The following is a 114,030-nucleotide window of genomic DNA, read 5'->3' as shown; positions in this document are numbered from 1 at the left end:
GGCCGGCCGCGCCGGCCCAGCAGGTCCGGCCCGCGGCCGACGGTCCCGTGGTGCCCGCCTCGCGCGCGCCGGCCGGCGCGGACGGGGACGCACCAGGCGACGGGGCCTGACCACCGGACATCCCGGCAGCGTACGGCCGGTTTCGGCCGATGTCGGGCAGCACAGCAGAGGGGAGTGGCCGCGGTGACGCTGACCATCGGAGTCGACGTCGGTGGCACGAAGGTGGCCGGCGGTGTCGTTGACGACACCGGCAGGGTGCTCGTGCAGGCCCGGCGGGACACCCCCGCGGACGACGTCGGCAAGACCCGCGACGTCATCATCGAACTGGTCACCCAGCTCGCCACCGGCCACCAGGTCGACGCGGTGGGGATCGGCGCGGCCGGCTGGATCGACGCGTCCCGCTCCACCGTGCTGTTCGCCCCCAACCTGGCCTGGCGCGACGAACCGCTGCGCGACTACGTCAGCGCCGCCACCGGCCTTCCGGTGATCGTCGAGAACGACGGCAACGTGGCGGCCTGGGCCGAGTTCCGGCACGGCGCGGCCCGCGACGCCGACGACTCCATGGTCATGTTCACCATCGGCACCGGTGTCGGCGGCGGCATCGTCCTCGGCGGCGAACTGGTCCGCGGTGCCCACGGCATCGCCGCCGAGCTGGGGCACATGCTCACCGTCCCCGACGGCCACCAGTGCGGCTGCGGCCGGCTCGGCTGCATCGAGCAGTACGCCAGCGGCAGCGCCCTGGTCCGGTTCGCCCGCGCCGGGGCCCGGCAGGAACCGCAGCGCGCCACCGCCCTGCTGGAGCTGGCCGGCGGCGAGGCCGAGGCGATCACCGGCCCGATGGTCACCACCGCCGCCCAGGCCGGCGACCCGATCTCGGCCGAGGCGTTCGCCCAGATCGGCCGCTGGCTCGGCACCAGCCTCGCCGACATGGCCCAGATCCTCGACCCGCAGGTGCTGGTGGTCGGCGGCGGCGTGGTGGACGCCGGTGACCTGCTGCTCGGCCCGACCCGGCGGTCCTTCGCCGACGCGCTGGCCCAGCGCAGCCGGCTTCCGGTGGCCGAGGTGCGCCCCGCCGAGCTGGGCAACAGCGCCGGCGTCATCGGCGCCGCCGACCTGGCCCGCCGCCGATGAGCGCCGCGCCGACGGGGCCACGCCCGGACGCCTCCGCACCCACCGAAACCGCCGCCGCGCCCGCCGACACCGCCGCCGCGCCCGCCGACACCGCCGCCGCGCCCGCCGACACCGCCGACGCGCCGCCGGCACCGGCCCCGACGGGAGCGGCCGGGGCCGGCCCGGCCGACGCCCGGCGGGTGCCGCTGCGGGTGGTGTCGTACAACATCCACAGCCAGCGCGACGACACGGCGGCGCTGGCCAGCGTGGTCCGCGAGGCCGCCCCCGACGTGGTGATCGTGCAGGAGGCGCCGCGCCGGTTGCGGTGGCGGCAGAAGTCCGCCACGCTGGCCGACTCGTTCGGCCTGGTGGTGGCCGCCGGTGGGCTGCCGTCGCTGGGCAACCTGCTGCTGACCAGCCTGCGGGTCCGGGTGACCGGGACGCACTGCCAGCGGTTCCCGCTGACCCCGGGCCGGCACCTGCGCGGCGCGGCGTACGCCCGCTGCCAGGTCGGCGGGGCCCGGTTCCTGCTGGCCGGCTCGCACCTGTCCACCGACCCGGCCGAGCGGCCCGGCCAGGCGGCGCTGCTGCGGCGGGAGCTGTCCGCGAGCGACCTGCCGGTGGTCTTCGGGGCCGACCTCAACGAGGGGCCGGACGGCCCGGCCTGGGGCACCGTCGCGAGCGGACTCGTCGACGCCGCGATCGCCGCCGACGCGGCCGACCGGCACACCTACTCGTGCACCAACCCGCGCCGCCGCATCGACGCCCTCTTCGTCGACCCCCGGGTCGAGGTGGTCGGCTACGACGTGGTGGACACCCCGACCACCCGCCGGGCCAGCGACCACTTCCCGGTCCTGGTCGACCTGCTGCTGCCGGTCGTCGACTGATCGGCTGGCAGCGTCCCCGGGCCGGCCACCGTGGCCGCCCGGGGGCCGGCCCGCGACGCGTCACGACACCTCCGCGAGCCGGGCTGGACAACGGGTCGGGGGCCCGGAAGGATGCCGGTCGAACCGGCGTACCTGGCCGCACATAAGGAGATTCCCGGTGTCCCCCTCCACCGAGCACGGCCGGCCCGAACCGGAGCCCACGACGCTCCCTGCGAACCCGGACGGCCGCCCGGTCTCCGACCGGGGCGACACGGTCTGCGTGATCGGGGCCGGGGCCAGCGGCCTCACCGCCGTGAAGAACCTCACCGAACACGGCTTCGGCGTCGACTGCTACGAACGCGAGACCGGCGTCGGCGGCGGCTGGAACTGGCGGCACGACCGCAGCCCGGTGTACGCCAGCACCCACCTCATCTCGTCGCGGCCGTTCACCCAGTTCCCCGACTTCCCGATGCCGGACTCCTGGCCGGACTACCCGCACCACAGCCAGGTGCTGTCCTACTTCGAGCGGTACGCCGACCACTTCGACCTGCGCCGGCACATCTGGTTCGGCACCGAGGTGGTACGGGTGGAACCCGTCGACGGCCACCGGTGGGACGTCACCACCCGCAGCACCGGCGGGTACGGCCCGGAACGCACCTCCCGGTACGCCGCCGTGCTGGTCGCCAACGGGCACAACTGGTCGCCGAAGCTGCCCCGCTACGAGGGGCTGGAGGAGTTCCGGGGCGAGGTCATGCACGCCTCGTCCTACAAGGACCCCGCCCAGCTACGCGGCAAGCGGGTGCTGGTGGTCGGGGCCGGCAACACCGGCTGCGACCTGGCGGTCGAGGCGGCCCAGCAGGCGTCCCGCTGCTGGCACTCCACCCGCCGCGGCTACTGGTACGCCCCGAAGTACGTCCTCGGCCGCCCCGCCGACCAGGTCAACGACGCGTTGCTGGCGCTGCGGGTGCCGCTGCGGCTGCGGCAGTGGCTCTACCACTGGACGCTGCGGCTCACCGTGGGCGACCTGACCCGGTTCGGGCTGCCGAAACCGGACCACCGGGTCTACGAGACGCACCCGATCGCCAACAGCCAACTGGTCTACTACGTCGGCCACGGCGAGATCACCCCCGTGCCGGAGCTGGCCCGGTTCCACTCCGGCGGGGTGACCCTCACCGACGGCCGGGAGATCGACCCCGAGCTGGTCGTCTTCGCCACCGGCTACCTGCCCCGCTTCGAGTTCCTCGACCCGGGCGTCCTCGGCGACGCCGACGGCTCGGGCCGCCCCCGGCTGTGGCTGCACGCGTTCCCGCCGGGCCACCCGACGCTGGCGGTGGCCGGGCTGTTGCAGCCCGACTCGGGGCTGTTCACCCTGGCGCACTGGCAGACCGTGCTCTTCGCCAGGTCACTGCGGCTGCGCCGGGAGCAGCCACAGCGGGCCGCCGCGTTCGCCTCGCGGGCGGCGGCCGGCGCGGGGGAGCGGTACGCGGGGAAGGTCAAGGACAGCAGCCGGCACTGGTTCGAGGTGGGCCACGTCGACTACCTGCGCGCGGTGCAGCGCGCCCTCGACGAGCTGGAGGGCAAGTGACCGGCACGACCGATCAACGGGTCCGGATCATGCGGGGCCGGGAGTGGGCCCACCCGGTCCGTCGGGCCCGCCGCGAGGTGCTCGGCGTCGACCCGGAGCTGGAGGAGGGACGTCCGCCGCTGCTGTTCGTCCCCGGGTTCGGGCACGGGGCGTGGGCGTTCGCCGAACACTGGCTGGAGTACGCCGCGTCGCGCGGTTTCCCCGCGTACGCGATGAGCCTGCGCGGGCACGGCGGCAGCGAACCGGCGCCGGGGGCGACGCTGCGGGCGTACACCCACGACGTGGTCCAGGTGGCGGCGGGGCTGCCCCGGCAGGCGGTGCTGGTGGGGCACGGCGCGGGTGCCCTGGTGGTGTCGCACGCGTTGGCGCGGTACCCGGCCCGCGCGGCGGTGCTGGTCGCGCCGGTGCTCGGCGGCGTGGCCACGGCCGGCGCGGCGCTGCGGGCCAACCCGCTCGGCACCCTGCCCGCCCTGTTCGGTGGCGCGTTGCGGCTGCACCGTCGGCAACTGTTCAGCCGGGAGCTGCCCGAGGCGGACGCCCGCCGGCACCTGGCCCGGCTGGGTCGGGCCGGCTGGCGGGCGCAGTGGCAGCTGCTCGCCGGCCGGACTGCGGAGCCGGCGGTGGGCCGCCCGCCGGTGCTGGTGCTGGGCAGCCCGGACGACCGGGTCGTCCCGCCGGCCGCGCTGACCCGGGCGGCCCGCCGCTACGGCGCGGCTCCGTTGCTCTTCCCCGGCATGGGGCACGACCTGATGCTCGACACCCGCTGGCAGGAGCCGCTGGACGCACTCCTGGACTGGCTGGCCAAGGACCCGGGCCGCAGCTGAGCGACCACCCGCACGGGCCGGGCGGACGTCGGCCCTCGTGCGGGTGGCCGCCGTCCGCCGTAGCCCGGCACGTCGGTCCCGCAGCCCGGCCAGCCGTCCGCCGTAGCCCGGCCGTCGGTCCCATAGCCCGGCGGCCGGTGTCGCCGTCCGCCGGGGTCGGGTGCGGTCAGCCGCTGCTGCTGAGCCGGGTGAGCAGCGAGCCGGTGTCGTCCAGCGCGCTGAGGTAGGAGCGCGCCCAGGCCCGGATGTCGTGCCGGTGCAGGTGGTGGCGCATCGCCCGCATCCGGTCGCCGAGGTCGGTGGGCCCGGCCCGCAGCGCCGACAACAGCCCCTGCTTGAGCCCCTCCAGGTCGTGCGGATTCACCAGGTACGCCCGGTCCAGCTCGGCCGCCGCCCCGGCGAACTCGCTGAGCAGCAACGCGCCGGTGTCGTCGACCCGGGCGGCCACGTACTCCTTGGCGACCAGGTTCATCCCGTCGCGCAGCGGGGTGACCGCCATGACGTCGGCGACCCGGTAGAGCGCCGCGAGTTCGGCCCGGTCGAAGGGCTGGGTGAGGTAGTGGATGGCCGGCTCGCCGACCCGGCCGAACTCGCCGTTGATCCGGCCCACCTCGCGTTCGATCCGGTCCCGCAGGATCTGGTACTGGCCGACGCGTTCCCGGCTCGGCATGGCGACCTGCACCAGCACCGTGTCCCGGACCTTGACGTCACCGCTGGCGAGCAGCTCGCTGTAGGCCTTCAGCCGCTGCTCGATGCCCTTGGTGTAGTCCATCCGGTCCAGGCTGAGGATGACCCGCTCCGGGTCGCCCAGGTCGTGCCGGAGGCGGCGGGCCCGCGCGGTGACGTCCGGCCGGGCGGCCAGCGCCGCCATCTCGGCGGTGTCGATCGAGACGGGGTACGCCCCGATCCGCACCACCCGGTCCTGCACGCCGATCCGCCGGTCGGTGGCCGGCAGGTCGAGGACCTTGGTGGCGAGTTGGGCGAAGTTGTGTGCCGCCTGGGCCCGCTGGAACCCGATCAGGTCGGCGCCGAGCATCCCGCGCAGCAGTTCGGCCCGGCGGGGGAGCTGCATGAACAGCTCCGGCGGCGGGAACGGCACGTGCAGGAAGAAGCCGATCCGCAGGTCGGGCCGCAGCTCTCGGAGCAGGGCGGGGACCAGTTGCAGGTGGTAGTCCTGCACCCAGACCACCGCGCCCGGGTCGGCCACCTCGGCGGTCGCCTCGGCGAACCGCTGGTTGACCCGCTGGTACGCCTCCCACCAGCGGCGGTGGTACTCGGGCTGCTCCACCGCGTCGTGGTAGAGCGGCCAGAGCGTCGCGTTGGCGAAGCCCTCGTAGTGGTCGCGCAGGTCGTCGGCGCTGAGCGGGACGGTCCGCATGTGCACACCGTCCACGTCGGGCAGCACGGGCGCGGGCCCGGTGCCGCCGGCCCAGCCGACCCAGGTGGCCGGGGTCTGCCGGAGCAGGGGGTGCAGGGCGCTGACCAGCCCGCCGGGGCTGCGCCGCCACTCACAGGCGCCGTCGGGCGCCACGCTGTCGTCGATGGGGAGCCGGTTGGCCACCACCACCAGTGAACTCTGTCGCATCTCGGGCATTCCGATCGGCAGGGGACCGACCACGCGAGCAAGGAACAACCGGGCAGTCGGTGGGGGAAGTGACCTACAGCGGTATTCCTACTGACCGTAAGTTACACCACTGTTACGCCCGGCGTCAGGGCTGCGGTGTCCCGGGATGCGGGCGGTGACCGGGGGCCCGACGAGGTGCCGCAGGGTCAGACGACCGCGCCGTCGTCGGGGTCGTGATCCTCCTCGTCGCCGGGACGCAGCCGCCAGATCAGCGTGACGAACCCGGCGAGGATGCCGGTGAAGCCGAGCAGGGTGACCACCGAGGCGTCCACGGGCAGTAACGACGGGTTGAGGAAGAGCACGAAACCGAGCACGATCCCCAGCACCCCGACCACCGCGTACTTCGAGATCCGGGGCAGCGGCGGAGGCGGCGGCGGGGTGTAGCCCTCCTCCGGGTCGTCCGGCAGGTCGGCCCCGAAGGTGTCCAGGCCGTCCAGCAACGACGGCTCGTCCTGCTGCCGGCCCCGGGGGGTCACCGAGATGCCGGAGATGTCGGCCGCGTACGGCAACCGGCGTACGTCGGTGGCGGTCGGACCCGTCGGCTCGTCCGCCCTGGTCGGCGGGCCACCCGCGCGGGCGGCCGGATCGGCCCCGTCGTCGTCGATGTCCTCGGAGGCGGGCCAGGGATGGCTGCCGGCGGCGGGCGCGGTGTGGAAGGCGGCGACGAGACGTTCCCACTCGGCGTCGACGTCCGGCTCGGCGCGGGCCGGCTCCGGCGTCGCCTCGTCGGCGAGTTGGGTCAGGTAGTCCCGGGCGGTGGTCAGGTGCGAACGGTCCACGTAGAGCCGGTCGACCGGCCGGGACGGCACGGTGGTGGTCCGGGTGATCGGGTTCAGGTCGGCGGAGGGCTGGAGGTAGGCGGCGATCCCGCCTGCGGCGAGCACGTCGAGCAGGTGCTCACCGACGCGCGGGTCGACGTCGCCCGCGACGGCGTACTCGCTCGCGTCGAGCCCGTTGTCCCGCCGTCCCCGGCGGGCGCCACCCGCTGACACCGGACATCCTCCTCCGCGCACCTGCCGGTGCGGTCGTGTCGGCGCCCCGTACGCCGTGCTCTGAATCGTGACACGTCGGCACCCGGTTCCGGGAGTGCGTTGTGGCGTGCCGCTCGTGGTTCGTCGGCTCCGCCGTCGGCGGGCGGGCCCGACAGCAGCCCTCCGGGTGACCTACCCGGCACCCTCGCGACCTGCCCGGACGACCCCGGCCCGGGGTCGCCGACGGTGGGCGGGACGGGAACCCGGTGCCGTACCGGCTGGTAGTGCCGCTGATCGGTGGTCCGTCGTACCCGGCGGGCGCACCGGTTCCGCAACGCGGGGTGCCCAAGCTGCCCGCCGACGGGCCGGTGCCCCGGGCCGGCGGCCGGCCCGGTCGCCGTCGCCCGCCGCACACTCGCCCCTCACCTGCAAGAAGTCACATTCCGCGCGAAAGCGGAATACCTCCCCGGACCCTGCCCGGGGGCGTCATCCGGGGTGATCGACTCCGGTGAGCCCGAACAGCGCTGTCAGATCTCCCGGACACCGCATCGTCGACCCAGGTGAGTCGATCATCGATCCCCGTCAGCTCCGATCGGCCTCGCCCGGGGTCGATCTCGACCCCCGTCAGCTCGCGGGCGTCACCCGGGTGGCCAGGCGGAGCAGACCGGGCATCCCGTTGCGGTCGGCGAAGTCGCGGACCCGGTCGAGGGTGGCCGCCGCCTGCGCGGGGTCGGTCACGGTCAGGGCCGGCACCGACAGCGCCGTGGTGAGCATGTGGTCGGTGGCGTCGGGCATCCGGGCGTAGCGCTCCGCCGCCGCCGCGAACAGCCGGGCGGCCCGCCGGGCGTCCCCGTCGCCGAGGGCCAGGGTGGCGTCGACGGCCTGCCCGGCCGCCTCCACCCAGGGGGTCGTCCGGGGTGACCGGGCGAAGATGTCGTGCACCAGCCGGGCGGCGTCCGGGCCGAGCACCGCGGCGACGTGCCCCACCGCCGGCACCCACTCGGCGAACGGGATCACCCGGGTCCGGCTCCAGTCCTCGTCCAGCTCCACCAGCAGCCGCATCGCCTCCTCCCGGCGGCCCCGGACCGCCCGGCAGAGCGCCGCGTGCGCCAGCGTCGACTGCAGCACCCGGTGGAAACCACTGCGCCGCGCGGCGACCACCGCCTGGGTGACCAGATCATGATCCCCACCGGCCTCTCCCGACCCCGACCCCGCGTCGCCCGTGCCGGCCGCCCGGATGCCGGCCGCCCCCACCGGCGTCGCGCCCGGGGCCGTCGCGCCCGGCGTCGGTGCGGAGTCGGCGCGCAGGACCCGCATCCAGCCGGAGACCGCCACGATGTGCAGGTCCCACTCGGCGGTCGGCAGCCTGGTCGACTCGGTGCCCAGCTCCAGCGCCGCCACCCAGTCACCGGCGTAGTACGCCCGCGCCCACTGGTCGGCGAAGCTGGTCGCCAGGCTGTGCCCCCCACCCGGGTCCAGCGCACGCCCCTCGTCGACCAGCCGGGCCGACCGGGCCAGGTCACCCTCCTCCTGCGCCGCCCAGGCGAGGTTGTGCACCGCCCGGCGTCGGCTGACCAGCCGGTCCACCCGGCACTGCTCGGCCACCTCGGCCAGCTCCGCGTACGCCTGCTCCTCGCCGGCCATGTAGCGGGCCACCGCCAGGGTGATCCGGGCGTTGGCCCGCACCTCGGGCAGCCGCAGCCGCTCGGCCAGCTCGGCCGCCGCGGAGGCCGCCACGCAGGCCGGCTCGGTCTCGGCGTTGAGCATCCGGACCCGGGCCAGTTCCAGCAGCGCCTCCGCCTTCTCCTCGGACTCCGGCAGCTCGGCGTAGATCGCGTTGGCCCGGTGCAGGCAGCGCAGCGTCTCGGACCGGTCGGCCCGGCTCCAGGCGGCGGTGGCGAGCAGCGTCCAGGCGCGGGCCGCGCCGGACCGGTCCCCGACGGCGGCCAGCCGTTCGGTGAGCCCGGTCAACGCCTCGGTCCCCCCGTCGACCAGGAACGCGTCCCCGTCCCGGAACAGGGCCAGCTGGGCGGCGAACAGCTCCAGCCCCGGGTCGGGCGCCCCGCCGACCTGCAACGCCCTGCCCACCAGCGTGGCCGCGTTCTCCAGCGCGTGCAGCTCGTACGCCCGCCGGGCGGCCCGGTGCAGCGCGGTGCGGGCCGCCACCGCGTACGGCATGGGGTCGAGCCCGACCGTCCGGGCGATCTCGTGGGCGGTCCAACGGTGGTTGGCCAGCACCTCGGCCAGGTCCTGCTGGCCGGCCTGGGTGAGCTGGGCCAGCCAGTCGGCGGTGCGCTGGTGGCGCAGCACCCGCTCGGCCCGGGGCAACCGCTGGTAGCACACGTCGCGGACCAGGATGTGCCGGAAGCGGTACTCCGGCTGACCGGCCATGGTGGAGGTGGGCAGCTCGAAGACCATGTCCCGGCGCTGCAACCGGTCCAGCGCCCGCTCCACCCACTCGACCGTCCGGCCGAGGGCGGCGGCCACGGGCGCCGGCCAGAACTGGACCCCGACCACGGCGGCGGCCTGGAGCACCGCCCGGTCCGCCGGGTCGAGCAGGTCGAGCCGGTTGGCGATGACCGCCTGGACGGTACGCGGCATGTCGGTGGTGCCGGCCGGGTCGAAGGCGGCGCTCGGCTCCAGCAGCCCGCCGTCCATCAGCATCCGGGCGTACTCCTGGGCGTAGAGGGGGTTGCCGTCGGCGAACTCGATCAGCGGTGCCCGCGACGCCGCCGGCAGGGTGGCCTGGCCGAGCAGCAGGGAGTAGAGGGTGTCGATGTCGGTGTCGTGCATCGGCGGCACCGAGATGGACATCGCGCCGCTGATCGTGCCCGTCCAGGCCGGCTGCCGCTCCCGCAGCTCGGGCCGCGCGGTCGCCACCACCAGCAGCGGTACGCCCCGGGCCGCCGCCCCGAGCTGCTCGACGAAGGTGAGCATCGCCTGGTCGGCCCAGTGCATGTCCTCGAAGACCAGCACCGTCGGGCCCCGCCCGGCGAGGGTGAGCAGGAACCGTCGCCAGGCCGCCTCGGTCTCACCCGGGTTGAGTCGTTCCCCGGTCATCCCCAGCAGTGGCCCGAGTGCGCCGGCCAACCGCATCGCGTGCGGGTCGTCGAGCTGACGCAGCCGCTCGCGGAGCCGGTCGCGCAGCGGTTCCGGGTCGTCGGTGTCCGGCACGCCCAGCCACCCCTTGACGATGTCCGCCAGCGCGGCGTAGGTGACGTTCTCGCCGAACGGCGGGCACTGCCCGACCAGCCAGGTGACCCGGTGACCGGGCAGGTTGGCGGCGTGCCGGGACAGCTCGCGCAGCAGCCGGCTCTTGCCCACCCCGGCCGGGCCGAAGACGGTCACCAGCTGGGAGGTGCGTTCGGTGACCGTTCGGTGCAGGGCGCTGACCAGCAGGCCGCGTTCGTGTTCCCGGTCGACCATCGGGGTCAGCTCGGCGGCCTGCGGGTCGGTCCGGGGCCGGGCCCGCACGGCGAGCCAGATCCGGCTCACCGTGGAACGTCCCCGCAGGGTGACCGGCGGCCGGTCGACGTAGTCCAACTCGTGTCGGGTGGCCGACCAGGTGCTCTCGTCGACGACCACCCCGCCGGTGGGGGCCAGCGCCTGCAACCGGGAGGCGGTGTTCACCACGTCGCCGGTGACGAACGCCTGACCGCCGTCACGGGTGGCGGAGAGGTCGACGAGCGCCTCACCGGTGGCCACGCCGACCCGGAAACCCAGCGGCGGGTGCGGGCCGGCGGCCTGCCGGGCCAGGTTCCGTTGCAGCTCCAAGCCGGCCCGTACGCAGCGCAGCGCGTCGTTGTCGGTGGCGACCGGGGCACCGAACAGCGCCATCACCGCGTCGCCGATGTACTTCTCCACCACCCCGCCGTACTGGTGGACCAGCTTGCGGACGGTGGCGAAGTACGCCTGCTGGAGGCTGCGCGCCTGCTCCGGGTCGGCCCGTTCGGCGTACGTGGTGAAGTCGACGATGTCGATGAACAGCACGCTGACCTGGCGGCGGTCCTCCTGCACGCTGACCGCGTGGTCGCGCAGCGGCTGCCCGCAGCTGGTGCAGAAGTTGGCCTCGGGACTGTTGCCGTGCCCGCAGGAGGCACAGTTGAGCGTCAGCGCCTGTCCGCAGCCGCCGCAGAAGCGGTCGTCCGGTCCCGCCGCCCGTGAGCAGTGTCCACACTTGAGGTCGATGACGAACTCCGTACGTGAGGAGATCCCATTATCGCGCCGCGGCGGGCCAGTCGGGTACCCGACGTGCGGGCGGACCCTGCGGCTGGTCGGCCGCCACTAGTGTTCCTCACGAGGAAAACTCACTGTCAGGAGAGTGCCGTGCAGGTGCGATTGTCCGCCTACTGGACCGACCCGGACGGTACCGTCCGGTCCCCCGGGGAGACGGTCGACGTCGACGCGGTCACTCTCGCCAGAATGGAGGAGCAGGGCATGGTCGAGAATCCCGACAGCAAGACGACTTCGGACGCCGGCACTACCACGACCACGACGTCGAAGCCACAGAAGATCGGGCCGGGGCCGGGTACACCGCCGGACCAGATCGGACCGGGGCCGGGCGCCCCGCCGGCCGACGACAACGGCAAGTGAACGACCGGCGCGGCCGGCGGACCGAGATCCGCCGGCCGCGCCGCTGTGGCGTTCCCGCTCACCCGCCGGGGCGTCACCGCCCGGGAGATCTCCTGGTCAGCGGTCGCTCATGCCGGCGCGTCGACGCAGCGCCGCCACGTCGGTGACCACGATCCGACGGCCTTCGGTACGCAGCCAGCCGCGGTTGGCGAAGGAACCGATCGCCTGGTTGACGCTCTGCCGGGAGCCACCTGCCATCTCGGCGAGCTGGCTCTGGTTCAGCTCGATGGTGATCATCGGGGCCTGGCTCTCACCGGCCAGCCGGACCAGCGTCTTGGCCACCCGACCGGGCAGGTCGAGGAAGACGTGGTCGGCGTTCTGCTCGGTGAGCCGCCGGATCAGGCCACCGAGCGAGCGCATCACCGCGTCGAGGATGCGCGGGTTGGAGTGCACCAGCTCCATGAAGGCCGGGCGGGACAGGGCGAGCGCCGCGCAGTCCTCGATCGCCTCGGCCGAGGCGGAACGGGTGGAGGCGTCCAGCAGGGACACCTCGCCCAGCACGTCCGGTGGTCGGATGACCGACAGCACCGCGCGTTCCCCGGTCGGCGCGGTGCGGAACACCGCCACCGCCCCCCGGCGGAGCACGATCAGCGACTCGCCGGGATCGTTCTCGACGAAAAGCAACTGACCTTTGCGATAGGTGCGCGGCACGGCCGCGGCGATCACCCGCTGGCGCACCTCCGGCTCCAGCCCGGCGAACATCTCCACCCCCGTGAGGGCGTCACCCGGCTCCGGCAGGCGCATTTCCACGGCCCCACCCCTCCCCGGTCACGGACCACAATTTTCGCTCACCGGGTGAACCCTGACGGCCCCGCAAGAGGTGAACTGACACCGCTTCGGCGTCCGGTAGCGGTACACATCAGATCATGACGGCCCAGTCGCTTGCTGTACACCCCTGTAAACCTTTCCGTGACCCTGCGCGAGCTGCGACGGACCACCGGGTCGCCGGCGGCGGGGCCGGGTGCGGCCGACGGCGCCGGTGCCCGCCCCGCCCGTCGACGGTCACCGACGGTGGGTGAGGATGGACGGCGATGGTCTACCGCTATTTCTACGACTGTGAATTCATCGAGGACGGCCGGCTGGTCGACCTCGTGTCGATCGGCGTCGTCGACGAGTACGGCCGCGAGTTCTACGCGGTCTCCACCGAGTTCGACGACTCCCGCGCCGTGCCCTGGGTCCGCCGCAACGTGCTGGACAAGCTCCCCTCGCCGGCCGATCGGGCCTGGCGTTCCCGGGCCCGCATCCGCGACGATCTGCACGAGTTCCTGCTGGAGCCGATCCGGGACCGACCGGGCGAGCAGCTGGAGCTGTGGGCCTGGTACGCCGCGTACGACCACGTGGTGCTGGCCCAGCTCTGGGGGGCGATGCCGGCGCTGCCCCGGGAGATCCCCCGGTTCACCAAGGAGCTGCGGCAGCTCTGGGACGACCTCGGCCGGCCCCGGCTGCCCGAGGCGGCGGCCGACCGGCACGACGCGCTGGTCGACGCCCGGCACAACCTGGCCCGCTGGCAGGCGATGACGGCCCGCCCAGGCTGATCCCGGCCTCGGCTGCGCTTGCGGGCTGGTCCCGGTGTCGGCGGCCCGTCCGGGCTGGTCCCGGCGTCGGCTGCGCTTGCGGGCTGATCCCGGCCTCGGCGGCCCGTCCGGGCTGGTACCGGAGTCGGCGGCGCGGTGTCGGCGGGGTGCGGCCGGCGGTGACGACAGCCCGTGACGATCGGCAGGTTTGACCGGCCCCGTCGGGGGCACCGGATTCGGGCGAGCCGATCCGAGGGAGTGCGCCATGGCCGACGACGCGACCACCATCACCGACGCCCGGCGGCGGGTGACCGAGCTGATCCGGGACGCCCGGATCTGCATGCTGACCACCATCGGGGTGGACGGCCGGATGCTCAGCCGGCCGATGGCGCTGCAGGCGGCCGAGTTCGACGGGGACCTGTGGTTCTTCGCCTACGCCGACTCGGCCAAGATGCGCCAGGTCCGGGTCAACCCCGAGGTCAACGTCGCCTTCTCCGACCAGCGTCACCACGCCTGGGTGTCGATCTCCGGTACCGCCCAGGAGGCGTACGACCGGGCGCGGGCCGAGCAGCTGTGGAACCCGGTGCTCAAGGCGTGGTTCCCGGACGGGCTGGACACCCCGGGGTTGACCCTGCTCAAGGTGCACGCCAGTTCGGCGGAGTACTGGGACTCCCCGGGTGGCACGGTGGTCAACCTGCTCGGGTTCGCCAAGGCGGCGGTGACGGGGACGCCGCCGAAGCTGGGGGAGAACCACGAGGTCAGCTACTGACCGGTAGCCGCCCGGGTGGGCGGGACCGGCCGGGGCGCGGTGTCGGCGTGCACCTGAGCCGACTACAGTGCGCACTGACGGCCCGCCCCGGGCCGGCAACGACGCCGATGGTCTGAGCGGACACATATCCTGGGGCTTATCCGGGCTTCACCTGACGTTCCAGGAGGATGAGCAGATCATGCGTATCGGCGTGCTCACCGGCGGCGGCGACTGCCCAGGTCTGAACGCGGTCATTCGGGCGGTGGTCCGTAAGGGCGTAGCTACTTACGGTCACGAGTTCGTGGGCTTCCGGGACGGGTGGAAGGGCCCGCTGGAGGGCCTGTCCAAGCCGCTCGGCATTCCCGAGGTGCGGGGCATCCTGCCGCGCGGCGGCACCATCCTCGGCTCGTCCCGCACCAACCCGTTCAAGATCGAGAACGGTGTGGAGCGGATCAAGGAGAACCTCGCCGCGCAGGGCGTGGACGCGCTGATCGCGATTGGCGGCGAGGACACCCTGGGCGTCGCCACCAAGCTGCACGAGCTGGGCGTCAACGTGGTCGGCGTGCCGAAGACGATCGACAACGACCTGGGCGCCACCGACTACACCTTCGGCTTCGACACCGCCGTCAACATCGCCATGGAGGCGATCGACCGGCTGCACACCACCGCGGAGAGCCACCACCGCACCCTCGTCGTCGAGGTGATGGGCCGGCACGCCGGCTGGATCGCCCTGCACGCCGGCCTCGCCGGCGGCGCCAACGTGATCCTGCTGCCCGAGCGCAAGTTCGACGTCGACCAGGTCGCCGGCTACGTCGAGAAGCGCTTCCAGCACCAGTACGCCCCGATCGTCGTGGTCGCCGAGGGCGCCCAGCCGCTGGACGGCCAGATGGTCCTGCACAACCAGGAGCTGGACGCCTTCGGGCACGTCCGGCTCGGCGGCATCGGCCAGTGGCTGGCCGAGCAGTTGGAGGCCAAGACCGGCAAGGAGGCCCGCACCGTCGTGCTCGGGCACATCCAGCGCGGTGGCACCCCGACCGCGTTCGACCGGGTGCTCGCCACCCGGCTCGGCCTGCAGGCCATCGACGCCGCCCACGAGGGCGACTGGGGCAAGATGGTCGCGATGCAGAGCACGGACATCGTCCGGGTGCCGCTGGCCGAGGCCACCCGCGAGCTGAAGACCGTTCCGATCGAGCGCTACGACGAGGCCGAGGTCTTCTTCGGCAGCTGACCGCAGCCCACCCCTTCCCCTCCGCCCTGCCGGAGGGGAAGGGGCACGGGACCGGACGAACGGGACGGAAGGGTGACATGGGGTCGGCGAAGCACACCGTCGCGGTGATCGGGGCGGGAAAGATCGGCGAGCTGATGCTCTCCGGGCTGTTGCGGTCCGGCTGGCCGGCACAGCGGCTGCTGGCGACCGCCCGCCGACCCGTCCGGGCCGAGGAACTCGCCACCCGGTACGGCGTACGGGTGGTCGACAACCTGACCGCCGTCGACGAGGCGGCGGTGCTGGCGATCGCGGTGAAGCCGCAGGACGCGGGCGTCCTGCTGGACGAGATCGGCCCCAAGGTGCCGGCCGACAAGCTGGTCGTCTCGCTCTGCGCCGGGCTGCCCACCAGCTTCTTCAGCCGCCGGCTGCCCGAGGGCACCCCGGTGGTGCGGGTGATGACCAACACCCCGGCCCTGGTCGACAAGGCGATGAGCGCCATCTCGGCCGGCGCGCACGCCACCGGCGAACACCTGGCCCTGGCCGAGGAGATGTTCGCCCCGCTCGGGGCGACCCTGCGGGTGCCCGAGTCGCAGCAGGACGCGGTCACCGCGCTCTCCGGCTCCGGCCCGGCCTACTTCTACCTGCTGGTCGAGGCCATGATCGACGCCGGCATCCTGCTCGGCCTGCCCCGGCAGGTGGCGCACGAGCTGATCGTGCAGACCGCGATCGGCTCGGCCGTGATGCTGCGCGACTCCGGCGAACACCCGGTCAAGCTCCGCGAGGCCGTCACCTCCCCGGCCGGCACCACCATCTCCGCCGTCCGCGAGCTGGAGAAGCACGGGGTACGCGCGGCGCTGCTGGCGGCGCTGGAAGCCGCCCGCGACCGCGCCCGCGAACTCGCCGCCCAGGCCGACTGACCGGCCCGCCGTGTCAGGGGCCGGGGCCTACGGCACCGCGGATCTCGGCCCGCCGCCCGAACGCGTCGTCGTCGACGTGGAGCAGGTACGCCGCCTCGTCGCCACCCAGTTCCCGCACTGGGCCGAACTGCCGGTCGAGCCGGTCGCCAAGGGCGGCTGGGACAACTGGACCTTCCACCTCGGCTCCGGCATGTCGGTACGCCTGCCGAGCGCCGCCGAGTACGCCGAGGCGGTCGACAAGGAACACCGGTGGCTTCCCCACCGGTGGCCCCCGACCCGGTCGACACAACTGGTACCGGGGTGGCCCGCTGCGCACCTACCACCGGCAGGCCCGCCGAGCGATCAGGGCTCTCGACGGCCGTATCGACGCCGTCCGGGCCGCCGAGATCTGGGCATGCGCCCTGGACGCGCGCTGGGACGGTACCGAGCGCTGGTTCCACGGGGATCTGGCGCAGGGGAACCTCCTGCTCGACGGGGGACGCCTCGCCGGGGTCATCGACTTCGGCACCTGCGGCGTCGGTGATACCTCCTGCGACCTGGCTGTCGCCTGGACACTGCTGACCGCCGACGGCCGGCGGGCGTTGCGGGAGCGGCTGCCGGTCGACGACGCGACCTGGGCGCGTGGGCGTGGCTGGGCGCTCTGGAAGACGCTTGTCAGCTACGCCCACGCGCCGGACGACGGCGAGGCCGCAGCGAACTCACGGAGGATCCTCGCAGAGATCTTCGGCGAGTACACCGACGGCGGACGGTCGACCGGGGAAGATCAGCCCTGATCAGGGTGGCGGGTGTCGTCCTGTCGGCGTCGCCTGGTCTCCAGCGGCCACTCCAGGCCGACCGTCTCGGCGATGCCCCGCCTGTCGAAGTACTCCTGGAGTTTCCGCTTCTGTGCGGCGTACCAGGTGATCTGCGCCCGGTGGAGGTCGTCGGGGAGCATCCGGGCGACGCGCTCGTGCCGGGCCGCGATCGACACCGCCATCCCGACGGCGGCGCGGGCGTCGTTCGTGGCGTCGTGGGCGGAACCGAGGGGCACCTCGTAGTACCTGCACAGGTCACCGAGCTTCTGGCTGCCGTACCAGTGGGGTTCGACCTCCTGGTGCAGGATCGAGGGGTCGATGATGACGGCGCGGTCCCAGTCCAGCGACGGCAGGGCGTGCCGGGCCAGCTCGGCGTGCAACGTCGTGACGTCGAAGTGGGCGCAGAAGGCGACGAGCGGCGTACCGTCGGCGATCGCCTTCCCAACGGCCGTGCCCAGCTCGGCCAGCGCCGTCCCGGCCGGCGTCCCGGCACTGCGCACCATCTCGTCGGTGATCCCGTGGATCTCGGTGGTACGGGGCGGGATCGGCACTCCCGGGTTGACCAGCCACCGCCTGGTCGTGCCGTCGGAGTAGACCAGCGCGGCGGAGACGATGCGGGCGTCCAACGGCTCCCTGCCGGTGGTCTCGATGTCGAAGCCCACCACCGGCAGGTGGTGCCACCCACGGTGGGTGCCCGGCGGCGGTGCCGTCTCCACCGGCGCGCAGTCGTCGTGGTATGCGGTCCAGCCGGTGCCGAGCCGGAGCGCCTGTCCGGCCCCGGCCTCCACCCGGCCCCGGCAGGTGCCACAGGTGCCGGCGTACTTGTTGATCACGATGGGACTCCTGGTTCGGTCGTGCGCCGCACCGGCGGGTACGGCGGGAGGGGGAGGCGACGGACCGCGCGCCTGAAGATCATGATCCATCAGCAGCGTCATCGGCACCCGCCGGCCGGGCCGTCCCGCGACCTATGTGGACTGTCGGTGATGATCCTTCATCCACCGTCCCGTCCCGACACGCCGCGGTCTGGCTGGACGCCCTGGCTTCGCCCGACATCCCGGCCTGGCCCGATGCCCCGGTCCGTCCCGACGCGTCGGTCTGGCCGGCGCCGACGGGTTCGTTGGGACGCCGACGGGTCGGTTCGGACGCCTCCGGGCCGGCTGAAGCCGGCGGACGGGTCGGTACGGATCACGCGGGTGCCCCATACTGGCCCCGTGTTCACTCTCGCCCAGGCGCGGTACCTGGTCGCCACCCTGCACCCCCGCATCGACGAGCTGATCGGCATCCGGGCCGACCTGGCCGAGCTGCGGGCCGACCTGGCCGGCCCGGGGATGTCGGCGTTGGGCGGCCGGGCCGAGGTCAAGGCCCTGGAGGCCCGGCTGCACGGCGTGCTGGAGGACCTGAACTCGCACGACATCCAGGTCAAGGGGATCGCCCCGGTGCTACTCGACTTCCCCGGCGAACACGAGGGCCGGGCGGTGCTCTGGTGCTGGCTGGAGGGTGACCCCGACGTGCGCTGGTACCACCGCGTCGAGTGCGGCTTCGCCGGCCGCCGCCCCATCCGCTGACCCCACCCCTCCCACCCCCACCCCTCCCGCCCCCGGCCCTCCCCTCCCCCCACCGTCGATCATGGAGTTATGGTGGGGTGCAAAAGGGTCAATATCCTCGCGAATTTGGCACCACAACTCCAAGATCGCGCGCGCGATGCTCGGGACGAGACCAGGGCTGGCCGGGGCTGGGCGTGTCAGGCCGGGTCGGGGCGGGCCGGGTCGGGGCTGGGCGGGCCAGGGGCGAGGGGCGAGGGCGGGTCAGGGGCGAGCCAGGGGCGAGGGTGAGGGCGGGTCAGGGGCGGGCCAGGGCGAGGGCAGGGTGGGGTGGGGTGGGGTGGGGTTGGCGGAGGCGGGGTCAGGGCAGGGTGGTCAGCATGGTGGGGGAGACGTTGCCGCCGCTGAGGACCAGGATCGTCCGGGTGCCGGGGGCGGCGGTGACCCGGCCGGTGCGCAGCGCGGCGAGGGTGACCGCCGCCGCCGGTTCGAGCAGCAGCCTGGTGGCGGCCATCAGGTCCCACCAGGCGGCCCGGATGTCCGCCTCGGTGACCTCCACCAGGTCGTCGACCAGTTCCCGGACGTGGGCCAGGGTGAGCCGGCCGGCGAACGGGGCGGCCAGCCCGTCGGCCATCGAGACCGGCCGGGTCGCCGGGGCGTCGCCGCCGGTGCGCAGCGCGTGGCCGACGGCGTTGGCGGTGGCCGGCTCGACGCCGACGATCCGGGCGGTCGGCACGGCATCGCGTACGGCGGCGGCCACCCCGCTGATCAGTCCGCCGCCACCGACCGGGACCAGCACCAGGCCCGGCGGTGGACCGTCAGCCAGCAGTTCCCGGCCCAGGGTGGCCTGGCCGGCGATGACGTCCGGGTCGTCGAACGGCGGCAGCAGGTGGTAGCCGCGTTCGGCGGTGATCTCCTCGCAGGTGGCGAGCAGGTCGTCGGTGAGTACGACCTCCCCACCCCACCGGCGGACCGCTTCGATCTTGGTGGGTACCGCGTGCGGGGGCATGCAGACGACGGTGGGCAGGCCGAACGTACGTCCGGCGAAGGCCACCGCCATGGCGTGGTTGCCGGCCGAGAAGGCGGTCAGCCCGGTGGGCATCGCCTGCCGTTCGGCCAGCGTGAGCAGCGCGTTCAGCGCGCCCCGGACCTTGAAGCTGCCGGTGTGCTGGAGGTTCTCCGCCTTCACCGCGACGTCGAGCGCGAACTCGTCGCCGAGTTGCGGGCAGGGCAGGAGCGGGGTCCGGACGATCCGCCCGGCGAGCCGGCGTTCGGCGGCCAGGACGTCGTCCACGCTGGTCAGTCGCACTGCCGGAGCCTAGCGGGCGGGACGTGCGGGGCCGTGCCGGTGGGCGGGTCAGTCGGCTGCGGAGCGGGGGAGGGGGTCGACCGGCGGGTCGGCGACGGCGAAGACCACCACGTTGTCCCGGTAGTGGCCGACGCGCCTGTCGAAGTCGCCTCCGCAGGTGATCAGCCGTAGCTCCGGGCCGGGCGTCGGGCCGTACACGGTGGCGGTGGGGAAGGCGTCCTTGGGCGTACGCAGCGTGCCGGTGACCCGGAACGTCACCCGGCGGTCGCCCCGCCACACCTCGATCCGGTCGCCGGGACGCAACTCGCCGAGGCGGGCGAAGACGGCGGGGCCGCGCCGCGAGTCCAGGTGACCGGCGATCACCGCCGGCCCCGGCTCGCCCGGGGCCGGGCCGCCGCCGTACCAGCCGGCCCGGGTGAAGTCCGCCGGGGGGACCAGGGCGCCGGCCCGGTCCAGCCCGAGGGCGGTGAGCGGGGAGTCGACGCCGATCCGCGCGACGCGTACCCGGGTGGGGGATGCCGGGGTGGCGCGGGGGGTGCCGGCCCCGGTGGCGCAACCGGTCCCGCAGCCGGGCTGCCAGGCCCCGGCCACCGCGACCGGCCGGGGTGCTCCGTCCGGGCCGCCGGGGCCGGTGGCGGCGGCGACCACGACGCCGGCACCGGCGGCGAGGCAGCACGCCGCGCCGGCCGCGACCAGGACGGTGGCCGGCGCGGGCCGGGCGCGGTGCCGGCGGATCGCGAAGCCGGGCCGGGTCACCAGACCGGTCGCCGCCGACGCCGCACCAGCACCGTCGTGCCCACCAGCACGGCCCCCGCGAGCACCCCGCCGGCCATCATCGGGTACGCCCCGAGCCCACCCGTGGCCAGCCCGCCGGCCCCCGCCGGCACGCCGCCTACCGGTGCGGTCCCGCCACCCCGGGCGTCCTCGCGCAGCTCGACTGTCAACCCGCCCCGCTTGCCGTCGAGCACCAGCAGCGAGTAGACCCGTCCCCCGGTGAGGGTCACCTCGGCGTCGGTGCCCGGCCCGCCGCCGCCACCGAGGCGCAGCCGCCAGCGTCCCGGCTCGACCTGCCGGTAGTCGGTGGTGGTGGCGAACCGGACGGCGTCGGCGATGGTCGGCCCGTCGTCGGCGGCCACGTCGACCACCGGGGCGCGCACGGACGCCTGGACGACCCGCACCTTCGCCCGGCCGGCCGCCGGGGCGCTGAGGTCGTCGGCGAGCACCCGCAGGCCGAGGTCGGCGTACCGGCCCACCCCGGCCACCGTGTACGCCTCGCCCGCGCGCAGGGCCACCTCGGTGGTGAGCACCGGTGGTTCGCTGGCCGGGGCGCCGGCCTGTCGCATCGCCACCGCGTACCGGCCGACGGCCAGCGGCAGGTACCGGGAGACGACGCCGTAGCCGACGGCGGGGAAGACCTGCGGCGTCGCCGCGCCCGGGGCGGAGAGGTAGACGTCCACGGCCGGGGTGTCGGGGGAGAGGTGGGCGAGCCGGACGTAGCCGACGTCGCCGGCCGCCGCCCCGGCCGGCGTGCCGCCGACGGTGGCCAGTGCGGTGCCGAGTAGGAGGGTGCCGGCGGCGGCGAGCAGCCGGCGCGGCGCGGTACGGAGCTGGGGCATCTCGCCTCCGGAGGTGGTGTCGGTGCCGACCCCCAGCGTCCCGTGGACGGGACCCGGCCGCAAGTTGGTCGATCGTCGTGTCCCCGTCGTTCCCGATCGCCGTGGTGCGGTCGGGAGACCGGTGCCCGCCATCCGGTACCGTCCGTTCGTGATCAACGTTCGACGGGCCGTGGTCGCCGACGCCGGTGAGATCGTCCGCCTGCGTGGGGTGATGCTGGCCGACATCGACCAGATGGCCCCCGCGCCGGGGCCCTGGCAGCAGGCGGCCCGGGAGGTGCTGCACCGGCGACTGGCCGAGCCGGCCGACCTGATGGCGGTCTTCGTCGTCGACGACCCCGACCGCCCCGGCGTCCTGGCGGCCTGCGCGACCGGGACCATCGAGCAGCGCCTCGGCGGCCCCGGCAACCCCGACGGCCTGACCGGGTACGTGTTCAACGTGGTCACCGAGCCGGTGCACCGTCGGCGCGGCTACTCCCGGGCCTGCCTGGAGGCGCTGCTCGACTGGTACCGGCAGCGCGGGGTCGGCAAGATCGACCTGCGGGCCTCGCCCCAGGGGGAGGCGCTCTACCGGTCGCTGGGGTTCGTGCCCACCGTCGGGCCGACGCTGCGGCTGAGCCTGCCCGTCGCACACCGGAGGAACTGAACGATGTTCGCGCTGCCGTTGACCGGGGACGCCGAGCTGCGTCCGCTCCCACCGTGGCAGGCCGAGGAGTTCCTGGCCCACCTGGACCGGGCCCGGGAACACATCGCCCCGTGGGTGGGGGCGTCCTTCGTGGCCACCGACCTGGAGTCGGCCCGCCGGGTGCTGCGTCGTTCCGCCGACAAGTGGGCCGACGACGCCGGGGGCATCTGGGGGATCTGGCTCGACGGCACCCTGGTCGGCGGGGTGCTGTTCGTGTCGTTCAGCACCGCGACCGGGGTGGCCGAGGCCGGCTGCTGGCTGGAGCCGGCCGCCGAGGGCCGGGGACTGGTCACCCGGGCGGCGACCCGGATCGTGGACTGGGCGATCCGGGAACGCGGCATCCACCGGGTCGAGTGGCGGACCAGCGTCGGCAACGTCCGCAGTATCGCGGTGGCCCGGCGGCTCGGCATGCGGCACGAGGGCACGCTGCGTCAGGTCGCCCCGGGGCCGGCGGGCCGGGTCGACCTGGAGGTGTGGGCGGTGCTGGCCGACGAGTGGCGGGCCGCCCGCTGACCGCTGCGGGCCGACCGCCGGCCGCGCCGGGCGGGACGGGCCTCGCGGCTGCCGTCCCGCCCGGCGCGGTGGGGCGTCGGTCAGGCGTCGGCGTAGCGGCGGGCGGCGGCCAGGGCGTCCCGCAGCCGCTGCGCGTCGGTCGGCAGGCCCGGCTGCTCGAAGCCCGCCGCCGGGTCGGCCGTGTAGAAGACGCCGTACGCGGCGGTGTCCCGCTGGAACCGCCAGCCCTCGGCCAGCGGCCCCACGTCGACCGCGTCGTACCCGACGGAGTCGATGAACGCGGTGACCTCGGCCTTGGCCGCCTCGTCGTCCCCGGCGACCGGCAGTGAGGTGCGGTCGGCGGCCCCCGCCGGGCGGGCCAGGGCGAGCAGGTGCTTGAAGTAGATGTTGTTGAAGGCCTTGACCACCCGCGACTCCGGTAGGTGCCGTTGGAGCAGCTCGCTGGTGGTGGTCGACTCGTCGTCCAGCTCGGGGAAGCTGCCGTCGCGCTCCGGGTAGTAGTTGTTGGTGTCGATGACGGTCTTGCCGGCGAGCGGCGCGGCCGGCACGTCCCGGTAGGCCCGCAGCGGGATGGTGACCACCACCAGGTCGCCTGCTGCCGCCGCCTCGTCCGGGGTGGCCGCCCGGGCCCGTATGCCCAGCTCGTCGACCAGGTCCTTGAGCGTCTCCGGACCGCGCGAGTTGCTGAGCACCACGTCGTGGCCGGCGGTGACCGCCAGCCGGGCCAGGGTGCTGCCGATGTTGCCGCTGCCGATGAGTCCCACAGTTGTCATGCCGGTGACCAACCGTCCTGATCGGACGCGTATTCCCGACCTGATCGACGGGTCATGCGGTGGATGTCGGCAGTCCGTGCGGGCCGCGGCGGTCGGCCGCGCGTCGGGGCCGTGACGCGTCGGTGAACCCCTAGTCACCCCTGTTGCCCATCGATAATCTTCCGTAAACACGTGATTGAGTGATATCTATCTCCCACCACCACTTCCTCACCCCCAGGAGTGCGACGTGCGGAGATCCCGACTCGTGACCCTCGCCGTGAGTCTCGCGGCGTCCATCGGCGTGACCCTCGGCGCGGCGGTGCCCGTCCAGGCCGCCCCCACCGACCGGTACGTGGCCCTCGGCGACTCGTACGCCTCCGGTGTCGGCGCCGGCAGCTACACCTCCGAGAGCGGATCCTGCCAGCGCAGCACCAACGCGTACCCCGCGCTGTACAACACCAACATCAAGCCGGCCTCGTACAAGTCGGTGGCCTGCTCCGGCGCGACCACCACCGACGTGGTCAACAACCAGCTCTCCGCGCTGACCTCGACCACCACCCTGGTCAGCGTCACCATCGGAGGCAACGACGTCGGGTTCACCACGATCATGTCGACCTGCGTGCTCCAGGGGGAGACCCAGTGCGTGGCGGCCGTGCAGGCCGCCGAGAACAAGGCCCGCGCGGAACTGCCCGCCAAACTCGCCACCGTCTACAACGGGATCAAATCGCGTGCGCCGTCGGCCCGGGTCGTGGTCGTCGGCTACCCGGTCTTCTACCAGCTCGGCACGGTCTGCGTCGGGCTCAGCGCGAACTCCCGCGCGAAGATCAACGAAGGCATCAACCTGATCGACGACATCACCCGCACCGCCGCGACCTCGGCCGGCTTCACGTTCGCCGACGTACGGTCCATCTTCGTCGGTCACCAGCTGTGCAGCTACGGCGAGAAGTGGCTGCACGCGTTGAACTTCGCCAACCTCGGCGTCTCGTACCACCCGACGGCGGCCGGCCAGTCCGGCGGCTACTACCCGGTCTTCCGGTCCGCCGCCGGCTGACCTGAACCGCGTCCCGCCGGCTCCACCGTGACCGCGTCGCCCCGTCCGGGGCGGCGCGGTCACGGCTGTCGGGTGGGCTCTGCGGCATCCGGTCCAGCCGGGTCGGGTCCGCAGGGGTCCCTGTTCCGGTCTGCTTCCCGGACGCAGGGGTGCCGGCCTCCGAGCGGGGGTGGGCCGCCCGGTCGAGTGCCTGACGCCGCCCTACCCACCGATGTCGTTGCGGGTGCTTTCGAGCTGATGACGTTGACGACTCGCAGCCCGGTCCCCGGTCCCTGACGGCCCGTGCGGGCCGGGTGGGGTGTCGTGATCGGTGGGGGATCACGTGGCGTGTCGTCACCGGGGCCGGGGCGGACGGTACTGCCGGGCGGGGGCCCGGTTTCGCCGTCGGTCCGGCCACCTTCGCAGGCGAGGGGATGGCGTGACTCGCCGGGTCTGCAGGGGGGTGACCCGTCCCTGTTCGAGGGGTGACTCGTTGGCGTCGTCAGCTCGAAAGGGCGTGAAGGGGTCTTCGTGGCGGCGCGGCCGGTCCGTGTCGTGGGCGGGGCTCGGCGGGTGGGGGCGGGGCTCGGCGGGTGGGGCTCGGTGGGTGGGGGCGCGCCGTCAGGCGGGGAGAACCTTCTCGACGGCGGCGCGCAGCTCGGCCGAGTCCGGCGTCACCGTCGGCGCGAACCGGGCGGCGACCGAACCGTCCGGGGCGACCAGGAACTTCTCGAAGTTCCACCTGACGTCGCCGGTGTGCCCCTCGGCGTCGGGGGTGTCGACCAGCGCCGCGTAGAGGGGGTGGCGGGCCGGACCGTTGACGTCGACCTTCTCGGTCAGTGGAAAGGTGACGCCGTAGTTGACCTGGCAGAACTCGCCGATCTCGGCGGCCGTGCCGGGTTCCTGCCCGGCGAACTGGTTGCACGGCACGCCGAGCACCACCAGGCCCCGGTCGGCGTACTCGGTGGCCAGCGCCTGGAGGCCGGCGTACTGCGGGGTGAGGCCGCAGCGGGAGGCCACGTTCACCACCAGCAGCGCCCGGCCCCGGTAGCCGGCCAGGTCGGCCGGGCCGCCGGCCAGGGCGTCGATCTCGATGTCGAAGACGGTCATGTGGCGAGGTTAGCGCCCGGGCCACCGCCCGCTTCCTTGCCCGGCCCGCTGCCCGGTGCCGCTGATGAATCGATGGATGCGCATCTTGACGAAGTGATGACGGTGTGAGTAGCGTCTCCCCATCGATTTGGAAAGTTTCCTAACTGTTCGAGGAGGCGCCTCATGAAGAGATCGCTCCGCCGCGCCCTCTGGGCCGGTGCCGTCATGGCGCTGACCGTGGCGGCGGTACCGGTGACCTCGGCGTTCGGCGCCGGAAGCGTCACCGCGACATTCGCCTCGGCCCAGGACTGGGGGACCGGGCACGAGGGGCGGGTCACCGTCGCCAACGGTTCCAGCGCCAGCGTCAGTACCTGGCGCATCGAGTTCGACCTGCCGTCCGGCACCACCATCAGCAGCTTCTGGGATGCCGACGTCACCAGCAGCGGCAACCACTACGTGGCGGTGAAGAAGAGCTGGGCCGGGCCGCTCGCCCCGGGGGCCAGCTTCAGCTGGGGCTACAACGGCACCGGACCGTACAAGGCACCGCTGAACTGCACGGTCAACGGCGTGTCGTGCGGCGGGGGCACCCCGCCCACCACGACGAAGCCGCCGACGACCCCGCCGCCCACCACGGCCCCACCGACGACGCCGCCCCCGACGACCCCGCCGCCCACCACCCCGCCGCCCAGCGGGGACAAGAAGGTCGTCGGCTACTTCGCCGAGTGGGGCGTCTACGGGCGCAACTACCACGTGAAGAACATCGCCACGAGCGGCTCGGCCGCCAAGCTCACCCACATCCTGTACGCCTTCGGCAACACCACAGGCGGGCGGTGCACGATCGGGGACAGCTACGCCGACTACGACAAGGCGTACACCGCGGCCGACAGCGTCGACGGCGTCGCCGACACCTGGGACCAGCCGCTGCGCGGCAGCTTCAACCAGCTGCGCAAGCTCAAGAAGATGTACCCGCACCTCAAGGTGATCTGGTCCTTCGGCGGCTGGACCTGGTCGGGTGGCTTCACCCAGGCCGCGCAGAACCCGGCCGCGTTCGCCGAGAGCTGCTACAACCTGGTCGAGGACCCGCGCTGGGCGGACGTCTTCGACGGCATCGACGTCGACTGGGAGTACCCCAACGCCTGCGGTCTGAGCTGTGACAGCAGCGGCCCGAACGCGTTCAAGAACGTGATCTCCGCGCTGCGGGCCAAGTTCGGCTCGTCGGCCCTGGTCACCGCCGCGATCACGGCCGACGGCAGCAACGGCGGCAAGATCGACGCCACCGACTACGCCGGTGCGGTGGGCAACCTCAACTGGCTGATGCCGATGACGTACGACTACTTCGGCGCGTTCAACGCCCAGGGCCCCACCGCCCCGCACTCGCCGCTCACCTCGTACACCGGGATTCCGCAGCAGGGCTTCAACTCCGACGCGGCGATCCAGAAGCTCAAGTCCAAGGGCGTACCGGCCAGCAAGCTGTTGCTCGGCATCGGCTTCTACGGCCGTGGCTGGACCGGGGTGACCCAGGCCGCCCCGGGCGGCACCGCCACCGGCGCGGCCCCCGGCACCTACGAGGCGGGCATCGAGGACTACAAGGTGCTGAAGAACACCTGCCCGGCCACCGGCACGATCGCCGGCACGGCGTACGCCAAGTGCGGCAGCAACTGGTGGAGCTACGACACCCCGGCCACCATCGGCGGCAAGATGACCTACGCGAAGAACCAGGGCCTCGGCGGCGCGTTCTTCTGGGAACTCTCCGGCGACACCGGCAACGGTGAGCTGATCGGCGCCATCAAGGGCGGCCTCGGCTGAGCCGAGCGCCCGACGCACCACCCGCGCGGGGAGGGACCGGCCACCGGTCCCTCCCCGCCCGGCTGTCCGGCCCGGTCGGCGGCGGCCCCACCTGGCGAAACGCCGACCGGCCGTGACGGGTTGCCACCGTACGGGTGCGGTGTGGCAGACTCGCCGCTCGGCATCCGGTCGACATCCGTACCCGGGGAGGACGCATGGGTCGCAGGCTCCGCACCGCCGGCGTCGTACCGCTGGCCCTGCTGCCGTTCGCCCTGCTCGGCTGCGGCCAGAACGGCGACGGCGAGGCCGACGGCGGGCCCAGCCGGGTGCCCGCCCAGGAGGCGTCGGCCAAGGCCCGGGAGCGGGTCCAGGCGTACCTCGACGCGATGGCCGCCAAGGACCCGGCCGCCGGCCGCAACCAGCTCTGCGCGACGATGCAGGAGGGTTTCGACGCCGCCGCGACCGGGCCGAACGGTGACTTCGCCGACCATTTCCAGGTGCCCGGGGCGACCATCACCGACATCCGTACCGGTGCCCGGGGGCAGGAGGTCAGCACCTCGGTGACCGTTTCGGTGGGGTCGAAGAAGGTCACCCGGCCGCTGCTGTTCACCGTCACCCGCGACGGCGCGGACTGGTGCATCGCGGGCGAGGAACCCGGCGGGCACAGCCCCGCGCCCTCGCCGACCCCCTGACTCCCACCTTCCGGAACCCCGCACCTCGGGGGCGCGGCGTCCGGACCGTCGCCGTACGCTTTCTCCCATGCGCCATGAGTGGCATCAGCTGAGCTACCCCGCCGTGAGCAGCCCCGGGCTGCAGACCAGCCGCCCCACCGTCGACTCGGCCGAGGACGCCGCGCTCGGCCTCGACCGGTGGCGTGACCTGCCCCGTCAGCAGATCCCGCCGTGGTCCGACCCGGCCCAGGTCGCCGAGGTGTGCAAGGTGCTCGACACCGTGCCGTCGGTGGTCGCCCCGTACGAGGTCGACCAGCTCCGTCGCAAGCTGGCGCTGGTCTGCGAGGGCAAGGCGTTCCTGCTCCAGGGCGGTGACTGCGCCGAGACCTTCGCCGACAACACCGAGAGTCACCTGCTGGCCAACGCCCGCACGCTGCTCCAGATGGCGATCGTGCTCACCTACGGCGCGTCCCTGCCGGTGGTGAAGGTGGCCCGGGTCGCCGGCCAGTACACCAAGCCCCGGTCGCTGCCGACCGACGCCCGGGGGCTGCCCGCCTACCGCGGCGACATGATCAACTCGCTGGAGGCCGACCCGGCCGCCCGGGTCGCCGATCCGCAGCGCATGATCCGGGCGTACGCGAACTCGGCCGCCGCGATGAACATGCTGCGCGCCTACCTGGCGGGCGGCCTGGCCGACCTGCACGCGGTGCACGACTGGAACAAGGGTTTCGTCAAGAACTCCCCGGCGGGGGAGCGCTACGAGGCGATCGCCCGGGAGATCGACCGGGCCATCGCGTTCATCCGGGCCTGCGGGATGACCGAGGACGAGGCGCTGCGTACGGTCACCCTCTACTGCTCCCACGAGGCGCTCGCCCTGGAGTACGACCGGGCGCTCACCCGGGTCTCCGACCGCCGGGCGTACGGCCTGTCCGGGCACTTCCTCTGGGTCGGCGAGCGGACCCGGCAGCTCGACGGCGCGCACATCGACTTCATCTCCCGCATCGCCAACCCGATCGGCGTGAAGCTCGGCCCGACCACCAGCCCCGACGAGGCCATCGAGCTGTGCGAGAAGCTCAACCCGGACAACATCCCCGGCCGGCTGACCCTGATCAGCCGGATGGGCAACCACAAGGTCCGCGACGCCCTGCCGCCGATCGTGGCGAAGGTCACCGCCGCCGGGGCGAAGGTGGTGTGGCAGTGCGACCCGATGCACGGCAACACCCACGAGTCCTCCAACGGCTACAAGACCCGGCACTTCGACCGGATCGTCGACGAGGTGCTCGGCTACTTCGAGGTGCACCGGGGGCTGGACACCCACCCGGGCGGCATCCACGTCGAGCTGACCGGCGAGGACGTCACCGAGTGCCTCGGCGGCGCCCAGGGCATCGAGGACCTCGACCTGCCCGGCCGGTACGAGACCGCCTGCGACCCCCGGCTGAACACCCAGCAGTCGCTGGAGCTGGCGTTCCTGGTGGCGGAGATGCTCCGTGGCTGATCCCACGGCGGGCGTCGGTCCGGTGGCCGACCTGCGTTCCGACACGGTGACCCGACCGACCGCCGGGATGCGGGAGGCGATGGCCGCCGCCGAGGTCGGCGACGACGTCTACGCCGAGGACCCGACGGTCAACGCGCTGGAGGCCGAGGTCGCCGCGTTGTTCGGGCACGAGGCGGCGCTCTTCGCCCCGACCGGGACGATGGCCAACCAGATCGCCCTGCAACTGGTCGTCCCGCCCGGTGACGAGCTGCTCTGCGACGCCGACGCGCACGTGGTGACGTACGAGGTCGGCGCGGCGGCGGCGTACGGTGCGATCTCCACGCGGACCTGGCCGACCCTCGGCGCGGGCCTGGACCCGGCCGTGGTGGAGGCGATGATCCGGCCGGACGGCTACTTCGCGGTGCCGACCCGGGCGATCGCCGTGGAACAGACCCACAACCGGGGCGGTGGTGGGGTGATCCCGCTGGCTACCCTGCGGGAGCTGCGCCGCGTCGCCGACACCGCCGGCCTCGCCCTGCACTGCGACGGCGCCCGGATCTGGCACGCGCACGTCGCCGACGGGGTGCCGCTGCACGAGTACGGCGCGCTCTTCGACACCCTGTCGGTCTGTCTCTCCAAGGGCCTCGGCGCACCCGTCGGCTCGCTGGTCGTGGGCAGTGCCGCGCGGATCGACCGGGCCCGGTTCCTGCGCAAGCGGATGGGCGGCGGGATGCGGCAGGTCGGGGTGCTCGCCGCCGCCGGCCGGTACGCCCTGACCCACCATCTCGACCGGCTCGCCGACGACCATGCCCGTGCCGCCCGGCTCGCCGAGGCGCTCGCCCCGTGCGGGGTGCTCGCCGGCCCGGTACGCACCAACATCGTGCCGCTGGACCTGACCGGGCACCGGCTCGACGCGCGGGCCCTGGCCACCGCCGCCCGCGCCGAGGGGGTGCTGCTGTCGGTGCTCGGCCCCCGTACCGCCCGCCTGGTCACCCACCTCGACGTCGACGACACCGCCGTCGACCACGCCGCCAAGATCCTCCCTGACCTGCTCACCCCCTGACCCCCACCGACGCCTTCCGCACCTTCCGCACCTTCCGCGCCGCCCGCGCCTTCCGGCGTTGATCAAGAGGTTTGCGTCAGCCTGGAGATCACATTTGACGCGAACCTCTTGATCACCGGGGGCGTCGAGCCGGCGGCGTCGAGCCGGCGGTGTCGAGTGGGGAGGGCGTGCGGGGGAGGGGCGGCCGTCAGGGGTGGAGGCGGGTGAGGGTGGCGATGTCGGTGGCGTGGCCCTCGTGTTTCTCGGTGGGGGTCTCCACGACGACGGGGATGCCGGCGGTCGCCGGGTGGGCCATCAACTCGGCGAAGGCCGGCTCGCCGATGTTGCCCTTGCCGATGTTCTCGTGCCGGTCCCGGGTCGAACCGCACAGGTCCTTGGAGTCGTTGGCGTGGATCAGCCTGAGCCGGTCCGCCCCGACCGTGGCGACCAGGGTGTCCAGCGTGGCCGTCATGCCGCCCGGCACGGCCAGGTCGTGCCCGGCCGCCCAGGCGTGGCAGGTGTCGAAACACACGCCCAGCCCCGGATGCCTGTCGACCGCGTCCAGGTAGGGGCCGAGGTGCTCCACCCGGGAGGCCAGTGACCGGCCGCCACCGGCGCTCGGCTCCACCAGCAGCAACGGACCGCCGCTGGCCGTGGTCGCGTCGAGCAGCGGCAGCAGCGCCTCGCGTACCTGCCGCATGGCGGTCTCGGCGTAGCCGGCGTCGACCGCGCTGCCGGCGTGGAACACCACGCCCCGCGCCCCGATCGCCCGCCCCCGGCGCAGCGCGTGCGCCAGCGTCTGCGCCGACTTCTCCACCGTCGCCGCCGTGGGCGAACCGAGGTTGACCAGCAGCGACGCGTGGATGTAGACCGGTACGCCCCGGGCGGCGCAGCCCTCGGCGAACAGCGCGTCCTGGGCCGGGTCGCCGGGCGGCAGCGCCCAGCCCCGCGAGTTGGAGACGTAGACCTGCACCACCCGGGAGCCGGTCGCGTCCACGTACGGCAGGGCCGCCCTGGCCAGCCCACCCGAGGTCGGGGTGTGCGAGCCGACCGGCCGGTGGCCGCTCACAGGCAGCCCAGGGTGACCGGGGTGCCCGGCGGCACCTGCGAGTTCTCGCCCGGGTTCTGGAACCGGACGATGCCGTTGGGGTTGAACTGCACGTTCACCGTGAACCCGGCCCCCTCCAACTGCTGCTTGGCCTGCTGGCAGGGCAGGTCGACCACCCGGGGCACGGTCACCTGCGGCGGGCCCTTGCTGACGTCCAGCTTGACCTTGGTGCCCTTCTCCACGCCCGCGCCGTCGGCCGGGCTCTGCCCGAGGACCTCGTCGCGTGGCTTGTCGGATTCCTTGTACGTCTCGACCGGCTCCAGGCCGAGCCGGGACAGGGCGGTGCGGGCGTCGGTGAGGCTCTTGCCGACCAGGTCGGGCACCGTGATCGGGGCGCGGCCCCGGCTGAGGATGACAGTCACCTTGGTGCCCGGCTTCACCTCGGTGCCCACCTTCGGGTTGGTGTCCACCACCACCCCGGCCGGCAGGTTGTCGTCGTAGCGGGGGGTGCCCTTGGCGACCACCAGTTTCGCGCTGGTCAGGTCGGCCTCGGCCAGGTCGAACTCCTTGCCGACGACGTCCGGCAGCGGGAACCGCTCCGGGCCCAGGGAGAGGGTCAGCGTGATGGTGCCACCCTTGAGGATCTTGGCAGCCGAGCCCGGGTCCTGGGCGACCACCCCGTCGCGGGGGATCTTCTCGTCGTAGCGCGGCGTGGCGAAGGCGACCTGGAAACCCGCCCGGTCCGCCTGCGCCTGTGCGTCGGCCCGGCTCAGGTTCACCAGCTGCGGCGCGACCGTGTACCGGCCCACCCCCACCCACCAGCCGCCCATCGCGGCGAGCAGGCCGACCACCACCACGGCCGCCGCGACCGACAGCCGTCCGCGCGGGGTGCCCATCACCCGGGTACGCAGCTCCGCCAGGCGGGACCCCAGGCCGGCGCTCTCGGTGGCCCGCCGCCGGTGCGGGCGCTGCGGGGCGGCCGGCTCGGGCAACCGGGCCCAGGTCGGCCGGGTCACCGGACTGACCGCCGCGACCACCATCGTCGGCTCGGCCACCGCCGGCAGCTCCCCGGCCACCCGGCCCAGCACGGCGGTGTGCGCATTCGGGTTGCCCAGGTCGTCCCGGGCCACCTGCACCTCGGCCAGCAGGGCGCCCGCGTCGGCCGGCCGGGCGCCCGGGTCCCGCCGGGTCGCCCGCGCGACCAGCTCGTCGAGCACCCGGGGCAGGCCGGGCACCAGGACCGACGGGGCCGGGACGTCCTTGTCGACGTGCTGCCAGGCCACGTCGACCGGGCGGTCCCCGTCGTAGGGCACCCGGCCGGTGAGCATCTCGAACAGCACGATGCCCGCCGAGTAGACGTCGGTGCGCGGGTCGGCGCGTCCGTCGGTGACCAGCTCCGGCGCCACGTACGCGACGGTCGCCATCAGCTGGTTGCCGTCGCCCTCCTCGGCGCTGGCCTCCACCGCGCGGGCCAGGCCGAAGTCGGCGACCTTGACCACGCTGTCGACCAGGTTGGCCACCCCACCGGTGGGCGCCTCCGCGACCAGCACGTTCTCCGGCTTGACGTCGCGGTGGACCAGCCCGGCCCGGTGCGCGGCGGCGATCGCGGCGAGCATCTGCTCCATGATCGCCAGTGCCTCGTCGGGGTTGAGCCGGCGGCGCTCGGCCAGCACCTCGCGCAGGGTGCGTCCCCGGACGTACTCCATGACCAGGTAAGGCAGCCCCTGGTGGGTGCCCTGGTCGTAGACGGCGACCACGTTGGGGTGGGTCAGCCGGGCGATGGCCTTGGCCTCGTCGGTGAACCGGTCCGGGAAGCCCGCCGCCCGGGACCGCGCCTCCGCGGCCTGGGACGGGTGGATGATCTTCACCGCGACGGTACGCTCCAGGCGCTCGTCGGTGGCGGTGTACACGGTCGCCATGCCACCACGGGCCACGCGACCGCGAATGCGGTAGCGCCCGTCGAGCAGCGAGCCCAGCAACGTGTCGGCGACCTGTATGTCCATCGGCAGGGAGTCTATGTGTCCTGAGGGTGAAGGTTGAACAGGATGCTACAGCCGGGGTCGGTGCCGGTCGGTCCCGCCGCGCTCGCCCCGGCCCGACGGGGTGCCGCTGCACGGGCGGCCGGGCGACGTGGCAGGGTGGTCCGGTGACCGAACCCGTACCCGCCGACCAGTCCGCCGGCAGCGACCTCGGCGGCCCCAGCGACCCGGCCGCGTGGCTCACCCTCCCGGACGTCGCCGAGCGGCTCGACCTGTCGATCAGCAAGGTCCACCAGATGATCCGGGACCGCGAACTGCTCGCCGTCCGCCGCGATGGGGTGCGCCGGATCCCCGCCGACCTGGTCGCCAACAAGACGGTGCTCAAGCACCTGCCCGGCGTGCTCACCCTGCTCGCCGACGCCGGCTACGACGACGAGGCCGCCCTGCGCTGGCTCTACGAGCCCGACGACACCCTCTCCGGCGGCACGGGCGCGGCCACCCTCGGCGGCGACCACGCCCGCGAGGTCAAACGCCGCGCCCAGGCCCTCGGCTTCTGACCCGCCCCGCCGCGCCGCCTGAGGGGTCAGTCGGCGCGGCGGGTGGCGGCGATGGCGAGGTCCACCAGGGCCTGCCGGGCCTCGGTGTCGAGGTCGACGCCGGCCAGGGCGGCCAGCGCGGCGTCGGTCAGGGTGACGATGCGTTGTTCGGTACGGGCCAGCGCGCCGGTGCCGGCGATCAGCTCACGGAGCCGGGTCACCCCGTCCCCGTCCAGCTCCGGATCGCCGAGCCGGCCGAGCAGCAGCTCCCGGCCGGCCTCGTCGGCGGCCTGGACCGCCGCCGCGACCAGGTAGGTGCGCTTGCCCTCGCGCAGGTCGTCCCCGGCCGGCTTGCCGGTCTGCGCCGGATCGCCGAACACCCCGAGCACGTCGTCGCGGAGCTGGAACGCCTCACCGAGCGGCAACCCGTACGCCGAGTAGGCGGTGCGCACGTCGGCGGACGCGGCGGCGAGCGCGGCACCGAGCAGCAACGGCCGCTCGACGGTGTACTTGGCCGACTTGTACCGGGCCACCTTGCCCGCCCGGTCCAGCGACACCTCCCCGGTGGCCTGGGTCAGCACGTCCAGGTACTGCCCGACGGTGACCTCGCCGCGCATCTCGTCGAAGACCGGCCGGGCCCGCGCCACCGTGTGCGGGTCCAGCCCGGCGGAGTGCAGCAGCTCGTCGGACCAGACCAGGCAGAGGTCGCCGAGCAGGATCGCCGCCGCGTCGCCGAAGGCGTCCGGGTCGCCGCCCCACCCGTGGGCGCGGTGCCGGGTGGCGAACCGCCGGTGCACGGCGGGCTCGCCGCGCCGGGTGTCGGAGCGGTCCATCAGATCGTCGTGGATCAGGGCGCTGGCCTGGAAGAACTCCAGCGCCGCCAGGGCGGTCACCACCTGGTCGGCGTCCACCCCGCCGGCCCCCCGGAACCCCCAGTACGCGAACGCCGGGCGCAGCCGTTTGCCGCCACCGAGCACGAACCCCTCGATGGTCTCGGCGAGCGGCGTCAGGGCGTCGTCGATGCCGGCCATCCAGCTACGCCGGCCGGCCAGGAACTCGGTCAGCGCCTTGTCGACACGCTGCCGTAGGCCGGCACGGTCGACGGGGGAGACGGGAGCAGCGTGGGTCACGCCACGACGCTAGCCGGTCCCCACCGCCACCGCCTCACCAGCGCCTCGGCGCGTCACCCGGTCCGCCGCCTGCCCCGGGTGGGCCGGCCGGTCGGGGCGTCCGGCCGGACGGGACGGAGCGCGTCCGACACCGGGCCGGCCCGACGTCACGCCGGCCCGGCGTCGCTCCGGTGGCGCACCGGCCCCTGCGGACGCCGTTCGGCCCGTCCGCAGGCCGGTCGGCCCGTCGGCCCCGGTGCGGCGGTTCCGGCCCGGACCGGCCCGCCGGGCGCGGGACGACCCGGCGGACGGCGGCCCGATCGGGGCGTCGAGCACGACGGCGAGCTGCCGCCGCCAGCGGTCGCCGGGGACGCGCACCGAGCGTTCCCAGCGGGACACCTCGTGCCGGGTCAGGGTGGCCGTGCCGGCGGCGGCGCAGAGTTCGTCGGCGAGCCGCCGCTGGCTCCAGCCCCGGGCCAGCCGGAGCTGCGTGATCAGCGGCCCGAGCGGGCGGGGGTCGGACGGGGTCATCGGTCCTCCGGCGGATGTCGGCGCGGCCCGCCCGCCCCGCAGGGCGGCCGGCGTGCCACGGTGGCGTGCTGCCGACCCCCGCGCGTGACCCCGGGCACCGGCCCCCACCGGTGCCACCCGCGCCCCCTCGTTCTACCCCCGGGGTACGACGCCGTCCGCGGCGGCGACCGACGTCAGGTTTCGGTGGGTGTCGATGCTCCGGTGGGAAGTGCGTGAGGGCGGGCGGCGTCGCCCGCTAGAGTCGTCACGTGGCGCTCGGTCTTCCCTCCGTCCTTCCCAATCCCCAGCCGGCGATCGGGGAGCTGATCCGCGACCGCCAACCGACGTTCTCCTTCGAGTTCTTCCCGCCCAAGACGGCGCAGGGGGAGCGGCTGCTCTGGCAGGCGATCCGGGAGCTGGAGCCGCTGCGCCCGTCGTTCGTGTCGATCACCTACGGGGCCGGCGGCTCGACCCGGGACACCACGGTCGCGGTGACCGAGCGGATCGCCACCGAGACCACCCTGCTGCCGATGGCCCACCTGACCGCCGTCAACCACTCCGTCGCCGAGCTGCGCAACGTGATCGGGCGGCTGGCCGGCGTGGGGGTGCGCAACGTGCTCGCCGTCCGGGGTGACCCGCCCGGCGACCCGGGGGGCGAGTGGGTCCGCCACCCCGAGGGCGTCGACTACGCCGAGGACCTGGTCCGGCTGGTCCGCGAGGCCGGCGACTTCAGCGTCGGGGTGGCCGCCTTCCCCTACAAGCACCCCCGCTCGGCCGACGTGGCCAGCGACACCGCGCACTTCGTCCGCAAGTGCCGGGCGGGCGCGGAGTTCGCCATCACCCAGATGTTCTTCGACGCCGACGACTACCTGCGGCTGCGCGACCGGGTGGCGGCGGCCGGCTGCGACACCCCGATCCTGGCCGGGGTGATGCCGGTGACCCAGATCGGCACCATCGAACGCTCGGTGCAGCTGTCCGGCGCGCCGTTCCCGCCCGCGCTGGCCGCGCGGTTCGAGCGGGTCGCCGACGACCCGGAGGCGGTCCGCCGGCTCGGCATCGAACAGGCCAGCGAGATGTGCGCCCGGCTGCTCGACGAGGGGGTGCCCGGCATCCACTTCATCACCCTCAACCGTTCGCCCGCGACCCGGGAGGTGTGGCGCAGCCTGCGGGCCGACGCCCGGGTGTGAACGCGCCGGCCCCGACACCTCGACCGCGCCGCGACGGTTGACCGATGGTGGGCACACAGCTGAAGTGGGACGAGTACGCGACCGCGTGGGCACGGTTGCACGGCGGCTTCGACCCCCGGGTCGCCGCGCCGGTGGTCCGTGCCTGGCTGCGCTTCGCGTACCACGTCGGTTACGTGCTGGGTCGGCTGCGGGTGACCCCGACCGCGGTGACCGTCGGTGGGGTGCTGCTCTGCCTGTGCGTGCCGTTGTTCAGCGCCCGGTCGGGGCAGGGGCCGATCGTCGGCGCGTTGTTCGTGCTGCTCGCCTCGGTCGCCGACAGCGTCGACGGGGCGGTCGCGGTCGCCACCGGCCGGACCACCCGGCTCGGCTACGTCTACGACTCGGTCGCCGACCGGCTCGGTGAGATCGCCTGGCTGGCGGCGTTCTGGCTGGTCGGAGCACCCGGAGCGCTGGTGGTCGCGGCCGGCGCGCTGTCCTGGCTGCACGAGTACGTGCGGGCCCGCGCGGTGGCCGCCGGGATGCGGGAGATCGGCGCGGTCACCGTGGGGGAGCGGCCAACCCGGGTCTGCGTCGCCCTGGTCGGGCTGCTGCTGGCCGGGCTGACCGGGCTGATCGACCTCGACCTGGCCGCCGGCACCATCACCATGGCCACCGCCGTCTGGGTGCTGCTGGCCGGTTTCGGCCTGGGTCAGCTGCTGTCCACCGTCCGCCGCGCCCTGCTCGACGCCGGCTGACCCGCCCGCCCCCGCCGCCGGCCCCTGTACCCCCGGCACCTCGCCGTCACACTCCCGCCGCCTGGTCGGCGACGCGGCCGGGCGATGATCAACTCAATGTCGGCGAAACAGCGGCCTCCGAGACGCGGGACACCGCTGTTTCGCCGCAACAGTGGCCATCCGGCCGCGACGCGGCCCCGGCCCGGCGGGCCAGGCAGGGCTGGGCCTACCAGGCGGGGCCGATCTCGTCGGCGACGATCTGCGCGGACAGGGTGACCATGGGCAGGCCGCCGCCGGGGTGGGTGGAGCCGCCGACCAGCCACAGCCCGCGCGCCGGGCCCCGGTTGGCCGGGCGGAGCAGCCCACCGGCCGTGCCGTAGATCGACCCGCCGGGCGCGGCCGTCGCGGCGTCCAGGTCGGCGGGGGTACGGATCTCGCGGAACACCAGCCGGTCCCGGACGTCGACCCCGCGCGCGGCGAGCACGTCGAGGATCCGGTCGGCGTACGCGTCGGCGAGCCCCGGCCGACGCCAGTCCACGGCGTCCGGTGCGGTGCCGTGGCGGGCGGCGTTGACCAGCACGAACCACGCCTCGTGCCCGGCCGGACGGACCATCGGGTCGTCGGCCACGGTGACGAAGACCGTCGGGTCGGTCGCCGGTCGGGCCCGGATCCCCCGCCCGGGGTCGCCGAAGACGGCGTCGAACTCGGCGTCGTAGTCGTCGGGGAAGAAGACGTTGTGGTGGGCCAGCCCGGAGTCCCCGCGTACCCCGAGCAGCAGCACGAAACCGGCCAGGCTGCGGTCGGTGAGCGCGGCCAGCCGCCCCGGGTGCGGCAGCAGGTCCCGGTAGACGGTGAGCGCGTCGGCGTTGGCGACGACCACGTCGGCGGGGACGGGCGCGTGGACCCCGGCGAGGCGTACCCCGTGCACCCGGCCCCCGGCGGCGTCGATCCGGGTGACGGTCTCCCCGGTGCGGACCGTCACGCCCAGGTCCAGGCAGCGGGAGAGCAGCGCGTCGGCCAGGGTGCCCAGCCCGCCGCGCAGGTACCAGCCGCCGAAGGTCAGCTCGGCGTAGGGGACGGCGACCAGCGCGGCCGGGGCGCGGCGCGGGTCCGCGCCGGTGTAGGTGGCGTACCGGTCGAGCAGCATCCGCAGCCGGGGGTCGGACAGGTGGCTGCGGCCCAGCCCGCGCAGGGTGCGGCCGGGCCCGATCGCGGCCAGGTCACCCAGCCGCCAGGCCAGCGCCGCCAGGTCGCGCGGCGAGTCGACGGTACGTCGCAGGATGTCCCGGTGCGACGCGGTCCACACCCGGGCGGCCCGCCGCCACAGCCGCCGCCAGTCGGCGGCGGCCCGGTCGCCGAGGGCGGCGCCGATGCGGGCGGCGAACTCGTCCGGGTCGGCGCACGAGTCGAGGGCCGGCCCGCCGCCGGGGAAGACGTGCCGCACGATCGGGTCCAGCGGGGTCAGGTCGAGGTACTCGTCGAGCTTCGCGCCGGTGGCCTCGAACAGGTCGTGGAAGACCTGCGGCAGGGTGAGCAGGCTCGGCCCGGTGTCGAAGTGGAAGCTGCCCGCCGGGGTGTCGTGGACGTACCTGCCGAGCTTGCCGCCGACGGTGTCGGACCGTTCGAAGACGGTCACCTCGTGCCCGCCGACGGCGAGCCGGGCGGCGGTGGCCAGCCCGCCCACGCCGGCGCCGATGACCACGATCCGCGCCATGCCGCGCCTCCTAGCTGACCGGGCGGCCACGCCAGGACAGGCGACGCCGCTTCCGCAGATGGTACGACCGCAGGGTCAGCCAACCGAGCACCACGACCGAGCCGGGGTGGGCCAGCGCGTCGGGCCAGGCCCGGCCGCCGGTGGCGCGGGCGCTGACCACCCGCCCGGCGACTCCCGCCGCGTACCCGGTCAGGGCCAGCCCGGCGGCCGGCGGCGAACCCGCCACCAGCGCGGCCACCGCCAGCAGCGGCGGCGCGGTGTAGAGCAGCAGCAGCGCGGCGACCACGGCCGCGGCGGCCACCGGGTGACCGAAGGTGGCCCAGAGCGACTTGGTGTAGCCGTCACGCAGCTGCGGCCAGGTCTCGTACATCCGGCAGGCGGCCAGCCGGGAGCCGTCGGCCAGCGCGATCCGCCCGCCTGCGCGTTTCACCGCCCGCGCCAGCTCGATGTCCTCCAGCACCCGGTCGGCGACGGCGGCGTGCCCGCCGGCCCGCTCGTAGCCGGCCCGGTCCACCAGCAGGAACTGCCCACCGGCGGCGGCCAGCGACGGCCGTGGCGAGCGTTCCATCGCGCGCAGCGGCAGGAAGGTCAGCCACAACCACTGCAACAGCGGCTGCACCAGCCGGTCACCCACCGTCCGCACCAGGATCCCCGGGTACGCCGACAGCAGCGTCGCCCGCGCCGCGCGTAGCTCGGTCACCGCCGCCGCGACCGCGTACGGGGTGAGCACCACGTCCGCGTCGACGAAGGCGTACACGGTGGCGGCCGGGTCGGCGTGCCCGGCGAGCTGGTGGCAGGCGTACGGCTTGCCCAGCCAGCCCGGTGGCGGGGTGACCCCGGCGCGCAGGGTGACCCGGGGGTCGTCGCCGGCGACCGTGCGGACCACCTCGGCGGTGCCGTCGGTCGAACCGTCGTCGAGCACCACGATCCGCAGCCCCGGCACCCCCCGCTGGGCGAGCAGCGCGCGCAGGCACGGGGTGACCCGGTCGGCCTCGTCGCGCAGCGGCAGCAGCACCGCCACGGTCTCGTCGACCCCGACCGGCCCGTCGACGGGCCGGCGCAGGAAGTACCGGGCGTTGACCCAGGTGTGCGCGGTCAGCGCGGTCACCGCGACGGCCAGCACGAGCGCGACGACGGTCACCGCCGCGCCCCCACCGACCCGGCCGGGTGCGGTCGTCGTCCCGGTGTCGGGTGCCGGCGCGGTGGCGGGGCGGGTCGACCGGACCGGGTGCCGCTCATGCCGGGGTGTCGACGCCGGTGCGGGCCGGTGCCGGCCGGTCGGCGGGCCGGCGTCGGGCACGCAGCAGGGTCACCGCCAGCGGCACCGCCACCACCGCCATGCCCACCGCACCCCACAGCGCCGAGGCGGGCAGCCGGAGGAAGACCGCGTGCGCCAGCACGCTGGAGAAGTACGTCCACAGGTAGAGGGCGAACATCGGGTCGTCGCGGGAGCCGGTGACCGCGACGGCCGGCCCGGCCAGCGGGCGCAGCGCGCTCATCAGCAGCACCGCGAACAGCAGCCAGCCCAGGTAGTTGCTGACCGGGATGCCGGGCAGTCCGGGCAGCGCCGGGGTGGCGTCGCGCCACACCCAGTAGCCCTCGGCCACCATCTGCGGGTCGAGGAAGAGGTCCCAGCCGGCCAGCCCGACGGTGGCCAACGCCACCCGCCCGACGTGCCCCGCCGGTGTGCGGGCGGCGGGCGTCCGGCCGGCGGGCGTGGTCAGCCGGACGGCGGCCAGCCAGGCGGGCCAGGCCATCCAGGTCCAGGCCAGCGGGATGATCAACGGCACCCCGGCCAGCTTCGGCCCCAACTCGCCCGAGTAGTCGTAGCTGCCGAACGGGAAGCCCGTCGCCACCCCCAACGCCTCGATGGCGAACCCGCCGCCGGTGGCCACCGCGACCAGCGCCGCCGCCGTGCGGGGACCCCGGGTGAGCAGCGCGTGCCCCACCGACAGCAGGTAGCCCAGCACGACCGTGGCGACGGTGAGCCGGGCCCGGGTGACCCCGGTGGTGAGCGGGTAGCAGATCTGGATCAGCACCAGCAGGGCCAGCAGCAGCCACGGGACGTGCCGGCGGGTCACGACGCGGCCGGCCCGGACGTGTCGGGCCGGGGCAGCGGCAGGTCCCGGCCGAGCACCCCGAACGGTCGTTCGTCGCCGGGGAAGCGGAAGTGCCGCAGCACGTCGACGAAGCCGAACCGCCGGTAGAGCCGCCAGGCCCGCGACGTCCGCTCGTCGGCCTCCGGGGTGGACAGCAGGGTGGTGCCGCCCTCGGCGAGGCTGAGCAGGGCGGTGAGCTGCCGGGCGCCCAGGCCGTGCCCCTGCGCGGGCGGTCGGACGTGCAGCTCGACCACCTCGAAGCAGTGGGTCAGCCAGCGCTGCCGGGCATCCGGGTCCAGCGCCCGGTAGACCTGGTCGTGCCACCACTGCCCACCCGCGCCGAGGTAGCCGTAGCCGAAGCCGGCCAGGTGACCCTCGGTGGTGAGGCTGGCGACGGCGCGGAACCCGGGCCGGCGGGCGTGGGTGGCGATGTAGCCGCGTCGGGCCTCCAGCAGGTCGCTGCGGTAGCCCATCGCCTCCCCGTACACCGCGACCACGTCGTCGAGCCGCCGGACGAGATCCTCCGGCGTCCACCGCACCAACCTCATGCGTGTCCTCTCACGGTTGCGGACCACCGTCGGCGACCCAGCCCAGCACCGACCGGTCACCGACCACTGCGCGCACCTCGAAGCGCGCGAACAACTCCTCCGCGTACCACCCCTCGGTGGGGGTGCGGGTGATCGCCGCGCGGTGCTCCGGGTGACGGTACGCGAAGGCCACGAGGTCCGTCGGGTCGCGCCACACGCTGACCGTGCCCTGCCAACCCAGCGGCGCCTCACCGACACCGAACCGGGCGAGCAGCCCCGGCGCGGTGTGCAGCGCGGCGGCGACCGGCGGGACGGCCTTCCAGAAGGTGAGCGCCCGGTGGGGGCGCAGCCGGGCCCGGGTCAGCGCCAGCACCGGCCCGTCGACCCGGCCGCCCGCCGGCTCGCCGAACGGCCGCCGGCCCGACCACTCGCCCCGGCTGGTCACCGGGCGCAGCTCCAGCCGGGCCGACGCGTGGGCGATCCGGGCCCAGGAACGACCGACCGGGGAGGCGTCGAAGCCGGCCGCCGCAGCGGGGGAGTCCCACACCACCAGCGCCGCCCACCGGGTCAGGTCGGCGTCCCCCGGGCCGAAGCCGGTGCCGGTCCCGGTGCCGAGCAGCTTGCCGAACCGTACGCCGGGGGTGCGCCGCAGCCGCCACGGGTGCCGGGCCATCCGGGCCAACGCCCGGCCCACGGCGGCCCGGGGCACCCGCCACACGTGCAGGGTGACCAGCTCCGGGGTGGTGTTCACGCCACCTCGGCGGGGGTGCCGCCGGTGATCCGCAGCAGCTCCGGGTAGGTGGTGGGGAAGACCGCCTGCGGTACGCCACCGGCGGCCCACACCTGCGGGTGCCCGGCCAGGGCGGTGTCGACCAGGGTGCGCAGCGGCCCGGGGTGGCCGACCGGGGCGACCCCGCCGATCACCTGCCCGGTGTGCGTGCGGACGAAGTCGGGGGTGGCCCGGCGCAGGTGGGTCACCCCGAGCCAGGCGGCCAGGCCGGCGGTGTCCACCCGGTGCGCGCCGGAGGTGAGCACCAGCAGCGGCGTGCCGTCGGCGTCGAAGACCAGCGAGTTGGCGATGGCGCCCACGGCGACGCCGAGCGCGTCGGCCGCCGCGACGGCGGTGTGCGCCGCCTCGGGCAGCAGGCGGACCCGGCTGGCCGCGCCGGAACCGTCCCGCGCGCCCGCGTCGTCGAGCGCCCGCTGCACCGCCTGCACGTTCGGGTGTGACTGCATGCGGCCCATTCTCCCCGGTACGCCCCGACGCCCCGCACCCGGCCGTCCACCGCCCGTCGTCCGGGGCGGCCGAACCTGATGGCAGGTCGTAGGCCACACGTTGCGTTTTCGTCGGGGTCAGGGTGTACTGTCAGAGCAGTTAGAACGAGTGTTCGATTCACTCGCACACCCGTTCCAACGCCCCCGGGGCGGTGTTTCGCGGCGTCGGCCCGGGCAGGTGCGGTTTCGCGGACCGCACCGGGTTCCGGGCAGTCGCGAGCCCGGTCCCGTCAAGGCAGGTCGTCGCCCGCCGCCCACGACCCCCGGGCGGCGGGCGACGAACCCGCCGGTTCGCCGGCCGGGTGTGGTGTGGGGAAGCTCCGCACCCGGCCGGCCCCCAACGGTGCGTCTTCCTCCGCACCACCCGCCCCGGGCGTCGCGCCGGTGGACCTCCTCCACCAGGCGTCCCGCCCGAACCGGTCACGCGGAGGAGACAGTCATGCCGACCAACCCGGCCCAGGCGCCGACGGTGCCCGCGCACGCGCTGCCGCACCGCACCCCGACCCAACTCCTCACGGTGGCCCGCCAGGGGCTGGCCGAGGCCGCCCGGACCCGCCCCGACGGGCTGCGCTACGCCGCCGCCCACCTGGCCGCGCTCCGCGCCGCCGCCGCCCTGCTGGGCGCCCGGGCCCGACCCGCGCCCGCCCGCCGCCGCCGGATCACCAGCGTCTGGGTGCTGCTCGCCGGGGTCGCCCCCGAACTGGACGAGTGGTCCCGCTACTTCGCCGCCGCCGCCGGCAAACGGGCCGCCGCCGAGGCCGGCATACCGCGGGTGGTGAACGCCCGGGAGGCCGACGACCTGCTCCGGGCCGCCGAACAGTTCGTGACGGTGGTGGAGCAGGCGCTCGGGGTGACCCACCAGCCCGCCCTCGACGGTCTCGCCGCCTGACCCGGCCGTGCCCGGGTCCCCGCCGGGCACCTGATCCGGCCGGCACCGGACCCGCCGCGGCACCGCGGCGCAGCGTCCCACCGCGGCGCAGCGTCCCACCGCGGCACAGCGTCCCACCGCGTCCGGGGCGAGCACGCAGTGCACCTGATCCACGCAACGACACGACGGGGGGTTGGTCCGATGGCGGGCCGCATGGTGGTCGGTTCCGCCGCACTGGCCGATCTGGTCCGCCCGGCGAGCGCCCCGGACCCGGCCGGCAGCCACCGGGTGCTCCCGGTGGCACCCGAGTTGACAGGCCTGCTGCCGCACCGGGGGCTGCGCCGGGGCAGCACGGTCGCCGTCACCGTCGGCCAACCCCGGCGCAGCGGCGGCACCTCCCTGGTGCTGGCGTTGCTCGCCGAGGCGTCCCGGGCCGGGTCGTGGTGCGCGGTGGTCGGGGTGCCCACCTTCGGGGCCGGCGCCGCCGCCGAGCTCGGCATCGCCCTGGACCGGCTGGCCCTCGTCCCGCACCCCGGTCCGGAATGGCCGACCGTGGTCGCCGCCCTGATCGACGGCGTCGACGTGGTGGTGACCGCCGTACCGCACACCGTCTCCGCCCCGGTGGCCGACCGGCTGGCCGCCCGCGCCCGGCAACGCGGCTGCGTGCTCGTCCCGTACGGCCGGTGGACCGGTGCCGACGTGACGCTCCAGGTGGTCCGGGGGGTCTGGGAGGGGCTCGGATCGGGGCGGGGCCGGCTGCGCCGACGCGAGGTCACCGTGTCGGCACGCGGACGCGGGGCGGCGGCCCGTCCGAAGGAGATCACGATGTGGCTGCCCGGGGACGCGCTCACCCGGGTCGTGCCCCCCGCCGCGCCGGCCGTCCCCGCCGCAACCGCCGGGCCCCGGCCGGGCGGATTCACCGTGGTCGGGTCCGGGTGACCGGCGCGCCCGTGCGCACCCTGCTGCTCTGGTGCCCGGACTGGCCGGTGCTCGCCGCCGAGATCGTCGACGGGGTGCCCGCCACCGGCCCGGTGGCCGTGCTGCACGCCAACCGGGTGGTGGCCTGCTCCGCACCGGCCCGCACCGCCGGGGTACGCCGGGGCCTGCGCCGCCGGGAGGCGCAGGGGCGCTGCCCCACGCTGACCGTCGTCGACCACGACCCCGGCCGGGACGCCCGCGCTTTCGAACCGGTCGTCGCCGCCGTGGAGGAGGTCGCCGCCGGCGTCGAGGTGGTCCGCCCCGGCGTCTGCGCGCTCGCCGCCCGGGGGCCCGCCCGCTACCTCGGCGGTGAGGAGGCCGCCGCCGAGCGGATCATCGAACAGGTCGCCGAGTCCTGCGCGGTGGAGAGCCAGGTCGGGATCGCCGACGGGGTCTTCGCCGCCGGTCTCGCCGCGCGCACCGGTCAGGTGGTGCCGCCGGGCGGGACCCCGGGCTTCCTGGCCGGGCTGCCCGTCGAGGCGATCGGCCGCCCGGCCCTGGCCGACCTGCTGCGCCGGCTCGGCGTACGCACGCTCGGCGAGTTCGCGGCGCTGCCCGCCGGTGACGTGCTGGCCCGGTTCGGTTTCGACGGCGCCCTCGCCCACCGGCTCGCCGCCGGGCACGACCACCGGCCGCTCGCCGTCCGGCAGCCCCCGGTCGACCTGACCGTCACCGCCCACCACGACGAGCCCCTCGACCGGGTCGACGCGGCGGCCTTCGCCGCCCGGATGCTCGCCGAACGGCTGCACGACCGGTTGGCCGGGCACGGGCTGGCCTGCACCCGGCTCGGCATCGAGGCGGTCACCGCGCACGGCCAGGAGCTGCACCGGGTGTGGCGGCACGACGGGTTGCTCACCGCCACCGCCATCGCCGACCGGGTGCGTTGGCAGCTCGACGGCTGGCTCTCCGGCAGCACCGGCCGGGCCGGTGCCCGGCCGGCCCGGCCGACCGCCGGGATCGTCCGGCTGCGGCTGGTGCCCGACGGGCTGCTGGCCCGCGGTGGGCTGCAACCCGGCCTGTGGGGGGAGGCCGGCGAGGAACGGGACCGGGCGCACCGGGCGTTGAGCCGGGTGCAGGGCATCCTCGGCCCGGAGGCGGTGGTCACCGCCGTGTTGGGCGGCGGTCGCTCCCCGGCCGACCAGACCCGCCTGGTGCCCTGGGGTGACGAACGACTCCCCGCCCGCCCCGGCCCGCCCCCACCGGGTGTCGCCGAGACGCAGCCCGGGGGTGCCGGGCGGGCGGTGACGCAGCCCGGGGGTGCCGGGCGGGCGGTGACGGGGGCCGGGGGTGCCGGGCGGGGCGGGCCACGGCGGCCGGGGCCCGTACCGCCATGGCCGGGGCGGCTGCCGCCACCCGCGCCGGCCGTGGTGCTGCCCGTCCCGCTCACCGCGACCGTGCACGACGCCACCGGCGAACCGGTGCTGGTCAGCGCCCGGCTGGCGGTCAGTGCCGCGCCCGCCCGGCTGGCCGTCGGCGGCACCGCGCCGACGGAGATCGTCGGCTGGACCGGTCCGTGGCCGGTGGACGAGCGGTGGTGGGCCCCCGCCGAGGCCCGTCGCCGGGCCCGGTTCCAGGTCTGCCTGGCCGACGGTGCCGCCCTGCTGCTGGCCGTCGAGGCGGGCCGGTGGCTGGTGGAGGCGATCTATGACTGACCGGTGGTCCGCGCCGGTCCGGTTCGCGCCGGTCCGGTCCGCGCCGGTCCGGTTCGCGCTGGTCCGGTCCGGTCGGTGGGGCTTGCGCTGCCGGTCGGTGCGGCGTTCCGGCCGGGGCCACCCCGCGTCCCGACGATGCTTCCGGGTGAGCGGTATGCCTGTCAGGCATGAATATGACTCAGCGGAATATCGCTCACCGAGCGGACCATTCCCCGCCGCGACGCCCCTGCCGCGCCCCGCAGCCGGTCGCCGGAAGACGGCCGGATGAGCTTCCACAATCCGAAGCTGCCCTGGTCGGAGCTGGAGCGGGTGCTGTCCGGACGGTCCACCACCGACGGCGGCGCAGGCCCCGGCGGGCCCCGGACCGGCGGACCGGCGGGTGCCGGGCGGCGGCGCGCGGAACGGCACCTGCACGTGGTGGACCCGCTCGCCGAGGCCGACGGCGGCGACTCACCGGCCTGGACCCGGCACCGCGAGCGGTACGCGCCACCGGAGCTGGCCCGCCCGGACGACCCGGTGCCCTACGCCGAGCTGCACGCGCACACCAACTTCAGTTTCCTCGACGGGGCGAGCCACCCGGAGGAACTGGCCGAGGAGGCCGTTCGGCTGGGGTTGACCGCGCTCGCCGTGACCGACCACGACGGGTTCTACGGGGTGGTCCGGTTCGCCGAGGCGGCCCGGACGCTGCACCTGCCCACGGTCTTCGGTGCGGAGCTGTCGTTGGGGCTGCCCGGCCCGCAGCAGGGCGAGCCCGACCCGCTGGGCCGGCACCTGCTGGTGCTCGCCCACGGCCACGAGGGGTACGCCCGGCTCGCGTCGGTCATCTCCCGGGCCCAGCTGCGCGGCGGCGAGAAGGGCCGGCCGGTCTACGGCGAACTGGAGGAGGTCGCCGCCGAGCTGCGCGACCACGTGCTGGTGTTGACCGGCTGCCGCAAGGGGCACGTGCCGGCGGCGCTGCTCACCGCGGGGGTCGACGCGGCGGCCCGGGAGCTGGACCGGCTCACCGCGCTGTTCGGCGCGGAGACGGTGGCGGTGGAGCTGACCGACCACGGGCATCCGGTCGATGCCGACCGCAACGACGCGCTCGCCGAGCTGGCGGCCGCCGCCGGGCTGCCCACCGTGGCCAGCAACAACGTGCACTACGCCAGCCCGGGGCGACGGCGGTTGGCGACCACCCTGGCCGCCGTACGGGCCCGACGCAGCCTGGACGAGATCGACGGCTGGCTGCCCGCCGCCGCCACCGCCCACCTGCGCAGCGGCGCGGAGATGGCGGCCCGGTTCGCCGCGTACCCGGGCGCGGTGGCCCGGGCCGCCGAGTTCGGCGCGGAACTCGCCTTCGACCTGCACCTGGTCGCGCCCCGGCTGCCGGCGTACCCGGTGCCGGCGGGGCACACCGAGATGAGCTGGCTGCGCCACCTGACGCTGGCCGGGGCGCACGAGCGCTACGGGCCGCCCGGGGCACACCCGGAGGCGTACGCGCAGCTGGAACACGAGCTGCGGATGATCGACGAGCTGGGCTTCCCCGGCTACTTCCTGGTGGTCTACGACATCGTGGCGTTCTGCCGCGCGCAGGACATCTACTGCCAGGGTCGGGGCTCGGCGGCCAACTCGGCGGTCTGCTACGCGCTGCGGATCACCAACGTGGACGCGGTCCGGCACCGGTTGCTGTTCGAACGGTTCCTCGCCCCGGAACGCGACGGGCCACCCGACATCGACGTGGACATCGAGTCCGACTGGCGGGAGGAGGTGATCCAGCACGTCTACGCCCGCTACGGCCGGGAGCACACCGCCCAGGTCGCCAACGTCATCTCGTACCGGCCCCGGTCGGCGGTGCGGGACGTGGCGAAGGCGTTCGGCTACTCGCCCGGCCAGCAGGACGCCTGGAGCAAACAGATCGACCGCTGGGGTTCCGTCGCGGCGGTCGACGTCGAGGGCATCCCCGAGCAGGTGGTGGCGTACGCCGACGAGTTGCAGACCTTCCCCCGGCACCTGGGCATCCACTCCGGGGGGATGGTGATCTGCGACCGGCCGGTGATCGAGGTGTGCCCGGTGGAGTGGGGGCGGATGCCCGGCCGCAGCGTGCTCCAGTGGGACAAGGACGACTGCGCGGCCGTCGGGCTGGTCAAGTTCGACCTGCTCGGCCTGGGCATGCTCTCCGCCCTGCACTACGGCTACGACCTGATCGGCCAGAGCCTGGACCTGGGCGACATGACGTTGGACGACCCCGAGGTCTACGACATGCTCTGCCGGGCCGACTCGGTCGGGGTGTTCCAGGTGGAGAGCCGCGCCCAGATGGCCACCCTGCCCCGGCTCAAGCCCCGCGAGTTCTACGACCTGGTGGTGGAGGTGGCGCTGATCCGGCCCGGTCCGATCCAGGGCGGCTCGGTGCACCCGTACATCAGGCGCAAGAACGGCCAGGAGCCGGTGACGTACCCGCATCCGCTGATGCGCAACGCGCTGGAGAAGACCCTCGGGGTGCCGCTGTTCCAGGAGCAGCTCATGCAGCTCGCCATCGACCTGGCCGGCTTCGACGCCGCCGGGGCCGACCAGTTGCGCCGGGCGATGGGGGCGAAACGTTCGGTGCAGCGGATGGCGCAGCTCGCCGACCGGCTCTACGCCGGGATGGCCGAGCGGGGCATCACCGGCGAGCTGGCCGACGACGTCTACCGCAAGCTCACCGCGTTCGCCAGCTACGGCTTCCCGGAGAGCCACGCGATGAGTTTCGCCTACCTGGTGTACGCCAGCTCCTGGCTCAAACGGCACCACCCGGCGGCGTTCCTGGCCGCCCTGCTCAACGCCCAACCGATGGGGTTCTACGCGCCGCAGACCCTGGTCGACGACGCCCGGCGGCACGGGGTCGAGGTCCGCCGGCCGGACGTCAACGCCAGCGGGGCCGGTGCGGTGCTGGAGTCCACCCCGCAGACCCGCTGGGGGAGCGTGCCCGGGGAACCGCCGCACGCCTGGGGGCTGGGCGGTCCGGCGGTCCGGCTCGGGCTGGGCGGTGTCCGTACCCTCGGCGACGACCTGGCGAGGCGGATCGTGGCGGAGCGGACGGCGCACGGGGCGTACCGGGACATGCCGGATCTGGCCCGGCGGGTCGGTCTCACCGCGGGTCAACTGGAGGCGCTGGCCACCGCGGACGCCTTCGCCTGTTTCGGGCTGACCCGGCGGGAGGCGCTCTGGGCGGCCGGGGCGGCGGCCCAGGACCGGCCGGGCCGGCTGCCCGGCACGGTGACCGGCGCGGCGGCCCCCGCCCTGCCCGGGATGGAGGCGGTGGACCGGCTCGTCGCCGACGTCTGGGCCACCGGGCTGTCCCCGGAGACCCATCCGGCCCGGTTCGTCCGGGACCGGCTCGACGCGCTGGGTGCGGTGCCGATCGCCCGGCTGGGGCGGGTGGAACCGGGTCGTCGGGTGCGGGTCGGTGGGATCGTCACCCACCGGCAACGGCCGGCGACGGCCGGCGGGGTCACCTTCCTCAACCTGGAGGACGAGACCGGGATGCTGAATGTCACGTGCTCGCCGGGGCTGTGGCAGCGCTACCGTCGGATCGCCCGCACCAGCAGCGCCCTCGTGGTCCGTGGTCGGTTGCAGCGGCACGAGGGGGTCACCAACCTCACCGCCGACCGGCTGGACCCGATCACGCCGCCGGTGGCACCCGCCTCCCGCGACTTCCGGTGAAGTGATCCACATTACGGTTTTCCGAGCCGGGAGACAGGAGAATTCCGGCACGCGCGGGCAGAGCGGCCCGCGTGCGGCAAGGGGGAAGACCAGTGACGATGGACAGTACGTACACCGGTGGACTGGCGAACGCCCGGCGCACCCGGCTGGGTGCCGGTTGGACGCCCGCCCAGGACGCCGAGCCGCGGGAGTACCAGGTGACCGAGGGGCCGGTGGCGAACACCCGCCGGTCCCGTGCCGAGGAGGACCCGGCCGGCGGCGGGGAGATCTGAGCCGGCGACGGCACCGCCGACGGGGGGTCGGGTGGCGTGGGTGACTAGGCTCGACCGGGTGGAACAGAGCACCCGCAGCCGGTTCGCCGAGCCGCCGTTGACCCCCCGTACCGCCGTCATCTGGTCGGTGCTCGCCGCCGAGCTGCGGCGGCGGGCCGACGACACGTTGACCGTGCTCGACGTGGGCGGCGGCACCGGCGGGTTCGCCGTGCCGCTCGCCCAGGCCGGCCACCTGGTGACCGTGGTCGACGCCAGCCCCGACGCGCTCGCCGCCCTCACCCGCCGGGCCGCCGAGGCCGGGGTCGCCGACCGGGTGCGCGCCGTGCAGGGCGACGGTGACGCGTTGACCGGGCTGGTCGAACCGGCCACCGTCGACCTGGTGCTGTGCCACGCGGTGCTGGAGGTGGTCGACGACCCGACGCCGGTGGTGACCGCGCTGGCCGCCGCGCTGCGTCCCGGTGGCGCGGCGAGCGTGCTGGTCGCCGGCCGGGCCGCCGCCGTGCTGGGGCGGGCCGTGAACGGCCACCTGGACGTCGCCGCCGCGCTGGCCGCCGCCCCCGACGGGGCCGCCGGCCCCCGGGACACCCTGCGTCGCCGCTTCGACGCCGAGGAGGCCGCCGCCCTGTTGCGCGCCGCCGGCCTCACCGTCGAGGAGATCCACGGGGTACGCGTGCTGGCCGACCTGCTGCCCGCCACCGTCGCCGACGGTCAGCCGGGTGCCCTGGTCGAGCTGGAGAAGGCGCTGGCCGGGCGTCCGCCCTACCGGGACCTCGCCGCCCAACTGCACCTGTTCGCCCGCCGTCCGGCATGACCGACCGATCTCCGGCCGGGCCGACCGTGCCCCCGGCCGCTGTGCCGGTGGACCGGGCGTCGGGGCCCGTGCCCCCGGCGGACCCGCTCGCGGTGGTGCCGCCGCGCTACGGCGGGGGCAGCCTGGCCGACGTGCTGCCCAGCGCGCTGGCCGTGCTCGGCGTGCCGGGCGCGGTCGACCTGCTCGGGCTCGCCCCCGGCCTGGCCGGGGTACGCCGGGTCGCCGTGCTGCTCGTCGACGGCCTCGGCTGGTACCAGCTGCCCACCGCCGCCCGGTACGCCCCGACCCTGACCGGGCTGGCCGCGACGGTGGGCCGCCCGTTGACCTCCGGTTTCCCCTCCACCACCCCGACCAGCCTGGTGACCCTGGGTGCGGGCACCTCCCCCGGCGCGCACGGCGTGCTCGGCTTCACCGTCCGGGTGCCCGGCACCGACCGGGTGCTCAACCACATCGACTGGCACGGCGAGCCGGACCCGCTGCGCTGGCAGCCGGTACGCACCCAGTGGCAGCGGGCCCGGGCCGCCGGGGTCGCGGTGAGCGTGGTGAGCCGCCCCGAGTACGCCGGCAGCGGGCTCACCCTGGCCGCGAACCGGGGCGGCGACTACCGGGGCGTCGGCGGGGTGGACGCGCTGGCCCGGACGATGCTGGCGGCGTTGTCCGCCGGGGCCGGTCCCACCCTGGTCTCCGGTTACCACCCCGACCTGGACCGGCACGGTCACCTCAGCGGGGTCGACTCGGCCCCGTGGCGGATCGCCGCCGCCGAGGTGGACGCCCTGCTCGCCCGGCTCGTCGACGGGTTGCCGGCCGACGCCGCGCTGCTGGTCACCGCCGATCACGGCCAGCTCGACGTGCCGGCGGGGCACCGGTTCGACCTGGACACCGACCCACGGCTGCGGGCCGGCATCCGGGTGGTCGCCGGTGAGCCCCGGGTGCGGTACCTGCACGTCGACCCGGGGGCGGTGGACGACGTGGTGGCGACCTGGTCGGCGGTGCTCGGGTCGGCCGCCCGGGTGTGCACCCGGGAGGAGATGGTGGCCGAGGGGTGGTTCGGCCCGGTCGCCGAGGAACACCTGTCCCGGATCGGCGACGTGGTGGTGACCTGCCGCGACACGTACGCGGTGCTGGCCACCCGGTCGGAGCCGCCGGCGGTGTCCCGGCTGGTGGCGTACCACGGGGCGGACACCGCGGCGGAGATGACCGTGCCGCTGCTGGTGGTCCGGGGCTGACCGGGGCCGTCGCCCGTGGGGCGGGCGGGCCGGTTGTCGTACCTGGCGGTTAGCCTGCCGCAATGGGTCGGAGCCAGTCGTTGCCGCGCGGTGGTGACCCGCGGTTCGGGCCCGACGCCGACGACTCGGCCAGTCCGATCCTGCACGTCGACATGGACGCCTTCTACGCCTCGGTCGAGGTGCGCCACCGGCCCGAGCTGCGAGGCCTTCCGGTGGTGGTCGGCGGGGTCGGGCCGCGCGGCGTGGTCAGCTCCGCCAGTTACGAGGCCCGCCGCTTCGGCGTGCGCAGCGCCATGCCCGCCGCGCGGGCCCGCGCGCTCTGCCCCGGCGCGGTCTACCTGCCGCCCGACTTCGCCCGCTACCGGGCGGCCTCCGACGCGGTGATGCGGATCTTCCGGGACGTCACCCCGCTGGTCGAGCCGCTCTCCCTCGACGAGGCGTTCCTCGACGTGGCGGGTGCCCGCCGGCTGTTCGGCCCGCCCGCGGCCATCGCCCGGCAGATCCGGGAGCGGGTCACGGCCGAGCAGGGGCTGACCTGTTCGGTCGGGGTGGGTCCGAGCAAGTTCGTGGCCAAGCTCGGCTCCACCCGGGCCAAGCCGGACGGCCTGCTCGTGGTGCCGGCCGACCGGGTGCTGGAGTTCCTCCACCCGCTGCCGGTCGACGCGTTGTGGGGGGTGGGGGAGCGGTCCGCCGAGACGCTGCGCCGGCTCGGCCTACGGACCATCGGCGACCTGGCCGAGGCGCCGGTCGGGATGCTGCGCAAGGCGCTCGGCGCGGCGTCCGCGACCCACCTGCACGAGCTGGCCCGGGGGCGGGACCCGCGTCCGGTCAGCCCGGAGCACGTGGAGAAGTCGATCGGGGCCGAGGTGACCTTCGACGTCGACGTCGTCGACCCGCAGCAGATCCGGCGGGCGCTGCTGGCCCTCAGCGAGAAGGTGGGCAGCCGGCTGCGCGGGGCCGGTCAGGTGGGCCGGACGGTCTCGCTGAAGGTGCGGCTGTCCGATTTCCGCACCGTGAACCGGTTCCGGACGCTCGGCGTGGCCACCGACGTGGCGCGGGAGATCTTCGACACCTCCTGGGGCCTGTGGACCGCTCTCGACCCGGGTGAGCCGGTCCGGCTGGTCGGCGTGCGGGTGGAGGGTCTGGCCGGGGCGGTCGACACGCCGCGACAGCTCACCCTCGGCGCACCCGAGCGGGGTTGGCGGGAAGCGGAAACCGCCGCCGACGCCGCGGCTGCCCGTTTCGGGCGGTCCGTCATAGGTCCGGCCAGTCTGCTCGGCAGGCGTGACGCCCGCCCCGGCGAAAATAGCAGTCGGCCATAGGTCGTCCCGCTTTCCGACGCGCGACCCCCCTCGTAGACTTGGCGGCAAGCAGCCGGTTGGCTGCCACGGTCTGTCGGCCCGACCGGGCCGACCAACGTGACCGGGGAGGAGTGCCGTGCCGCTCTCGGAGCACGAGCAGCGGCTGTTCGAGCAGATCGAGCGGTCGCTTGCCGAGGACCCCAAATTCGCCTCGGCCGTGCGCGCCAGCGACCCGCGTGTCCACACGCGGCGTCGCCTGCTCGTCGCTGCCGGCGTGGTGGTCGTCGGCCTGGCCCTGTTGGTCTACGGCGCGGTGATCAAGACGCCGCCACTGGCAGTGGCGGGCTTCGTCGTCATGCTGGCCGCGCTGGGCTATGCGGTGCAGTCGCACCGGCGGGGGCAGTCACCTGACCTGCACGTGGTGGGCGGCACGACGAGTCGTCGTCGCCCGCGTGGCCGCGGCGGCCGACGGCCGTCGCTGCTGGACCGCATGGAGGACCGGTGGCGTCAGCGCCCGGAGGGACATCGTTGAACCCCGCCCACCCCTGAGGTGGACGGGCGACACCGACGACGGTAGGTGCCGGACATGGTCCGGCCACCTCCGTCGTATCCCCATGTCCGGGGATAGGGGCGAGGTACCCCACGCATGTGGGGCGAGGTAGCGGCATCCGAAACGACTGATACCGCTACCTCGCCCCATGAGCGTCCCGCCGGGCCTGACCCCCCGGCCGAGGCCGGCAGGTCAGGCCCGGCGGGTGGCCAGCAGGCGGCGGGGGTTCCAGCGCAGCAGCAGGCGACGCAGCCGCCCGGAGGCCGTCACCAGCCGCGCCGAGCTGTCGCCCAGCGAGGCACGCCAGCGCAGCAGCACCGACGGCGGCAGCACGGCGGCCAGCAGCCGGGTACGCCGGTCGGCCCGCGCGGCGAGAGTGTCACGTACCGTCCGCAGCGCCGGGTGCAGAGGCTCTCCGGTGAGCGGGTCCCGGGCGTACCGGGCGCGTTCCTCGGCCCGGCCGAGCAGCCGTACCGCCGTGGCGGAGCCGGCGTCCTCGCCGACCGCCTCCCGGGCCAGGCGCTCGGCGGTCGCCCGGGGCGTCTCCGTCCGGTCGACCCGGACCCGGTAGTCGACCAGGGTGTCCAGCAGCTCGTCCCAGGCGGCGTGGGCGTCCGCGCGGGCCCGCTCGGCGTCCGCGCCCAGCACCGTCATCGGGATGCTCACGCCCGCCCCGTCGTCGGGGGCGGCACCGGCCGCCACCGGAACGGGCCGACGGTGCCGCTGCCGGCGTAGCGCGCGCCGCCGCAGCGCCGGCAGCGCCAGCAGTGCCGCCAACGCCAGCAGCGCGCCAAGCGTCCACCAGGGCCAGGTCGGGGCCCGCTCGACGGGGGCGCCGGTGGTCGGGTCGAACCCGGCGTCGGTGTCCTTGTCGATGGCCTCGTCACGCTGCGGCCCGGCCGTGGCCCCCGGGTCCTCCGGCGTGGTCGGCGCGGCCGTGTCCGACGGCTCCGGGTCCGGGGCGTCGGAGTCCGGTGCCCACGCCGACCGGGTCGACCCCTGGACGCCGTACGCCGGGGTGGCGTCGAACGGCACCCAGCCGAACCGGTCGAAGTAGACCTCCGTCCAGGCGTGCAGGTTGCGGTTGGTCAGGACGGCGGTGTCCCCGTCGACGCTGCTGCCGTTGGTGAAGCCGAACGCCACCCGGGCCGGGATGCCGGCCTCCCGCACCAGCCAGGCCAGCGCCGCCGCGTACTGCTGGCAGTAGCCGACCTTGTTGGTGAGGAAGTCGACGATCTCCTGGCCGCTGGTGCCGCCCTTGGTGCTCAGCGAATAGCTGAACCCGTTCTCCCGGGAGAAGTAGTCGTAGAGCGCCCGGACCCGGTCGTAGTCGGTGGACTTCCCCTCCACCAACCGGTTGACCAGCACGCTGACCTCGCGCACCTCCGGCGTGCGGGTCTGCTGCAGCCGGATCGGGTGCTCGGCCGGCAGCGGGCGGGCCCGGCGCAGCGCCGCCGGGGTGTACGTCGAGCGCACGTACTCGAAGGAGTAGCGCTTGCCCCGGGAGTTGTCCCGGTTGGAGAAGACCACCCCGAGGTTCTGGTCGTACGACCAGTTGCCGTTGAGCCCGTCGAAGCTGACCGGGTCGGTGTAGACCGGCACGAAGGGCATGTTCAGCGACCGGTTCACCTCGACGGTCGCCCGGTAGGTCTGCTGCTCCACCCCCGCCTGGGCCCGGTCGGCCGGGTTGGGCAGGTCCCGGTTCACCGGCCGGCCGTTGGGCGGGCGCACCCGGAAGCCGTCCGGGCGCAGCTCGTCGGCGACGCCGAAGCGCAGGTAGAACGGGTTCTCCTCGGTGGTGGTGACGGTGACCATGTCGGCCACCTCGGACTGGTTGAGCTGCCCGCTGAGGGCGGCGAACAGGTCGATCCGGCCGGGCCCGCCGCCCTGCCCGAGGCGTCCGTTGCCGGTGCCGTTGCCGGCGGTGTTGAACTGGTCCAGCAGCCCGCCGGACATCCCCGGCACGGCCAGCGGCAGCACCACGGCCAGCACCACCCCGACCACCGCCAGCCGGCGGCCGGCGGCGGCCAGCGGGGACGACTCCCAGACGTCCACGTCGCGGCCCTCGCCGGTGAACCGGCGACCGAACCGGCGGACCCGGTCGACGTTGTCGGTCACCAGCAGCCAGAGGTAGCCGGCGGCGCCGACCACGAACGGCAGCGCGGGGACGCTGTCGACGTAGACCGCCACCGGCACCGAGTAGATGGCCAGCATGGGCAGCCCGGCCAGGGCCGGCCGGCGCAGCCCGACGGCGAGCACGTCGACCACGATCGCCACCGAGCCCACCCCGAGCACGCTGATGAACAGCAGCGGGGTGGTGTCGGGCACCTTCACGCCGTAGGAGCGCATGTCCTGCAACGAGCCCTGTGCCAGCTCACCGAAGTGGGCCAGCGTCGCCGGCGTGGGCAGGAAGGCGACCAGCTCGCCACCGCCCGGGAAGAGCCAGGTCAGGGCGAGCAGCAGACCGGCGAGCATGCCCAGCACCTGGCCCCACAGCGGGGCCCGGACCAGCCGGGTGAGCGCCGCCGCGCCGGCCACCACGGCGACCGCGATGGCCGACTGGATCAGCCAGGTCCACTGTTGGAAGATCGACGACAGCGGGGCCGCGGCGAGCAGGGTCGCCGTGGCGGCCACGAAGCCGATGTTCCGGGACGCGTTCACGACGTCACCCTCTCTGTCGGGCGTCAGTGGCGGGGCCGACCGCACGGCGGCGGACGACGGCGGTACGCCCGTCGACGACGCGGTGGACCGGCCGGTGGTGCCGGTGCGGGGCCGGTCGACGGCTCACCGGACGGCCCCGGCGACCGTCTCGGCGAGCGCCGCACGCAGCGCGAAGCCCTGTGAACCGCGGCCGGCCTGCGGCCAGAGCGCCGGGAGTTGGCCGTCGTGGTCGACCCCGATGACCCGCCAGCCGCCCTGCAACAGGGACAGCGCGGCGGCGGCGTGGGCCTGCTCGGACTCGAACCGGGCCCGCTCGGGCAGGCTGAGCCAGGTGGAGCTGTGCAGCACGAAACCGACGCAGGTCGCCCCGTTGCCGCGCAGCCCGCCGAGCAGTTCCGCCTCACTGGTGGTCAGCGAGCCGAACAAGGCGATGATCAGGCCCCCGTCGGCGCGCTGGCGGACCCGCTGTACCAGCGTCGCCACGTCGCCCCGCTGGTCGAGCCGGACGTCGGCGAGGTGGTCGAGGAGCAGGCCGTCCCCGCTGGCCTCGTTGGCGTCGACGTCGACCCCGTCCCCGGTGACCAGGCGCAGCCTGTACCCGGCCTGGCGCAGGTGCACGGCGATGCTGGCGGCGGCGGAGACCGCCCACTCGAAACTGGCCGTCGGGCCGTCACCCCGGTGCCCGTGCGCCCGGGTGTCCAGCACCACCGTGGCGCGGCTCTCCCAGGGCTGCTCCTCGCGGCGCACCATCAGCTCACCGGTGCGGGCGGTCGACTTCCAGTGCACCCGACGCAGGTCGTCGCCCCTGCGGTACTCCCGGGTGGCGGCGTCGTCCTCGCCGTGCACCGCCACCGACCGGGCCCGGCTGTCGCCGCTGCCGGCGTACTCGCCGGGCAGCCGTACCGAGGGCAGCGGGGTGACCTGCGGGATCACGGTGAGCTGTTCGGTGCTGGGGAACGCCCGGCTCAGCTCGCACAACCCGAACGGGTCGGTCATCCGGATCACCAGCGGACCCACCTCGTACCGGCCGCGCACGTCGGCGCGCACGGTGTACGCCACCGAGCTGGCCTGGTGCGCCCCGAGCCGTTCCAGTACCACCCGGGGCCGGCTGCCCAGCGCGTACGGCAGCCGGTCCTCCAGCAGCAGGGTGCCGGTGGGCAGCCGGGACATGTTCTGCAACCGCAGCACCACCCGGGAACTGGCCCCGACCGGCACCCGGTGCGGGTCCAGCGAGCGGTTGCAGGCCAGCTTGTACCGGGTCCGGCCGACGTAGAGCGCGGCGAGCAGCGGCAGGACGGCGAGCAGCACCGCCACCCGGAGCAGGTCCCGTTCGCCGAGGATGCCGGCCGAGATCGCGGCGGCGATGGCCGCAGCCAGGAACGAACGGCCCCGGGTGGTCAGGCCACGCAGCCCGTCCCGCACGTCACGGCCTCCGCGGCTCGAACGGCGGGCGGCCGTTGCCGGCGGCGGGGCGGGGGGTGTCGTACCCGGTGGGGCGCTTGCGGTCCGGCGGCAGGGCCAGCCGGTGCACCAGCTCGGCGACGATCGCGTCGGTGGTGCGGCGGGCCAGCTGGGCGTCGGCCGTGGGGATGATCCGGTGGGCCAGCACCGGCACCGCGAGCGCCTGGAGGTCGTCGGGGAGCACGTAGTCGCGGCCCTCCAGGGCGGCCACCGCGCGGGCGGTGCGCAGCAGCTGGAGGGTGGCCCGGGGGGACGCGCCCAACCGCAGGTCGGGGGCCTCCCGGGTGGCGGTGACCAGGTCGACGGCGTACTGCTTGACGGCGTCGGCGACGTGCACGTTGCGGACGGTGGCGATCAGGCGGCGGACCGTGTCGGCGTCGGAGACCGGGCGTAGCTCCTGGAGCGGGTCGGCGGCGCCGTGCCCGTCCAGCATGGCCAGCTCGGCGTCCGGGCCGGGATAGCCCATCGCGATCCGGGCGGTGAACCGGTCGCGCTGCGCCTCCGGCAGGGGGTACGTCCCCTCCATCTCGATCGGGTTCTGGGTGGCGATCACCATGAACGGGGTCTGTAGCTGGTAGGTGACGCCGTCGACGGTGACCTGGCGTTCCTCCATGCATTCCAGCAGCGCGGACTGGGTCTTCGGCGAGGCCCGGTTGATCTCGTCGCCGACCACCAGGTTGGCGAAGACCGCACCGGGGCGGAACTCGAAGTCGTGCGTCTCCTGGTTGTAGACGCTGACCCCGGTGACGTCGCTGGGCAGCAGGTCGGGGGTGAACTGGATGCGCCGCACCGAACAGTCGATGGACCGGGCGAGCGCCTTGGCCAGTTTGGTCTTGCCGACGCCCGGGACGTCCTCGATCAGCAGGTGCCCCTCGGCCAGCAGGACGGCCAGGGCGAGCCGTACGGTCGCCGTCTTGCCCTCGATGACCTGCTCGATGTTGGCCACGATGGCCTCGCTGGCGGCGCGGAACTCGTCGTGCGGCAGCACGCCGCCCACCTCGTCCCAGGTCTGTTGTGTCACGGGCCTTCTCCTCGTCGCGACGGCAGCTCGGTAAAGAGCACCTGGACCCGTCGTTCGGTTCGCAACGGGAAGCCTCGTCTGCCGCAGGAATCGCACTGGTCTCTCAGGCTAACCATGTTTACGGTGAACGCCGAACCCTGCCGGAAGTCGGCCGGTCACCCAGCGGATATTCGTCAGGTCGGGGGACCGGACGCGGCCGGGCGACCACGGAAGGTGACGGTCGCGGGGTGGATGTGCCGGGCGGTCTCCCGACGCCACGGGGTACACTGCGGAACATGACCGGAGTCTTCCTGCTTCTTACCGGGCCGTGCTGATGCGCTGACGCGCGACAGCACGGCGGCCCCTCCTGTGCGAGGGGCTTTTTCGTGCCCGCGGCGGGGTCCTGCGGGCCCGACGCTCCCCAGACCCGACACGACCGCGCCAAGGAGCCAAGGAGAAGGCATGAGCGAGGCAGCCGCACCGGCGGGCGACATCCCCCCGTACCGGTACACCGCGGCCATGGCCGACGAGATCGAGCGTCGGTGGCAGGACACCTGGGAGCGGGAGGGCACCTTCCACGCGCCGAACCCGACCGGCCCGCTGGCCGACCCGGGCCACCCCCGGGCGGGCGCGGAGAAGCTGTACGTGCTGGACATGTTCCCCTACCCGTCCGGTGCGGGGCTGCACGTCGGGCACCCGCTGGGCTACATCGGCACCGACTGCTTCGCCCGCTACCAGCGGATGGCCGGGCGCAACGTGCTGCACGCGATGGGCTTCGACGCGTTCGGCCTGCCCGCCGAGCAGTACGCGGTGCAGACCGGCACCCACCCCCGCACGACCACCGTGGCCAACATCGAGCGGTACAGGGCGCAGCTGCGCCGGCTGGGGCTGGCCCACGACGAGCGGCGCTCGGTGGCCACCATCGACACCGACTTCTACCGGTGGACCCAGTGGATCTTCCTGCAGGTCTACAACTCCTGGTACGACCCGCAGGCGCGGCGGGCCCGCCCGGTCGCCGAGCTGACCGCCGAGTTCGCCGCCGGTGACCGGCCCACCCCCGGCGGTCGGGCCTGGGCCGAGCTGAGCCCGGCCGAGCAGCGGCGGATCATCGACGACCACCGGCTGGCGTACGTCTCGGAGGCGCCGGTGAACTGGTGTCCGGGGCTGGGCACCGTGCTGGCCAACGAGGAGGTCACCCCGGACGGCCGCTCCGACCGGGGCAACTTCCCGGTCTTCAAGCGCAACCTGAAGCAGTGGATGATGCGGATCACCGCGTACGGTGACCGCCTGCTGGACGACCTGGACACGCTGGACTGGCCCGAGTCGATCAAGCTGCAGCAGCGCAACTGGATCGGCCGCTCCACCGGTGCGCACATCGACTTCGCGACCGGGACCACCGACTCCGGCGAAGCCCGCATCAGGGTCTTCACCACCCGGCCGGACACCGTCTTCGGGGCCACCTACCTGGTGCTGGCCCCCGAGCACGAGCTGGTCGACGCGCTGACCCCGGCGGCCTGGCCGGCCGGGACGCGGGACGCCTGGACCGGTGGGCACGCCGGCCCCCGGGAGGCCGTCGAGGCGTACCGGAAGGCGGCGGCGGCCAAGACCGACGTGGAGCGGCAGGCCGACACGAAGGAGAAGACCGGCGTCTTCGTCGGCGCGTACGCCACCCACCCGGTCACCGGCGGCCAGATCCCGATCTTCATCGCCGACTACGTGCTGGCCGGCTACGGCACCGGCGCGATCATGGCGGTGCCCGCCCAGGACGAGCGGGACTGGGCCTTCGCCGAGGTGTTCGACCTGCCGATCGTGCGGACCGTGCAGCCGGCCGACGGGTTCGACGGGAAGGCGTGGACCGGGGACGGGCCGGCGATCAACAGCGCCGCGCCCGAGCGCGGCCTGGACCTGAACGGGCTGGGGGTGGCCGACGCCAAGGCGGCGACCATCGCCTGGCTGGAGGCCAACGGCCACGGCGTCGGCGCGGTCACCTGGCGGCTGCGGGACTGGCTGTTCTCCCGGCAGCGCTACTGGGGCGAGCCGTTCCCGATCGTCTACGACGCCACCGGTGCGGCCGTCGCGCTGCCCGAGGAGATGCTGCCGGTCGAGCTGCCCGAGGTGGACGACTTCTCCCCGAAGACGTTCGACCCCGACGACGCCGACAGCAACCCGGAGACCCCGCTGTCGCGGCGGCGCGACTGGGTCGAGGTGGAGCTGGACCTGGGTGACGGGCCGAAGCGGTACACCCGGGAGACCAACGTGATGCCGCAGTGGGCCGGCTCCTGCTGGTACGAGCTGCGCTACCTGGACCCGACCAACTCCGGGCGGTTCGTCGACCCGGAGAACGAGGCGTACTGGATGGGCCCACGCGCCGAGGGCGACTGCGGGGGCACCGACCTGTACGTCGGCGGCGCCGAGCACGCCGTGCTGCACCTGCTGTACGCCCGGTTCTGGCACAAGGTGCTGTACGACCTGGGTCACGTGTCGTCGTTCGAGCCGTTCCGCAAGCTGTTCAACCAGGGCATGATCCAGGCGTACGCGTTCCGCGACTCCCGGGGCACGCCGGTGCCGGCCGAGGAGGTCGTCGAGGTCGACGGCCGCTGGTTCCACGGCGAGCACGAGGTGACCCGCGAGTACGGCAAGATGGGCAAGTCGCTGCGCAACGTGGTCACCCCCGACGACATGTGCGCGGCCTACGGCGCGGACACCTTCCGGGTGTACGAGATGTCGATGGGCCCGCTGGAGGTGTCCCGCCCCTGGGAGACCCGGGCGGTGGTCGGGTCGTACCGGTTCCTGCAACGGGTCTGGCGGGCCGTGGTCGACGAGCAGACCGGCACGCTGCGGGTCACCGACGCGCCGGCCGACACCGAGACCCGCCGGCTGCTGCACCGGGTGATCGACGGGGTCCGGACCGACATGGACGGCATCCGGTTCAACACCGCGATCGCCAAGCTGATCGAGCTGACCAACGCGGTGACCCGGCTGGAGCAGACCCCGCGCGAGGTGGCCGAGCCGCTGGTGCTGATGCTGGCCCCGTTCGCCCCGCACGTGGCCGAGGAGCTGTGGCGGATGCTGGGCCACGACACCTCGCTGGCGTACGCCGACTTCCCGGCCGCCGACCCGGCCCTGCTGGTCGCCGACACGGTCACCTACCCGGTGCAGGTCAACGGCAAGGTCCGGGGCCGGATCGAGGTGCCCGCCGACGCCGCGCAGGAGGCCGTCCGGGCGGCGGCCCTGGAGGCGGTCGCGTCCGCGCTGGCCGGCAAGGAACCCCGCAAGGTCATCGTGGTGCCGGGCCGGTTGGTCTCGGTCGTCGCCTGACGGTGCCACCCGTCGTGGGGCCGCGGTAGCGCGCGGTGACGACGGGCCGGGACAACTGTCGACGTGGAGCGGTATGCCTGAGCGTCATAAACATGACGCTCAGGCATACCGCTCACCCGACCCGACCATTCCGCCGGGACCGTTCGGGCCGCCGCGCACCGGCGAACCAGTTCCGCCCGGTCAGGGGCGCGGGTCGGCGACCACGGACCGGCGGGCGCGCTCCGCCCGCCACCACTGGTACGCCAGCACCGCGCTGGCGATCAGCCCGAGGCTGGCCGGGGCGGCGGCGTACCAGTTGATGCTGCCGGGGGAACTTGCCGCCGCGCCGATGGCGGCGTAGCCGAAGGCGGTCGGGGCGGAGGCCAGCACGCTGCCGACCAGGAACGGCAGCACCCGCGCCCCGGTGGTGCCGTAGCCGTAGCTGACCAGCCCGAACCCGGCGACCGGCAGCATCCGTACGGTGATCACGCCGAGCACGCTCTGCCTGGCGAACCAGCCGTCGAGCCGGGCCAGCCGGCCGCGTACCCGTTCGGCGACGAACTCCCGGCCCAGCACCCGGCCGACGGCGAAGCCGAGCGCGGCGGCCAGCAGTGCCGCGCCGAGTGCGTACGCCGCGCCCTCCAGCGCGCCGAACACGGCCCCCGCCGCCAGCGTGACGAAGGTCCGCGGAACCAGCGCCACCAGCAGCAGCGCCCCGACCACCACGCCCAGCACCGGGGCGTACCCGCCGAGCGAGTCGGCCAGCCGGGGCAGGTCGGCGACGTCCGGGTGCGGTGTCACCAGCAGCAGCACCAGGAAGCCCGCGAGCATGACCAGCAGCAGGGCGAACCGACGTGCCGACGGCTGGCGCAGCAGCCGCCGGACGGCGGAGGTCACGGGCGGGCGGCGGGCGTCACGGGCGGGCGGCGGCGGCCACGGCGGCGCGGCGTTCGGTGCGCAGCCGCTCGGCCCAGGTGTCGTCCAGCGGCGGGAGCTGGTGCGCGCCGGTGGCCCAGCGCAGCAGCAGGTCGGCCAGGGCGGGGTTGCGGGCCAGCGCCGGCCCGTGCGAATAGGTGCCGAGCAGCTTGCCCCGCCACGCGCCCTCGGTGACGCCGTCGTTGCCGACCCCGGCACTGACCCGGGCCAGCGGCGACACGCCGGGGCCGAGGTGGGTCCGGCCGCCGTGGTTCTCGAACCCGGACAGCGGCGGCACGCCCAGCCGGGGGTCGATCTCGCCGGCCAGCTCGCCGACGGCCCGGGTCGGACCCCGGTCGGAGGAGAGGTCGAGCAGCTCCAGCCCGGCGCACCGGGTGCCCTTGGCGAAGAAGGAGGTGCCGAGGAGCTGGTAGCCGGCGCAGACGCCGAACACCACCGAGCCCTGGGCGACGGCCCGGTGCAGGCCGCCGTCGGCGAGCAGCCGCTGCGCGCCGAGCGCCTGCGGGCCGTCCTCGCCGCCGCCGAGCAGGTAGATGTCGGCGGTGGCGGGCAGCCGCTGGTCGGAGCGGACCTCCAGCACCTCGACCGGCATCCCGCGCTGCTGCGCCCGGCGGGCCAGGATCAGCAGGTTGCCCCGGTCGCCGTAGGTGGAGAGCAGGTCGGGGTAGATCCAGACGATACGCAGGCTCTCAGTTGACACGGTCCAACTCCGCTCGGATGTCCTGGAAGGCGGTGTAGTTCGCGATGACCTCCAGCCGGCCCGGCGGGACCGCCCGGACCGCCTCGCCGAACGCCCGGACGTGCTGGAACGGCACCCCGTTGACGTCGAGCCGGACCGCCAGGTCGTACGCGCGGTCGCCGGTGATCAGCACCTGCCGGCCGCGCAGCGGCGCGAAGTCGACGTCGAACAGCCAGGAGGTGTCCAGCCCGTCGGGGTCCCGGGCGTTGATGGACAGCAGGGTGGGCGCCTCGTCGGCCATGTCGAACGCCTCCAGCCAACTGGCCGGGTTCTTGGCCAGCAGCAGCCGGATGTTGCGCCCGTCCCGGTCGACCTGGGCGTACCGGCCGGCGACCGAGGTGACCGTGTGCAGCCGGGAGACGGCGTCGACGGGGCGTACCCCGAACTCGGCGGCGACGGCCAGCGCGGTGGCGGCGTTGCCGAGGTTGACCTTGCCGGGGAGCTGGAGGGTCACCTTGTGCCAGGCCCCGGTGGGGTCGAGCACGCCGTCGTCCTCCACCGTCCACTGGGCGTCCGGGCGGCGCAGCGGGCAGCCGGTGCACCACCACTGCTCGCCGGAGCGCTGGATGGTGGAGCCGCACTCGGGGCAGACCCAGGAGTCGTCGTGCCAGCGCTGGCCGGCGCTGAACCAGGTGACGTGCGGCGGGCGGACGCCCTGCGCGGGGTCGGCGGGTGGGGTGGCCGCCCAGACCACCATCGGGTCGTCGGCGTTGGCCACCACCCGTACGTCGGTGTGCCGGACCAGCGCCGCGCGCCAGAGCTGCGCCATCATGGCGACCTCCTTGGCCCGGTCGAGCTGGTCGCGGGAGAGGTTGAGCAGGGCCACCACGTGCGGCTCGGTGGCCTCCAGCACCTGCGCGAGGTAGTGCTCGTCGACCTCCAGCACCGCGTACGGGGTGCTGCCGGCCTTGGCCAGCGCCGAGGTGTGCCCGGTGGGCATGTTGGCACCGAACGAGTTGGTCGCGACCCGGCCGAGCACGCCGACGGCGGCGGCGCTGAGCCGGGTGGTGGTGGTCTTGCCGTTGGTGCCGGAGACCAGCGCGATGGCGCGTCCGGCCGAGAGGTGGGCCAGCAGGTCGGGATCGATCTTCAGCCCGATCCATCCGCCGATCACCGAGCCGTCGCCCCGGCCGGCGGCGCGCGACAGCGCCGCGGCGGTCCTCGACACGGAGCTGGCCACCTTCGCCCGCAGGGGCATCTTCGCGTCCGTCACGCGAGCGAGGTTACCGGACCCCCGCGCCCGCCAGATCGCCGCCGACGGCGAACCGTTCGGTCGGGGCCGGCCGGGCGTCCGGTCGGCGGACGCTCCACCGGATGGAGTCGATCTATGTCGGGTAGCGGACGCGGCTGCGGCCCGGCGCGGCCCTCCACTCCGCTCCACCCGCTCTGACGTGCGGTTTTAACCGTGGCGGCGACGCGCCGGGGCGGCGATTCTGGTTGCAGGTGGAGGGAAGTGGAGTAGAGTGGGGCGCAATGGTGAGGCCGGGAGGGCCCACCGGCCCAGGGGGTCAGCGGCGCCGCGAACGCCGCTCAGGGCAAGGGGGTTGGGCCGATGTTCCTCGGCACCCACACTCCGCGCCTGGACGAAAAGGGCCGTTTGATCCTTCCGGCCAAATTCCGGGACGAGCTGGCGGGGGGTGTCGTGATCACCAAAGGGCAGGATCGCTGCCTCTACGTCTTCCCCACGCCCGAGTTCCACCGGATCGCCGACCAGTTGCGCGCGCAACCGATGACGAACAAGGCGGCCCGGGCCTACAGCCGGGTCTTCTTCGCCAGCGCGCACGACGAGGTCCCCGACAAGCAGGGCCGGGTCACCATCCCGTCCCACCTGCGGACCTACGCCGCGCTCGACCGGGACCTGGTGGTGATCGGGGCGTCCACCCGGGTGGAGATCTGGGACCGGACGGCCTGGGAGAACTACCTCGCCGACAGCGAAGACGACTTCGCCGACATCGAGGAGGGGGTGCTGCCCGGCGGTCTGTAGGGCGCGGCGACGCCCGACGTACTGCGAGATCTCCAGCCGCTTTCGAGTTCCTGGCGCCCCTTCCCCGGTGCCAGGGGCACGATCTCCACTCCGGGCGTCGCCCGGAGCCGGGGCGGGAGCGGATGGGGATCTGGCGGTACGACGGCACGGCGTCGTCCGACGGCGGAGCGCGACACGACGAGACGTATTCCACAGTGGGGGTCGACATGGGGGAGCTACGCGGCACGCACGTGCCGGTGCTGCTTGAGCGGTGTCTCGAGCTGCTGGCCCCCGCGCTGGACCGGGGCGGCCGCACGGTTCACGTCGATGCCACGCTGGGGTTGGCCGGTCATGCCGAGGCGGTGCTGCAACGGCATCCGCACACGGTGCTGATCGGCCTGGACCGGGACACCGAGGCCCTGGCGCACGCCCGGGTCCGGCTGGCCCGGTTCGCCGACCGGATCCACCTGGAGCACGCCGTCTACGACGAGCTGCCCGAGGTGGTGGACCGGCTGGGCTACCCGGGCATCGACGGGGTGCTGTTCGACCTGGGCGTCTCGTCGTTGCAACTCGACGCGCCCGACCGCGGGTTCGCCTACGCCCAGGACGCGCCGCTGGACATGCGGATGGACCAGACCCGGGGGGTGACCGCCGAAGAGGTGGTCAACAGCTACTCCCATCCGGACCTGGCCCGGGTGCTGCGGGTCTACGGCGAGGAGAAGTTCGCCGGCCGGATCGCCTCGGCGATCCTGCGGGAGCGGGAGCGGGGTCGGATCACCTCCTCGGCCCGGCTGGCGGAGCTGGTCAGGGAGAGCATTCCGGCACCAGCGCGACGAACCGGGGGACACCCGGCCAAGAGAACGTTTCAGGCTTTACGCATCGAGGTAAACAGGGAACTGGCGGTGCTGGAGACGGCGCTGCCGGCTGCCCTCGACAAGCTCCACGTGGGCGGTCGCATGGTGGTCCTGTCCTACCACTCGCTGGAGGACCGGCTCACCAAGCAGGCGCTCGCCGACCGGGTCCGCAGTAAGGGCCCGGTCGACCTTCCGGTGGAACTCCCCGGGTCGGGTCCGACGTTCCGGCTGCTCAGCCGGGGTGCCGAGCTCGCCGGGGAGGCCGAGGTCGCCGCGAACCCGCGGGCCGCGTCCGTGCGGCTGCGGGCGGCGGAGCGACTCGACCCGGCCACCGGGCACCAGGGGCGGACCGACCGCGAACGGTCCGGCCGACGGGTCAGGGCGATGCACCAACCGGGCACGGGGTCGACGCGGGGTTCCACAGTGGACCTGGAGGCGATCCCGGGGGACGGCAGGACGGACGAACAGGGGGAGGGGACATGAACGTCAACAAGCGTGACGGCCGCGACGCGGTCGTCGGGCAGCGCGCACCGCGGTCGGGGGGCCGGACCACGGCGCAGCGCACGACCCGTACCACGACGCCGGCGGACCTCGCCGGTCGAGCGGGGGAGGCGCGCCGGGGGGCGCGCGAGTTCCCCACCCAGGGCAGTGCCGCGTTGCAGCCGGCGGAGCAGCCGGCCACCCGTACCGCCACCACCGCCGCCGGGTCGCCCCGGCTGCGGGTGGCGCCGCCGCCGCCGGTCCGGGTGCCCCGGGCCCCGTTCGCGGCGCTGATCGTGGTGCTGGTGGTCGGCGGGGTGCTGGGCATCCTCGCGGTCAACACCAAGATCAACGAGAACGCGTTCAAGCTCCAGCAGCTCCAGCAGCAGCAGGCCCGCCTCGACGTCGACCAGCAGCAGCTGGAGAAGGAGATCGAGGAGGCCAAGGAGCCGGGCAACCTGACCGCGGAGGCCCGCAAGCTGGGCCTGGTCGAGGCGGGCGAGCCGGCGTACATCCGGCTGCCGGACGGTCGGCTGATCGGCGTGCCGCAGCCGGCCGACGGGCAGCCGGCGATCACCAGCCAGCAGGGCAACGGGGGGTAACGCCCGTGCCACCGAGATCCGACGATCCGCGCCGGGACCCCACGGGCTCCCGGCGCGGATCGGTTCGTGGCGGGGCCGCCCGGGGCGGCGGGCCCCGGACGCCGGAACCACGCACGCCGGAACCACGCACTCCCGAGCCGCGCACCCCGGAGCCGCGCGGCGGAGAACCCCCGGCCGCCGGACCCCGCGCCGGTGAGCCCCGGGGCCAGGGCCGTGCCGGTGAACCCCGCACCGGGCAGCCCCGGACCGGGGACGTCGGGGGGATCTCCGACGCGCGGGCGTACACCCCCCGGGGCCGGACCATCCGGGAGAGCAGCGAGGACCGGGGCGGACAGCGGCGTACCCCCCGGGCCGGTCGCTCCGGCGACCCGTTCCGCCCCGCGCTGCAGGTCCTCGACGGCGGCCGGGCCGCCGCCGGGCGGGCCGCCGCCAACCGGGCGGGCCGGCGGGAGGCCGCCCCGACCGGGCGCACCGGCGTCATCCGGACCGTGTCGCCGCGCGCCGTCCCCGACGACGACGAGTTCGCCGAGCCGCCCGCGCCCCGCCGCCGCCCCGGCCGCCGCGCCGACGCGCCCGGCCGGGGCGCCCCGCGCCGGACCGAGGCACCCCGGCGCACCGACCGGCCCGCCGGGCGTAGGCCGGTGCGCAAGCCGCGCCGCCCGCCGAAGCTCGCCGAGCCGCGTCGCCGGCTGCGGCTGGGCACCATGCTGGTGCTCGCGGTCTTCGCCGTGATCGGCATCCGGCTGGTCGTCCTGCAGGCCGTGGACACCCCGGCGTACGCCGGCGGCGGCGTCGACAACCGGCTCGCCCGCATCGACCTGCCCGCCCCGCGCGGCTCGATCCAGGACCGCACCGGCGCCCCGCTGGCCCGCAGCATCGAGGCCCGGTACGTCTTCGCCGACCCCACCATGATCAAGGACCGTACGGAGACCGCGAAGCTGCTCTCCCCGCTGCTCGGCGTCCCGGTCTCCGAACTGGCCGAGAAGATGAAGCGCAAGGGCAAGCTCCAGTTCCGGTACCTGGCCCGGGGCGTGGACATCGCGCGGGCCAAGCAGATCGAGGCACTCGACCTGGCCGGCATCGGCACCCACCGCGACGAACGCCGCGAGGTGCCCGGCGGCGACCTGGCCGCCAACCTGGTCGGCTTCACCAGCCAGGACATGGACGGCCTGGAGGGCCTGGAGGCCCGCTACGACGACGTGCTGCGCGGGCAGGACGGCCGCCGGGTGTACGAGGCCGGCCTCGGCGACCTCAACGCGCCCATCCCCGGCGGATACAGTCAGACCACCGACCCCAAACCGGGCAGCTCGCTGGTGCTCACCATCGACCGGGACCTCCAGTTCCAGGTGCAGCAGATCCTCAGCCGGCAGATGGCACAGACCCGGGGCGCGATCGGCGCGGCGGTGGTGCTCGACGTCAAGACCGGTGACGTGCTGGCCCAGGCCAGCAACCCGACCTACAACGCGGCCACCCCGGAGCAGAGCCGGCCCACCGACCGGGAGGACGCGGCCACCAGCTTCGTGGTCGACCCGGGCTCGGTGCACAAGGCGATCACCTACGGCGCGGCCCTGCAGGAGGGCATCATCACCCCGGACAGCGCCTGGCCGGTCGCCAACACCATCACCCGGGGCGACGTCACCTTCCGCGACACCCACCCGGCCGACGGCAAGAAGCTCAGCGTGGCCGGGATGCTTGCCTACTCGTCCAACGTCGGCACCATCGAGATCGGCGACCGGCTCGGCCCCGACCGGCTGATCGACTACCAGAAGCGGTTCGGGCTGGGGCAGCCCACCGGCGAGGGGATGCCCGGCGAGGCGTCCGGGCGGCTGCTCCCGGCCGACCAGTGGAGCGGCTCGTCCTACGGGTCGGTGCCGATCGGGCACAGCGTCGACGCCACCCCGTTGCAGATGGCCGCCGCGTACGCCACCATCGCCAACGACGGCACCTACGTCCAACCCCACCTGATCAAGGAGGTGGTCGGGGCGGACGGGACACGCACCCCGTCCGCCGCCCCGGTCACCCGCTCGGTGCTCAGCCCGCAGAACGCGGCCGCCCTGCGTACCCTGCTGGAGGCCGTGACCACCGTCGACGGCGCGACCGGCCTGGCCGCCGCGGTGCCCGGCTACCGGGTCGCCGGCAAGACCGGCACCGGGCTGCGCTACGTCGACGGCAAGCAGCAGCCCGGCGAGGTCGGTTCGTTCATCGGGATGGCGCCCGCCGAGGCGCCCCGGTACGTGGTGGCGGTCTTCGTGTGGAACCCCGAGGGCGGTGGTGGCGCGGTCGTCGCCCCGGCGTTCCGCGAGATGATGGGCTTCACGCTGCGTCACTACCGGGTCCCGCCGTCGCGCGGGAAATCCCCCAACTTCGAGGTCTTTCCGCGCTGACCGGGAACGGCGGGACATCATCGGTGAGTGCCGACGAACCACCGGGGCGGCTGTGCGGCCGGAACCGGACGACCGGGTAGGGTCTGACGCCGTGCCCGGCAATCCACGCCCCCGTACCGTGCCCGGAGTCCGGCTCGGCGACCTCGCCGACCGGCTCGCCGTGACGCCGCCGGCCGACGCCGCCGCGCTGGTCGTGACCGGGGTGACCCACGCCAGCCAGGAGGTCCGCCCCGGCGACCTGTACGCCGCGCTGCCCGGCGCCCGCCGGCACGGCGCGGAGTTCGCCGCCGCCGCCGCCACGGCCGGCGCGGTGGCCGTGCTGACCGACCCGGCCGGCGCCGTGGCGGCCGGCGCGACCGGGCTGCCCGTCCTGGTGACCGCCGACCCCCGGGCGGTGCTGGGCGAGCTGGCCGCCGCCGTCTACGGCGACCCGACCGACGGGCTGACCGTGATCGGGGTGACCGGCACCGCCGGCAAGACCTCGACGGCCTACCTGATCGAGTCCGGGCTGCGCGCCGCCGGCCACGTCACCGGCCTGATCGGCACCGTGGAGACCCGCCTGGGGGACCTGGTGACCGACAGCGTCCGGACCACCCCGGAGGCCACCGACCTGCACGCCCTGCTCGCCGCCGCCCGGGAGCGCGGGGTGACCGCGGTGGTCATGGAGGTGTCCAGCCACGCCCTGGCGATGGGTCGGGTCGGCGGGGTCCGGTTCACCGTCGGCGGCTACACCAACTTCGGCTCCGACCACCTCGACTTCCACGCCGACTCGGCCGACTACTTCGCGGCGAAGGCGAAGCTGTTCGACGGGCGCTGCCGGGTCGAGGTGCTCAACCACGACGACCCGGCGCTGCGCCCGCTGTACCGGCCCGCCACGGTCAGCTACTCGGCGGCCGGTGACCCGACCGCCACCTGGTGGGCCGACCGGGTCGGCGGCGAGGGCTACGCCCAGCGGTTCACCGCCCACGGCCCGGACGGGCTCGACCTGCCCGCCGGGGTGGCGCTGCCCGGCCGGCACAACGTGGCCAACGCGCTGCTCGCGATCGCCTGCCTGGTCGCCGCCGGGGTCGACCCGACGACGGCCGCCGCCGGGGTGGCCGCCTGCGGCGGGGTGCCCGGCCGGCTGGAACTGGTCAGCGGGGACGCCCCGGTGCGCGGGGTGGTCGACTACGCGCACAAGACCGACGCCGTGGTGGCCGCCCTGGCCGCGCTGCGTGACTCGGGCGGCGGTCAGCTGATCTGCGTCATCGGCGCCGGCGGCGACCGGGACCGGGGCAAGCGTCCGGCGATGGGCGCCGCCGCCGCCCGGGGCGCCGACGTGGTGCTGGTGACCGACGACAACCCGCGCACCGAGGACCCGGCGACGATCCGGGCCGAGGTGCTGGCCGGGGCGTACGCCGCCGACGCGGCCGCCCGGATCGTCGAGGTGCCGGGCCGGCGGGAGGCGATCGCCGAGGCGGTCCGGCTGGCCGGGCCGGGTGACGTGGTGGCGCTGCTCGGCAAGGGGCACGAACGCGGTCAGGAGATCGCCGGCGAGGTGCACCCGTTCGACGACCGGACCGAACTGGCGGAGGCGTTGCGCGTCCGCTTCGGCGACCTGGCGGGTCGACGGTGATCCCGCTGAGCCTGGCCGAGGTGGCCTCGGCGGTCGGCGGCCGGCTGCACGCCGCCGACCCGGACACCCGGGTCACCGGCCCGGTCGAGTTCGACTCCCGCAAGGTCGCCGCCGGTGCGCTGTTCGTGGCGTTCCCCGGCGAGCGGGTGGACGGGCACGACTACGCCGCCGGTGCGGTCGCCGGCGGCGCGGTGGCGGTGCTCGGCACCCGGGAGCTGCCCGGGGTGCCGATGGTGCTGGTGGACGACGCGCTGGCCGCGCTGGGCCTGCTGGCGCGGGCCGTGGTGGACCGGCTGCCGGGGCTCACCGTGATCGGCCTGACCGGGTCGTCGGGCAAGACCACCACCAAGGACCTGATCGCGCAGCTCGCCGTCCGGCTCGGCCCGACGGTCGCCCCGCCCGGGTCGTTCAACAACGAGCTGGGGCACCCGTACACCGCGTTGCAGGCCACCGCGCAGACCCGGTACCTGGTGATGGAGAAGGGGGCGCGGGGCGTCGGGCACGTCCGCTACCTCTGCGACGTGGTGCCGCCGCGGATCTCGGTGGTGCTCAACGTCGGGGTGGCGCACCTGGGCGAGTTCGGTTCGGTGGAGAACATCGCCCTGGCCAAGGGGGAGCTGGTGGAGGCGCTGCCGGCCGACGGGCTGGCGGTGCTCAACGCCGACGACCCGCTGGTCGCCGCGATGGCGTCACGCACCGCCGCCCGGGTGGTCCGCTACGGCGAGTCCGCCGACGCCGACGTGCGCGCGGTGGACGTCACCCTGGACGGGCGGGGCCGCCCGGCGTACACCCTGGTCACCCCGGAGGGGACGGCCCCGGTGCGGCTCGGCCTGACCGGCCGGCACCAGGTCTCCAACTCGCTCGCCGCGGCGGCGGTGGCCCGGGAGCTGGGCATGCCGCTGGCCGAGCTGGCGGCGGCCCTGGGTGACCTGGGGCTGGTCTCCACCCGCCGGATGGACGTCTTCACCCGTCCCGACGGGGTGACCGTGATCGACGACTCGTACAACGCCAACCCGGCCTCGACGGCGGTGGCGCTGCGGGCGCTGGCCGGGATGTACCGGGGCGGGCGGACGTTCGCCGCGCTGGGCTACATGGCCGAGCTGGGCGCGTACGAGGACGAGGGGCACCGGGAGGTCGGCCGGCTCGCGGCCGAACTCGGTGTCGACCGGCTGCTCGTGGTGGGTGAGCCGGCCGCGCCGATCCACGAGGGCGCGACAGCGGTAAGTGACTGGGGAGGAGAGTCGGTGCTGCTCACCGATCAGGCGGCGGCAGTCGAGGTGCTGCGCAGCGAGCTACGACCGGGCGACGTCGTCCTGGTGAAGGGCTCCCGGTACCGCACCTGGGAGGTCGCCGACGCGCTGCGGGTCGACGCCTCCGGGGCCGGCGCGGGCGCGGGGGGTGCCGCGTGAGGGCGGTCATCGTCGCCATCGGCGTGGCATTCCTGGTGTCGTTGCTGGCGACCCCGCTGGCGATCAGGGTGTTCGCCCGGCTCAAGGCCGGCCAGCCGATCCGGTCGAACCTCGGGCTGGCCAGCAACGAGGGCAAGAAGGGCACGCCGACGATGGGCGGCGTGGTGTTCATCCTGGCCACGGTCATCGCGTACGTTGCCGGTCACCTCGCCCTGACCACCCTGCCGGACGCGCAGATCGCCCAGGTCGAGCCGACCATCACCGCCCTGGTGCTGCTGGGGCTGATGGTCTTCTCCGGCGCGGTCGGCTTCATCGACGACTTCCTCAAGGTGCGCAAGCGGCACAGCGGCGGGCTCAACAAGCGCGGCAAGCTGTTCGGGCAGATCCTGGTCGGCGCGGTCTTCGGGGTGGTCGCGCTGTACTTCCCGAGCAGCATGACCGACGCCAGCGGCGCGACGACCAACACCGAGACCGTGGGCAGCACCACGCTGAGCTTCATCCGGGACATCCCGGCCCTGGAGATCGGCAAGGTCGCCTCGGTGATCGTGATCATCATGGTGGTGATGGCGGCGACCAACGGGGTCAACCTCACCGACGGGCTGGACGGGCTGGCCACCGGCGCCTCGGTGATGGTGCTGGCCGCGTACGCGCTGATCGCGTTCTGGCAGTACCGGCACTGGTGCGCCGACCCGACGTACACCGCCAACCCGAACAACTACTGCTACGCCGTCCGGGACCCGCTGGAGATCGCGCTGATCGCCGGGGCGGCGGCCGGGGCCTGCGTGGGCTTCCTGTGGTGGAACACCTCCCCGGCCCGGATCTTCATGGGCGACACCGGCGCGCTGGGCCTCGGCGGGCTGATCGCCGGGATGGCGATGTCCACCCGGACGGTGCTGCTGCTGCCGATCCTCGGCGGGCTCTTCGTGATCATCACGATGTCCGTGGTGATCCAGATCATCTCGTTCCGGACCACCGGCAAGCGGGTGTTCCGGATGTCCCCGCTGCAGCACCACTTCGAGTTGGCCGGCTGGAGCGAGGTCAACATCGTGGTCAGGTTCTGGATCATCGCGGGCATCGGGGTGGCCATCGCGCTGGGCCTGTTCTACAGCGACTTCCTCGCCAGCATGGGCTGACCGGCCGGCGTACCGGACGGGGGTTCCTCCTACCGGAGGGCCCCCGTTTCGTATTTCGACACGCCGACCGGGGGGAACGGCCGGAACGGGCCGCCCGCAGCGGCGATGATGGGCGGGTGGGGGAGGACCGAGGCACGAGCACCGGGACGACGACGGAGACCCAGCCGCGGCGGGCCGCGGGGACGGGACGTACCGCCGACCCGCCCGGCGGGCTGTCCGGGCTGGGCCCGGCCGGCGGCCTGGCGGCGCTGCGCGGTCTGCTGGCCCGCCCGCTGACCTCCTACTACCTGCTGCTGTCCAGCGCCGGCCTGCTGCTGCTGATCGGCCTGACCATGGTCTTCTCGGCCACCAGCGTGCGCGACTACGCCGAGGCCGGCGACGCCGCCGCCTCCGTGACCAAGCAGGCCATCTTCGCGGTGATCGGCATCGTCGCGTTCTGGGCCTGCCAGCGGCTGCCGGCCACCACCTTCCGTTCGTTGGGCCGGCCGCTGCTCGGGGCGGCGGTGGTGCTGCTGCTGGTGCTCAACCTGCTGGTCGCCCTGGAAGCGCTGTTCGGGGTGACCTCGGTGGGGCCGCTGCGGGCCCACCTGCTCTGGCTCTACCTCGGGCCGATCCAGGTGCAGCCCGCCGAGCTGGCCAAGTTGGCGCTGGTGCTGTGGGGCGCGCACGTGATCGCCCGCAAGGGCGCCGCGCTGGGCTGGTGGCGGGAACTGGCCACCCCGCTGTTCCCGGTGGTCGGCCTGCTGTTCGTGCTGGTCGGCTACAACGACCTGGGCAGCATGCTCTGCCTGCTGGCCATCGTCGTCGGGCTGCTGTGGGCGGCCGGGGTGCGGCTGCGGGTCTTCGCCGCCCTGTCCGCGGTCGGCCTGGTCGGGGTCGGCCTGCTGATCGCGGTGGCCTCGCTCGGCGCCGGCTCCGGGGCGCGTGGCCAGGAGAACTACCGGTTGGCCCGGCTCACCTCGTTCCTCGACACGCCCGACCCGGCCAAGTGCGTCGAGGACGCCTGCTGGCAGATGGTCCAGGCCCGCAACGCCATCGAGCACGGCGGCTGGTTCGGGGTGGGGCTGGGCAAGAGCAGCGTCAAGTTCGGCTGGCTGCCGGCCGCCCACAACGACTTCATCTTCGCCGTCATCGCCGAGGAACTGGGCGTGGTCGGCTGCACCGTCATCCTGGTGCTGTTCGCCGTGCTGGCCTACACCGGGCTGCGGATCGCCCGCCGGGTCGCCGACCCGTTCCGCCGGCTCGCCGCCACCGCCGTCACCGCCTGGCTGGTCGGCCAGGCCGTGATCAACATCGGTGGGGTGACCAAGCTGCTGCCGCTGACCGGCGTACCGCTGCCGTTCATCTCCGACGGCGGCAGCGCCCTGGTCGTCACCCTGGCCGCGGTGGGCATGCTCGCCTCCTTCGCCCGCGCCGAACCCGACGCGGCCCGAGCCCTGCACGCCCGTCCGCCCGCCCGATGGGTCCGACTAGTCTGGGCCCCGTTGCCGCCGCTTCCCGGTGCGCGGAGCCGACCGGCGTCGCCACCGGCTGCCCCGGGGTCCGTACCCCGGGCGCGCGGGCGGCGACCCGACGATCAGGCCGTACCGCGCGGCGTCCGGCAGGACCGGACCCGGGGCGGGCCGGCGAGCGAGAGGAGACGCTGATGGGTCCGCTGCGTTCGGTGGTGCTCTGTGGAGGGGGCACCGGTGGGCACATCTACCCGCTGCTCGCCTTCGCCGACTGCCTGCGCCGACACGACCCGGGCGTCCGGATCACCTGCCTCGGCACCCCCAAGGGCCTGGAGAACGAGCTGATCCCGCCGGCCGGCTACGACCTGCGGCAGATCCCCGCCTACCAGCTGCCCCGCTCGGTCAACATGGGCCTGGTCCGCACCCCGGACCGGATGTGGAAGGCGGCCCGCGCCGCCGGCAAGGTGATCGACGAGGTCGCCGCCGACGTGGTCGTCGGCTTCGGCGGGTACGTCTCCGTCCCCGGCTACCTGGCCGCCTGGCGGCGCGAGATGCCGATCGTCATCCACGAGGTGAACGTCCCGCCGGGGGTGGCCAACCGGCTCGGGATGAAGTTCACCAAGAACATCGCCGTCGGTTTCCCGCACCAGCCGGCCCAGGCCGAGGCGCTGCGCGACGCCCGGGTGGTCGGGGTGCCGCTGCGCCGGGGCATCGCCGGGCTGGACCGCAACGCCGTACGGGCCGCCGCCCGCGCCCACTTCGGACTCCGCCCCGACCTGCCGGTGCTCTTCGTCGCCGGTGGCTCGCAGGGCGCCCGGTCGATCAACCTGGCGGTCTCCGGCGCGGCCAAGGAACTGGCCCGCAACGGCGTGCAGGTGCTGCACGTGATGGGCGCCCGCAACGAGCCGGTGCCGATCCCCACCGACCTGCCGGTGCCGTACGTGGCGCTGCCCTACCTGTCCGAGATGGAGCTGGGCTACGCCGCCGCCGACCTGATGCTGGCCCGGGGCGGGGCGATGACCTGCGCCGAGGTGGCCGCCATCGGGCTGCCCACCATCTACGTGCCGTACCCGCACTCCAACCAGGAGCAGAAGCGCAACGCGCTGCCCGTGGTGGAGGCCGGCGGCGGGCTGCTCGTCGACGACGCCGAGCTGACCCCGGCCTGGCTGGAGCGCACCGTGCTGCCCCTGCTGCGCGACCCGCAGCGGCTGTACGCGATGGGTGCCGCCGCCGCCGCGTACGGGCGACGCGACGGCGACGTGGCCCTGCTCAACTTCGTCTACGAGGCGGTGGCCCGGTGAGCCGGTCCAGCGCGACGGGAAGGTACCTGGCATGAACACGGCGCAGTTCACCCCGGCCGGCACGCTCACCGCGGAGGACCTGGGCCGGATCCACCTGATCGGGGTGGGCGGGGTCGGCATGAGCGGCCTGGCCCGGCTCTTCCTCACCCGGGGCCTGCCGGTCTCCGGCAGCGAGCTGCGCGAGTGGCCGTCGCTGGCCGGGATGCGGGCGCTGGGCGGCACCATCCACATGAGCCACGAGGCGGCCAACCTCGACGGGGTGGACACCGTCGTCTACTCCTCGGCGATTCCGCAGGACCACCTGGAGATGGTCGAGGCGCGGCGGCGCGGGCTGCGGGTGCTGCACCGCTCCGAGGCGCTGGCGGCGGCGATGACCGGCCGGCGGACGGTGGCGGTGGCCGGCACCCACGGCAAGACCACCACCACCTCGATGGTGACCATGGTGCTCCAGCAGGCCGGGGTCGACCCGTCCTTCGTCATCGGCGGGGAGATCTCCGAGGTGGGCTCCGGGGCGCACCACGGCACCGGCGAGCACTTCGTGGTCGAGGCCGACGAGAGCGACAGGTCGTTCCTGATCTACCGCCCGTTCGTCTCGATCATCACCAACATCGAGGCCGACCACCTGAACACCTACGGCGACCTGGCCACCCTGGAGGCGACCTTCGCCGAGTTCGCCCGGCTCACCGATCCGGCCGGGTACGTCATCACCTGCGCCGACGACCCGGGCGGGCGGCGGCTGGCCGAGACGCTGCGCGCCGAGGGGCGGCGGGTCTGGACGTACGGCGAGGCGGCCGACGCCGACCTGCGGCTGTCCGAGATGGCCTCGTCGGCCCAGGGGGTTCGCTACCTGGCGGCGCTGGACGGCCGGTCGCTGGGCGAGATCCGGCTGCCGGTGCCGGGGCGGCACATGGGGCTCAACAGCGCCGCGGCGGTGCTCGCCGCCCACCTGCTCGGCCTGCCGGTGGCGGCGGCGGAGGCGGCGCTGGCCGCGTTCCCCGGGGTACGCCGCCGCTTCGAGCGCAAGGGCGTCGCCGACGGGGTGCTGGTCTACGACGAGTACGCCTACCACCCGACCTCGATGACGCTGGCCCTGCAGACGCTGCGGGAGGTGGCCGGCGACGGCCGGCTGATCGTGGTGTTCCAGCCGTACCGGCTCTACCGCACCCGCGACCTGCAGGCGGAGATCGCCGCCGCCCTGGGCATCGCCGACGAGCTGGTGCTGCTGGAGGTCTTCGGCCCCGGTGAGCTGCGCCAGCCGGGCGAGGGGTCGGCGGCGTTGCTGGCGGCGGTGCCGCTGGACGCGGCACACAAGGTCTTCGTGGACTCGTTCGACGACGCGCCGGTGGAGGTGGCCCGCCGGGCCCGCCCCGGCGACGTGGTGGTGACCATGGGCGCTCCGCCGATCTCGCTGCTGGGCGACCAGCTGCTCGACGCGCTGACCGCCCGGGTGACCGGGCCGGCGACCACGTCGGGTCGGGACGGCACGGCCTTCACCACCGGATGAGTCCCGGCCCGGCCCGGGGCCGGACCGGCCGTGCCACGGGCGCGGACGGCGGCCCCCGACGTGGCCCGGCGCGGCGCTGGCAGCTCGTGCGGGCCGGTAGCGACGCCGTCCCGCCGTCCACCCGGCGGTTCATGGCGCGGGCCCGGCAGCGGCGGATGCGGGCCGCCCTGCCCTGGGCGGTGCTGGCCGGGGTGCTGGTCCTCGCCGCCCTGGTGGCCTGGACGGTGCTCGGCTCCGGCCTGTTCGGGGTGCGCGAGGTCCGGGTGGAGGGGGCCCGGCTGGTCACCCCGGTCGAGGTGCGTGACGCGGCGGCGGTGCCGGACGGGGTGCCGCTGGCCCGGGTGGACCTGGCGGCGACGGCCCGGCGGATCGGCGCGCTGCCCCCGGTGCAGCGGGCCACGGTCCGCCGCGACTGGCCGGACACCCTGGTGGTGACGGTGGTGGAGCGCACCGGGGTGGCGGCGGTGCCCCGCGACGACCGGTTCGTGGTGCTCGACGCCAGCGGGGTGGTGTTCCGCGAGCTGCCCCGCGCCCCGCAGGGACTGCCGCTGGTGCGGTTGGCCACGCCGGGACCGGACGACCCGGGCACCCGGGCGGCGTTGCAGGTGCTGGCCGCCCTGACCCCGCAGCTACGGGCCGTGCTGGTCGAGGTGGGCGTCGAGGGGCTGGCCCGGATCGGGTTGACGCTGCGCGACGGGCGGACGGTGGTGTGGGGCGACGCGACCCGCAGCGAGGACAAGGCCCGGGTGGCGACGGCGTTGCTCGGTCGGAAGGCCGACACGATCGACGTCAGCGCTCCCGACGTGGTGACCTTCCGGTGAGGTCCGCAGCGAACGTGAGTCGTTACGCTCCCGGCGGCGACACGCCGGTGGGGTCCTTGGCTCTCGGCGTGGGGGCGCTTACGTTGCCCCGAAGAGGACCAGTGGTTGACATAACTGTAAGCCTCTAGTAGAGGGTTAGGGTTCACCACTGATCCTCGCTGGTGACAGCTCGTCGACCACCGGTCTGGGCCACGCCGTACCGGGGCGCTGCGAGCCAATCTCGAAGGGAAAGGACCGGAGATGACACCTCCGCACAACTACCTGGCGGTCATCAAGGTCGTCGGCATCGGCGGCGGCGGCGTCAACGCCGTCAACCGCATGATCGAGGTTGGGCTCAAGGGCGTCGAGTTCATCGCGATCAACACCGACGCGCAGGCGCTGTTGATGAGTGACGCCGACGTCAAGCTCGACGTCGGCCGGGAGCTGACCCGGGGGCTCGGCGCGGGCGCCAACCCCGACGTCGGCAAGAACGCCGCCGAGGACCACCGCGACGAGATCGAGGAGGTGCTCAAGGGCGCCGACATGGTCTTCGTCACCTGCGGCGAGGGCGGCGGCACGGGCACCGGCGGCGCGCCGGTGGTCGCCAACATCGCCCGCAAGCTCGGCGCGCTGACCATCGGCGTGGTGACCCGGCCGTTCTCCTTCGAGGGCAAGCGCCGCCAGGTGCAGGCCGAGGCGGGGATAGACGAGCTGCGCAACCAGTGCGACACGCTGATCGTCATCCCGAACGACCGGCTGCTCGCGCTGGGCGACCGGGGGATCAGCATGATGGACGCCTTCCGCACCGCCGACCAGGTGCTGCTCTCCGGTGTCCAGGGCATCACCGACCTGATCACCACGCCCGGTCTGATCAACCTCGACTTCGCCGACGTCAAGAGCGTGATGAGCGGGGCGGGCAGCGCGCTGATGGGCATCGGCAGCGCCCGGGGCGAGAACCGGGCGGTCGAGGCGGCCGAGGCGGCCATCTCCAGCCCGCTGCTGGAGCAGAGCATGGACGGCGCGCGGGGGGTGCTGCTGTCCATCGCCGGCGGCTCCGACCTGGGCCTGTTCGAGATCAACGACGCCGCGCAGCTGGTCACCGACGCGGCCCACCCGGACGCGAACATCATCTTCGGCGCGGTCATCGACGACGCGCTCGGCGACGAGGTGCGGGTCACCGTGATCGCCGCCGGCTTCGACGGGGGCACGCCCGCGTACAAGGCGTCCGAGTCCCCGCGCAAGAGCAACCAGAACCAGCCCACGCCGCAGGCCCCGGCGGTCACCACGCCGGCCGTCATGCCGCCGCCGCAGCAGTCGCCGCGCCGGGTGCTCTTCGACGACGTGGACGTGCCCGACTTCCTCAAGAACGGTTCCTGATCCCGCCGATGACGGACAACCACGCCGGCGACCACGCCACCCCGCCCCCCTCGGGCGGGTCCCTGGTGGGTCGCGCCACCGCGTCGCCGACCGGGCGGCCCGGCCGATGACCGCTGCGCCGGATCCGGTGGGTGCCGACCGTCGCGCCGCGCTCGCGGCCGGGCTGGCCGCGGTGCGGGCCCGGATCGCCGACGCCTGCGCCGCCGCCGGCCGGGACCCGTCCGGGGTGACGATGATCGCGGTGACCAAGACGTACCCGGCCGGCGACGCGGTCGCGCTGGCCGGGCTCGGGGTCACCGACCTGGGGGAGAACCGGGACCAGGAGGCGGCGCCGAAGGCGGCCGGGGTGGCGGCGGCCGGCGCGGCCGTCCGCTGGCACTTCATCGGTCAGTTGCAACGCAACAAGGCCCGCTCGGTGGTGCGCTACGCCGACGTGGTGCACTCGGTGGACAGTGTGCGGCTGGCCCGCGCGCTGGGCACCGCCGCCGAGTCCGGACGGGACCGTCCGTTGCCGACGCTGGTGCAGGTCAGCCTGGACGGTGACCCGGCGCGTGGCGGCGCCCTGCCGGACGCGGCCGACCCCGACCGGGGGCTGCGCCCGGTGGCCGAGGCGCTGGCCGGCGCGCCGGCGCTGCGGCTGGCCGGGCTGATGGCGGTGGCGCCGCTGGGCTGGGAACCGGAACGGGCGTTCGCCCGGCTGGCCGAGGTGGCGGCGGCCTTCCGGGTCGGGTATCCGACGGCCACCATGCTCTCCGCCGGGATGAGCGGCGACCTGGAAACGGCCATCGGATACGGCGCGACACATGTCCGCGTCGGCAGCGCGTTGCTCGGAATGCGTTCCACGCTGCGGTAGCCTGACCGCGGTAGAAGCAAATTACATCAGTGTTGTTCAGGGGTGGCGCCCCCGGTCGGGGGCCGCGACGGGCGAGCCGCGAATCGCACGTCGGGGATTGCCGCTCTGATCCGGTGGGCATGGAGTCCACTCGCGATCATGGCGACACGGCACGGGGGTGCGTGCCGCACGGCGGACGGAAGGGCGCGGGATGGGTGCACTGCGCAAGGCGGGGGTCTGGCTCGGTCTCGTCGAGGAGGACGACGAGCGGGGCTACGACGAGGGCTACGACAAGCCCGGCTACCGCGAGTCGCGGTACCGGTCGAGCCGGTACGCCGAGGAGTTCGCCGACGACGACGAGGACGACGCGGAGGAGCCACCGGCACCGCGTCCGCGCCTCGGTGACCGGGGCCGGCTGAGCGAGCGGTCGAGCCGGCTGGCCGAGGCCGACCGGGCCGACGACGAGCGTCCGGAGCGTGCCGAGCGCCCGGAGCGCCCGGAGCGGGCCAGCGTCCGGTCGATCACCCGGTCCGGGGGTACGGACACCTCGGGCGCGCTGAGCTACCACACCCGGGACAATCTCGCGCTGGCGCCGCAGGCGTCGCCCCGGGAGCGGCCGGTGGTGGCCGAGGAGGAGCAGCGCTACCAGATCACCACCCTGCACCCGACCACCTACCGCGAGGCGCGGACCATCGGCGAGCACTTCCGCGACGGCGTCCCGGTGATCATCAACCTCACCGAGATGGACGAGGCCGACGCCCGCCGGCTGGTGGACTTCGCCGCCGGGCTGGCGTTCGGGCTGCGCGGTACGATCGAGCGCGTGACCAACCGGGTGTTCCTGCTCTCACCGGCCAACGTCCAGGTCACCGCGGAGGACAAAGCCAAGATCGCTGAGGGCGGCTTTTTCTCCCTGAGCTAAGTCCACCCGACCGAGGGACGTCGCTGCCGTGTTGTCGATCATGTTCCAGCTGCTCTACCTGATCTTGTACGTCTTCCTTATCGTGCTGCTGGCCCGATTCGTTCTCGGTGCCGTCCTCCAGTACGGTCGTCGGTGGCAACCGGGGCGTGGCGCGTCCGCCGGACTCGAGTCCGTGTGGAGCGTCACTGATCCGCCTCTCAAGGCGTTGAGGCGGGTGATCCCCCCACTGCGAATTGGTACCGTGAGCATCGACCTGGCCTCCCTTGTGCTCCTGGTTATCCTGTTCGTGCTGATGAGGTTTGTGTTAGATCCGCTGATCAGGAACTTCTCCTGACCAGCGCGCGCTTTCGCGGCCGCAACTGACCCGAGGAGTTTCGATGCCGCTGACACCGGCCGACGTGCACAACGTCGCCTTCAAAAAGCCGCCGATCGGCAAGCGGGGGTACGACGAGGAGGAGGTCGACGCCTTCCTGGACGAGGTCGAGCGTGAGCTTGCCCGTCTGATCGAGGAGAACAACGAGCTGCGCGCCCAGGTGGAGCGCGGCGGTCGTGGCGGGGCCCCTGCCGGCCCCGGTGGCGATGCCCGGCTGGCGGCTGAGCTCAACGACGTCAAGGCCCAGCTCGACCGGGTGCAGCGCGACAAGGCCGCCGCCGAGCAGGCCGCCCGCGCCATGCAGGCCGAGCTGGAGCAGGTCCGCACCACCGGTGGCCCGGCCGTCGGCGGCGACGGCGAGCAGCAGGCGCTGCGGGTGCTGATGATGGCCCAGCGCACCGCCGACGACCACGTCTCCGACGCCCGTCGGGAGGCCGACCAGCTGCTCTCCGAGGCGCGCTCCAAGGCCGAGGAGGTCACCCGCGAGGCGCGGGCCAAGGCCGACGCGCTGGAGCGTGACGCCCGTCAGCGGCACCAGGAGGCCATGGGCGGCCTGGACGCCAAGCGGACCGCGCTGCAGAAGCACATCGAGGAACTCAAGCAGTTCGAGCGCGAGTACCGCACCCGGCTCAAGGCGTACCTGGAGAGCCAGCTGCGGGACCTCGACGGTCGGGGCCAGGGCCTCGAGGCCGAGATGACCCGCGCCGAGGGCACCCGTGCCGTCGGCGGCAACGGCCTCGCCGCGGCCGGCCTCGCCGGCTCGTACGGCGGCGGTCGCTCCGGCGCCCTCGAAGCAGGTCGCTGATCCACGGTCGGCGACCGTCCCCCGACGGTCGCCGACCCAGCCGACGACCCACGACGCGGCGGGGGTGAGCTGTGCTAGTCGCCAGTCTGCTGCTCATCCTCGTCGCGGTCGTCCTGCTGGCGTTCGGTCTCGTCGACGGCTCCAGCACGTTGTTGACCAGTTCCATCGCGGCCAGTCTGCTGGCCGCCGTCGCGTTGGTGGCCGGTGCCCGCCAGGCAGCCGTCACCCGGGCGAGGGCGGCGGACCAGGCGCGGGGTCGGGGCGCGACGGAGTCCCGCCCGACCACCCCGCCGGCTGCGACCACGCCGTCGGACGTACCGACGACGTACCCTGCGGCGACGTTCGGCACCGGTGAGGCCGGGTGGCGGCAACCACCCGGCGCGCCGGTGGCCGGCGACCCCGTCGACGTTGCCACCCGCCCCGACGCCGGTGCCTGGGAGCCCGACGCGGAGGCACCCTGGGAGCCCGTCGTCGTGACCGCCGCGCCGGACCGGACGACCCCGGGTCACGCCGACCCGGCGACCGACCGTGCCCCCGACGGCGACCGGCTCGACCCGGACGACCCCCGGTGGGACCCGGTCACTGACCCCGACCGGCCCGACCCGGACGACCCGGCCTGGGCGGCCGGGGACGATCTCGCGCCACCCTGGGAGCACTCGGACGACGCCGCGTCGCCGTGGGACCCACCCGCCCAGCGGGTCCCGCCCGCCGACGCCGCCCGGGTCGCCCGGCTCGACGCCGAGGTGCGGGTGGTCGACGGGCACCCCCGCTACCACCTGCTCTCCTGCGCCCACCTGATCGAACGGGAGCACGAGCCGCTGCCGGTGCACGAGGCGGTCTCCCTCGGGTTCACCCCGTGCGGCCTGTGCAACCCGGACACCGCCCTGCTCGCCGACACCTACCCCCGCTGAGGCCGGTGTCGATGCCCACGGACGACACGGTGACCGTCGCGGTGCGGGTCAAGCCCGGGGCGTCCCGGCCCCGGGTCGGCGGCTGCTTCACCGGACCGCACGGGCCCGCCCTGGTGGTCGCGGTGACCGCGCCGGCCGTGGACGGCCGGGCCACCGAGGCGGCCCGCCGGGCGCTGGCCGACGCCCTGGGCGTCCGCCCGGCGGCGGTGGCGCTGCGCACCGGCGCGGCCAGCCGGGACAAGCTGTTCCTGGTGGACGGGGCGACGCCGGAGGTCACCGCGCTGCTGCGGCGGCTGCGCGACGGATCGGCCGGGTGAGGAGGCCCCGGGTGGGGCGCCCGTGACGCCGGGACTGGATCTGGCCCTGCTCCTCGGGGCGGCCGTGCTGCTGGTGGCGATCGGCGCGGTGCGGTTCTCCACCCGACTGGGTGTGCCGAGTCTGCTGGTCTACCTCGCGCTCGGGGTGGCGATCGGCGAGGCCGGGCTGGGCATCCGGTTCGACGACGCCGAGCTGACCCGGATGCTGGGGTTCTGCGCGCTTATCGTGATCATCGCCGAGGGTGGGCTCACCGCGCGGTGGAGCACCCTGCGCCCGGTGCTCGGGTTGGCCGGCGCGCTGTCCACCGTCGGGGTGCTGGTCAGCATCGTCGTGGTCGGCCTGGTGGTGCACCTGCTGCTCGGGCTGGACTGGCGGTTGGCACTGCTCTACGGTGCGGTGCTCTCCTCCACCGACGCGGCGGCGGTGTTCGCCACGCTGCGCCGGTTGCGGTTGCCGCCCCGGCTGGTGGCCGCCCTGGAGGCCGAGTCGGGCATGAACGACGCCCCGGTGGTGATCCTGGTGGTGCTGCTGTCGCGCACCGGGCCGGTGGAGCACCCGTGGTGGTTCGAGGTCTTCCTGGTCGGCTACGAGCTGGGGGTGGGCGCGGCGGTGGGATTGGCCGCCGGGCTGGCTGGCCGGTTCGCGCTGCGTCGGGCGGCGCTGCCGTCCTCCGGTCTGTACCCGATCGCCGCCGTCGGGTTCACCGTGCTGGCGTACGCGGCCGGTGCGGTGCTGCACGCCTCCGGGTTCCTCGCCGTCTACGTGGCCGGGGTGCTGCTCGGCAACGCCCGACTGCCGCACCGGCAGGCCATCCTGGGGTTCGCCGACGGGCTGGCCTGGCTGGCCCAGATCGGTTTGTTCGTGCTGCTCGGGCTGTTGGCCACGCCGGAGCGGCTGCACACCGCGCTGGTGCCGGCGGTGGTCACCGGGCTGGCCCTGCTGCTGCTGGCCCGGCCGTTGTCGGTGCTGGTGTCGGCGTTGCCGTTCCGGGTGGGCCTGCGCGAGCAGCTCTTCCTGTCCTGGGCGGGGCTGCGCGGCGCGGTGCCGATCGTGCTGGCCACCATCCCGCTGTCGGCCCGGGTGCCCGGGGCGGACCGGCTGTTCGACGCGGTGTTCCTGCTGGTGGTGATCTTCACGGTGCTCCAGGCGGGCACGCTCGCGCCGGCCGCCCGCCGGTTGCGGGTGACCGCCCCCGCCGAGCCGGCCGAGATCCGGGTGGAGACCGCCCCGCTGGAGCGGATGCGGGCGGACCTGCTCCAGTTGGAGGTGCCGGCGGGGTCGCGGCTGGCCGGGGTGCACGTGGACGAGCTGCGGTTGCCAGTGGGCGCGTCGGTGACCCTGGTGCTGCGCGACGGGGTGGGGTTCGTGCCGGGCGCGGACACCCGGCTCAAGACCGGCGACAGCATGTTGATCGTGGCGACCGCCGGGGTGCGGGACGAGGCGGAGCGGCGGCTGCGGGCGATCAGCCGGCGGGGTCGCCTGGCGCGGTGGTTCGGCGAGTACGGCGAGGACCGGGACGGCTGATCTGCTAGTCTTCGTTTTGCCCCAATTAGCGGTTATTAGGGGCTGAATAGCGGTACGACAGTGCGGCACGTTGTCGGACGCCTGTACGTTCCGTATTCTTGCCAACCTCCGGAGTGCGCGGCCACCGTTGCCGTGCGCCCGTTTTGTTACCCGGGGACGCCACGTCGGCGGCCCCTGTCCGGGCACCGCCGAGCGCCGCGTCCCGCGGCTGAGGGAGCTGACGATGGCGAAGCCAGCCGACACCAGGACCGCCGGTCGCAAACCTGCGGCGAAGGCCACCGCGCAGGCCACCCGCAGCACGGCGGAGACCGAGAAGATCCGGGCGGCCCTGGCGGCCCGACGCGACGAGCTGCGCGCCGAGTACGATCAGACGCTGAGCGAGATCACCGAGCTGCAGCGCGACCGGCTGACCGACTCGGCCGGGGACGACCAGGCCGACACCGGCACCAAGACGTTCGAGCGCGAGCAGGAGATCTCCCTCGCCAACAGCATCCGGGAACGGATCACCCAGGTCGAGCGTGCCCTGGAGCGGCTCGACGAGGGCGGCTACGGATGGTGCGAGCGGTGCGGGAACCCGATCCCGGTGGAGCGGCTCGCGGCCTTCCCGTCGGCGACCCTCTGCGTGACCTGCAAGCAGCTGGAGGAGCGGCGCTGACGTCCGCTCCCCGGTGACCTCGCGAGACGGCGGAACCGCGCCGTCGGGACAGTCGATGGGGAGTCGATGACCACAGCACCGACCGCCGGACCCGGCACCACCGAGCCGGCCGGCCGTACGCCCCGCCGCAGGGCGGTCGTGCTCCTCGTCGGCATCGCGCTGCTCGCGCTGCTGACGGATCTGCTCACCAAGCACCTCGCCCTGCAACAGCTCGACGACCGCCCGCCGGTCCGCCTGCTCGGCGGGGCGGTCTACCTCACCCTGACCCGCAACAGCGGCGCGGCGTGGAGCATCGGCGCCGACCACACCTGGGTGTTCCCGCTGATCACCATCGGGGTGGTCGGCTGGATCACCTGGATGGCGCTGCGGCTGCGCTCGCTGCCCTGGGCGGTCTCCCTGGGGCTGGTGCTGGGCGGGGCGCTGGGTAACCTCGCCGACCGGATCTTCCGCGCGCCCGGCCACTTCGTCGGGCACGTGGTGGACATGGTCAGCCTCTTCGACCCGTACGGCCAGGTCTGGCCGGTGTTCAATCTGGCCGACAGCTGCCTGGTCGCCGGGGTGCTGCTGGCCGTGCTGCTGGAACTGACCGGCCGGCAACGCGACGGACGACGGATCGGGGCCAGGGGCGACACCGCCCCGGAGGCGGCCGGGCCGTCCACCGGGCCGGTGCCCGCCGAGACCACGCCGACCGACGCCGAACCCCGGGAGCGGGCATGACCTCCACCGCCACCGGTGGCGACCACCGGTCCCTGCCCGTCCCGGACGGCCTCGACGGCATGCGGCTCGACCAGGCGGTGTCCCGGCTGTTCGGGCTCTCCCGCACCGCCGCCGCCGCACTCGTCGACGCCGGGGACGCGCTGGTCGACGGCGCGGCCCGGCAGAACTCGCACAAGGTCAGGGCCGGCTCCTGGCTGGAGGTGACGCTGCCCGCCCCGGTCGCGCCGCCGACCGTGGTCCCGCAGGCGGTCCCCGGGCTGACCGTGGTCTACGCCGACGACGACATCGTCGTGGTGGACAAGCCGGTCGGGGTGGCCGCCCACCCCAGTCCCGGCTGGACCGGCCCGACCGTCATCGGTGGGCTGGCCGCGATCGGGCACCGGATCTCCACCAGCGGGGCCGCCGAGCGGCAGGGCGTGGTGCACCGCCTCGACGTGGGCACCACCGGGATCATGGCGGTGGCCAAGAGCGAGCAGGCGTACACCGCGCTCAAGCGGGCGTTCAAGTACCGCGAGGTGGAGAAGCGCTACCACGCGGTGGTCCAGGGTCACCCCGACCCGTCGCGCGGCACCATCGACGCCCCGATCGACAGGCATCCGCACCACGACTACCGCTGGGCGGTGGTCTCCGACGGCAAGCCGAGCATCACCCACTACGACACCATCGAGGCGTTCCCGGCGGCCAGCCTGCTCGACGTCCGGCTGGAGACGGGGCGTACCCACCAGATCCGGGTGCACTTCTCGACCCTGCGGCACCCCTGCGTCGGCGACCTCACCTACGGTGCCGACCCGACCCTGTCGGCCCGGCTCGAACTGCGCCGGCAGTGGCTGCACGCCAGGTCGTTGACCTTCGCCCACCCGCGAACCGGCGACGACGTGACCTTCGTCAGCGAGTACCCGGACGACCTGGCCCGCGCGCTGACGATCCTGCGCGACTGACCGTGCGGCACGACCCGTCGGCCGGCCCGGGGCCGGACGACGACGACACCCCGGCGACCGACGATCCGGCCGCCGGGACGTCCCGGCCGGCCCGGTGGCTGGTCACCACGGCGGTGTTCGCCGTCGGCGCGGTGCTGCTCGCCGCCGGCTGGTCGGCCCGCCGGCCGGCACCCGTCGGTGACCGTACGGTCGGGCAGGTGACCCGGGTCGGGGTGCTGCCCGGGGACTCGCTGCCCGGCTACGCCACCGCCAGCCGGGCCGAACTGGCCGCGCTGACCGCCGGGGCGTACGCGCTGGTGAGTTTCGACAGGTACGTCGCGCCGGACGGGCTGCCGGCGCTGCTGGCCGGCGTCGAGGTCACGGCGGTGGTGGTCCGGGTGCCGCTGCCCGACCGGCAGACCGAGGTGGTCCGGCTGCCGGCGCAGCGGCTGCCGCAGGACGTGACCGCCGGCATGGCCGGCCTCGCCGACCGCAAGGACCGGGAGGCCGCCGACCAGCGCACCCGGGCCGCCGCCGGCACCGACCCGGCGACCCGTCGGGGGTACGAGACCGGGGCGCAGGTCGCGGCGCGGGAGGCGGCCGGTTACCGGTCGGCGTGCGCCTGCGTCTACGCGGCGGTGGTCCGGGCCGAGCCGCCCGCCCTGCGCGCCACGGCCGGGCGGGACGGGGTCCGCGCGGTCGACCCCGCCCCGGAGGTGACCCGGCTGGACCGGACGGTGTTCCTGCCGCCGCTGCCGGAGCAGCGGGACGTGGCCCGGCCCCCCGCCGACACCGCCACGTCACCCGGCTGACCCGCTCCCGACCGCCTGACCCGGCCACCGGGCGTGGAGCTGCCTGTCCGATCTGGCCGGCCCGCGTCGGGCAGCCGGCCGACCTGCCTGGGACGTCCCACCGCAGCGGGTGGACGTCCCATCGACCGGCCAGGACGTCCGGTGGCGGGTTCCGGCGGGGGCGCCGGGATGGGCGATTCGTCGGAAGGAGCACCCGCTGTGATCGGGTCGGCACCGTCGCCGACCGGGACGGGGTGGGGCCGCCCGGCCCCGACCCCCCGCCCACCTCCCCGGACGCCCGTCGCGGTGCGTCTCGCGTCCGATCGCGGTAAGTATTGTCCCCGGCAGATGTGTGCAGACCGGTGTGGTCCGAATAGGGTTTCGTTCGTAGCCTGTCAGGCGGAGATCGACGGCGCGGGAGGGCGAGCCTTGGACGGCACCGAGACCGGCTGGGGCCGGTCGGCCGAACCGGCACCGCGATGGCGGACGCTCTTCGAGCGCGCCCGCCTCGGTGGGCGCGCCGCCGAACCGGCGGAGCCGGACCGCCGTGGCGAGGACGCGCCCCGGGAGTCGCTGCCCGGCCGGGTGCCCGGCGGTGGCTGGTCCGGCCGGGGATCGGCTGCCGTGCCGCCGCCACCCGACCCGGGCTACCACCCCGACCCCGGCTACGGCCCCGACCCCGGCTACCGCGCCGGCACCGGCTACCGGGCGGACCCGGGCCACCGCGCCGACCCGGGCTATCCGGTCGACCAGGGTTACCGGGCCGACCCGGGCTATCCGGCCGAGCCCGGCCACCGCGCCCCCGGCGGCTACCCGGCCGAACCCGGCTACCTGCCGGAGCCGGCCCGGCCGCCGGAGCCGCCGGTCGTCCCGTCCCGCTACGCGCTGCTCGACAGCGGCTACCGGGCCGAGCCGCCGCCCCCCGAGTCCCGGTACGCGCTGCTCGACAACGGCTACCGCACCCCCGGCTACGCGCCCCCGGAGCCGACGTACCAGCCGCCGCGACCCGCCTACCCCGAGCCGGCGGCGTATCCCGAGCCCGGCTACCCGGCGACGCCGACGTACCAGCCGGAACCGGTCTACCAACCCGAACCGACGTACCAGCCCGAACCGACGTACCAGCCGGAGCCGCCCTACCAGCCCGAGCCGACCTACCAGCCCGAGCCGACCTACCAACCGGAGCCGGCGGCGTACCCGCCGGCGGTGACCGCCGACCGGGGCTACCCGGCCCGGATCGAGCCGGCCCGCATCGAGTGGCGTCAGCAGGGCCCCCAGGACGAGCAGGAACGGGCCGCCGGGATCCTCCGCCGCGACCTCGGCACCCCCCGGGTGCTCGCGTTCGCCAACCCCAAGGGCGGGGTGCACAAGACCACCGCCACGGTGCTCGCCGCCGCCACCGTCGGCAGCGTCCGGGGCCGGGGCGTGCTCGCCTGGGACGACAACGAGCTGCGCGGCACCCTCGGCCTGCGCGCCGGCAGCGCCCGGCACGCCCGGACGATCAGGCACCTGATCAGCGACCTGGCGCACATCGAGATCCGCGACGGCGCGGAGCTGCTGGAATCCCTCGACGACTACCTGCGGCACGCCTCCGACGGCTCGTACGACGTGCTGGCCGGGGAGGAGAGCCCCCGGTTCGCCCAGCGGCTCGACCAGTTCACCGTCAAGCGGGTGCTGGAACTGCTGCGCCGTACCCACGACGTGGTCTGTGTGGACACCGGCAACAACGTGGAGAGCCCCAACTGGCGCACGGTCATGCACGCCGCCGACCAGCTCGTGGTGACCACCGTGCCCCGCGAGGACGCCGCGTTCAGCGCCGACTGGATGCTCGACCTGCTGCACGAGGAGGGCATGGGCGAGCTGGCCGACAACGCGGTCACCCTGATCTCCTGCCCCACCCCCGGCCGGTCGACGCTCCAGGACGACCTGGAGCGGCACTTCGCCACCCGCACCCGGGCCGTGGCCGTCGTGCCGTACGACCCGGTGCTGGAGACCGGCTCGTCGATCGAGTACCACCAGCTCCAGGCGGAGACCCGGGCCGCATGGCTGCGGGCGGCCTCGGTGATGCTGGAACCGTTCGCCCGGTGAGGGGTGGTACGGGCTCCGCCGCCCCGCCGTGCCGCCCGGCCTGAGAGGATCATCGGGTGAGCCCGGACACCCCCGATCCGCACCGCCCCGCCGACACCCCGGCGGGTGCCGCGCCCACCCCGCACGCCGCCCCCGCCGGGGCACCGGCCGCCGGGCCCCCCGCCGACGAGCCGTCTGCCGCCCAGTCGCCCGCCGCTGAGTCGTCTGCCGCCGGGCCGTCCGCCGCCCGGTCGCCCGCCGCTGAGTCGTCTGCCGTCGGGCCGCCCGTCGACGAGTCGTCTGCCGTCGGAGCACCGACCGGGCCCGGCCACGACCCGGGCGGGTCCTACCTGCCGTGGCCGCCGCCGTCCGGCTGGCCGGCGGAGCCGGTGCAGCAGCGGCCCCGGCACACCCGGGCGGTGGCGGCCGGCCTCGTGCTGGGCCTGACCGCGTTGGGGGTGCCGCTGGGGCTGCTCTGGGCGGCGCTGGCCCCGGACACCCCCGTGCTCAAGACCGCCGAGGGCGCGGTCTACGCCCAACCCCAGCCGGAGCAGCCGATCGCCGCCGACGGCTGGTTCAGCCTGCTCGGGCTCGGGTTCGGGGTGCTCGCCGCGATCGCGGTGTGGACGCTGCTGCGCCGCCGCCGGGGGCCGGTGAACCTGATCGCGCTGACCGCCGGCGCGCTCGGCACCGCCCTGGTCGCCTGGCAGGTGGGCCGCCGGGTCGGGCTGGACGGCTACCAGCGGCTGCTCGACACCGCCCCCGCCGGCACGTCGTTCGGCAAGCCGGCCGACCTGCGGGCCGGGGGCATCGACCGGCTCTTCGGCGTGCTGCCCGTGCCGTACGGCAACCTGCTGCTGGCCGCGTTCGCCGCCGCCGTCACGTACACCCTGCTGGCCGGCTGGTCGCGGTGGCCGTCGCTGCGTCCGGAGCCGGAGCCCGGCGGCCCCGGCTGGCCGGACCCGCCGGGCGCGTTCGGTGCGCCGGACGGGGCCGGCCAGCCTGGTGCGGTCGGCCAGCCTGGTGCGGTCGGCCAGCCCGGTGCGGTCGGCCAGCCTGGTGCGGTCGGCCCGCCGGGCGCGGTGGGTGCGCCGGACGCGGTCGGCCCGGTGGGTGGGGTCAGTTGGGGGCCGGCGGAGACGCCAGCTCCGACAGCGGCACCGGAACCGCCCGCACCTGGCGCAGCAGGGCCGACTCGCGGTTGAGCAGCCGCAGCTCGGCGCGGAGCCGGGCGGCGGTGTCGTCGATGGCGAGCAGCCGTTGCCGGTCGGCCAGGGTCAGCACGGCGGTGGCCGCCACCAGGTGCGACAGCACCGTGGGGTCCTCCGGGAGCTGCTCGGACAGCTCCTGCGGGTCGTCCCGGATCAGGCCCAGGTACTGCCGGAACACCGCGATCACCCGGGCCGCCAGCAGCTCGGCGGCCTCGTCCGGGCCGGCCGGCTCGGGCAGCCACTCGACGTCGGCGGTGAGGTAGGGGGCGGCCTCCCGGTCGACCCCGGCGACCCGGAACCGCCGCCGACCCACCGTGACGATGTCGAAGCCGCCGTCGTCCAGCTCGGTGACCTGGCGCAGCTCGGCGGTGCAGCCCACCTCGTGCAGGGTCACCTCGCCGCCGCCCGGGGTGGCCCGGCCCGCGCCCGGGGCGACCTCCCAGCCGGAGCGGATGGCCACCACACCGAACTCGCGGGGCACCCCCTCGGGCTTTCCGACCAGGTCCCGCACCAGGTGGCGGTACCGCTCCTCGAAGATGTGCAACGGCAGCACCAGACCCGGGAAGAGCACCGTTGCGAGGGGAAACACCGGCAGCCGTGCGGTCACGCGTCCGAGCGTAGCCCGATCCGGCGCGGTCGGCGTGTCCCGGCTCACCGTCCCGCGGTGCGGGCGGCGCGGGTCGCCCTGCGGGCCGCCGCCTAGACTCGGGGGCGTGTTGAAACGGATCGACCTGCGCGGCGGGGTTTCCGACCCGCGTCGCCTGCTGCCCCGTGCCCAGCTCGACGTCTCCGTGGCGGTCGAGCGGATCCGCCCGCTCGTCGAGGCGGTCCGGGACCATGGGTACCCGGCGATCCGGGAGGCCAGCGAACGGTTCGACGGCGTCTGCCCGCCGGTGCTGCGGGTCCCGACCGAGGCGATCACCGCGGCCGAGGGGGTGCTCGACCCCGACGTGCGGGCCGCGCTGCTGGAGTCGATCGCCCGCGCCCGTCGGGTGCACGACGACCAGCGGCGCACCGACCACACCACCCAGGTCGTGCCGGGCGGCACGGTCACCGAGCGCTGGGTGCCGGTCGACCGGGTCGGCCTCTACGTCCCCGGCGGGCTGGCGATGTACCCGTCGACCGTGGTGATGAACGTGGTGCCGGCCCAGGCGGCCGGGGTGCGCTCGCTGGTGGTGGCCAGCCCGCCGCAGCAGGACAACGGCGGCCTGCCCGACGCCCGGGTCCTGGCCGCCTGCGCGCTGCTCGGCGTCGACGAGGTGTACGCCGTCGGCGGCGCCCAGGCGGTCGCCATGCTGGCGTACGGGTCGACCGTCGACGCCGAGGGCACCCGACGCTGCGCGCCGGTCGACATGATCACCGGGCCGGGCAACATCTGGGTGACCGCCGCCAAGCGGCTGCTGCGCGGCGTGGTCGGCATCGACGCCGAGGCCGGACCGACCGAGATCGCCGTGCTGGCCGACGACACCGCCGACCCGGCGCACGTCGCCGCCGACCTGATCAGCCAGGCCGAGCACGACCCGTTGGCGGCCAGCGTGCTGGTCACCCCGTCGGTCGAGCTGGCCGACGCGGTCGACCGGGAGCTGGCCCGGCAGGTGCCGGCGACCAAGCACGCCGAGCGGGTCGGCACCGCGCTCGGCGGGGAGCAGAGCGGCGTCGTGCTGGTCGACGACCTGGCCGACGGGCTGCGGGTGGTCGACGCGTACGCCGCCGAGCACCTGGAGATCCAGACCCGGGACGCCCGCGACTGGGCGCTGCGGGTGCGCAACGCCGGGGCGATCTTCATCGGGCCGTGGGCGCCGGTGTCGCTCGGCGACTACTGCGCCGGCTCCAACCACGTGCTGCCCACCGGGGGCTGCGCCCGGCACTCGTCGGGGTTGTCCGTGCAGTCCTTCCTGCGCGGGGTGCACCTGGTGGAGTACACCCGCGAGGCGCTGCGCGACGTCGCGCCGCACGTGGTGACCCTGGCCACCGTGGAGGACCTGCCGGCGCACGGGCAGGCGGTCGCGGTGCGGTTCGCCGGGGAGGCGTCGTGACCAGCCTCGACGATCTGCCGATCCGCGACGACCTGCGGGGCCGGTCGCCGTACGGGGCGCCGCAGCTCGACGTGGCGGTCCGGTTGAACACCAACGAGAACTCCTACGCCGTGCCCGAGCCGGTGGTGGAGGCGATCGGCAAGGCGCTCGCCGCCGAGCTGCGTGACCTCAACCGCTACCCGGACCGCGAGGCGGTGGCGCTGCGCGCCGACCTGGCCGGCTACCTCGGGCACGGGATCACCGCCGACCAGGTCTGGGCGGCCAACGGCTCCAACGAGATCCAGCAGCAGCTGCTGCAGGCGTTCGGCGGGCCGGGGCGGTCGGCGTTGGGCTTCGTGCCGGCGTACTCGATGCACCCGTTGCTGTCCCTGGGCACCGGCACCCGGTGGGTGCCGGCGCAGCGGGGGGTGGACTTCGGGCTGACCGCCGACGAGGCGGTCGCCGAGGTCCGGGCGCACCGCCCCGACGTGGTCTTCCTCTGCTCGCCGAACAACCCGACCGGCACCGCGCTCGACCCGGCGGTGATCGCCGCCGTGCTCGACGTCGCCCCCGGCATGGTGGTCCTCGACGAGGCGTACGCCGAGTTCGCCCGGCCCGGCACGGCCAGCGCCCTGACCCTGCTGCCCGGGCACCCGCGGCTGGTGGTGACCCGGACGATGAGCAAGGCGTTCGGGTTCGCCGGTGGCCGGCTGGGTTACCTGGTCGCCGACCCGGCGGTGGTGGCGGCGGTGCAGCTCGTCCGGCTGCCGTACCATCTCTCGGCGCTCACCCAGGCCGCCGCCCGCGCGGCGCTGGCCCACCGCGACGTCCTGCTGGGCACCGTCGACGCGATCAAGGAGCAGCGGGACCGGATCGTGACCACCCTGCGGGCCCGGGGGCACCGGGTGGCCGACAGCGACGCCAACTTCGTGCTGTTCGCCGTCGGCGACGACCAGTCGGCGGCCTGGCGGACCCTGCTCGACGCCGGGGTGCTGGTGCGCGACGTGGGCCTGCCCGGCTGGCTGCGGGTCACCGCCGGCACCCCCGCCGAGACCGACGCCTTCCTCACCGCGATGGAGAAACTGTCATGAGTCGCACCGCCCGGGTGGAACGGATCACCAAGGAGACCAAGGTCCTCGTCGAGATCGACCTCGACGGCACCGGCCGGGCCGAGATCAGCACCGGGGTCGGCTTCTACGACCACATGCTCCACCAGATCGCCCGGCACGGCGGCTTCGACCTGACCGTGCGCACCGTCGGCGACCTGGAGATCGACGCCCACCACACGATGGAGGACACCGCGCTGGCCCTGGGCGCCGCGTTCGACCAGGCGCTGGGGGACAAGGCCGGCATCCGGCGGTACGGCTCGGCCACCGTCCCGATGGACGAGGTGCTCGTCCGGGCCGCCGTCGACCTGTCCGGCCGCCCGTACGTGGTGCACGACGAGCCGGCGCTGTCGCCGTACATCGGGCCGGTCTACCCGACCAGCATGACCCGGCACATCTGGGAGTCCTTCGGCCAGGCGGCCCGGGTCACCCTGCACGTGGACGTGCTGCGGGCGGCCCGGCCGGGTGGCCACCCGGACGCCCACCACGTGGTGGAGGCCCAGTTCAAGGCGGTCTCCCGGGCGCTGCGGGAGGCCACCGCGCTCGACCCGCGCACCGCCGGAGTGGTGCCCAGCACCAAGGGCGCGCTGTGAGCGGCCCGGTCGGGGTCGGAGGGCGGCGCTGATGGGTCCGGTGCTGCCGACCCTGCTGCTGATCCTCGCCGGCATCCTGGTCGGTGGGGCCTGGTCGTTGTACCGACAGGACGCGCCGCGCGGTGCGATCGTGGTCACCGGGCTGCTCGCCGTGCTGGCCACCGTCGGCGGGGTGCTCTGGCTGCTACCCGGGGAGGGCTGATGGGCACGCAGGGCACCGGCAAGCGGATCGTGGTGCTCGACTACGGTTCGGGCAACCTGCGTTCGGCGCAGCGGGCGCTGGCCCACGCCGGGGCGGACGTGACGGTCACCGCCGACCTGGCCGCCGTCGCCTCGGCCGACGGCCTGGTGGTGCCGGGTGTCGGCGCGTACGCGGCCTGCATGGCCGGGATCGAGGCGTCGGGTGCCGGCCCGGTGATCGCCGAACGGGTCGCCGCCGGGCGTCCGGTGCTCGGCATCTGCGTCGGCATGCAGGTGCTCTTCGCGCACGGCGACGAGCACGGTGTGGTGACCAAGGGGCTGGGGCTGCTGCCGGGCGGGGTGACCCGGCTGCCCGCCGACCGGCTGCCGCACATGGGCTGGAACACGGTGACCCCGCCGGACGGTTCGGTGCTCTTCGCCGGGCTGCCCGCCGACAGCCGGTTCTATTTCGTGCACTCCTACGGGGTGCTCGACCAGGCGTCGTTGCGCGAGGCGGGCGCCCGGGTGACCACCGCCCACCACGGCACGGACTTCGTCGCGGCGGTGGAGTGGGGTCCGCTGTCGGCGGCCCAGTTCCACCCGGAGAAGTCGGCCGAGACCGGTGCCGTGCTGCTGCGCAACTGGCTGGCCACGGTTGGCTGAGACGCGCGGCCGCACCGGACCGGGTGCGCGGTGAGCAAGGAGCGGGCCCGTCGGCGGGCCGTCCGGGAGGCGGAGGCGGCCCGCGACCGCGTCGTACGTCAGCGCAAGCTGGCCCGTCGGCATCGTCGGCGCGCCCTGGTCCGCCGGGTCACCCCGCAGTGGCGGCGGGGCCGGACGGGCCGGTTGGCCCGCCGCACCCGGGGTGAGCGGGCCGCCATCATCGGGTTGACCGCGGCGGCGCTGGCGCTGATCTGGGTGTTCGTCGACGATCTCGCGCTGCGGGTGGTGCTGGTCGTGCTGTTGCTTCTGGTCCTGCCGGCGATCGTGGTGATCGCCCTGGACCGTCGGATCTGAACGAGGAGTAGGAAACGTGACCCTGACCCTGTTGCCCGCCGTGGACGTCGCCGACGGCCAGGCCGTCCGGCTGGTGCAGGGCGCCGCCGGCAGCGAGACCGCCTACGGCGACCCGCTCGACGCGGCGTTGGCCTGGCAGAACGACGGCGCGGAGTGGATCCACCTGGTCGACCTGGACGCCGCCTTCGGCCGGGGCTCCAACGCCGCCCTGCTGGCCGAGGTGGTCGGCAAGCTGGACGTGCGGGTGGAACTGTCCGGTGGCATCCGCGACGACGCGTCGCTGCGCGCCGCGCTGGGCACCGGCGCGGCCCGGGTGAACATCGGCACCGCCGCGTTGGAGGACCCGCAGTGGTGTGACCGGATCTGCGCCGAGTACGGCGACCGGGTGGCGATCGGTCTGGACGTGCGGGGTCGTACCCTCTCGGCGCGGGGCTGGACCCGCGACGGCGGTGACCTGTGGGAGGTGCTGGCCCGGCTGGACGCCGCCGGTGCGTCCCGGTACGTGGTGACCGACATCACCAAGGACGGCACGATGCGCGGGCCGAACCTGGACCTGCTGCGTGAGGTCTGTGCCCGTACCGACGCCCCGGTGATCGCCTCGGGCGGTGTGTCGACCCTGGAGGACCTGCGGGCGCTGGCGACCCTGGAGGAGGCCGGCGTGGAGGGTGTGATCGCCGGCAAGGCGCTGTACGCGGGGGCGTTCACGGTGGCCGAGGCGTTGGCGACGTTGCGGGCCGCGGGGTGACCGACGCGGCGGACCCGGACGACGGGACCGTCACCCGGCTCGGCTCGGGCGGCCCGTGGGAGGCCCGGTACGGCTACTCCCGGGTGGTCCGGGCCGGCCGTTCGGCCTGGACGTCGGGCTGCACGTCGACTGTCGACGGGGTGGTGACGCACGTCGGTGACGCGGCGGCGCAGACCGCCCAGGCGTTGCGGATCGGCCTGTCCGCGCTGGCCGAGGTGGGCGCGGGCCCGACCGACGTGGTGCGGACCCGGATGTACGTGACCGACCGGCTCTTCGTCGACGAGGTGGGCCGGGCGCACCAGGCGGTCTTCGGCGCGGTCCGGCCGGCCGCCACGATGGTGGTGGTGGCCGGCCTGCTCGATCCGGACCATCTGGTCGAGATCGAGTTGGAGGCGCACCTCCCGCCGTCCTGATCCGGCCCGCCCGGTCCGCCGGTCCGCCGGTCCGCCGGCCCGCCCGGTCTGCCGGCCCGATCCGGTCCGCCCGGTCGGCCGGGTCGGGAGACGGCGGTCACTCCCGGCCCAGATAAGTTGTGCGCAATTGAATTGCGGGCTACCTTTGCCGGGTGAGTGACCATCTGGTGTTGCGCGATCAGGTCTGCTTCGCGCTCTATGCGGCCTCCCGGGCGCTCACCGACGTGTACCGGCCCCTCCTCGACGAGTTCGGGCTCACCTACCCGCAGTACCTGGTGCTGCTGGTGCTCTGGGAGCGCGGCGACGACCCGCCCACGGTCTCCGAGCTGGGCGCCGCGCTCCGGCTCGACTCCGGCACCCTCTCCCCGCTGCTCAAGCGGCTGGCGGCGGCAGGCCTGGTGGTCCGCACCCGCTCCGCGCTCGACGAGCGGCGGGTGGAGGTGGGGCTGACCGCCGACGGCGCGGCCCTGCGCCGGCGGATGACCGACGTGCCGCTGCGGGTGGCCTGTTCCACCGGCCTCGACGAGACCGAGCTGGTCGCGTTGCGCGACACCCTCACCCGGGTCACCGAGACGATCCACCGACAGAAGGAGCAGTGATTCCCATGCAGGTGCTCTACACCGCCTCCGCGACGGCCACCGGCGACGGGCGTAACGGCCACGTCCGCACCTCCGACGGCATCGTCGAGCTGGACCTGGCCATCCCGAAGGAGATGGGCGGCGCGGGCGGCGCGGCCAACCCCGAGCAGCTCTTCGCCGCCGGCTACGCGGCCTGCTTCCACTCCGCGCTGCGCACGGTGGCCCGCCGCAGCAAGGCCGACGTCACCGGCTCGGTCGTCGAGGCCGAGGTCGGCATCGGCGCGAACGGCAGCGGCGGCTTCGGTCTGGCCGTCACCCTGGTGGTGGACCTGCCGGCCGTCGAGCGCGCCGCCGCCCAGCAGCTCGTCGAGGCCGCCCACGAGGTCTGCCCCTACTCCAACGCCACCCGGGGCAACATCGAGGTGACCCTCACCGTGCGCGAGGCCGCCGCGGCCTGACCGCCGCACCGGGCCATCACCATCGCGTACGAGAGGACGACACCGTATGACCAGCAACCGTGAGATCCACCTGGCCTCCCGCCCGCAGGGCTGGCCGACCGCCGACAACTTCCGCCTCGTCGAGACCGGGGTGCCCACCCCGGGGCCGGGGCAGATCGTGGTCCGCAACCAGTTCATCTCGGTCGACCCGTACATGCGGGGTCGGATGAACGACGTGAAGTCCTACGTGCCGCCGTTCGCCCTCGACGCGCCGCTCGACGGTGGCGCGGTGGGCGAGGTGGTGGCCGGCGGCGGCGACGGGATCAGCGTCGGCGACACCGTGCTGCACGGGCTCGGCTGGCGGGAGTACGCGCTGCTCGACGCCGGCTCCGCCCGCCGGGTCGACCCCGACCTCGCCCCGGTCACCGCCTACCTGAGCGTGCTCGGGATGACCGGGTTGACCGCGTACGCCGGGCTGCTCGACGTGGCGGCGATGCGACCGGGGGAGACCGTGTTCGTCTCCGGCGCGGCCGGCGCGGTGGGCAGCATGGTCGGCCAGATCGCCAAGCTCAAGGGGGCAGGCCGGGTGGTCGGCAGCGCCGGCTCGCCGGCCAAGGTGGCCCGGTTGACGGAACTCGGCTTCGACGCCGCCTTCGACTACCACGACGGTCCGGTCCGCGACGCGCTGAAGGCCGCCGCCCCGGACGGGATCGACGTCTACTTCGACAACGTGGGCGGCGAGCACCTGGAGGCGGCGATCGGGGCGATGAACCTGCACGGCCGGGCCGCCATCTGCGGGATGATCGCGCAGTACAACGCGGCCGAGCCGCCGGCCGCGCCGCGCAACCTGGCGCTGGTCATCGGCAAGCGGCTCACCCTGCGTGGCTTCCTGGTCGGCGACCACGGCGGCCTGCGCGAGCAGTTCGTCACCGAGGTCGCCGGCTGGCTGCGCGAGGGGAAGCTCTCCTACGACGAGACGATCGTCGACGGCATCGAGAACGCCCCCGACGCGTTCCTCGGCCTGCTGCGCGGCGAAAACCTCGGCAAAATGCTCGTCCGCCTCTAACCCCCCGCTGCCCCCGCCCCCGCCCCGCCCCCTGGCCGTGGTGATCAAGAGGTTTGCGTCACGCTTCGAGATCGAACTGACGCGAACCTCTTGATCACCGGCGCGGTGGCGGGGGCGCGGGCCGGCGCGGTGGGCGGGGCAGGACGGTGGGGCGGGGGCGTTGGATAGGCTCGGGGCATGACGGTGGCGGTGCGGGTGATCCCGTGTCTGGACGTGGACGCCGGTCGGGTGGTCAAGGGGGTCAACTTCCTCGACCTGCGCGACGCCGGTGACCCGGTGGAGCTGGCGGCGGCGTACGACCGGGCCGGCGCGGACGAGTTGACCTTCCTGGACGTCACCGCCTCCTCCAGCGACCGGGGCACCATGCTCGACGTGGTACGCCGCACCGCCGAGTCGGTGTTCATCCCGCTCACCGTCGGCGGTGGGGTACGCCAGGTCGCCGACGTGGACACCCTGCTGCGCGCCGGGGCCGACAAGGTGGGGGTGAACACCGCCGCCATCGCCCGCCCCGAGCTGATCGCCGAGATCGCCGACCGGTTCGGCCGGCAGGTGCTGGTGCTCTCGCTGGACGTGAGGCGGGCGCCCGCCGGCACCACCCCCAGCGGTTTCGAGGTGACCACCCACGGGGGCCGCCGGGGCACCGGGCTCGACGCGGTCGAGTGGGCGGCGCGCGTGGCCGAGCTGGGCGCGGGGGAGATCCTGCTCAACTCGATGGACGCCGACGGCACCAAGGCCGGCTTCGACCTCACCCTGATCGAGGCGGTCCGGGCGGTGGTCGACGTGCCGGTGATCGCCAGCGGCGGCGCCGGCCGGGTGGCGCACTTCCCGCCCGCGATCGGGGCGGGGGCCGACGCGGTGCTGGCCGCCAGCGTCTTCCACTTCGGCGAGCTGACCGTCGGCGAGGTCAAGGACGCCCTGCGCGACGCGGGCCACCCCGTCCGCTGACCCAGCCCCGGGCGGGCCACCCCGTGGAGGGTGACCCGCGCCCGGGTGGACGGTTCGGCACCGGTGCAGGCCGGCTCAGCGCCCGCTCTGCCCCTCGGGTGAGCGGCGGGGGGCCGGGATCGAGCGCACCACGTACTCCTGGACGGCGGCGGCGTGCTCCTCCTCGGCCAGTTGCCAGTCCGCGCTGCCCGGGGCGTGCCGTCGGACGAGCACCCCCTGCATGCTGTCGACCGTGCCCCCCACCCCGGCCCGGGGCCGGGTACGCCAGAGCTGCTCACCGTCCGGGGTGATCCGGAACCAGCCGTCGGAGACGGTGACCAGCCCCGCGCCGACCAGCCGCCGGACCGCTGTCTCCACGTCCTGTCGTTCGGGTATCGCCTGGTTGAGGTGGTCGGCGGTGGACAGCACGTCGGTGAGCCGCACCCCCTCCGGGCGGCGGGAATCCGCCGCGCGCCGGTGCCGTCCGGCCCCGCTGGCGATCACCAGTGACACGAAGATCCAGGCGTCCGTCCAGCGCCACGCGTTCTCCCCCATGCACGAATGATGCCCGTAGGTGTCCGTTGAGGAAACACCTACTTTCCCCCTGTCCTGTCAGCGCAGCTCAGCGTGCCCAGGTGCGGACGCAGCGCCGCACGGCGGGGTGGGAACCGGTGCCGGGGCACCGGATCGCGGGGTGCCGGGGGCCGTCGCCGGCGGGTCGGCCAGGGCGAAGCGGGGGATGAAGAACTGGGCCAGCGGGCCGATGCCGAGCGCGTACGCGACGGTGCCCACGCCGACCGTGCCGCCGAGCAGCCAGCCCAGGGCCAGCACGGTGACCTCGATCACGGTGCGGACGAGCCGGACCGAGCGGCCCGGCCGGCGGGCGACGTACCCGGTCATCAGGCCGTCGCGGGGGCCGGGGCCGAGCCGCGCGCCGAGATAGAGGCCGGTGGCGGCGCCGTTGGCGACGATGCCGCCGATCAGCAGGGCGATCCGGGCGGGCAGCGGCCACCCGGCCGGCAGCAGGGCCACCGTGGCGTCCACCACCAACCCGATCACCAGCACGTTGCTCACCGTGCCGAGCCCTGGGCGTTGCCGCAGCGGGATCCAGAGCAGCAGCACCACCGCGCCGACCGCGATGGTCACGGTGCCGAACGACAGGCCGGTCTGCCGGGACAGCCCCTGGTGGAAGACGTCCCACGGGTCCAGTCCGAGCCCGGAACGGATCATCATGGCCATGCTGACCCCGTAGAGGACCAGCCCGGCGTAGAGCTGGGTGAGCCGGCGGCCGGGTCGGTGCCGGAGATTGCCAATCGGAGCCATGCATGCCACCCTAGGGTCCAATATCGCCCACTGAAGAGCCAATTCCGAAGGGGTGGCCGTGACCAGCCAGGTGCGAGGGGTCCAATTGGCGCGGTTGCTCGGGCAGTGGCACGCCCTGCCCGGTCGCCGCCGCAGCCCCGACTACGCCGCGCTCGCCGCCGCCGTCCGGGGCCTGCTCGCCGACGGCCGGCTCCCCCTGGGGGTACGCCTGCCGGCCGAACGGGAGTTGGCCGAGGCGCTGCGGATCAGCCGTACCACGGTCACCGCCGCGTACCGGCAGTTGCGGGAGACCGGCCACCTGGCCAGCCGGCGCGGCGCGGGAAGCTGGACCATGCTCCCCGGCACCCACCGGGTCGCCAGCACCGGCCTGTGGACCCCGCTGGACGACCGCGACATGATCGACCTCGGGGTGGCCGCGCTGGCCGCGCCGCCCGAACTGGTCCCGGCCGCCCGGGCCGCGGTGGAGGACCTGCCCCGGTACCTGTCCGGCGCGGGCTACCACCCGACCGGCATCATCGAGCTGCGCGAGGCGGTCGCCCGGGCGTACACCGAGCGGGGGCTGCCGACCAGCGCCGAGCAGATCATGGTGACCAGCGGCACCCAGCACGCGTTGGACCTGGTGCTGCGGCTGGCCCTGGTGCCCGGCGGGAACGTCCTGGTCGAGTCGCCCACCTATCCGAACGCGCTCGCCGCGCTGGCCGCCCGGCGGGCCCGGATCACCACCCACGGCCTCGCCGTCGACGGGATCGGGTGGGACGCCGACCTGCTGCTGGGCAGCGTCCGGCAGACCCGGCCGAAACTGGCCTACCTGATCCCCGAGTTCCACAACCCGACCGGGCACCTGATGGCCGCCGAGCTGCGGGAGCGGCTGGTCGCCACCGCCCACGCCGCCGGCACCGACCTGGTCGTCGACGAGTCCTTCGTGGACCTGCCGCTGGACGGCACGCCGCTGCCCCCACCGATGGCCGTGTTCGACAGGCACTCCCGGGTGATCTCCATCGGCGGGATGAGCAAGCCGTACTGGGGCGGCCTGCGGATCGGCTGGGTCCGCGCCTCCGCCCCGCAGGTGCAGCGGCTCGCCGCCGCCCGGGTCGGGGTGGACATGGCCAGCCCGGTGCTCGACCAACTGGTGGCGGTGCACCTGCTCGCCCAGGCCCCGGCCATCGTCGCGGCCCGCCGGGCACAACTGGTCACCCAGCGCGACGCGCTGCTCGCCGTGCTCGCCGAACGGCTGCCGGACTGGCGTTTCGACGTCCCCCGGGGCGGCGTCACGCTCTGGGTCGAGCTGGACGGCCCGATCTCCAGCGCGCTGGCCCGCGCGGCCGAGGAGGTCGGCGTACGGCTGGCGCCCGGTCCCCGCTTCGGCCTGGACGGCACCCTGGAGCGGTTCCTCCGGCTGCCGTTCACGCTGCCCGTCGCCGACCTGGTGGAGGCGGTCGGCCGGCTGGCCGCGATCCGCTACGACCTCGACCGGGGCGCGGGTCGCCCGCGCTGGCGGGAACCAGCAGTCATCGCCTGACCCGGCCAGGACGGTCCCGACCGGGCCTGCGCCGCACGGGCGACGCGTCGCCGTCGGACGGCCGCGTCGCCGGTCGGGGCGAACCGGCCTGACCGGGCGGCCCCGGCTGGGAGACTGCCGGTGTGGGTGGCCCGGGACGGTGGCACGGGATCCGGCCCGGTGCGCCCGGCTCCCGGACCACCCGGCTGGAACTCTTCTACGACCTGGTCTTCGTCTTCGCGTTCTTCACCGTCACCGCGCTGACCTCGCAGGAGCCCACCGGGGCCAACCTGCTGCGCTGCCTGCTGGTGCTGGGCCTGCTGTGGTGGTGCTGGACCGGTTTCGCGGGTCTGGGCAACGCGGTCCGCGCCGACCAGGGGCCGCTGCCACTGCTCGGCTTCCTCACCGTCACCGCCACCTTCCTGCTGGCGCTGAGCATGCCGGGGGCGTTCGTCGACGAGCCGGGCGGGCTGAACGGCCCACTGGTCTTCGCCGGCTGCTACTTCCTCGTCCGGGCCTGCCAACTGGCCGTCTTCGGCGTGCTGGCCCGGGACGACCCGGCCCGGTGGCGGCAGTGGACCCGGCTCGCGCTGCTGCCGGTGGCCGCCACGGCGCTGCTGGTCGCCTCCGCTCTGCTGCCCCACCGGGTCGCCGCCGACGGCACCGCGACCGTCCTGCAACTCACCCTCTGGACGCTGGCCCTGCTGCTGGAGTACGTGGCCGGGATCCGCCTCGGCGGGACCTACTGGGCGGTGCTCTCCGCCGGGCACTGGGCCGAACGGCACGCCCTGATGGTGCTGATCGCGCTCGGCGAGTCGATCATCGCGCTCGGCGTCGGCCCGAAGTTCGTCACCGGCCTGCCGCTGACCTGGCCGGTGGTGATCGCCGCGGTGTTCGGCATCGCCGTCGCGTCGGTGCTGTGGTGGGCCTACTTCGACACCCTGGCGCTCGCCCTGGAACAGGCGTTGCACGGCAGCCGCGATCCGGTGGGCAGGGCCCGGCTGGCCCGCGACGCCTACACCTACCTGCACCTGCCGATCATCGCCGGGGTGATCTTCTTCGCCCTCGGCCTCAAGGACCTGCTGGCCGAGGTGGCCGACCCGGACACCCCGACCTGGGGGGTGCCGCTGGGGGGCTTCTGGGTGCTGGTGCTCTGGGGCGGGGTGGGCCTCTACCTGCTCAGCCTCGTGGCCTGCGAGCTGCGGGCGACCCGGGTGCTGCGCTGGCCGCCGGTGCTGGCGGTGCTGGCGCTGGCGGCGCTCGCCCCGGCCGGGGCCCGGGTGCCCGAGGTGGGGGCGCTGGCCCTGCTGGCGCTGGTCTGCGTGGCGTTGGCCGCGGTGCAGACCCGCAGCCAGGGCGGCCGTCGGCGGCAGGTGCGCCGGCTGGCCCTGGCGCAGGAGGAGGCCGTCGAGGAGGCACAGAGCCGGTGGCGTCACGAGCACCTGTGACCGGCCGGCGGCCGTGTCCCGGGACGGGAGGACACGGACGCCGGCCGGTCGGCGGGGATCAGATCTCGGCCAGGCTGCCCTCGTACATCCGGTCGATCTCGGCGGCGAAGTTGCTCTCCACACCGCGCCGCTTGATCTTCAGCGACGGGGTCATCTCGCCGTCCTCGATGGTCAGGTCGCGGGGCAGGACCGTCACCTTCTTGATCGTCTCCCAGCGGTTGAGCCTGGTGTTGAGCTGGGCGACGTGCTCCTCGACCATCGCGTGGGCCTCGGGCGAGGCGACGATCTCGGCGTAGTCACGCCCCTCCAACGGGCCACCCGCCGCCCAGCCCCGGATCGCGTCCGGGTCCAGACTGACCAGCATGGTGCAGTAGTTGCGGGCCTGGCCGATGACGATCGCCTGCGAGGTGTACGGGCAGATGGCCTTGAACATGCCCTCGATGTGCGACGGCGCGACGTACTTGCCGCCGGAGGTCTTGACCAGGTCCTTCTTGCGGTCGGTGATGCGCAGGTAGCCGTCGTCGTCGAGGCTGCCGATGTCACCGGTCCGGAAGAAGCCGTCCTCGGTGAACGCGGCGGCCGTCTCCTCGGGCAGGTTGTGGTAGCCGCGCATCACCGGCCGGCCGCGTACCAGGATCTCCCCGTCGGTGTCGATCCGGCACTCCAGGTCGCCCATCGCCCGGCCGACAGTGCCGATCCGCAGCCCGTCGGGCGGGTTGACGAAGTTGCCGGCGCTGGTCTCGGTCAGGCCGTACCCCTCGGAGATCGGCAGGTTGGCCGCGGCGAAGAAGGTGGCGATCTCGGCGCTCAGCGGGGCCGCGCCCGAGACGAGCACCCGGATCCGGCCGCCGAGGCGGGCCTGGAGCTTGCTGAACACGAGCTTCTCGGCCACCGCGTACTTGGCCTTCAGCATGCCCGGCACCGGTCGGCCGGCCTGCTCCAGGGCGACCTTCCGCTTACCGACCTCGACCCCCCAGGCGAAGATCTTCGCCTTGGCGCCCCCGGCGTCCTGCGCGGTGGTGACCGCCTTGTTGTAGACCTTCTCGTAGACCCGGGGCGCCCCGCACATCAGCGTCGGCCGGATCACCCCGAGCAGCTCGACGAGCTTGTCCACCCGGCCGTCGACGTAGGTGGGCAGGCCGACGTGCGTCGAGCCGCAGAGCAGCGTCTTGCCGAACGAGTGCGACAGCGGCAACCACAGGTACTGCACGTCGTCGTCGCGCAGCAGGCCCGTCTCGGCCTGCACCACCCCCTCCCAGCACCAGCCACCGTGCAGCAGCTCGACCCCCTTCGGCCGGCCGGTGGTGCCCGAGGTGTAGATCAGCGTGGCCAGGTGCTCGGGACCGACGGGGGCGATCAGCCGGTCCACCAGGCCGGGGTCGGCGGCGAGCGCCCGCGCGCCCTGCTCCTCCAGCTCGGCCAGGGTGAGCTGGGGCACGGCGGCGGTCGGGTCGGGGGTGCCGTCGAAGAGCACCACGTGGGTCAGCGCGGGCAGCTGCGCGCCGGACACCTTCGCCGCCTGGGCCGGGTTCTCGGCGAACAGCACCCGGGAGCCGGAGTCGGCGATGATGTACGTCGCGTCCTGCGGCTCGGTGGTGGGGTAGACGGTGGTGGTCGCGCCGCCCGCGCACATGATGCCGAAGTCGGCGATGATCCAGTCCAGTCGGGTGTTGGCCAGGATCGCCACCGGGTCCTCCAGCCCGACCCCGAGCCCGTGCAGGCCGGCGGCGACCGCGTCGGCCCGCCGGCCGACCTGCGCCCAGGTCAACCAGACCGGCCCGGAGTCGTCCGCCGCCGGGTGGGCGAAGGCGCGCTGGTCGGGGGTGGCGGCCACCCGCTTGCGGAACATATCGGGGATGGAACGGTATGGGACATCGAGAGCCATCGAGGTTGCCGCCTTCGGGGGTGGGTGACGTGACGGGGGTCACGTCGCTCTGCGGTTACCGAAGGGTATTGCCTGCACCCGGGCATCGGCTAGCCCTCGAACCTGTGAGGCGGCTGAGTCCCGCCGGGCGCGCCGGCCGGCCCGGCGTACCGGTCCGCCCGCCTCGACCAGTCGTAGGTGGCGCGCAGCCAGGCGCGGCGGGCTGCCAGGTAGGGCGTCACCGTCGGCCCGGCGTGCGCGACCAGGGCCGCCTCCCGCACCAGGTAGCCGGCCAGCCCGTCGTTGAACCATCCGGCGGCCAGTTGGAAAGCCGCCGCCTCGTCCCGCCCGTGCTGCACGGCGAGGACGGTCACCAGGTTGTGCGGGTCGGCCACCGCGTCCCGTTCCTTGCGGTAGGAGAACAGGTCGTTGCACCAGCAGACCAGGTCGACGGCGAGGTCGTCCAGGGCGAGCAGCGCCGGATCGGCCCGCCGCGCCGGGCCGGGCGGGCGGCCGTACGCCAGGTCGGTGAGGGTGAGGCTGGGGCGTACGCCGCCGGTGTGCCGGCGCATCTGGCGGTATTCGGCCAGCCCGGGGACCCGGCGGCGCTCCCGGTTGGCGGCCTCCCACAACAGTGCCAGCAGGTACTCCCGCAACTGGCTCACCAGGCGTAGCAGCAGCGTGGGCCGGCGCTGGTCGACCACCCGTCGACACAGGTCCGCCAGCGCGACGCCGAGCGCCCCGGCCGGCGTGTCCCGGTCGCCCGGGGGGACACCGTCGCCGACCGGCCGGCTCGGCCCGCCCCAGGCCCCGGTCGTTCCGCTCCGGCCGGTCCTTGCGCCGGCTGGTCCGCTCCGGCCGGTCCCCGCGCCGGCGTCGGTCGGCCCGCCGGGCCGGTCGAGCACGTCCAGCAGTGCGGCGACCGTCGGCGCGAGGGTGGCCGGCGCGCTGCCCAGGCCGTCGTCGTCGCAGACGTCGTCCATCACGAACAGCCAGGAGAGCAGGTCGGTGAGCAGTCGTAGCCGGGTCACCGGGGCCTGCGGGCAGGCGCGTCCGGCCAGTTCGGCCGCGCCGGCCCGGTGCAGCCGGGAGGTCGCCGGTCCGACCCCGACCAGACCCTGCCCCCGGGCCCACTCCAGGCTCTCCGCCGCCACCCGGTCGGTGGCGACGTGCCGGCGGCTGACGAACGGTGGCTCGTACAGTGCCGAGACGTCGAAGCTTCGCATGGCGTCCCCAGTCGGCCGCCCCCCACGAGCGGCGTCGCCGGAGAGTACGGCAAGGAGATCGACATCAGTCGTTGCGGAGGAGTCGGGGTGACCGAATCCACCCCTGTCGCGAACAGTGACGTCCTTCACTGCGCCAGGTGATCATCCGGCCGCGCAGGGTGTCCGCCGCAGCGGGGAGCCCGCCGACACCCCGGCCCGCGCGGCGGCGTCGCGGGGGCGGTGCCGGCGACCGGGCTCACAACCCCAGCGCTGCCGTCCGCAGCCGTTCGGTCAGCGCCGGTGGGCCGTCGAGCTGGACCCGGGCCACCCGCTGCCGGCCGGACAGGAAGAGCACCAGCTCACCGGGGGGCCCGACCAGCCGTACCCGGTCACCGCCCCGGCCGGCGGTCAACTCGCCGTGGCCGGGGGCCTGCACCAGCAGGTGCGCCGGGAAGCGTCGGGCCCGGGTCCGGGTCAGCAGGGACACCGGCTTCCACAGCCGGGCGGCCAGCCCCGCCGGGACGTCCCGGGGGTGCCAACCCGGGCGGGCCCGCCGGACGTCCTCGTGGTGGATGAAGAACTCCATCGTGTTGGCCAGCTCGTCGGTCAGCGGATTGCTGACCGGGCTCCATACCGGGGGCCGGCGCACCTGGTCGACCAGTTCCGGCCAGGGGCGGGCGGCGACCCGCAGCCGCACCCGCTCGGCGTACCCGTGAAGGGGCGGCAGCATGATGCCGCCGGCGGCGTCGGGGCGGCGCTCCCGCACCACCAGGTGGGCGGCGAGGTCCCGGGCGGTCCACCCCTCATTCAGCGTGGGGGCGTCCGGGCCCACTTCCAGCATCAGGTCGGCGAGCGCCTCGCGCTCCGCTCGGGCGTACCGCGGCATGCAGCGATCGTAGGTCGGCGGGGCGCCATCGGCGCGGCGGAGACCCGCCGCGACGGGCGCGGGCGGGACGTGACGGTGGACATACGTCGCCGGGCGGCGGCGGTGGCCGGGACCGGTAAGGATAAGGGAGATAATTGCGGCTTACGGCGGGGGAGAGCGTGGCGAGCGGGACGAGTCGGGACGTGATCCGCCGGGGGTTGTGGGTCCTCGGCCGGGCGATCCGGGAACAACCGCGCATCTTCGCGGTGGCGGTCGCCGGCAGCGTGCTCTTCGGCGGGTTGGTGATCGCCAGCGCGTACGTGGTCGGCGCGGTCGTCGGCGACGTGGTGGTGCCGGCGGTCGAGGCCGGTGAGGTCGGCACCGGCACGGTGGCCCTGGCCGCCGTGGCCCTGTTCGGGATCAGCGTGCTGCGGGTGGTCGGCATCTTCGGCCGGCGGCTCGGGGCCGGCTACATGCAGTTCCGCCTCCAGGCCGCCTACCGTCGCCGGGTCACCCGCCGCTACCTCGACCTGCCGCTGGCCTGGCACCACCGCAACGCCACCGGCACGCTGCTGTCCAACGCCAACTCCGACGTCGAGGCGGCCTGGTACCCGATCGCGCCGCTGCCGTTCGCGGTCGGCACGCTGGTGATGCTGGTCGGCGCGGTCGGCTCGCTGTTCGTCACGGACTGGGCGCTCGCCCTGGTCGGGCTGGCCGTGTTCCCCGCCCTGTTCGCACTCAACGTGGTCTACTCCCGCCGGATGGCCCCCCGCCAGGCCCGCGCCCAGCGGCTGCGGGCCGAGGTCAGCGGCATCGCCCACGAGAGCTTCGACGGCGCGCTGGTGGTCAAGACCATGGGCCGCGAGGCCCAGGAGACCGCCCGGTTCGCCGGCCGGGCCCGGGAGCTGCGGGACTCGCTGATCGCGGTCGGCCGGCTACGCGGCGTCTTCGACCCGCTGCTGGAGACGCTGCCCAGCCTCGGCACCCTGGCCGTGCTGGTGGTCGGCACGGTCCGGCTGCGGCAGGGCGCGATCACCGTCACCGAACTGGTCAGCGTCGCCTTCCTGTTCACCGTGCTGGCGTTCCCGGTGCGGGCGATCGGCTGGGTGCTCGCCGAGCTGCCGCGCAGCGTGGCCGGGTGGGACCGGGTCAGCCGGGTGCTCGACGCCACCGGCGAGATGCCCTACGGCGAGGTCACCCTCGACGAGGACGCCGGCCCGGCGACCCTCGCCTTCGACGGCGTCCACTTCGGCTACGAGCCCGCCGAGGCGCACCTGCCCGGGGCCCAGGTGCTCGGCGAGGTCGCCTTCACCGTGCCCGCCGGGCGGACGGTGGCGCTGGTCGGGCCGACCGGTGCCGGCAAGTCCACCATCGCCTCGCTGGCGGTCCGGCTGGTCGACCCGGACGCCGGCACGGTCACCCTCGACGGGGTGGACGTGCGCCGGCTCACCGCCGCGTCGCTCGCCTCGACCGCCGCGCTGGTCGCCCAGGTGCCGTTCGTCTTCGACGACACCGTCCGGGCCAACATCAGCCTGGACCGGCCGGGCATCGACGACGAGGACGTCTGGGCGGCGCTGCGGCTGGCCGAGGCGGACGGTTTCGTCGCCGCCCTCCCCGACGGGCTGGACACCATGGTCGGTGAGCGGGGCACCTCGCTCTCCGGGGGGCAGCGGCAGCGGCTCACCCTGGCCCGCGCCCTGGCCGGCCGGCCCCGGCTGCTGGTGCTCGACGACGCCACCAGCGCGGTCGACCCCCGGGTCGAGGCCGCCATCCTGGCCGGGCTGCGCGCCCCGGCCCCCGGGCAGCCGGCCGCCGCGTCGATCCTGGTGGTGGCGTACCGGCGGGCCACCATCGCGCTCGCCGACGAGGTGATCTACCTGGAGCAGGGCCGGGTGCTGGCCCGGGGCACCCACGCCGAGCTGCTGGCCACCGTGCCCGGCTACGTCGACCTGGTCACCGCCTACGAGCAGGCCGAGCAGGAACGCGCGGAGAACCGGACGTACGACGAGGTCGCCCCGCTGCCGACGGGCCTGGAGATCGAGGTGGACCGGTGAGCGCGAGGAGTGCAGCGCAGCGGAGCCCCGCAGCCGCGAGCGAGAGGTCGGCACCGGTGGGCGAGGGTGGCGGGGACGAGCCGGTCGAGCGGACCGAGGGGACCTGGCAGACGTTGCGGCGGGGGTTGGCGCTCTCGCCGGAGCTGCGTACCGGGCTGGCCGGCACGTTGGCGTTGGCACTGGTCTACATGGTCGGCCGGGTGGCCGTGCCGGTGGCGGTGCAGCGCGGCATCGACCAGGGGATCGCCGTCCCCGGCGGCCCGGATCTCGGGGTGATTCTCACGGTGGTCACCGCCACGGCGGCGGTGCTGGTGCTCACCACCGTCTGCGGTTACCTGATGATGCGGCGGCTGTTCACCGTCAGCGAGACCGCGCTGGCCAACGTCCGGACGAGGGCGTTCCGGCACGTGCACGACCTGTCGATGCTGCACCAGCAGTCGGAGCGGCGCGGGTCGCTGGTCTCCCGGGTGACCAGCGACGTCGACCAGATCACCCAGTTCCTCCAGTGGGGCGGGGTCATCCTCGTCGTCAACCTGGGTCAGCTCGCGGTCACCACGGCGGTGATGCTGGCGTACTCCTGGCAGTTGACGCTGGTGGTGCTGGTCGCCTTCGCGCCGGCGGTGCTGATCATCCGGTTGTTGCAGCGCCGGTTGGCCGGGGCGTACGGGGTGGTCCGGCAGCGGACGGGCACGCTGCTCGGCACGGTCGCCGAGAGCGTGGTGGGCGCGCCGGTGATCCGGGCGTACGGCGTCTCGGGGCGCACGGCCCGGCGGTTGGACGCGGCGATCGAGGGGCAGCGGTTGGCCCAGCAGCGGGCCATCCGGATCAGCATCATGGGCAGCTCGGTGGGGGAGCTGGCGGCCGGGGTGGCGTTGGCCGGGGTGGTGGTGGTCGGGGTGTCGCTGGGGGTGGACCGGACGCTGTCGGTCGGCCAGCTCACCGCGTTCCTGTTCCTGGTCACCCTGTTCATCCAGCCGGTGCAGATCGCCACCGAGGTGCTCAACGAGGCGCAGAACGCCATCGCCGGCTGGCGGCGGGTGCTCGACGTGCTGGACATCGCGCCGGACGTCGCCGATCCGGGGGAGCAGGGCCGGGACCTGCCGGCCGGCCCGCTGGACATCCGCTTCGCCGACGTGACGTTCGCCTATCCGGGTGGGCCGCCGGTGCTGCACGGCGTCACCCTGGACATCGCGGCGAAGAGCCGGGTGGCGGTGGTCGGTGAGACCGGCAGCGGCAAGACCACCTTCGCCAAGCTGCTCACCCGGCTGATGGACCCGACGCAGGGGCGGGTGCTGCTGTCCGGGGTGCCGCTTGATGAGGTGCGGTTCGACTCGCTGCGGTCCCGGGTGGTGATGGTGCCGCAGGA

Annotated in this window: 106 protein-coding genes (1 of these 106 only partly in view); 73 read left to right on the top strand and 33 right to left on the bottom strand. The window is 74.6% G+C overall.

The annotated features are described in order from the left end of the window. The 5 genes from ACN261_RS00530 to ACN261_RS00510 all read left to right on the top strand — a co-directional run. A protein-coding gene (locus tag ACN261_RS00530) for a hypothetical protein (protein ID WP_421483497.1) crosses the window boundary here: on the top strand, nucleotides 1-110 show its 3' portion. 565 nt of this gene lie to the left of the window's left edge; 110 of the gene's 675 nt are visible here — the last part of the coding sequence; its start codon lies off the left edge, out of view; its stop codon occupies nucleotides 108-110. 73 nt (nucleotides 111-183) lie between these two features. Then, the gene (locus ACN261_RS00525) at nucleotides 184-1,131 is read left to right on the top strand and encodes an ROK family glucokinase (RefSeq protein WP_204927818.1); all 948 of its coding nucleotides are present in this window, start codon (nucleotides 184-186) and stop codon (nucleotides 1,129-1,131) included. A 179-nt stretch (nucleotides 1,132-1,310) separates the two neighbouring features. Then, nucleotides 1,311-1,997, top strand: coding sequence for an endonuclease/exonuclease/phosphatase family protein (locus ACN261_RS00520; protein ID WP_204927891.1), 687 nt, complete (start codon nucleotides 1,311-1,313; stop codon nucleotides 1,995-1,997). A 157-nt stretch (nucleotides 1,998-2,154) separates the two neighbouring features. Beyond that, entirely contained in the window at nucleotides 2,155-3,561 is a 1,407-nt protein-coding gene (locus tag ACN261_RS00515) for a flavin-containing monooxygenase (protein WP_421483495.1), read from the top strand. A gap of 29 nt (nucleotides 3,562-3,590) precedes the next feature. Next, nucleotides 3,591-4,385, top strand: a complete 795-nt coding sequence (locus ACN261_RS00510; protein WP_425853542.1) for an alpha/beta hydrolase — start codon at nucleotides 3,591-3,593, stop codon at nucleotides 4,383-4,385. Between the two features lie 166 nt (nucleotides 4,386-4,551). On the opposite strand, the gene ACN261_RS00505 is transcribed toward ACN261_RS00510, so the two are convergent. From ACN261_RS00505 to ACN261_RS00495, 3 genes are all read right to left on the bottom strand, one after another. Beyond that, nucleotides 4,552-5,970 carry an alpha,alpha-trehalose-phosphate synthase (UDP-forming) gene (locus ACN261_RS00505; RefSeq protein ID WP_421483494.1) on the bottom strand — a complete coding sequence of 473 codons (1,419 nt, stop codon included), beginning with the start codon at nucleotides 5,968-5,970 and terminating at the stop codon, nucleotides 4,552-4,554. Nucleotides 5,971-6,155: 185 nt separating this feature from the next. Next, nucleotides 6,156-7,001, bottom strand: coding sequence for a DUF308 domain-containing protein (locus ACN261_RS00500; RefSeq protein ID WP_421483493.1), 846 nt, complete (start codon nucleotides 6,999-7,001; stop codon nucleotides 6,156-6,158). 603 nt (nucleotides 7,002-7,604) lie between these two features. Then, entirely contained in the window at nucleotides 7,605-11,168 is a 3,564-nt protein-coding gene (locus ACN261_RS00495; RefSeq protein WP_425853541.1) for an adenylate/guanylate cyclase domain-containing protein, read from the bottom strand. Between the two features lie 234 nt (nucleotides 11,169-11,402). On the opposite strand from ACN261_RS00495, the gene ACN261_RS00490 reads away from it, so the two are divergent. Beyond that, on the top strand, nucleotides 11,403-11,573 hold the full coding sequence (locus ACN261_RS00490; protein ID WP_421483492.1) for a hypothetical protein: 171 nt from the start codon (nucleotides 11,403-11,405) through the stop codon (nucleotides 11,571-11,573). A 96-nt stretch (nucleotides 11,574-11,669) separates the two neighbouring features. Here the strand turns inward: ACN261_RS00490 and ACN261_RS00485 are convergent, their stop codons facing one another. Beyond that, complete coding sequence (locus ACN261_RS00485; RefSeq protein ID WP_421483491.1) at nucleotides 11,670-12,362, bottom strand: Crp/Fnr family transcriptional regulator; 693 nt, start codon at nucleotides 12,360-12,362, stop codon at nucleotides 11,670-11,672. A 281-nt stretch (nucleotides 12,363-12,643) separates the two neighbouring features. On the opposite strand from ACN261_RS00485, the gene ACN261_RS00480 reads away from it, so the two are divergent. The 4 genes from ACN261_RS00480 (at nucleotide 12,644) to proC (ending at nucleotide 15,998) form a co-directional block, all read left to right on the top strand. After that, the gene (locus tag ACN261_RS00480) at nucleotides 12,644-13,147 is read left to right on the top strand and encodes a polyadenylate-specific 3'-exoribonuclease AS (protein ID WP_088644696.1); all 504 of its coding nucleotides are present in this window, start codon (nucleotides 12,644-12,646) and stop codon (nucleotides 13,145-13,147) included. Nucleotides 13,148-13,391: 244 nt separating this feature from the next. After that, nucleotides 13,392-13,895 carry a pyridoxamine 5'-phosphate oxidase family protein gene (locus ACN261_RS00475; RefSeq protein WP_421483489.1) on the top strand — a complete coding sequence of 168 codons (504 nt, stop codon included), beginning with the start codon at nucleotides 13,392-13,394 and terminating at the stop codon, nucleotides 13,893-13,895. 178 nt (nucleotides 13,896-14,073) lie between these two features. Then, nucleotides 14,074-15,102: a 6-phosphofructokinase gene (locus tag ACN261_RS00470; RefSeq protein WP_088644698.1), complete on the top strand. Its 1,029-nt coding sequence runs from the start codon at nucleotides 14,074-14,076 to the stop codon at nucleotides 15,100-15,102. 77 nt (nucleotides 15,103-15,179) lie between these two features. After that, nucleotides 15,180-15,998 carry a pyrroline-5-carboxylate reductase gene (gene proC / locus ACN261_RS00465; protein WP_421483488.1) on the top strand — a complete coding sequence of 273 codons (819 nt, stop codon included), beginning with the start codon at nucleotides 15,180-15,182 and terminating at the stop codon, nucleotides 15,996-15,998. Between the two features lie 13 nt (nucleotides 15,999-16,011). Here proC and ACN261_RS00460 read toward each other — a convergent pair whose 3' ends face one another. Continuing rightward, the gene (locus ACN261_RS00460) at nucleotides 16,012-16,176 is read right to left on the bottom strand and encodes a hypothetical protein (protein ID WP_425847762.1); all 165 of its coding nucleotides are present in this window, start codon (nucleotides 16,174-16,176) and stop codon (nucleotides 16,012-16,014) included. 130 nt (nucleotides 16,177-16,306) lie between these two features. On the opposite strand from ACN261_RS00460, the gene ACN261_RS00455 reads away from it, so the two are divergent. Next, a complete protein-coding gene (locus tag ACN261_RS00455) occupies nucleotides 16,307-16,771 on the top strand; it encodes a phosphotransferase (RefSeq protein WP_425853540.1) in 465 nt (154 codons plus the stop codon). Here ACN261_RS00455 and ACN261_RS00450 read toward each other — a convergent pair. After that, the gene (locus tag ACN261_RS00450) at nucleotides 16,762-17,625 is read right to left on the bottom strand and encodes an exonuclease domain-containing protein (protein ID WP_421483486.1); all 864 of its coding nucleotides are present in this window, start codon (nucleotides 17,623-17,625) and stop codon (nucleotides 16,762-16,764) included. The two genes, ACN261_RS00455 and ACN261_RS00450, sit on opposite strands and share 10 nt — an antisense overlap. Nucleotides 17,626-18,003: 378 nt before the next feature. Here ACN261_RS00450 and ACN261_RS00445 point away from each other — a divergent pair, with 378 nt between their 5' ends. Then, on the top strand, nucleotides 18,004-18,357 hold the full coding sequence (locus ACN261_RS00445; RefSeq protein WP_208568686.1) for a DUF2203 domain-containing protein: 354 nt from the start codon (nucleotides 18,004-18,006) through the stop codon (nucleotides 18,355-18,357). Between the two features lie 337 nt (nucleotides 18,358-18,694). Here ACN261_RS00445 and ACN261_RS00440 read toward each other — a convergent pair whose 3' ends face one another. Genes ACN261_RS00440 through ACN261_RS00430 form a run of 3 tightly spaced genes read right to left on the bottom strand, consistent with a single transcriptional unit; the run spans nucleotide 18,695 to nucleotide 21,258 of the window. Next, entirely contained in the window at nucleotides 18,695-19,642 is a 948-nt protein-coding gene (locus ACN261_RS00440) for a threonine ammonia-lyase (protein WP_421483484.1), read from the bottom strand. A 48-nt stretch (nucleotides 19,643-19,690) separates the two neighbouring features. Next, entirely contained in the window at nucleotides 19,691-20,398 is a 708-nt protein-coding gene (locus ACN261_RS00435) for a class F sortase (RefSeq protein ID WP_421483483.1), read from the bottom strand. Further along, nucleotides 20,395-21,258, bottom strand: a complete 864-nt coding sequence (locus ACN261_RS00430) for a DUF4397 domain-containing protein (protein WP_421483482.1) — start codon at nucleotides 21,256-21,258, stop codon at nucleotides 20,395-20,397. Before ACN261_RS00430 ends, ACN261_RS00435 begins: the two co-directional genes overlap by 4 nt. 148 nt (nucleotides 21,259-21,406) lie before the next feature. On the opposite strand from ACN261_RS00430, the gene ACN261_RS00425 reads away from it, so the two are divergent. After that, the gene (locus ACN261_RS00425) at nucleotides 21,407-21,901 is read left to right on the top strand and encodes a GNAT family N-acetyltransferase (RefSeq protein WP_421483481.1); all 495 of its coding nucleotides are present in this window, start codon (nucleotides 21,407-21,409) and stop codon (nucleotides 21,899-21,901) included. A gap of 3 nt (nucleotides 21,902-21,904) precedes the next feature. Further along, the gene (locus ACN261_RS00420; protein WP_421483480.1) at nucleotides 21,905-22,453 is read left to right on the top strand and encodes a GNAT family N-acetyltransferase; all 549 of its coding nucleotides are present in this window, start codon (nucleotides 21,905-21,907) and stop codon (nucleotides 22,451-22,453) included. A gap of 80 nt (nucleotides 22,454-22,533) precedes the next feature. Here ACN261_RS00420 and ACN261_RS00415 read toward each other — a convergent pair whose 3' ends face one another. Next, complete coding sequence (locus tag ACN261_RS00415; RefSeq protein ID WP_363658355.1) at nucleotides 22,534-23,226, bottom strand: NADPH-dependent F420 reductase; 693 nt, start codon at nucleotides 23,224-23,226, stop codon at nucleotides 22,534-22,536. Between the two features lie 226 nt (nucleotides 23,227-23,452). Here ACN261_RS00415 and ACN261_RS00410 point away from each other — a divergent pair, with 226 nt between their 5' ends. Then, complete coding sequence (locus tag ACN261_RS00410) at nucleotides 23,453-24,256, top strand: SGNH/GDSL hydrolase family protein (protein WP_421483479.1); 804 nt, start codon at nucleotides 23,453-23,455, stop codon at nucleotides 24,254-24,256. Nucleotides 24,257-24,856: 600 nt separating this feature from the next. Here the strand turns inward: ACN261_RS00410 and ACN261_RS00405 are convergent. After that, complete coding sequence (locus ACN261_RS00405) at nucleotides 24,857-25,345, bottom strand: glutathione peroxidase (RefSeq protein WP_425847755.1); 489 nt, start codon at nucleotides 25,343-25,345, stop codon at nucleotides 24,857-24,859. 162 nt (nucleotides 25,346-25,507) lie between these two features. Between ACN261_RS00405 and ACN261_RS00400 the strand changes: the two genes are divergently transcribed. The 4 genes from ACN261_RS00400 to ACN261_RS00385 all read left to right on the top strand — a co-directional run bounded on the left by ACN261_RS00400 (nucleotide 25,508) and on the right by ACN261_RS00385 (nucleotide 30,317). Next, complete coding sequence (locus ACN261_RS00400; protein WP_421483477.1) at nucleotides 25,508-27,130, top strand: glycosyl hydrolase family 18 protein; 1,623 nt, start codon at nucleotides 25,508-25,510, stop codon at nucleotides 27,128-27,130. Between the two features lie 194 nt (nucleotides 27,131-27,324). Next, the gene (locus tag ACN261_RS00395) at nucleotides 27,325-27,801 is read left to right on the top strand and encodes a hypothetical protein (protein ID WP_204927796.1); all 477 of its coding nucleotides are present in this window, start codon (nucleotides 27,325-27,327) and stop codon (nucleotides 27,799-27,801) included. A gap of 67 nt (nucleotides 27,802-27,868) precedes the next feature. Further along, on the top strand, nucleotides 27,869-29,275 hold the full coding sequence (locus ACN261_RS00390; RefSeq protein WP_421483476.1) for a class II 3-deoxy-7-phosphoheptulonate synthase: 1,407 nt from the start codon (nucleotides 27,869-27,871) through the stop codon (nucleotides 29,273-29,275). 22 nt (nucleotides 29,276-29,297) lie between these two features. Next, complete coding sequence (locus tag ACN261_RS00385) at nucleotides 29,298-30,317, top strand: threonine aldolase family protein (RefSeq protein WP_421486882.1); 1,020 nt, start codon at nucleotides 29,298-29,300, stop codon at nucleotides 30,315-30,317. Between the two features lie 187 nt (nucleotides 30,318-30,504). Here the strand turns inward: ACN261_RS00385 and ACN261_RS00380 are convergent, their stop codons facing one another. Further along, the gene (locus ACN261_RS00380; protein ID WP_421483475.1) at nucleotides 30,505-31,365 is read right to left on the bottom strand and encodes a deoxyribonuclease IV; all 861 of its coding nucleotides are present in this window, start codon (nucleotides 31,363-31,365) and stop codon (nucleotides 30,505-30,507) included. Continuing rightward, nucleotides 31,362-33,347 carry a Stk1 family PASTA domain-containing Ser/Thr kinase gene (gene pknB, locus ACN261_RS00375; protein WP_421483474.1) on the bottom strand — a complete coding sequence of 662 codons (1,986 nt, stop codon included), beginning with the start codon at nucleotides 33,345-33,347 and terminating at the stop codon, nucleotides 31,362-31,364. Before pknB ends, ACN261_RS00380 begins: the two co-directional genes overlap by 4 nt. A gap of 143 nt (nucleotides 33,348-33,490) precedes the next feature. On the opposite strand from pknB, the gene ACN261_RS00370 reads away from it, so the two are divergent. Continuing rightward, entirely contained in the window at nucleotides 33,491-33,880 is a 390-nt protein-coding gene (locus tag ACN261_RS00370) for an Rv2175c family DNA-binding protein (protein WP_088643009.1), read from the top strand. A 26-nt stretch (nucleotides 33,881-33,906) separates the two neighbouring features. On the opposite strand, the gene ACN261_RS00365 is transcribed toward ACN261_RS00370, so the two are convergent. Both ACN261_RS00365 and ACN261_RS00360 read right to left on the bottom strand, forming a co-directional pair. Continuing rightward, nucleotides 33,907-34,989: a polyprenyl synthetase family protein gene (locus tag ACN261_RS00365; RefSeq protein ID WP_421483472.1), complete on the bottom strand. Its 1,083-nt coding sequence runs from the start codon at nucleotides 34,987-34,989 to the stop codon at nucleotides 33,907-33,909. A gap of 9 nt (nucleotides 34,990-34,998) precedes the next feature. Further along, complete coding sequence (locus ACN261_RS00360) at nucleotides 34,999-35,499, bottom strand: helix-turn-helix domain-containing protein (protein ID WP_421483471.1); 501 nt, start codon at nucleotides 35,497-35,499, stop codon at nucleotides 34,999-35,001. Between the two features lie 248 nt (nucleotides 35,500-35,747). On the opposite strand from ACN261_RS00360, the gene metF reads away from it, so the two are divergent. Further along, nucleotides 35,748-36,665: a methylenetetrahydrofolate reductase [NAD(P)H] gene (gene metF, locus ACN261_RS00355; RefSeq protein WP_088643011.1), complete on the top strand. Its 918-nt coding sequence runs from the start codon at nucleotides 35,748-35,750 to the stop codon at nucleotides 36,663-36,665. Nucleotides 36,666-36,709: 44 nt separating this feature from the next. After that, nucleotides 36,710-37,399, top strand: coding sequence for a CDP-alcohol phosphatidyltransferase family protein (locus ACN261_RS00350; RefSeq protein WP_204927790.1), 690 nt, complete (start codon nucleotides 36,710-36,712; stop codon nucleotides 37,397-37,399). Between the two features lie 205 nt (nucleotides 37,400-37,604). Here ACN261_RS00350 and ACN261_RS00345 read toward each other — a convergent pair whose 3' ends face one another. The 6 genes from ACN261_RS00345 to ACN261_RS00320 all read right to left on the bottom strand — a co-directional run bounded on the left by ACN261_RS00345 (nucleotide 37,605) and on the right by ACN261_RS00320 (nucleotide 42,954). Further along, nucleotides 37,605-39,092, bottom strand: a complete 1,488-nt coding sequence (locus tag ACN261_RS00345) for a phytoene desaturase family protein (protein ID WP_425847747.1) — start codon at nucleotides 39,090-39,092, stop codon at nucleotides 37,605-37,607. Nucleotides 39,093-39,102: 10 nt separating this feature from the next. Continuing rightward, nucleotides 39,103-40,215: a glycosyltransferase gene (locus ACN261_RS00340; RefSeq protein ID WP_425853539.1), complete on the bottom strand. Its 1,113-nt coding sequence runs from the start codon at nucleotides 40,213-40,215 to the stop codon at nucleotides 39,103-39,105. A 112-nt stretch (nucleotides 40,216-40,327) separates the two neighbouring features. Further along, entirely contained in the window at nucleotides 40,328-41,173 is an 846-nt protein-coding gene (locus ACN261_RS00335; RefSeq protein ID WP_421483468.1) for a carotenoid biosynthesis protein, read from the bottom strand. Next, nucleotides 41,170-41,739: a GNAT family N-acetyltransferase gene (locus ACN261_RS00330; protein ID WP_421483467.1), complete on the bottom strand. Its 570-nt coding sequence runs from the start codon at nucleotides 41,737-41,739 to the stop codon at nucleotides 41,170-41,172. The genes ACN261_RS00335 and ACN261_RS00330 overlap by 4 nt, the downstream gene beginning before the upstream one ends. A gap of 10 nt (nucleotides 41,740-41,749) precedes the next feature. Further along, entirely contained in the window at nucleotides 41,750-42,469 is a 720-nt protein-coding gene (locus tag ACN261_RS00325) for a monooxygenase (protein ID WP_425847744.1), read from the bottom strand. Further along, on the bottom strand, nucleotides 42,466-42,954 hold the full coding sequence (locus ACN261_RS00320; RefSeq protein WP_421483465.1) for a YbaK/EbsC family protein: 489 nt from the start codon (nucleotides 42,952-42,954) through the stop codon (nucleotides 42,466-42,468). The genes ACN261_RS00325 and ACN261_RS00320 overlap by 4 nt, the downstream gene beginning before the upstream one ends. A 478-nt stretch (nucleotides 42,955-43,432) precedes the next feature. Here ACN261_RS00320 and ACN261_RS00315 point away from each other — a divergent pair, with 478 nt between their 5' ends. The 9 genes from ACN261_RS00315 to ACN261_RS00275 all read left to right on the top strand — a co-directional run bounded on the left by ACN261_RS00315 (nucleotide 43,433) and on the right by ACN261_RS00275 (nucleotide 54,311). Next, nucleotides 43,433-43,882, top strand: coding sequence for an SAV_6107 family HEPN domain-containing protein (locus ACN261_RS00315; protein WP_425847736.1), 450 nt, complete (start codon nucleotides 43,433-43,435; stop codon nucleotides 43,880-43,882). Between the two features lie 180 nt (nucleotides 43,883-44,062). Then, complete coding sequence (locus tag ACN261_RS00310; RefSeq protein WP_421483462.1) at nucleotides 44,063-44,800, top strand: hypothetical protein; 738 nt, start codon at nucleotides 44,063-44,065, stop codon at nucleotides 44,798-44,800. Beyond that, nucleotides 44,797-46,491, top strand: a complete 1,695-nt coding sequence (locus tag ACN261_RS00305; RefSeq protein ID WP_425847733.1) for a DNA polymerase Y family protein — start codon at nucleotides 44,797-44,799, stop codon at nucleotides 46,489-46,491. The genes ACN261_RS00310 and ACN261_RS00305 overlap by 4 nt, the downstream gene beginning before the upstream one ends. A 264-nt stretch (nucleotides 46,492-46,755) precedes the next feature. Next, entirely contained in the window at nucleotides 46,756-50,169 is a 3,414-nt protein-coding gene (locus ACN261_RS00300; protein ID WP_425847731.1) for an error-prone DNA polymerase, read from the top strand. Between the two features lie 98 nt (nucleotides 50,170-50,267). Continuing rightward, a complete protein-coding gene (locus tag ACN261_RS00295) occupies nucleotides 50,268-50,441 on the top strand; it encodes a hypothetical protein (RefSeq protein WP_232378670.1) in 174 nt (57 codons plus the stop codon). A gap of 40 nt (nucleotides 50,442-50,481) precedes the next feature. Beyond that, a complete protein-coding gene (locus ACN261_RS00290; protein WP_421483459.1) occupies nucleotides 50,482-51,252 on the top strand; it encodes a methyltransferase domain-containing protein in 771 nt (256 codons plus the stop codon). After that, nucleotides 51,249-52,478, top strand: a complete 1,230-nt coding sequence (locus ACN261_RS00285; RefSeq protein ID WP_425847729.1) for an alkaline phosphatase family protein — start codon at nucleotides 51,249-51,251, stop codon at nucleotides 52,476-52,478. The genes ACN261_RS00290 and ACN261_RS00285 overlap by 4 nt, the downstream gene beginning before the upstream one ends. Nucleotides 52,479-52,540: 62 nt before the next feature. After that, nucleotides 52,541-53,800 (top strand): DNA polymerase IV, encoded by a 1,260-nt coding sequence (locus ACN261_RS00280; protein WP_425847728.1) that lies wholly within the window; start codon nucleotides 52,541-52,543, stop codon nucleotides 53,798-53,800. Nucleotides 53,801-53,915: 115 nt separating this feature from the next. Then, entirely contained in the window at nucleotides 53,916-54,311 is a 396-nt protein-coding gene (locus ACN261_RS00275; RefSeq protein WP_421483456.1) for a DUF3040 domain-containing protein, read from the top strand. Nucleotides 54,312-54,521: 210 nt separating this feature from the next. Here the strand turns inward: ACN261_RS00275 and ACN261_RS00270 are convergent, their stop codons facing one another. The 3 genes from ACN261_RS00270 to ACN261_RS00260 form a co-directional block, all read right to left on the bottom strand. Further along, on the bottom strand, nucleotides 54,522-56,990 hold the full coding sequence (locus ACN261_RS00270; RefSeq protein ID WP_421483455.1) for a transglutaminase TgpA family protein: 2,469 nt from the start codon (nucleotides 56,988-56,990) through the stop codon (nucleotides 54,522-54,524). Nucleotides 56,991-57,113: 123 nt separating this feature from the next. Further along, complete coding sequence (locus ACN261_RS00265; RefSeq protein WP_421483454.1) at nucleotides 57,114-58,412, bottom strand: DUF58 domain-containing protein; 1,299 nt, start codon at nucleotides 58,410-58,412, stop codon at nucleotides 57,114-57,116. Between the two features lies 1 nt (nucleotide 58,413). Then, complete coding sequence (locus tag ACN261_RS00260) at nucleotides 58,414-59,472, bottom strand: AAA family ATPase (RefSeq protein ID WP_088643029.1); 1,059 nt, start codon at nucleotides 59,470-59,472, stop codon at nucleotides 58,414-58,416. A gap of 441 nt (nucleotides 59,473-59,913) precedes the next feature. Here ACN261_RS00260 and leuS point away from each other — a divergent pair, with 441 nt between their 5' ends. Then, complete coding sequence (gene leuS / locus ACN261_RS00255) at nucleotides 59,914-62,769, top strand: leucine--tRNA ligase (protein ID WP_425847724.1); 2,856 nt, start codon at nucleotides 59,914-59,916, stop codon at nucleotides 62,767-62,769. 180 nt (nucleotides 62,770-62,949) lie between these two features. Here leuS and ACN261_RS00250 read toward each other — a convergent pair whose 3' ends face one another. From ACN261_RS00250 to ACN261_RS00240, 3 genes are read right to left on the bottom strand one after another with little or no spacing between them, the layout of a single operon-like run. After that, nucleotides 62,950-63,645, bottom strand: coding sequence for a TVP38/TMEM64 family protein (locus ACN261_RS00250; RefSeq protein ID WP_425847721.1), 696 nt, complete (start codon nucleotides 63,643-63,645; stop codon nucleotides 62,950-62,952). A 16-nt stretch (nucleotides 63,646-63,661) separates the two neighbouring features. Next, a complete protein-coding gene (locus ACN261_RS00245; protein ID WP_145920988.1) occupies nucleotides 63,662-64,384 on the bottom strand; it encodes a type 1 glutamine amidotransferase in 723 nt (240 codons plus the stop codon). Beyond that, nucleotides 64,374-65,621, bottom strand: coding sequence for a MurT ligase domain-containing protein (locus ACN261_RS00240; protein ID WP_088643032.1), 1,248 nt, complete (start codon nucleotides 65,619-65,621; stop codon nucleotides 64,374-64,376). Before ACN261_RS00240 ends, ACN261_RS00245 begins: the two co-directional genes overlap by 11 nt. A 354-nt stretch (nucleotides 65,622-65,975) precedes the next feature. Here ACN261_RS00240 and mraZ point away from each other — a divergent pair, with 354 nt between their 5' ends. From mraZ to ACN261_RS00115, 25 genes are all read left to right on the top strand, one after another. Further along, nucleotides 65,976-66,407, top strand: a complete 432-nt coding sequence (gene mraZ, locus ACN261_RS00235; protein ID WP_421483451.1) for a division/cell wall cluster transcriptional repressor MraZ — start codon at nucleotides 65,976-65,978, stop codon at nucleotides 66,405-66,407. A gap of 206 nt (nucleotides 66,408-66,613) precedes the next feature. Beyond that, the gene (gene rsmH, locus ACN261_RS00230; RefSeq protein ID WP_357931142.1) at nucleotides 66,614-67,723 is read left to right on the top strand and encodes a 16S rRNA (cytosine(1402)-N(4))-methyltransferase RsmH; all 1,110 of its coding nucleotides are present in this window, start codon (nucleotides 66,614-66,616) and stop codon (nucleotides 67,721-67,723) included. Continuing rightward, entirely contained in the window at nucleotides 67,720-68,322 is a 603-nt protein-coding gene (locus tag ACN261_RS00225) for a hypothetical protein (protein WP_425847718.1), read from the top strand. Before rsmH ends, ACN261_RS00225 begins: the two co-directional genes overlap by 4 nt. A gap of 383 nt (nucleotides 68,323-68,705) precedes the next feature. Further along, on the top strand, nucleotides 68,706-70,706 hold the full coding sequence (locus ACN261_RS00220; protein WP_425853537.1) for a peptidoglycan D,D-transpeptidase FtsI family protein: 2,001 nt from the start codon (nucleotides 68,706-68,708) through the stop codon (nucleotides 70,704-70,706). Nucleotides 70,707-70,758: 52 nt separating this feature from the next. After that, complete coding sequence (locus ACN261_RS00215; RefSeq protein ID WP_425847715.1) at nucleotides 70,759-72,321, top strand: UDP-N-acetylmuramoyl-L-alanyl-D-glutamate--2,6-diaminopimelate ligase; 1,563 nt, start codon at nucleotides 70,759-70,761, stop codon at nucleotides 72,319-72,321. Then, nucleotides 72,318-73,730, top strand: a complete 1,413-nt coding sequence (locus tag ACN261_RS00210; RefSeq protein WP_425847712.1) for a UDP-N-acetylmuramoyl-tripeptide--D-alanyl-D-alanine ligase — start codon at nucleotides 72,318-72,320, stop codon at nucleotides 73,728-73,730. The genes ACN261_RS00215 and ACN261_RS00210 overlap by 4 nt, the downstream gene beginning before the upstream one ends. Then, the gene (mraY, locus tag ACN261_RS00205; RefSeq protein ID WP_088643039.1) at nucleotides 73,727-74,863 is read left to right on the top strand and encodes a phospho-N-acetylmuramoyl-pentapeptide-transferase; all 1,137 of its coding nucleotides are present in this window, start codon (nucleotides 73,727-73,729) and stop codon (nucleotides 74,861-74,863) included. Before ACN261_RS00210 ends, mraY begins: the two co-directional genes overlap by 4 nt. Before the next feature lie 239 nt (nucleotides 74,864-75,102). Then, the gene (locus tag ACN261_RS00200; RefSeq protein WP_425853536.1) at nucleotides 75,103-76,509 is read left to right on the top strand and encodes an FtsW/RodA/SpoVE family cell cycle protein; all 1,407 of its coding nucleotides are present in this window, start codon (nucleotides 75,103-75,105) and stop codon (nucleotides 76,507-76,509) included. Then, nucleotides 76,509-77,615 carry an undecaprenyldiphospho-muramoylpentapeptide beta-N-acetylglucosaminyltransferase gene (gene murG, locus ACN261_RS00195; RefSeq protein WP_088643040.1) on the top strand — a complete coding sequence of 369 codons (1,107 nt, stop codon included), beginning with the start codon at nucleotides 76,509-76,511 and terminating at the stop codon, nucleotides 77,613-77,615. Before ACN261_RS00200 ends, murG begins: the two co-directional genes overlap by 1 nt. A gap of 31 nt (nucleotides 77,616-77,646) precedes the next feature. Continuing rightward, nucleotides 77,647-79,119 carry a UDP-N-acetylmuramate--L-alanine ligase gene (murC, locus tag ACN261_RS00190; RefSeq protein WP_421483447.1) on the top strand — a complete coding sequence of 491 codons (1,473 nt, stop codon included), beginning with the start codon at nucleotides 77,647-77,649 and terminating at the stop codon, nucleotides 79,117-79,119. Then, nucleotides 79,116-79,940 (top strand): cell division protein FtsQ/DivIB, encoded by an 825-nt coding sequence (locus ACN261_RS00185; RefSeq protein ID WP_421483446.1) that lies wholly within the window; start codon nucleotides 79,116-79,118, stop codon nucleotides 79,938-79,940. The genes murC and ACN261_RS00185 overlap by 4 nt, the downstream gene beginning before the upstream one ends. Nucleotides 79,941-80,180: 240 nt before the next feature. Continuing rightward, entirely contained in the window at nucleotides 80,181-81,296 is a 1,116-nt protein-coding gene (gene ftsZ, locus ACN261_RS00180; RefSeq protein ID WP_421483445.1) for a cell division protein FtsZ, read from the top strand. 106 nt (nucleotides 81,297-81,402) lie between these two features. Beyond that, nucleotides 81,403-82,149, top strand: a complete 747-nt coding sequence (locus tag ACN261_RS00175) for a YggS family pyridoxal phosphate-dependent enzyme (RefSeq protein WP_421483444.1) — start codon at nucleotides 81,403-81,405, stop codon at nucleotides 82,147-82,149. A gap of 190 nt (nucleotides 82,150-82,339) precedes the next feature. Continuing rightward, the gene (locus ACN261_RS00170) at nucleotides 82,340-83,047 is read left to right on the top strand and encodes a cell division protein SepF (protein WP_421483443.1); all 708 of its coding nucleotides are present in this window, start codon (nucleotides 82,340-82,342) and stop codon (nucleotides 83,045-83,047) included. Nucleotides 83,048-83,075: 28 nt separating this feature from the next. Then, the gene (locus tag ACN261_RS00165) at nucleotides 83,076-83,381 is read left to right on the top strand and encodes a YggT family protein (RefSeq protein WP_088643046.1); all 306 of its coding nucleotides are present in this window, start codon (nucleotides 83,076-83,078) and stop codon (nucleotides 83,379-83,381) included. Nucleotides 83,382-83,424: 43 nt separating this feature from the next. Next, entirely contained in the window at nucleotides 83,425-84,225 is an 801-nt protein-coding gene (locus ACN261_RS00160; RefSeq protein ID WP_088643047.1) for a DivIVA domain-containing protein, read from the top strand. Nucleotides 84,226-84,296: 71 nt separating this feature from the next. Next, complete coding sequence (locus tag ACN261_RS00155; RefSeq protein ID WP_425853672.1) at nucleotides 84,297-85,136, top strand: hypothetical protein; 840 nt, start codon at nucleotides 84,297-84,299, stop codon at nucleotides 85,134-85,136. 11 nt (nucleotides 85,137-85,147) lie between these two features. Next, the gene (locus ACN261_RS00150) at nucleotides 85,148-85,453 is read left to right on the top strand and encodes a DUF167 domain-containing protein (RefSeq protein WP_363652008.1); all 306 of its coding nucleotides are present in this window, start codon (nucleotides 85,148-85,150) and stop codon (nucleotides 85,451-85,453) included. A 22-nt stretch (nucleotides 85,454-85,475) separates the two neighbouring features. Further along, nucleotides 85,476-86,978: a potassium/proton antiporter gene (locus ACN261_RS00145; protein WP_421483442.1), complete on the top strand. Its 1,503-nt coding sequence runs from the start codon at nucleotides 85,476-85,478 to the stop codon at nucleotides 86,976-86,978. 223 nt (nucleotides 86,979-87,201) lie between these two features. Further along, nucleotides 87,202-87,633, top strand: coding sequence for a TraR/DksA family transcriptional regulator (locus ACN261_RS00140; protein ID WP_204927750.1), 432 nt, complete (start codon nucleotides 87,202-87,204; stop codon nucleotides 87,631-87,633). Nucleotides 87,634-87,699: 66 nt separating this feature from the next. Beyond that, nucleotides 87,700-88,350 (top strand): signal peptidase II, encoded by a 651-nt coding sequence (gene lspA, locus ACN261_RS00135; RefSeq protein ID WP_357931161.1) that lies wholly within the window; start codon nucleotides 87,700-87,702, stop codon nucleotides 88,348-88,350. After that, nucleotides 88,347-89,288, top strand: coding sequence for an RluA family pseudouridine synthase (locus ACN261_RS00130; protein WP_145920972.1), 942 nt, complete (start codon nucleotides 88,347-88,349; stop codon nucleotides 89,286-89,288). Before lspA ends, ACN261_RS00130 begins: the two co-directional genes overlap by 4 nt. A gap of 2 nt (nucleotides 89,289-89,290) precedes the next feature. Continuing rightward, nucleotides 89,291-90,079, top strand: a complete 789-nt coding sequence (locus ACN261_RS00125; protein WP_421483441.1) for a hypothetical protein — start codon at nucleotides 89,291-89,293, stop codon at nucleotides 90,077-90,079. Between the two features lie 408 nt (nucleotides 90,080-90,487). After that, nucleotides 90,488-92,143: an AAA family ATPase gene (locus ACN261_RS00120; RefSeq protein ID WP_425847704.1), complete on the top strand. Its 1,656-nt coding sequence runs from the start codon at nucleotides 90,488-90,490 to the stop codon at nucleotides 92,141-92,143. Nucleotides 92,144-92,199: 56 nt separating this feature from the next. After that, nucleotides 92,200-93,327: a DUF2567 domain-containing protein gene (locus tag ACN261_RS00115; protein WP_425847702.1), complete on the top strand. Its 1,128-nt coding sequence runs from the start codon at nucleotides 92,200-92,202 to the stop codon at nucleotides 93,325-93,327. Here ACN261_RS00115 and ACN261_RS00110 read toward each other — a convergent pair. Continuing rightward, complete coding sequence (locus ACN261_RS00110; protein ID WP_421483438.1) at nucleotides 93,242-93,940, bottom strand: LON peptidase substrate-binding domain-containing protein; 699 nt, start codon at nucleotides 93,938-93,940, stop codon at nucleotides 93,242-93,244. The two genes, ACN261_RS00115 and ACN261_RS00110, sit on opposite strands and share 86 nt — an antisense overlap. A 106-nt stretch (nucleotides 93,941-94,046) precedes the next feature. Here ACN261_RS00110 and hisD point away from each other — a divergent pair, with 106 nt between their 5' ends. The 12 genes from hisD to hisF all read left to right on the top strand — a co-directional run bounded on the left by hisD (nucleotide 94,047) and on the right by hisF (nucleotide 102,428). Continuing rightward, on the top strand, nucleotides 94,047-95,369 hold the full coding sequence (hisD, locus tag ACN261_RS00105) for a histidinol dehydrogenase (protein WP_204927744.1): 1,323 nt from the start codon (nucleotides 94,047-94,049) through the stop codon (nucleotides 95,367-95,369). Then, nucleotides 95,366-96,439 (top strand): histidinol-phosphate transaminase, encoded by a 1,074-nt coding sequence (locus ACN261_RS00100; protein WP_421483437.1) that lies wholly within the window; start codon nucleotides 95,366-95,368, stop codon nucleotides 96,437-96,439. Before hisD ends, ACN261_RS00100 begins: the two co-directional genes overlap by 4 nt. Then, complete coding sequence (gene hisB / locus ACN261_RS00095) at nucleotides 96,436-97,047, top strand: imidazoleglycerol-phosphate dehydratase HisB (protein ID WP_088643058.1); 612 nt, start codon at nucleotides 96,436-96,438, stop codon at nucleotides 97,045-97,047. The genes ACN261_RS00100 and hisB overlap by 4 nt, the downstream gene beginning before the upstream one ends. A 31-nt stretch (nucleotides 97,048-97,078) precedes the next feature. Next, nucleotides 97,079-97,249 carry a hypothetical protein gene (locus tag ACN261_RS00090; RefSeq protein ID WP_168222542.1) on the top strand — a complete coding sequence of 57 codons (171 nt, stop codon included), beginning with the start codon at nucleotides 97,079-97,081 and terminating at the stop codon, nucleotides 97,247-97,249. Continuing rightward, nucleotides 97,249-97,890, top strand: a complete 642-nt coding sequence (gene hisH, locus ACN261_RS00085; protein ID WP_421483435.1) for an imidazole glycerol phosphate synthase subunit HisH — start codon at nucleotides 97,249-97,251, stop codon at nucleotides 97,888-97,890. Before ACN261_RS00090 ends, hisH begins: the two co-directional genes overlap by 1 nt. Nucleotides 97,891-97,920: 30 nt before the next feature. Beyond that, nucleotides 97,921-98,244 (top strand): hypothetical protein, encoded by a 324-nt coding sequence (locus tag ACN261_RS00080; protein WP_421483434.1) that lies wholly within the window; start codon nucleotides 97,921-97,923, stop codon nucleotides 98,242-98,244. Nucleotides 98,245-98,260: 16 nt separating this feature from the next. Beyond that, entirely contained in the window at nucleotides 98,261-98,989 is a 729-nt protein-coding gene (gene priA, locus ACN261_RS00075) for a bifunctional 1-(5-phosphoribosyl)-5-((5-phosphoribosylamino)methylideneamino)imidazole-4-carboxamide isomerase/phosphoribosylanthranilate isomerase PriA (RefSeq protein ID WP_204927740.1), read from the top strand. After that, nucleotides 98,986-99,402, top strand: a complete 417-nt coding sequence (locus ACN261_RS00070) for a RidA family protein (RefSeq protein ID WP_088643062.1) — start codon at nucleotides 98,986-98,988, stop codon at nucleotides 99,400-99,402. Before priA ends, ACN261_RS00070 begins: the two co-directional genes overlap by 4 nt. 152 nt (nucleotides 99,403-99,554) lie before the next feature. Then, complete coding sequence (locus ACN261_RS00065; protein ID WP_421483433.1) at nucleotides 99,555-100,001, top strand: MarR family winged helix-turn-helix transcriptional regulator; 447 nt, start codon at nucleotides 99,555-99,557, stop codon at nucleotides 99,999-100,001. Nucleotides 100,002-100,006: 5 nt separating this feature from the next. After that, a complete protein-coding gene (locus ACN261_RS00060) occupies nucleotides 100,007-100,438 on the top strand; it encodes an organic hydroperoxide resistance protein (RefSeq protein WP_421483432.1) in 432 nt (143 codons plus the stop codon). 46 nt (nucleotides 100,439-100,484) lie between these two features. Beyond that, a complete protein-coding gene (locus tag ACN261_RS00055) occupies nucleotides 100,485-101,483 on the top strand; it encodes an NADP-dependent oxidoreductase (protein ID WP_357931189.1) in 999 nt (332 codons plus the stop codon). Nucleotides 101,484-101,660: 177 nt separating this feature from the next. Then, nucleotides 101,661-102,428, top strand: a complete 768-nt coding sequence (gene hisF / locus ACN261_RS00050) for an imidazole glycerol phosphate synthase subunit HisF (RefSeq protein WP_204927735.1) — start codon at nucleotides 101,661-101,663, stop codon at nucleotides 102,426-102,428. Between the two features lie 75 nt (nucleotides 102,429-102,503). Here the strand turns inward: hisF and ACN261_RS00045 are convergent, their stop codons facing one another. Next, on the bottom strand, nucleotides 102,504-102,962 hold the full coding sequence (locus tag ACN261_RS00045) for a hypothetical protein (protein ID WP_145920959.1): 459 nt from the start codon (nucleotides 102,960-102,962) through the stop codon (nucleotides 102,504-102,506). A 57-nt stretch (nucleotides 102,963-103,019) separates the two neighbouring features. Next, nucleotides 103,020-103,730: a YczE/YyaS/YitT family protein gene (locus tag ACN261_RS00040; protein ID WP_421483431.1), complete on the bottom strand. Its 711-nt coding sequence runs from the start codon at nucleotides 103,728-103,730 to the stop codon at nucleotides 103,020-103,022. 58 nt (nucleotides 103,731-103,788) lie between these two features. On the opposite strand from ACN261_RS00040, the gene ACN261_RS00035 reads away from it, so the two are divergent. Then, the gene (locus ACN261_RS00035; RefSeq protein ID WP_088643138.1) at nucleotides 103,789-105,249 is read left to right on the top strand and encodes a PLP-dependent aminotransferase family protein; all 1,461 of its coding nucleotides are present in this window, start codon (nucleotides 103,789-103,791) and stop codon (nucleotides 105,247-105,249) included. A 122-nt stretch (nucleotides 105,250-105,371) separates the two neighbouring features. Further along, on the top strand, nucleotides 105,372-106,676 hold the full coding sequence (locus tag ACN261_RS00030) for a low temperature requirement protein A (protein WP_425847693.1): 1,305 nt from the start codon (nucleotides 105,372-105,374) through the stop codon (nucleotides 106,674-106,676). Nucleotides 106,677-106,734: 58 nt separating this feature from the next. Here the strand turns inward: ACN261_RS00030 and ACN261_RS00025 are convergent, their stop codons facing one another. The 3 genes from ACN261_RS00025 to ACN261_RS00015 all read right to left on the bottom strand — a co-directional run bounded on the left by ACN261_RS00025 (nucleotide 106,735) and on the right by ACN261_RS00015 (nucleotide 110,631). Continuing rightward, nucleotides 106,735-108,561, bottom strand: a complete 1,827-nt coding sequence (locus ACN261_RS00025; RefSeq protein WP_425847690.1) for an AMP-dependent synthetase/ligase — start codon at nucleotides 108,559-108,561, stop codon at nucleotides 106,735-106,737. Between the two features lie 89 nt (nucleotides 108,562-108,650). Further along, nucleotides 108,651-109,766 carry a terpene synthase family protein gene (locus ACN261_RS00020; RefSeq protein ID WP_421483427.1) on the bottom strand — a complete coding sequence of 372 codons (1,116 nt, stop codon included), beginning with the start codon at nucleotides 109,764-109,766 and terminating at the stop codon, nucleotides 108,651-108,653. Nucleotides 109,767-110,001: 235 nt separating this feature from the next. Next, the gene (locus ACN261_RS00015) at nucleotides 110,002-110,631 is read right to left on the bottom strand and encodes a TIGR03085 family metal-binding protein (protein WP_421483426.1); all 630 of its coding nucleotides are present in this window, start codon (nucleotides 110,629-110,631) and stop codon (nucleotides 110,002-110,004) included. A gap of 158 nt (nucleotides 110,632-110,789) precedes the next feature. Between ACN261_RS00015 and ACN261_RS00010 the strand changes: the two genes are divergently transcribed. Both ACN261_RS00010 and ACN261_RS00005 read left to right on the top strand, forming a co-directional pair. Further along, nucleotides 110,790-112,664, top strand: coding sequence for an ABC transporter ATP-binding protein (locus tag ACN261_RS00010; RefSeq protein ID WP_425847687.1), 1,875 nt, complete (start codon nucleotides 110,790-110,792; stop codon nucleotides 112,662-112,664). A gap of 56 nt (nucleotides 112,665-112,720) precedes the next feature. Further along, on the top strand, nucleotides 112,721-114,030 hold a 1,310-nt coding region (locus ACN261_RS00005; protein ID WP_425853535.1), incomplete at its 3' end, for an ABC transporter ATP-binding protein.

It is taken from the genome of Micromonospora sp. WMMD723, assembly GCF_049863385.1.
Classification (GTDB): domain Bacteria; phylum Actinomycetota; class Actinomycetes; order Mycobacteriales; family Micromonosporaceae; genus Micromonospora; species Micromonospora wenchangensis.
Note: the sequence above shows the minus strand (reverse complement) of the source record. Positions and strands in the feature narration are given on the sequence as shown.

Excerpts from the sequence above, each read along its gene's own strand:
- ACN261_RS00510 (WP_425853542.1), top strand. The coding sequence starts at position 3,591 with ATGCGGGGCCGGGAGTGGGCCCACCCGGTCCGTCGGGCCCGCCGCGAG.
- ACN261_RS00505 (WP_421483494.1), bottom strand. The coding sequence starts at position 5,970 with ATGCGACAGAGTTCACTGGTGGTGGTGGCCAACCGGCTCCCCATCGAC.
- ACN261_RS00490 (WP_421483492.1), top strand. The coding sequence starts at position 11,403 with ATGGAGGAGCAGGGCATGGTCGAGAATCCCGACAGCAAGACGACTTCG.
- ACN261_RS00480 (WP_088644696.1), top strand. The coding sequence starts at position 12,644 with ATGGTCTACCGCTATTTCTACGACTGTGAATTCATCGAGGACGGCCGG.
- ACN261_RS00475 (WP_421483489.1), top strand. The coding sequence starts at position 13,392 with ATGGCCGACGACGCGACCACCATCACCGACGCCCGGCGGCGGGTGACC.
- ACN261_RS00470 (WP_088644698.1), top strand. The coding sequence starts at position 14,074 with ATGCGTATCGGCGTGCTCACCGGCGGCGGCGACTGCCCAGGTCTGAAC.
- proC (WP_421483488.1), top strand. The coding sequence starts at position 15,180 with ATGGGGTCGGCGAAGCACACCGTCGCGGTGATCGGGGCGGGAAAGATC.
- ACN261_RS00430 (WP_421483482.1), bottom strand. The coding sequence starts at position 21,258 with ATGCCCCAGCTCCGTACCGCGCCGCGCCGGCTGCTCGCCGCCGCCGGC.
- ACN261_RS00420 (WP_421483480.1), top strand. The coding sequence starts at position 21,905 with ATGTTCGCGCTGCCGTTGACCGGGGACGCCGAGCTGCGTCCGCTCCCA.
- ACN261_RS00415 (WP_363658355.1), bottom strand. The coding sequence starts at position 23,226 with ATGACAACTGTGGGACTCATCGGCAGCGGCAACATCGGCAGCACCCTG.
- ACN261_RS00405 (WP_425847755.1), bottom strand. The coding sequence starts at position 25,345 with ATGACCGTCTTCGACATCGAGATCGACGCCCTGGCCGGCGGCCCGGCC.
- ACN261_RS00400 (WP_421483477.1), top strand. The coding sequence starts at position 25,508 with ATGAAGAGATCGCTCCGCCGCGCCCTCTGGGCCGGTGCCGTCATGGCG.
- ACN261_RS00395 (WP_204927796.1), top strand. The coding sequence starts at position 27,325 with ATGGGTCGCAGGCTCCGCACCGCCGGCGTCGTACCGCTGGCCCTGCTG.
- ACN261_RS00390 (WP_421483476.1), top strand. The coding sequence starts at position 27,869 with ATGCGCCATGAGTGGCATCAGCTGAGCTACCCCGCCGTGAGCAGCCCC.
- pknB (WP_421483474.1), bottom strand. The coding sequence starts at position 33,347 with ATGGACATACAGGTCGCCGACACGTTGCTGGGCTCGCTGCTCGACGGG.
- ACN261_RS00360 (WP_421483471.1), bottom strand. The coding sequence starts at position 35,499 with ATGACCCCGTCCGACCCCCGCCCGCTCGGGCCGCTGATCACGCAGCTC.
- ACN261_RS00350 (WP_204927790.1), top strand. The coding sequence starts at position 36,710 with ATGGTGGGCACACAGCTGAAGTGGGACGAGTACGCGACCGCGTGGGCA.
- ACN261_RS00345 (WP_425847747.1), bottom strand. The coding sequence starts at position 39,092 with ATGGCGCGGATCGTGGTCATCGGCGCCGGCGTGGGCGGGCTGGCCACC.
- ACN261_RS00330 (WP_421483467.1), bottom strand. The coding sequence starts at position 41,739 with ATGAGGTTGGTGCGGTGGACGCCGGAGGATCTCGTCCGGCGGCTCGAC.
- ACN261_RS00320 (WP_421483465.1), bottom strand. The coding sequence starts at position 42,954 with ATGCAGTCACACCCGAACGTGCAGGCGGTGCAGCGGGCGCTCGACGAC.
- ACN261_RS00315 (WP_425847736.1), top strand. The coding sequence starts at position 43,433 with ATGCCGACCAACCCGGCCCAGGCGCCGACGGTGCCCGCGCACGCGCTG.
- ACN261_RS00310 (WP_421483462.1), top strand. The coding sequence starts at position 44,063 with ATGGCGGGCCGCATGGTGGTCGGTTCCGCCGCACTGGCCGATCTGGTC.
- ACN261_RS00300 (WP_425847731.1), top strand. The coding sequence starts at position 46,756 with ATGAGCTTCCACAATCCGAAGCTGCCCTGGTCGGAGCTGGAGCGGGTG.
- ACN261_RS00295 (WP_232378670.1), top strand. The coding sequence starts at position 50,268 with ATGGACAGTACGTACACCGGTGGACTGGCGAACGCCCGGCGCACCCGG.
- ACN261_RS00285 (WP_425847729.1), top strand. The coding sequence starts at position 51,249 with ATGACCGACCGATCTCCGGCCGGGCCGACCGTGCCCCCGGCCGCTGTG.
- ACN261_RS00280 (WP_425847728.1), top strand. The coding sequence starts at position 52,541 with ATGGGTCGGAGCCAGTCGTTGCCGCGCGGTGGTGACCCGCGGTTCGGG.
- leuS (WP_425847724.1), top strand. The coding sequence starts at position 59,914 with ATGAGCGAGGCAGCCGCACCGGCGGGCGACATCCCCCCGTACCGGTAC.
- ACN261_RS00240 (WP_088643032.1), bottom strand. The coding sequence starts at position 65,621 with ATGCCCCTGCGGGCGAAGGTGGCCAGCTCCGTGTCGAGGACCGCCGCG.
- mraZ (WP_421483451.1), top strand. The coding sequence starts at position 65,976 with ATGTTCCTCGGCACCCACACTCCGCGCCTGGACGAAAAGGGCCGTTTG.
- rsmH (WP_357931142.1), top strand. The coding sequence starts at position 66,614 with ATGGGGGAGCTACGCGGCACGCACGTGCCGGTGCTGCTTGAGCGGTGT.
- ACN261_RS00225 (WP_425847718.1), top strand. The coding sequence starts at position 67,720 with ATGAACGTCAACAAGCGTGACGGCCGCGACGCGGTCGTCGGGCAGCGC.
- murG (WP_088643040.1), top strand. The coding sequence starts at position 76,509 with ATGGGTCCGCTGCGTTCGGTGGTGCTCTGTGGAGGGGGCACCGGTGGG.
- murC (WP_421483447.1), top strand. The coding sequence starts at position 77,647 with ATGAACACGGCGCAGTTCACCCCGGCCGGCACGCTCACCGCGGAGGAC.
- ACN261_RS00185 (WP_421483446.1), top strand. The coding sequence starts at position 79,116 with ATGAGTCCCGGCCCGGCCCGGGGCCGGACCGGCCGTGCCACGGGCGCG.
- ftsZ (WP_421483445.1), top strand. The coding sequence starts at position 80,181 with ATGACACCTCCGCACAACTACCTGGCGGTCATCAAGGTCGTCGGCATC.
- ACN261_RS00175 (WP_421483444.1), top strand. The coding sequence starts at position 81,403 with ATGACCGCTGCGCCGGATCCGGTGGGTGCCGACCGTCGCGCCGCGCTC.
- ACN261_RS00170 (WP_421483443.1), top strand. The coding sequence starts at position 82,340 with ATGGGTGCACTGCGCAAGGCGGGGGTCTGGCTCGGTCTCGTCGAGGAG.
- ACN261_RS00160 (WP_088643047.1), top strand. The coding sequence starts at position 83,425 with ATGCCGCTGACACCGGCCGACGTGCACAACGTCGCCTTCAAAAAGCCG.
- ACN261_RS00150 (WP_363652008.1), top strand. The coding sequence starts at position 85,148 with ATGCCCACGGACGACACGGTGACCGTCGCGGTGCGGGTCAAGCCCGGG.
- ACN261_RS00140 (WP_204927750.1), top strand. The coding sequence starts at position 87,202 with ATGGCGAAGCCAGCCGACACCAGGACCGCCGGTCGCAAACCTGCGGCG.
- lspA (WP_357931161.1), top strand. The coding sequence starts at position 87,700 with ATGACCACAGCACCGACCGCCGGACCCGGCACCACCGAGCCGGCCGGC.
- ACN261_RS00130 (WP_145920972.1), top strand. The coding sequence starts at position 88,347 with ATGACCTCCACCGCCACCGGTGGCGACCACCGGTCCCTGCCCGTCCCG.
- hisB (WP_088643058.1), top strand. The coding sequence starts at position 96,436 with ATGAGTCGCACCGCCCGGGTGGAACGGATCACCAAGGAGACCAAGGTC.
- ACN261_RS00090 (WP_168222542.1), top strand. The coding sequence starts at position 97,079 with ATGGGTCCGGTGCTGCCGACCCTGCTGCTGATCCTCGCCGGCATCCTG.
- hisH (WP_421483435.1), top strand. The coding sequence starts at position 97,249 with ATGGGCACGCAGGGCACCGGCAAGCGGATCGTGGTGCTCGACTACGGT.
- ACN261_RS00060 (WP_421483432.1), top strand. The coding sequence starts at position 100,007 with ATGCAGGTGCTCTACACCGCCTCCGCGACGGCCACCGGCGACGGGCGT.
- ACN261_RS00055 (WP_357931189.1), top strand. The coding sequence starts at position 100,485 with ATGACCAGCAACCGTGAGATCCACCTGGCCTCCCGCCCGCAGGGCTGG.
- hisF (WP_204927735.1), top strand. The coding sequence starts at position 101,661 with ATGACGGTGGCGGTGCGGGTGATCCCGTGTCTGGACGTGGACGCCGGT.
- ACN261_RS00045 (WP_145920959.1), bottom strand. The coding sequence starts at position 102,962 with ATGGGGGAGAACGCGTGGCGCTGGACGGACGCCTGGATCTTCGTGTCA.
- ACN261_RS00040 (WP_421483431.1), bottom strand. The coding sequence starts at position 103,730 with ATGGCTCCGATTGGCAATCTCCGGCACCGACCCGGCCGCCGGCTCACC.
- ACN261_RS00025 (WP_425847690.1), bottom strand. The coding sequence starts at position 108,561 with ATGGCTCTCGATGTCCCATACCGTTCCATCCCCGATATGTTCCGCAAG.
- ACN261_RS00020 (WP_421483427.1), bottom strand. The coding sequence starts at position 109,766 with ATGCGAAGCTTCGACGTCTCGGCACTGTACGAGCCACCGTTCGTCAGC.
- ACN261_RS00015 (WP_421483426.1), bottom strand. The coding sequence starts at position 110,631 with ATGCCGCGGTACGCCCGAGCGGAGCGCGAGGCGCTCGCCGACCTGATG.